We start from the raw sequence: 114,542 nt of genomic DNA, 5'->3' as shown, positions 1-114,542 counted from the left end.
CGTGACGCCGTGACTGGGCCTCGAAGCGCAGGCGGTGGGCCAGAACGATGTTCTGCAAATCGGCCAGGGCGATCTCGAAATCATCGTTAAACACCAGATAGTCGAATTCGGCGTAGTGGGACATGTCGTTGACCGCATCGCGCATGCGCCGGGCGATGACCTCGTCGGGATCCTGGCCGCGGCCGCGCAGCCGCTCTTCCAGCGCCTCACGCGAGGGGGGCAGAATGAAAATCCCCACACTACCGGGGACCTGTCGGCGCACCTGGGCCGCGCCCTGCCAGTCGATCTCCAGGATCACATCCCGCCCGGCGTCCAGCTCCTGTTCTATGCTGGCAATGGCGGTGCCGTAGTAGTTGTCGAACACCCTGGCATGCTCGAGAAAGCGGCCCGCCTCGATCATCTGCTCGAAGGTCGGCACGTCGGTAAAGTGGTAATGGATCCCGTCCTGCTCACCGGGGCGCATGGGCCGGGTGGTGTGCGAGACGGAAACATCGATATCGGGCGTGCTCTCCACCAGCGCCGCCACCAGCGAGGTCTTGCCGGCCCCGGAGGGGGCGGCGATCACATACAGGGTGCCGAGGGTGGGTGAGTTATCTGTCAGTGGCATAGGTGTTTCCCCGATGGGTTATTCAATATTCTGTACCTGCTCGCGCATCTGCTCGATCAGCACCTTGAGATCCACCGAGGCGCGGGTCATGCGTTTGTCCACCGACTTGGACCCCAGCGTGTTGGCCTCGCGGTGCAGCTCCTGCATCAGAAAATCGAGCCGCCGGCCGACGGGCTGGTCGGCATCCAGCACCTCGCGGATCTCGCCCAGATGCATGCGCAGACGATCCAGCTCTTCATCCACATCGGCCTTTTGCGCCAGCAGCACCAGTTCCTGCTCCAGCCGCTCCTCGTCCAGCTCCCGGGAGAGCGCCGCCAGGCGCGCCCGCAGTTTGTCCTGCCAGGCCTGGCGAATCGTCGGCAGCGCCTGTTCCAGCGGGGTCACGATCGCTTCGATGGCGTCACAACGTTGCAGCAACGCCTCGCGCAGCTTGTCGCCCTCGCGCCCGCGCATGGCCTGCAGATCATCCAGCGCCGCATCGAGCAGTCCGCCCAGACGCTGTTGCAACTGATCGCTGTCCACATTCTGGCTGCGGATCACCCCGGGCCAGCGCATGAGATCCAGGGCATTGACCGGAGCCGGATTATAGATGTATTTGTCGATGGCATGGCTGGTGCTGGCCAGCTTTTCCACCAGATCATAATCCACATCCAGCGTCTCGCCGGCGATCGGGGGTTCAAAGCGCAGCGTGATATCCAGCTTGCCCCGCGCCACCCGCTGCGCCACCTGCTCACGGATCAACGGTTCGAATCCGCGTAACTCGTCGGGCAGGCGCAGATTCAGATCGAGATAGCGATGGTTGACGGAACGAATTTCGAGACTGAATTCGCCGGACTCACCCGTCTGCTGCTGGCGGGTGAAGGCGGTCATACTATGGACCATGAGCGATGTCTTTACTTATGTATTTGGGTGTCGATGCCGATAAGGATAGCGTACAGCAAGCAGCCGGGGTTGACCATCCACTCCGCCGGCGAGTGTGGTAATCTTGGCAGGGCTGACAGGGGCAGATATTCAACATGGCCAGAATCACTCACGAACTTCCCAGGGGCACCCGCCTGGACGGCTATACCATCGAGCGCGTCATCGGCGGCGGCGGTTTCAGCATCGTCTACCTGGCCTCCGACGGCACCGGGCAGAAAGTGGTGATCAAGGAGTACATGCCCAGCAAGCTGGCGGTACGCAACGAGGAACTGGACGTGGTCGCCTCGCAGGAGCACTTCGTCGAGCGTCTCGCCCACGGCCGACGGCTGTTCTTTCAGGAGGCCGGCACCCTCTCCTCGATCAAACACCCCAATATCGTCAACGTCATCAACTTCTTCCGTCAGCACGGCACGGTCTACATGGTGATGGAGTTCGAGGACGGGGCGAACCTGCAGGGCTATATCCTCAAACACAAGGGCAACATGAGCGAGGCCTTTATTCTGACCGTATTCCACGGCCTGCTGGACGGCCTGCAACATATTCACAGCCGGGGCTTGCTGCACCTGGACATCAAACCGGGCAATATTCACCTGCGTCCCGGCGGCCGGCCCCTGCTGCTCGATTTCGGCGCGGTGCACGAGATGATGCACTCCCGCCAGTTTCAGCCCAACCAGGTGGTCACCCCCGGCTATTCACCCATCGAGCAGCTGGATCCCGGCGGCTACGTGGGCCCCTGGACCGACATCTACGCCATCGGCGCCACCCTGCGCACCTGCATGAGCGGCCAGCCACCGACCTCCTCCACCAAGCGCCGCGAACAGGATACCCTGCGCCCGGCAGTCTACGCCTTTAAAAAGAGTTACTCGCAGCGGCTGCTGGCCGCCGTGGACCGGGCCATGGAGGTGGATCCGATGCTGCGGCCCCAGTCGGTGGATGAGTTACAGACCCTGTTGGACAACGGCGAGGCGTCCGGCGCGACGCTGGAAAAAGGCTGATCCATGCAGGTGGAGATCGGACGCACCAGCCGCCTCGGCAACCGGGAGATCAACCAGGATCGCCTCGGCGCCTTTGTCAGTGAACAGGGCGCGCTGCTGGTCCTGGGCGACGGCCTGGGCGGCCGCCCCGGCGGCGACGTCGCCGCCCAGGCCCTGGTCGACACCATCGAAGCCGAACTGGCACTGCATCCGCTGCCGGCCGAGGATCCGCCCCGCTTTTTACGTGAATTGCTGCGCCGCGCCCACCGCGCGGTCCTGCTCAGCGGCCAGGAACAGGCGCCGCCTCTGGCGCCCGGCACCACGGCGGTGCTCAGCCTGATACAAAATGGCCAGGCCTGGTGGGCCCATGTCGGCGACAGCCGTGTCTATCTGTTTCGCGACGGCCTGCCGATCTACCGCACCCGGGATCACTCCTACGTGGAACAGCTCTACCAGGCCGGACGGATCCCCCTCTCCAAGCGTCAGGGCCACCCCATGCGCAACTTCGTCACCCAGTGCATCGGCCTCAATCCCGACGAGCCCCAGGTGACCATCAGCAACAGTATCGCCCTGCAGGAAGGCGATGTATTGCTGTTATGCTCCGACGGATTCTGGGAACCGCTGGACGACGCCCTGATCGGCTCCGGCCTGGCCTCGAGCGACCTGCGCGACAGCATCGAAAAACTGGCCGAGCGCGCCGAACGGGCCAGCTATCCCTACAGCGACAACACCAGCGTGGTGGCCGCGCGCATCCTCTCCCTGCAGCAACCGCAACCCAGGCCCCGCCAGACCAGCCAGCGCCAAAGCAACGTGAACACCCTGGATGGCGCCATCGAAGAGATCGAACGCGCCATCAAGACCTACGAAGACGAAATGAAATAAGGTTCGGAAAAGATCTTAACGCAGAGGCGCAGAGACGCAGAGAACGCAAAGAAAAATTTGTCTTTCCTGGAAATTTTGATATTTCAGCGTTTCAATTTTTACCCGTTTCTCGACACATAATGATAAGTCCTCTGCGCCCTTTGCGCCTCCGCGCCTCTGCGTTGGATTGTTTAAAGGGCGTTAACGGACAGAGCCGGACGCGCTATACTGCCGCCTCATTCAAGCGAAGAGATTCCAGATTATGCGACCCAGCGGCCGAGCTCCCGATCAGTTACGCGATATCAAGATTACCCGCCACTACACCAAGCATGCCGAGGGATCGGTATTGATCGAGTTTGGCGACACCAAGGTGATCTGCACCGCCAGTGTCGAGGATCGGGTGCCGGGTTTTCTGCGTGGTCAGGGCCAGGGCTGGATTACCGCCGAATACGGCATGCTGCCCCGTTCCACCGGCAGCCGCATGGGCCGCGAGGCGGCACGCGGCAAACAGGGTGGACGCACGGTCGAAATCCAGCGCTTGATCGGCCGCTCGCTGCGCGCGGCGGTGGATCTCAAGGCGCTGGGCGAGTTTTCCATCACCGTCGATTGCGACGTGATCCAGGCCGACGGCGGCACCCGCACCGCCTCGATCACCGGCGGCTATGTCGCCCTGGCGGATGCGATCAACCATATGCTGGAAACCAAAAAGATTACAAAGGATCCGCTGATCAACCATGTCGCCTCCATATCCGTTGGCGTCTACCAGGGCACGCCGGTCATGGATCTCGATTACCCCGAAGACGCCAATTGTGAAACCGACATGAACCTGGTGATGACCGACGAAGGCAAGTTCATCGAGATCCAGGGTACCGCCGAAGGCGTGCCCTTCTCACCGCAGGAATTGCAGGCCATGCTGGATCTCGGCAAACAGGCCATCGACCGGCTGATCGACAAACAGCGCGAAGCCCTGGGGGCCTGAACATGCAGCGCCTCGTGCTGGCCAGTAACAATCCGGGCAAGGTGCGCGAGATCGACCAGATGCTGGCCGGGATCGACATGCAGGTGCTGCCCCAGTCCGAGTTCAACGCCGGCGATGTGGAAGAGACCGGCCTGACCTTTGTCGAAAATGCGATCCTCAAGGCTCGTAACGCCGCGCACCATTCGGGCCTGCCGGCCATCGCCGACGACTCGGGTCTGGAGGTGGACGCCCTTGACGGCGCCCCCGGTATCTATTCGGCCCGCTACGCCGGTCCCGGCGCCAGTGACGCGCAGAATCTGCAAAAACTGCTGGCGGATTTGGCCGAGATCCCCGACGCCGAGCGCAGCGCCCGCTTCCAGTGCCTGCTGGTCTACCTGCGCCACGCCAGCGATCCCACGCCCCTGATCTGTCAGGGCACCTGGGAAGGCATGATCACTTTCGAGCCGGCCGGGGACAACGGTTTCGGTTACGACCCGGTGTTTTATCTCCCCGACCACCACTGCACCTCGGCCCAGCTGCCCGCCGAAACCAAGAACCAACTCAGCCACCGCGGCCAGGCGCTGCGCCAGCTTGTTACGGCACTATCGCGCCGTAACAGGGGCTAGTTTCTAGCGACTAGTGGCTTGTGCCCCGCAGGTCAGATTGCGTGACGCGACCTGACATTCCCTCTATCGGATGGATGTCACGCAGGCTACCGCCAGCGTGACCTACGCAACTAGTGACTGGTCACTTTAATTTGTAGGCCCGATATAGCAACGCGGTATCGGGCATCCCCGATTGCCGGACACCGCGTTGCTATGTCCGGCCTACCGACTTGTTACCGCGCTGTCGCGCGGCAACAGGGGCTAGTTTCTAGCGACTAGTGGCTAGTGCCCCGCAGGTCAGGTTTCGTGACGCGACCTGACATTCTCTCTATCGGATGGATGTCACGCAGGCTACCGCCAGCGTGACCTACGCAACTTTAATTTGTAGGCCCGATATAGCAAAGCGGTATCGGGCATCCCCGATTGCCGGACACCGCGGAATTTATGCCCGAAGGGTGCGATGTACGGCCTACCGACTGCTACTGCCCTCTGCCAACTGCCATCTGCTTACTTTCAATTTGATCCAGATCAATGTTTTACCTCTCACCTTTCATTCCGCTGCCCCAACCTGATCCAGATCAACATTCTTTTCCCTACCTCTGTCACAGTCGGTGTCAACAACAAATTTCACGACGAGACGAGGCACACCATGAAACACACGACTTTATTCTCTACTCTGGCCGCCGCCATAGCACTGGGCCTGGCCAGCCAGCCTGCCACTGCACTGGAAAAAGGCGATCTGCTGCTGCGTTTCGGCCTGGCCAACGTCAGCCCCAATGATGGCAGCAGTGGCGGCGCGGGCGACAATGACGCGGTCGGGGTTGAAGATGACACCCAGCCGTTCATTAACGTGACCTGGATGCTCAGTGACAATCTGGGGCTGGATGTACTTGGCGCTACCCCGTTCACCCACGACATCACCCTGGAGGGTTCCGGTAAAATCGCCGAGACCGAACAGTTACCACCAACCGTAGGCCTGCAATATCATTTCACTCCCCAGTCCAATGTGCGTCCCTATGTTGGTGCCGGTATCAACTACACTACTTTTTTCAACGAAAAAGCCACAGCGGTTATCGATTCTATTAGCCTGGATGACTCCTGGGGACTGGCCGCCCAGGCCGGCGTGGATGTTGATATCAACCGGGACTGGTTCTTCAACGCCGACCTGCGTTACATGCAGATCGATACCACCGCCAAAACCAACCTCGCTGAGGATATTGATGTAGATATCGACCCCTGGGTTATCAGCCTGGGCGTAGGCATGACTTTCTAATGTCTGTTTCTCTTCCTGGATTGGGAAACCGGGGGCCTTACGGCCCCCTTTTTATTACGTCCCGGTCGGGTAAGAGAAGACGACAGACTGTTACTTTCAACAAACGCCCCTAACTCTATGGGCTCGCTGATAAAATAGCCCTGCGCATAATCCACGCCAAATGTCTTCACGATATTGAATATCTCTTCTGAACAGACAAATTCCGCCACTACTCGCTTGCCAAGACTGTGCGCCACGTCCACCATCGAGCGGACCATTACCCGGTCTTCCTCACTGTTGGGCAAATTGCGAATAAACGAACCATCGATTTTCAGAATATCCACCGGGAAATTCCGTAAATAGGAAAATGAGGACAGGCCCGTTCCAAAATCATCCAGCGCAATTCGACAACCCAGTGCTTTAATGGAATCGATAAATGAACGTGCTGCGCTGATACTATGCAACGATGCTGTTTCGGTAATCTCAAACACCAGGCGTCCCGGGTCCAGTTGCTGTTCCTCAAACAGTGCTTCCAGCCACTCAAATAATTCGGGATCGCCGATATTTGTCCCGCTTAAATTGATTGAAATGGAAATATCAGAACCTGTGCCATCATGGCCCGCCAGATGTGAAATGGCCAGCTCCATAACCCGTCGATCAATTTTCTTTATCAGACCATATTTCTCTGCTACGGGGATAAATTCACCCGGCAAAACAACCTTGTCATCCGGACCTTGATATCGCATCAGGGCTTCGTAGTGCGTCACCTTCCCGGACTGTATTTCAAGAATCGGTTGAAACAGCAAGAAAAACCGATCTTCTCTTATACCGGTAATAATTCTGTCGACCCAGACTTCCCTGTTCCGCTCTCCTTCATCATCCTCTTTCGCATAAAAATGAATAGTCTGCCGACCACTGACTTTGGCACTTCGCAAGGCCGCCTCCGAGCGCGCCAGTAATTCGGCTGGTGTAGCACCATGATCAGGGTATGTTGCCACGCCGACCTTGCATGTGATATTGACTTTATCCTGATCAACATCGAAAGGTTCTTCCTCAATGGCGGAAATAATTCTTTTCGCGGCGCCATGCGCCCCCGTCTGATCGGTTTCCGGTAATATAATTACAAACCGGTTCCCCCCTGCCCTGACAAGCATGTTGTTATCATAGGCAGCCAACAGGTCACTGGTACGTATTGTTTCTTCCAGGCGCATCGAAAACTGGACAAGCACCTCATCACCACCCGAATGCCCATAGGCATTATTAATGGCGTGCATTCGATCAATATCAATATGCAGACAGGACAAATGCCGTTTATGGCGCTTTGATTGCGACAACAGGCTTTCCATGATTACCGAAAACCCGTTCTGATTAATCAGTCCGGTCAAGGGATCATGCGTAATATAAAAGTCCGCGAGTTGCTGTGCCTCACGCAGCTGGCTGATATCCTGGACAGTACAGATAAAGTACCGAACCCCTTCAACCCGGGTCATATCCAGAGCAATCCTGACGGAACGGAGTCGGCCATCCCTGGACTTGATCCGGTACTCTCTGAATTTATCCTCAATGCTATGGCTTTTATTTGTCGGCTCTTCACTATCAAACGATTCGAGAACCTTGCTGAACTCATGCGCCTCCACTTCCGGCATCAAACTGGCAATGCCATATTCAACCAGACTGGCTTTATCTCGACCAAAAATCTCCTCCGCTGCCTTGTTGGCCGTCAGCACCATGCCATTGCGATTCAGGGTAAGAATCCCTTCCGCGGAGATATCCAGTACGCTGTTAACAAAAGCGTTGGCTGTCTCCAGCTTTTTGTTCATGCGTTGTAAAATGCTGAATCGGAAGTAGCCATAAGCCAGCCCGCCCAGGATCAACAGCGTCAGAACCAGATACGCAACCCGCCGATGGTCCCAGAACACCGGCTCCGGATACCAGTGAGAATGAATGGTTCCGTAGACTTCCGATGCCAGGACCTCCTGCAATGCCTTGTCCAGTTTTTTCGCCAGTTCCGGCTGTTGCCGGTTCACGGCGATCGCCCGGGGTATCTCGCGAATCGGCTTGCCCAGAGCCTGCAGGTGGCCTTTTAACCGCAGACTCCTGGCAAGTTGTTTTGCGATAGGTGTCGGATAAATGATCGCGTCGATCTTGTCGGTCGCCAGATCCAGCAAAGCATCCGCCAGATGCGGATATTCATGACGCCTGATTGCCGGCTCGCGATTCAAAATACTGACGCCAACATTATTCCGCACCACACCGACAATATAACGGGAACCCCGCAAGTCACTTAAGTCCTCGAACAGTCCCCTGTCCTCCAGCACCAGTAGCGAGACAGGGATCTTGTTGATCGGGCGGGTGAAGGTAACAAAGGCTTCTCTTTTCTCGGTCACTCCCAGATTCGGAATGATGTCCGCGCGGCCGCTTTTCAGCTGTGCGAAGGCCTCCTCCCAGGAGGAGACGGGAACATATTCAACCCTCACCCCCGCCCGCGAGGCCACCTCTTCCATGATTTCGATGCCAAAACCCGTTGGCAGGTTATTGACCGTGATGTTGTAGATCGGCGGGAAACGCTCGGGGAAAACGGCCACCACCGTCTCTCCGGCATCCGCGGAACCGTTCTCAGCAACTTCGTCGCTAGCCCCGGCTTGCCATGTCAAAACCAATAGCAGCCAGATAAGAAATTGGCGTGTGCATCGTCCCATACTGCTGATTTTGAAACCTTTTTTCCCTACTATAATTGACTATATCGTCAAGCCGCTGAATTACCTTAACTTTATTACCCCACATAACCGGCACCTCGACTTTCCCGACGCCGGCTGAACTGCGCCATCCTTGCTGGCCCGCTAACGCAATGAGGTCAACACAAGCACCTCTGCTGCCACTTCTGCTACTCTAGCAGCGTTGCCGGTAGCCACAAGGTTCTGATTCGCAGGTCCCCGTTTTTATGTTGCACTTCACCTCTCTGCCCCCACTCTCGCTCTACATCCACTTCCCCTGGTGTACGCGCAAATGTCCTTATTGTGATTTCAATTCTCACGCCCTGAACGACGAGCTGCCGGAGCGGGCCTATATCGACGCGCTGCTACGGGATCTGGAACAGGATCTGCCCCTGATCTGGGGTCGCAAGGTCAACACGATTTTCATGGGCGGCGGCACGCCCAGTCTGTTTTCACCCGAATCACTGGAGTATCTGTTATCCCAACTGCGCGCCCGGCTGGCCCTGGCCGCGGATATCGAAATCACCCTGGAAGCCAATCCCGACTCGTCCGAGGCGGCGAAGTTCGCCGAGTTTCGCGCCGCGGGTATCAACCGGCTCTCCATCGGCATCCAGAGCTTCGACGCGGATCAGTTGCAGAAACTGGGCCGCATTCACGATCGCCAGCAGGCCTTTGCCGCCGCCGAAGCCGCCCACGCGGCGGGGTTCGATAACTTCAACCTCGATCTGATGTTTGCCCTGCCCGACCAGACCCTCGATCAGGCCCTGGCGGATCTGCACAATGCCATTGCCCTGGAGCCAACCCATCTGTCCCATTACCAGCTCACGATCGAGCCCAACACCTGGTTCTATCACCACCCGCCCCCGTTACCGGATGACGATCTGGCCTGGGAGATGCAGTCCCGTTGCCAGGCCGTGCTGGGTGAGCACGGTTACGCCCAGTACGAAGTCTCGGCCTATGCCCGGCCCGACCGCCAGTGCCGGCATAACCGCAACTACTGGGAATTCGGCGATTACCTCGGCATTGGCGCCGGCGCCCACGACAAACTGAGCGATGCCGCCGCCGGGCGGATCGTACGCCGCAGCAAACAGCGCAATCCGCGGGATTATCTGCAGGACGGGAACTTTGTTCAGAGCGAACAGGTCCCGGATGAAACAGATGTGCTGTTCGAGTTCATGCTCAACGCCCTGCGCCTGAATGACGGTTTTGAGCTGGCCCTGTTCGAGCACCACACCGGCCTCTCCCGCGACGTGTTGCAGGCACCGTTGCAGCAGGCCGTCGCCGATGGGTTGATCGAACAGGCAGGCGACCATATAAAAAGCAGTATGCGTGGACAGCAATATCTCAACGATCTGATTGCCCGGTTTTTACCCGATGCTGGATGAAGTCAGCATCGCATGTCCCTACTGTGGCGAAGTATTCACCACGGTGGTGGACTATTCCGCCGGCGATCAGGAGTACATTGAAGACTGTTATGTCTGTTGCCGACCGATCCGCTTTAGCGTTATGGTGGATATCAACGGTGAACTGGCCGAGGTCATCACCCGACAGGACAATGAGTGACGATAACGACGACCACTACCAGGCCATCTCCTGTGCGGATTACAGCCGCTATGAAATGTGGATCCTGCACGGGCAACGGCTGCAACTCGCCTGGCGCGATGCCCGGGGCCAGGAATACATCGGTCTGCTGCAACCCCTCGATTTACAATCCCGCAGCGGGCAGGAGTTTCTGATCGCCAGACCAGTCAGCGGCGGTGACACCCTCCATATTCGCCTGGATCGGATCCTGCGCTGCAACCCGGATGAGACCTGATGCATACCCAAGATCGTGATATTGAAACCTACACCACCAAGGACGGCTCGCAAATCCGCGAACTGATGCACCCCGACGTGCACGGCAACCGCAACCAGAGCCTGGCCGAAGCCATCGTTTCGCCCGGCGAGATCACTCAACTGCATCGCCATGGCAAGAGCGAAGAGCTCTATCACATCACCCGCGGCCGTGGCTGGATGACCCTGGGTGAACAGGAGTTCGAGGTGAATGTCGGCGACACCGTCGCCATCGCGCCCGGCACCGCACATCGCATCAAAAACATCGGCGAGGATCCCCTGCACATCCTCTGCAGCTGCTCCCCGCCCTACGCCCACGACGACACCGAACTGCTGGAGTAACCATGCGCATCGGCATCGACATGGGCGGCACCAAGATCGAAGGTATCCTGCTCGACGAGCAGGGCCGTGAACAACAACGCCAGCGCATCGATACCCCGCGCAACGACTATCCCGCCACCGTGCAGGCGATCGTCGATCTCATCAAACAGCTGGAAAGCGAACTACATGAGCCGGCCACGGTAGGTATCGGTATTCCCGGCGCCATCTCGCCGGCCAGCGGCCGGGTCAAAAACGCCAACTCCACCTGGTTGATCGGCCAGCCGTTGCAGAACGATCTGCAACAGCAACTCGGCCGCGAAATCAAAATAGAAAACGACGCCAACTGTTTTGTCGTCTCCGAAGCGACCGACGGCGCGGCACAGGGCGCCGATGTCGTCTTTGGCGTGATCATCGGTACCGGGACCGGCGGCGGTATTTATGTGCGGGGCAACTCAATCGTCGGCCTCAACGCCATCGCCGGCGAATGGGGCCACAATCCCCTGCCCTGGCCCACCCCCGATGAGTATCCGGGGCGAGATTGTTACTGCGGCAAAAAAGGCTGCATCGAAACCTGGCTGTCAGGCCCCGGCTTCAGTCGCGATCACCAGCTCAGTGGCGGCGGCCATCTACCGGCGCCCGAAATCGCGCAACTGGCCGCACAGGGCAACACCCTGGCCGAAGCCTCACTGGAACGTTACGAACAACGGCTGGCCAAGAGCCTCGCCTCGGTAATCAACATCCTGGATCCCGAGATCATCGTCCTCGGCGGTGGCATGTCCAACATCCGGCGCCTGTACGACAACGTGCCCAAGCTCTGGACCACCTACGTCTTCTCCGATCGGGTCGACACCAGACTGGTGCCGCCGAAGCATGGGGATTCCAGCGGGGTGCGGGGCGCCGCCTGGCTTTGGCCCCAATGATAAAAAAGTAAGCAGTTGGCAGTCGTCAGATGGCAGCACTGCCTGACACAACCTCGACCCAGAGCAAATTCGTAGACCCGATATAGCGAAGCGGTATCGAGTCGGGCATTCATAGAACAACCGCTGCTGTTTTAATCACGAAGCCACGAAGTGAATCAATTTTTCCTTCGTGCCTTTGTGGTCAAGCTTTTATAAAACTCTGTCAACTGCCATCTGAGGACTGCCAACTTTTTCTTCGTGGTGATATTTCAATTCTTTCTACCGAAAACGCGTTGCAGGATTTCGGTGGTGCGTTTGGCCGGATCCTGGCGAATGGTGGCTTCTTCTTTGGCCAGGTAGTAGAACATCCCGTCGATCCCGTGCTGGATGACGTAGTCGTTCAGATCGAAGTTTAATTCCTGCGCGAAGGGAATGGCCCGGTAGCGGTCCATGACCCTGTCATAGGTTTGCACCACACCCACCTGCGCTAGGGTGTCGTCGATCACCGGGCGCATCATGCGTTTGAGTTCCGGTGTCATGGTCTTCTGAAAATAGCGCGTGGCCGCATCGTCCGGACCGTCGTAGATCTGTTTGACGTCCTGCCAGCTCATTTGCTGAACCGCCTCGACAAACAATGCACGGGCTTTCGGGGCCGCAACTTCGGCGGCCCGGTTCATGCCCTGTTCCAGCTCCGCCAGGTAATGACCCAGACCGACCTTGACCAGCGCGTCCTGCACCGGCTGCAGTTTGGCTGGCAGGGGAATGTGAATCGCCTGGTCCTGGTAATAACCGCCCTGTTGCCCGACCTGGTCGACTGCTCGTTCAGTTCCGACCTTCAGCGCCTCTTTCAGGCCGGCGGCGATCTCGTCTTCGGTCAACGGCCGGTTTTGATTCAGCATATCCTCGCCCTGTTTGAACAGATCGCCACTACAGGCAGTCAGCAAGCCGCTGAATAGCAATATGCTCAGTAATTTTCCCATCGCTCTCATTTTGCCTCCTGCACAAACCGAATTTTTACCACGAAGACGCGAAGTCTCGAAGTAATGAATTTATTTTTCTTCGTGTCTTCGTACCTTCGTGGTGAAGTTTTATAAAAACCCGCGCCTCACTCGTAGGCCCGATAAAGCAAGGCGATATCGGGCATTGCTCTAGTAGACGGATGTCACGCAGGCTATCGCCAGCGTGACCTACACCTTGAAACCATTTCACCACCAAGACGCCAAGACACAAAGTTTCATTGATTTGTTTTTCTTCGTGTCTTGGTGTCTTCGTGGTTAAATTTCTATAAAAATCCGCGCCTCTCTCGTAGGCCCGATAAAGTAAGGCGATATCGGGCATTTATCGAACAACCGCCACCTCTCAGTGTAGGGTGCCGGATGTCACGCAGGCTATCGCCAGCGTGACCTACGCCTTATTACCACGAAGTCTCGAAGTAATAAATTTATTTTTTCTTCGTGTCTTCGTGTCTTCGTGGTTCAGCTTTTTATCAAAATCCAGCCCTAACCTTTCTTACGATAGATCAGATCCCACACGCCGTGGCCGAGCTTCTGGCCGCGCTGTTCGAACTTGGTCTGCGGCCGGTAGTCAGGGCGGGGGCTGAACTTGCCCTCGCCGGCGGTATTGTCAAAACCCGGGAATTCACGCATCACTTCCTGCATGTGTTCGGCGTAGTCTTCCCAGTCGGTGGCCATGTGAAACACACCGCCGCTTTTCAGCCTGGCTCGCACCATCTCAACGAACGCGGACTGGACGATGCGGCGTTTGTGGTGTTTTTTCTTGTGCCAGGGATCGGGAAAGAGCAGGTAGAGCGCATCCAGGCTGTTGTCGGGGATCTGCTGCTCCAGCACCTCCACCGCGTCGTGCTGGCTGACCCGGACATTGCTCAGCTGATCCTGCTCGACATGCAGCAACAGATTGCCGACGCCGGGGCGATGGACCTCGATGCCGAAGTAATCATTCTCCGGGTGCTGTTGCGCCAGCTGCGCCAGCGCGCCGCCGTTGCCGAAACCGATCTCCAGGATGCGCGGTGCCTGGCGGCCGAACAGATCATCCAGATCCAGTAACTGCGGCGTGAAGTCGACCCCGAAGCGGGGCCACAACTCCTCCAGCGCCCGCTGCTGGCCTTTTGTCAGGCGGCCCTCGCGGCGCACGAAACTGCGGATGCGGCGGTAAAACGGTTTTTCTTCAGGCATCATTACTCACTTTGTTCGTGTGCCGAGGGACGAGGCGGTTTTGTATAGGCTGATTTAATTCACCCCTCCCTAACCTTTATGCCCTCCAGGGTGCTCCCCTAGAAGGGGAGGGAATGATCTTGCTAATAGCGAAGATCGGTTCCCCCTCCCTCAGGGAGGGGGCCAGGGGGAGGGGATAAAAGAAAACCTCGTTACTCGTCCCTCGTCCCTGCCGTTTAACTTTCGTTAAACGGCGGAAAGTTCTGCCAGCGGCCAGCGGGCGCGGCCGGTGAATTCGAGGCTTTCGTGCTGGCCGGCGGCCAGGCGCTGGCAGCCGGCGAAGGCGATCATGGCGCCGTTGTCGGTGCAGAACTCCAGGCGCGGGTAGTAGACCCGGGCGCGTTCTTTTTCGGCCAGCTGATCGAGTTTGGCGCGCAGCTGGGTGTTGGCGCTGACCCCGCCGGCGATCACCAGACGGGTGAGGCCGGTCTGCTGCAGGGCGCGGCGGCATTTGATCGCCAGGGTGTCGACTACCGCCTCCTCGAAGGCCCGGGCGATGTCGGCCCTGGCCTGCTCATCCCCCTCATTCTTTTTATAGGTGTTGAGGGTGAAGGTCTTGAGGCCGCTGAAGCTGAAATCGAGCCCGGGGCGGTCGGTCATCGGCCGCGGGAAACGGAAACGTGCCGGATCCCCCTGTTCGGCCAGTTTGGCCACCGCCGGACCGCCGGGGTAGCCGAGCCCCAGCAGCTTGGCGGTCTTGTCGAAGGCCTCGCCGGCGGCGTCGTCCAGCGACTCGCCCAGCAGCTCGTAGCGGCCGATCCCCTCGACCCGCACCAGCATGGTGTGGCCCCCGGAGACCAGTAGCGCCACGAACGGAAACTCGGGCGGATCGGGCTCCAGCATCGGCGCCAGCAGGTGGCCCTCCATGTGATGCACCCCGATGGCCGGCACGCCCCAGCCGTAGGCCAGGCTGCGGGCGATGCCCGCCCCCACCAGCAGCGCCCCGAGCAGGCCCGGCCCGGCGGTGTAGGCAATGCCGTCGATACCCCCCTCGCCCGTGTTGGAGTGAGTCATCACTTCGCGGATGAGGGGCAGGGTTTTGCGAATATGGTCCCGCGAGGCCAGCTCCGGCACCACCCCGCCGAATTCGGCGTGCAGCGCCACCTGGCTGTACAGGGCGTGGCCCAGCAGCCCGGCCTCGCTGTCGTAGATGGCGATCCCGGTTTCGTCACAGGAGGTTTCGATGCCCAGTACCCGCATATGGCCTTGTTATCCCTTGAAATTCACTGATTTGCCTTACATTTAGACTTTGCAATTGGCAGGGGCAGGTATTACACTTGCGCGCCTTAACTTTTTCAACAATTTTATCGAGGTGATGCTGAATGCCTTCTGTACGTGTGAAGGAAAACGAACCTTTTGACGTCGCACTGCGCCGTTTCAAGCGTTCCTGCGAGAAAGCCGGTGTCCTGTCCGAGGTACGCCGCCGCGAATACTACGAAAAGCCGACTGCCGTGCGTAAGCGCAAGCTGGCCGCCGCGGTCAAGCGTCACCAGAAGAAACTGTCTCGCGAACGCTCCCGCCTGAAACGCCTGTATTGATGCCTCACCTGCCGTCCGTTTCGCGGGCGGCCACTGACAAACCGGTATGAGCGACACATCTCTCAAGCAGCGCATCAACGACGACGTCAAGGCGGCGATGCGCAATAAGGACAAGGAGCGCCTCGCGACCTTGCGCCTGATCACGGCCGCCATCAAGCAAAAGGAAGTCGACGAGCGCATCGAGCTCAATGACGATCAGGTCCTTGGCGTGCTCGAGAAGATGATCAAGCAGCACAAGGACTCCATCGAGCAGTACGAAAACGCCGGTCGCAGCGAACTGGCCGACAAGGAGAAGGCCGAACTGGTCCTTATCCAGGAATACATGCCCGCCCAGTTCTCCGAGGCCGAAATTACCGCCCTCATCGATGAGGCCATCGCCGAGACCGGCGCCAGCGAAATGAAAGAGATGGGCAAGGTCATGGGCCTGCTCAAGCCCAAACTGGCCGGCCGCGCCGACATGGGCCAGGTCAGCGCGCTGATTAAAGCCAGATTAAGTAACTAGCACCTCTGTCGTCTGCCTCCAAATACGCTTTCACCACCAGGACGCCAAGACACCAGGTACTGACCCGAGGGCATCGCGTCCCTGAATAAATGGGTCGGGGTATATCCGTCGGTCACATCATTTCTTTACCTCGTCCCTCGTAACTCGTCCCTCGGTCCTGCGTCTGTGCGCTACAATGCGCAGCATGGCACTAATCCCACAATCCTTCATCGACGAGCTGATGAGTCGCATCGACATTGTCGATGTGATCGACGCGCGCGTGCCGCTGAAAAAGGCCGGCCACGAGTACAAGGCCTGCTGCCCGTTTCATAACGAGAAGACCCCCTCGTTCACCGTCAGCCAGAACAAGCAGTTCTATCACTGCTTCGGCTGCGGCGCCCACGGCACCGCCATCGGCTTTCTGATGGAATACGAGCATCTGGCCTTCCCCGAGGCAATCGAGGAGCTGGCCCGCGGCGCCGGTATGAACGTGCCCTATGAAGGGGGGCGTCCCACGCCCCAGGACCGCCAGGCCAGCCGCGAGAGCGAGGATCTCTATACCCTGATGCAGGAAGCCGACGACTACTACCGCAAACAGCTGCGCGACCACCCGCAACGCCAGGCGGCGGTGGACTACCTCAAGGGCCGGGGCCTGAGCGGGCGGATCGCCGCCGAATTCGGCATCGGCTACGCTCCGCCGGGCTGGGATAACCTGCTGAAAACGCTCGGCACCGCCGCCGAACGCCAGAAACAGCTGGTCACCACCGGGATGGTGATCGAAAAAGACGACGGCAAGCGCTACGACCGGTTTCGCCACCGGATCATGTTTCCCATCCGCGATCGGCGCGGACGCACCATCGCCTTCGGCGGCCGGGTGTTGTCCGATGATGACAATCCAAAGTACCTCAACTCCCCGGAAACCCCGCTGTTTCACAAGGGTCGCGAACTCTACGGTCTCTACGAGGCGCGCCAGGCACTGCGCGATATTCCCCGCCTGATGGTGGTGGAGGGCTATATGGACGTGGTCTCGCTCGCTCAGTTCGACATCCGCTACGCGGTGGCGACCCTGGGCACCGCCACCACCGCCGATCACCTGCAACAGCTGTTCAAGGTCACCTCCGAGGTGGTGTTCTGCTTCGACGGGGATCGCGCCGGGCGCGACGCCGCCTGGCGGGCGCTGGAGAACGCCCTGCCGGTGATGCGCGAGGGACGCCAGATCCGCTTCCTGTTCCTGCCCGACGGCGAGGATCCCGACAGCCTGGTGCGCAAGGAGAGCAAGGCCGAGTTCGAGCAGCGGGTCCGTCAGGCCACGCCGCTGTCCGATTTCCTGTTCAACTCCCTGAGTCGGCAGAACGACACCGCCTCCATCGACGGGCGGGCCAACCTGGTGGCGCAGGCGCGGCCGCTGCTGGCCAGACTGCCGCCGGGGGTCTACCGACAGATGATGATCAGCCAGCTGGCACAGCTGGCCCGAATCGAGGAGAGCCGGATCGAAACCGCCCTCAACCAGACAAAAAGTCCGGGAAACCGCGGCAGTGAGCCCGCTCCGGCCGCGCCGCCCCGCCGCGCGGCCCGCGGCGGGGCCCAGTCGCGGCAGACCTTCTCGCCGGTACGCCGCGCGCTGACCCGACTGCTGCACAATCCGGGCCTGGCTGCCGAGGCCGGGGATCCCCGGCGTTTCAGCCAGCTGGAGATGCCGGGGATCGATTTATTGATCGCCCTGCTTGAAACTTTACATCATCACCCCAATCTAACTACCAGCGCCCTGCTGGAACGCTGGCGCGATTCGGAAGACATCCGGCACCTGGAAAAGCTGGCCACCTGGCAGCCGGAAATTGACGACCCCGCGAGCCTGAAACAGGAGTTTACGGCCGCGATCGAGGCCCTGGACCGGCATCGGCTGGAATCCCGCTACGACATGCTGATGGCCAAATCCAACCACGGTAACCTCACGCCGGAGGAGAAGGTCGAAATCCGGCAGCTGTCCAGCCAGCTGTTCCACTGATGTCATTTTCAGAAAAAATTAAATAAATCGGGGGGCTGTGCCGTCATATAGGGGCACCCGCCGAATGTAAACCTGTCCCGATTACCTAGAAAATCGGGCAAATTAGTGTAAAATTGGATGGTTTTACGCCGCTATTTTGGGATCTGATTAGATGAAGCCTGCAAAAGCCGAAGCGATGGATATAACTCAACAGCAATCTCAACTCAAGTCGTTGATTGCAAAGGGTAAAGAACAGGGTTTTCTGACCTATGCCGAGGTCAATGATCACCTGCCCGACGAGATTGTCGACCCCGAGCAGATCGAAGATATCGTCGCCATGATCAACGATATGGGCATCGTCGTCTACGAGGCGGCCCCCGACGGCGACACCATTCTGGAGACCACCACCGAGGTGGACGAGGACGCCGCCGAAGAGGCCGCCGCCGCGCTGGCCTCGGTCGACAGCGAGTTCGGTCGTACCACCGACCCGGTGCGCATGTACATGCGCGAAATGGGCGCCGTGGAGCTGCTGACCCGCGCCGGCGAAATCGAGATCGCCAAGCGCATCGAAGACGGCCTCAACCAGATGCTCTCCGCGCTGACCATGTATCCCGAAACCGTCAGCCAGTTGCTGCTGCTGTGGGACCAGGTCGACGCCGGCGAAATGAAACTGACCGACCTGATTACCGACTTTATCGATCCCAATGCGCCGGATGAAATTCCGACCCATACCCCGGTCGACGCCAGCGCGGCGGCGACCGAGAGCGATGATGACGACGACGATGCCGAGGAGGTCGACACCGGCCCGGATCCGGAAGAGGCCCGCCGGCGTTTCGAAGAGATCCGCAAGATCCACAAAAAGCTGGTGACCTCCACCCGCAAATACGGCCATCGCGACAAGAAGACCGCCAAGCATCGCGACGAGCTGGTCGAACAGGTCATGCAGCTCAAGCTGACCCAGAAAGTCGTGGACAGCCTGGTCATGGCCATGCGCGAACTGATCGATCGTATTCGCAGCCATGAAAAAGTGATCATGGACATCTGCGTGGATCGCGCGCACATGCCGCGCAAGGAATTCATTACTTCGTTCCCCGAGAATGAAGCCAAACCCGAGTGGCTGGAACAGCAGATCGAGGCGGATACCAAATACTCGCCGATCCTGCTGGAACACAAGGACGATATCCTGCGTGCCCAGCAAAAGCTGGCCTCCATCGAGGAAATCTGCGGCCTGACCATTTCCGAAGTCAAGGACATCAACCGCAAGATGTCCATCGGCGAAGCCAAGGCCCGCCGCGCCAAGAAAGAGATGGTCGAGGCCAACCTGCGTCTGGTGATCTCCATTGCCAAGAAATACACCAACCGTGGTCTGCAGTTCCTGGATCTGATTCAGGAAGGCAACATCGGTCTGATGAAGGCGGTCGACAAGTTCGAATACCGTCGCGGTTACAAATTCTCGACCTACGCCACCTGGTGGATTCGCCAGGCTATCACCCGCTCCATCGCGGATCAGGCCCGCACCATCCGTATTCCGGTGCACATGATCGAAACCATCAACAAGCTCAACCGGATCTCGCGGCAGATGCTGCAGGAGATGGGCCGCGAACCCACGCCGGAAGAGCTCGCCGAACGCATGGAAATGCCCGAAGACAAGGTGCGCAAGGTCCTGAAGATCGCGAAGGAACCGATCTCCATGGAAACCCCGATCGGCGACGACGAGGATTCACACCTGGGCGACTTTATCGAGGATCTGAACGTGCTGTCGCCGATGGACCACGCCACCTCCAGTGGCCTGATGGAAACCGTGCAGGGTGTACTGGAAGGGCTGACCGCCCGCGAGGCCAAGGTCCTGCGCATGCGCTTCGGCATCGACATGAACACCGACCATACCCTGGAAGAGGTCGGCAAACAGTTCGATGTCACCCGCGAACGCATTCGCCAGATCGAAGCCAAGGCACTGCGCAAACTGCGTCATCCGACCCGCTCGGATCACCTGCGCAGCTTCCTCGACTACGAATAAACCCGGCGAAAGCTGCAATCGAAAAGGCCGCCCCGATACCCCGGGCGGCCTTTTTTCGTTATACTTCCTGACTTACGGGCCTGTAGCTCCACCACTCTCGCCCGTCCATGGGCTTCGGGGCATAAGGTCATCCCTGACCAAGCGCTGCTCACGCACATCCGTGGACAAAAGTTGGTTAGGGAGAGGTTGAGCCTCATAGCAGGTTTCGTGAGATGTTTTAAAATTTGGGCCTGTAGCTCAGTTGGTCAGAGCAGGGGACTCATAATCCCTTGGTCGTAGGTTCAAGTCCTACCGGGCCCACCAACAACTCAGGGGCTGGTTTCTAGTCGCTAGTGACTAGGCAAACAACTGGCCACTGCCTAACTTATGCATGGTACCTATGCACACACTCCGCCACCTTTTCTTGAGTATCTGGCTTTTGTTCATAGCTGCCGGTATCACCCATGCCGAGACGGGGCATAAGGTCGGGCAGACGGCGCCGGGGTTTGCCCTGAACAGCCTTGCCGGTGACAGGGTCACGCTGGATTCTCTGACACAGCAGGGTCATGTACTGCTGGTGTTCTGGGCCACCGAGTGTGTTTACTGCTATGCACACATCGAAGACTTCAATGCGTTGCACGATCAATATCACGATAAGGGTCTGACGGTGGCGGCGATCAATATTGCCGGTGAGTATGAGCAGGAAGTGCGTGAATACGTCACAGACAATGGCCTCAACTATCTGGTGCTGGCCAACCGCCTGGATAACCTGGATGTCGCCGAGGACTATCATGTCGTCGGTACGCCCACCCTGGTATTAATCAGCCCTGATAACCGGGTGCTTTTTTACGGCCATAATCTGCCAGACATCGGCAAATGGCTGAAAGAGTGATCCGAAAACTGGTATAGTATTCCTGCCAGATCCTTTTAAAGAAGTACTCTGGACGCCACATTCAACGTGGAATAGCTATCTGTCGGTCACGCCACTGGCAATGATGCTCAAATCAATATCCAAAATACCGTCGACAAATTGATCGATTCAATGGAGCCATCGCATGTCGCAATCCAAGTATGAAAAAGCCATCGAACTCTTTGACGCCGCCAACCGTGAAGATCCTAACATGGAATTCGATGGCGAAAAGGAATGGCCGAAAGAACTGCTTTACTCTTATCGCATGGGCGAAATGATCGATCGCTATGCTCCCGATGCTGACGATGCGATGAAGCTGGCCGTGCGCGCCCAGCATATCCAGCGCTGGAAATCCCCCCGCGATGCCTATCCCATGGATCGTAAAGGCTACCTCAAGTGGCGCAGCGATCTGTACAAGTTTCACGCCCAGACCGCCGGCGAGCTGCTGGCGCAGGCCGGCTACGATGAAGAGTTTATCGAACGGGTCAAAACCGCCGTTGCCAAACGTGGACTGAAAACCAATCCCGATACCCAGTTACTGGAAGATGTCACCGATCTGGTGTTTATCGAACATTACATGCTGGCCTTCGCCAACAAGCATCCCGAGTACTCCGAAGAGAAGTGGATCGACATCATCCGCAAGACCTGGAACAAGATGTCCCCCGACGCCCAGCAGTTCGCCCTGGCCGGTAATATTACCCTGCCCGAACCGCTGGTGCCGTTAATCCAGAAGGCCGTGGCCGGGGAATAACTAAATATTTACCACGAAGATATCCTGGTGCCTACGTTATAAACAGGGGCTAGATCCTAGGTGCTAGCCCCTTATATCACCCCTCCCTAACCCTCCCCTTGAAGGGGAGGGGACGATTGCTAAGAGCACAGATTGGTTCCCCCTCCCACAGGGAGGGGGTTAGGGGGAGGGGGTATTCTTTACGGCCTAGCCACTAGAGCCTAGATCCTGCGCAGGTTACGCTGCGCGTTTTTCCGCCAGATACGCTTCCAGCGCTTCCGAGCCACCGATGCGTTCGCCGTTGATGAACACCTGCGGGACGGTCGCTTCACCGGAGACGGCGCGGATGGTGCCTTCGCTGTAGTCGCGATTAAGGACCAGTTCTTCATAGTCGATCCCGGCATCACTCAGCATACCCTTGGCGCGCACGCAGTAGGGGCAGCCTTCGCGACTGAATACCGTGACGTTCAACGGCTTGTTGGCCTGCGGTGCGATGTATTCGAGCATGGTGTCGGCATCGGAGACTTCAAACGGATCACCCGGCACGTCCGGCTCGATGAACATCTTTTCGATCACACCGTCCTTGACCAGCATGGAATAACGCCAGGAGCGATCACCGAAACCCAGATCGTTCTTGGGCACCAGCATACCCATGCCGCGGGTAAAATCGCCGTTACCATCGGGCAGAAAGGTGACGTTGAACGCGTTCTGTTCCTTCTGCCACTCATTCATCACGAAGGCATCATTGACTGATACGCATACCACCTCATCGACACCGTTTTCCTTCAGTGCCGGGGTTAACTGGTTATAGCGCGGCACATGGGTGGAAGAACAGGTCGGGGTAAAGGCGCCCGGCAGTGCGAAAACCACCACGCTCTTACCCTTGAAGATCGCGTCACTGCTGACATCGACCCATTCATGATCCCGACGGGTCCGGAAAGTGACCTGCGGAATGTTCTGTCCTTCTTTGTTCTCTAACATGCTTGTTGCTCCTGTTGATAAATGAATGTCGTGATTAAAAATTTGTCGTTACCCTTGCGGCAGCGCGTGACGGGGACCGTCATGCTCTGCCTGTTTGAACCGCGCCCACACCTGTTCGTGGATATGATAGGCGACGGTGTTGATGGTCGGCTCGACCAGCGCCAGAGCCCCGCCCACCAGCACGCTGCCGGTCATGGCATAACCGACGGTGAAGGCCACCGTGAAATGCACCGCTGCGAAACTCATTGTCTTGCTCATCGCCGTGTCCTCCTTCGAACAGGGTGTTTGCGCTCTACGGGAATCATTATCGGGGCCGGACGATGATATATAAAATCGTTTGTTTATATCGCATTGATAGTCAACGCCTATCAGTGGCCTGTATTTTACCAAGTCATTGAAATATCAATATTTTCAGGCAGGGCAATTGCCAGCAGACCGTTCAATTAGAGAAAACCTGGGCTAACCCGTTCGCGCCCGTGGGGCGCTCCCACGATTTTCAGTTCCTAGTAACTAGAAACTAGCCCTTAGAAACTAACGAGTGGGAGCGGGCGACGCACAGGGAAGTGCTAACACCCAAAGCACTCGCTTTGCTCACAGGGTGGGCTCTGTCACGGAAGACAGGATGACCTGAGCAACGCGAGGAAATACTGAATGAAACCCGAAGGGGTTCTACAGTGAGCCGAGAGAGACTTCGACCGCGACAGCAACCTTATCGAGCCCAGCCCATGCCCGTAGGGCGATCTCACAGCTTTAGCACGCAGTGACACAGCACTCAGCACTCAGCTCTCTCATTCCCGGGTCACCTCGGGCAGGCCCAGCGCCCAGATTGCCGCCAGCAGGCTCAAAAAGGCCAGCAACAGGATCACCGTCTGCAGGTCGAGCACATCGGCCAGCACCCCGATCAGACCCCCGGCCAGCATGGCGATGCCGATCAGGGTGTTGCTCAGCGCCACGTAGATCGCCCGCGTGTCGGCGGTGGCCATATCCACCAGGTAGACCTTGCGCCCCAGGCGCACGCCGCCGTGGAAGACGCTGAGGGTCAAAAACAGGGCGGCATACAGCCAGGGGCTGCTGATCCAGGGTGAGCCGGCCTCAACCAGACCATAGAGCAGGATCCCTTGCGCCCCGGTAGCCAGCGCGGCGATCACCATCACCCAGCGGCTGGAGTAATCGCTCAGTCGTCCCCAGAACGGTGAGCTGAGGCTGCCGGCGATGCCGCTGGCGATAATCAGCACCCCCAGCCCGACCAACCCCTCGGCCGTATTCTGCTGCGCCAGCAGGACGTAAAACGGGGGCGCCAGTGCCACGCTCAGCAGCAGCGCCCGGCCGATGACAAAATCGCGGAACAGCGGATCGCTTTTCAGGCGCCCGAAACTCTGCAGCGCTACCGTCAGGGCATTGCCCCCGCCTTCGGTGGCGCCGGGCTGCTCGCGGATCGCGGCAAAAAACCCGATTGCGATAAACCACAGCAACGCCCCGCCCACCAGCAGCCAGGCCAGCACCGCGAGTGGCGTCCCGCCGGAGAACCACTCCACATAGATCCCGATGCCCAGCACCGCCAGGCTGGCGATCCCGGCACTCCAGCCCATCAGGGTACCGCGCCTGCCCTTGGAGACCGTCTTGCCCAGCACATCCTTGGCCGAGACCGAACAGAGCCCGCGCGCCAGCGAAAAGAGAATCAGTAATCCCAGGATGGCCCAGCCCGCCGTCGTGCCGGACAAGGTGCCCGTCACCACCGCCATCAACGCCAGAGCGATACCGGATAAGCCTGCACCCAGTAACCACACGCTCTTGCGAATCGCCATGCGCCGGATCACCGCCGCCACCACCAGTTGCGGCAGCAAGACCCCCGCCTCGCGAATCGGCACCAGAAAGCCGGTAAACGCCGCCGGCGCACCCAGGCTCGCCAGCAACCAGGGCAGTATCAGGCGAGCACTGGCAATTTCATCGGCAATCTTGCCCAGCAGATTGGCGATCAGATAGGCAAAAAAATTGCGCGGCTCATCGTGACAGGCCGATTCAGGAATATCCTTGCAGACCCGGGCATCCTCATCGCCGGTAAGCAAGTCATGCAAACTTCGACTGAGTTCTTTACGCGTTATTTCGGACATAACAAATTTTGTCGCTATTTACACTTTATGTTTTTTGCTGGCTACCAGCTTAAACACCGTTGTTTCTGTGGCGATTATCCGCTGCAAAAATCATTTCAAATACACAATATAAAGGTAACTACACCCATAGATACATATCGATAACTTTATAGAAATAAACAATCCAAGATACTCTTCCTATTCTTTTTTCACCAAGCTACTCTTTATCAATCCTGAGAATAATACTGAGGATTAACCCGGTCCAATTATTATGAATTTTTCTAAAAGCCGACTTTATCATACAGCGAGCATTATACCCGTGCAAAGCGCGCGGATATAATACAGGGCGAAATCTATGCAGCTGGAACAATATTTTGTCAGACTGACTTCCCTGGCCCTGTTTAACAAGGTGGAGAACCTCGTACAGCAAAGTCTGCGAGGAGACTGGATAGTGCGTATTCAGTATGGTGTGCCCTCCTCCGACCTCACGCTCAGCTGGCAACAATGGCAAAGCCCGTTCTTTGCTTTGCAAAATGCCAAATCACTCAACCAGGCGATCCTGGCGTGTCGGCTGCATTACCCCCTGAATCCGGTAAGATTGTATGCTGAAAAGGTTCGCCCCGAATCCCGTTTTATCTACTGGATCCATACCCCCACCCATCAGACACCCCCTCCCGCCGAGCCCCTGCCGGAACCCACCTCCACACAACCGACCCTGATCGCCAATTATCAACAGGCACAGGCCTCCTGAACTCACGGGATTCCGTTACTGATAGCGCATTGACAGTTTGATCAAAGGCAAGCGGGCTCAGGCGCTTTTTTTCTTGCCCGAAGTGTCTTTTTCGATGGTCGAGTCAGCGTCTTTGCTGCCCAGATACTGTTCCAGATCGGGCCAGATATTCCGCATGCGATCACGCATCTGTGTCTCGAGTCCCCGGGCAAAATCGACAAATGCCTTGGAGACCAGGGACAATTCCTTGGCCTTCGGATAAACCAGGTACCATTGACGCATAATTGGGAAACCTTCCACATCCAGAATCGCCACCGGCCCCTCGGTCCCTTCGAGCGTCAATGTATGTAACGACAGCACCGACAGACCCAGCCCGCCCACGATGGCATGTTTGATCGCCTCGTTACTGCCCAGTTCCATTTTGACTCTGGGCCGCATCTTGTGTTCATCGAACTTGCGCAACATGGCATCACGAATTCCCGAGCCCGGCTCACGCAGAATGAAAGGCTCCTCTGCAATCCGCTCCAGGGGAATGTTCTTTTCAGCGACCAGGGGATGGTTACGCGGTGCCATGACCACCAGTGGGTTTGGCGCGATAGGAAAAGCCACCATTTCCATCTCGTCGGAGGGGGCCTGCCCCATGATATAAAGGTCATCTTCGTTGGCCCGCATACGCTCAATGATCCGGTCCCGATTGGTCACTTTCAGGGCCACATCGATCCCGGGGTAAAGTACACTGAATTCGCCCAGCACTTCCGGGGCAAAATACTTGGCCGTGGTAATTGCCCCCAGGCGTAACCGGCCCTGTTTCATACCCTTGAGATCGGAAATCTTCATCTCCAGGTTAGCCATAATGTTGAAAATATCCCGGCAGGCCTGATAGACCTCCATCCCCGCCTCGGTAGGCTCGACGTTGCGGCCGACATGTTCAAAGAGAGAGATGCCAACCACATCGGACAGTTTCTTGATCTGCATGGAGACCGTCGGCTGGGTCAAAAACAGCTCTTCAGCCGCACGGGTAAAACTGCCCAACCGGACAATGGTTTCGAATACCTGTAGCTGCCGCAGGGTTGCGTGACGAAGCAGAAAATCCGGCATGGCCCCCGGTGGGGTGTAGGTATAATCGGAGGAATTATCCATAGTCCCGTTTTTATATTTCCCCCGCCGGCTTTTGTCTACACGTTTGGGCATTTTTTTCCTCAAAGAAGATGACTGGTGACATTGCCACCACGGTAAACAGTCCGGTCGTCTGAATCCCGGGGCTCTATGACCCTTTTTTCGAAAAGGTTTTTCAGGGTCTGCAAGGCGGTCTGCTTGTCAGCAAAAAACGCCTCTCTGCCCAGTTCATCCATCAGGCCGCTGCTTTCCATGACCTGCATAACCTGATGCTTGAGCCCGCTGAACATAAGCTGTACACCGGAATCACGTAAACGACGGGCGACCTCCCGTACTTTCTCTTCCCCGGAAGCATCGATTTCATTGATGCTGCTGCCGATCACCAGAATCACCTTGGCACGCGGAAACTCACTCAATGCTTCCAGAACTATATCCTCAAAATAAGCCACATTGATAAAGGTCAACGACCCATCGAATCGCACGGGGACATAGAGTTCACTGATGGGTTTCAGGTGATGTGCTTTGATACCTCCCAGGGAGCCATCTTCCTTGTGACTGACAATTTCCGCGCGCGGCCTCATGATCCGTATCAGATAATGCAGGACTGTCAGACTGATCCCCAGCAGGATACCGTTGGCGATGGCAGGAGCCATCAGCAAGGTGGCTAGAAACGTTACCACACCGATTCCGGCGCTGACTCTGTCCACACGCCAGGCCTGTATCAGCGGCCTGATGCGAATCAGGCTGAACACCGCCATCATCACGATAACGGCCAGGACCGCCTGTGGCAAATGATAGAGATATGTCGTGAAAAACAGCAGGACCAGCACCACCGCAACCGCGCTGATAATAGCAAACATGCCGGTTCGCGCACCGGTTCTGGCCGCGACGGCGGATCGCGAGAACGAACCACTGACCGTATAGGAACTGAAGAAGCTGCCGGCAATATTGGCCAGGCCCTGACCGACCAGTTCCTTGCTGGTATCGACCCGCTCACCGGTCGTGCTGGCAATCGCCTTCGAGATGGAGGTGGCTTCCATGAAGCCGATCAACGCCATGACCAGCGCGGCCGGCAACAGCGCAAGCATCAAATCCCACTGCAGGGTCGGCACATTGAAGTCAGGCAGGCCTTCGGGAATTGTTCCCACCACGGCGCCGCCAGACGACAGAACAATCTGACCGTCCTCGATACTGTCAAAACGCCAGCTTTTTTCGTCGCTCTCCCTGTTATCGGGTACCGCTTCTTCAGGATAGAACTGCCATTGCCCGGCCGGTGTTTGCACTCCTTGCAAGGTCATCTTGTGCAGGGCGACACGTTTCAGAGTCTGTTCTTTTTTCAGAATATTCAGCTCATGTTTACGAACCGCTGCCGTGGCGCGCAATTCGGCGGCCTGCTCAATATTCTCCAGCCCGGCCTGTTCCTCCAGTTTGCCGGCCTGTTGATTGAGCGAGGAAATTTCCTCGGTCAGTTTGTTAATGAGCTGTTTTGCCCGGGCGAAATCCGTCATTGCCGAGACAACTTTCTCGCTCTGGATCTGCGCCTGGGTGACCTGCATTTTGTTCTCGTACGACACAAGGGCACTGATCAGGGTCGTCACCGCCACTGCGATCAGAACGCCCGGCAATGAGGGCAGTTTTCTTTTCAATCCGTAAATCAGCAAAAACGCCCCGGCAGCAAACAGGACAGTTTCCAGGTGAAGATAAGGGAGCTGCTCAATGACACGCCACAAATCGGCCAGATACGATTCCGTGCGCGGGAAAGGTACGCCAATGACCTTGCTCAGTTGCGACAGACCGATGATCAACGCTGCGGCATTGGTAAAACCGACAATTACCGGACTGGAGAGCAGATTGACAATCGCCCCGAGTCGGAACAAACCCAGCGCCAGACGCAGGATTCCGACCATCAGGGCCAGCATCACCGACAGTTCGATAAATTCAGCACTGCCCGGACTGGCCAGGGGAATCAATGCCGCGGCCGACATCAAGGAGAGCATGGCGACCGGCCCGGTGTGTAACTGACTGGATGATCCCCACAGGGATGCGACAATCACAGGCACAAACGATGCATATAACCCGTAAACCACCGGCAGCCCGGCCAGCTGGGCATAGGCCATGCTCTGCGGTACCAGCACCAGGGCGACCGTGATCCCCGCGATCAGATCCGCACGGATCACCTCGCGGCTCATGGGGAACCAGCGAAGGAAGGGAAACAACGTAGTCAACCATGCCGACATAACAGGTTTTACTCCATCACTTCGGAATCATTAACAACACGCAGTAGCACCATAGTGCGCACCGGCGCATCTAAACAAACTTCATGCACGGTTAAGCTGTCGACCGGGAGGTTCGCAGGTGAGAAAATATACGCCAGGCTTGTACCAAAGACGCTTGGTCTACGGACAACTTGTCTTGTCGTGCGGACACGCCGGGAATTGAAGCCCACCACAACATGCAGCACCGAAGAAATGAGCTCCTTGCTGAGAGCCGACATCGTTTAACCCTCTTTGTTGGTCTTTCATTTCAAGTATGTGCTGCATTCAAGTTATGAGACTAATCGATATTCCCCGGCCAAATGATTGACTAATATCGATACATTAATCCGGCCAAACACGCCCTCGCCTTGACTGATAGGCATCAATATCGACGGTATTTTCCGGTTTTGCCTTTGTCTTTTTTTTCACTGCCTTGTCGGCTTTATTATCTGATGCGGCTGGCTCTGTTTTTTCCGGCTCTGTTTTTCCAGTCGACGCCTTCGCCTGTTCCTTGTCCGCAGGATCTGACTTGGTTTTGCGCATGGAGTCCACCAGCTTCTGACGTGTCTTGTCACTCTCGCTCATGAGGGTATTACCTCCCGAATCAGTTGATTGAGTTCGCTCACTGCATCGGCGCCCCGACGTCCCATGTCATACACGCTTTTGCCTTCCAGAACGCTGCTGCGATAAATGGCACGCCGACGAATCGCTGTCTCGGCTACCGGGATATCGATCTCCGCCACCGCTTCGCGAACCAGCCGTGATAACGTGGTGCGCGGTTCAAGTTGATTGATAATCAACCAGGGCGACAGTTGCGAATTCGCCTGTTTCGCCCGCTCAATGGCCTGCTCGATATGCACCGTCGCCCACAGATCGACTGGCGAGGGTTGCACCGGTATCAGAGCCACATCGCAAGCCTGCAGGGCTTCATGGGTCTGTGGTGCCTGAACCGAAGGTGGACAATCCACAACCACATGCTGATGTTGACGCGCCATTGTGGCAATTGCCTCATCCAGGGGTTCTCCGGCCACGACTACAGGCAAGTGGCTATCACCTATCACTTTCCATTGCACCGAAGAGCCTTGCGGATCGGCATCCATCAACACAGTGTCAGCCTGTTCGGCCAGTGCCACGGCCAGATTGATGGACAATGTGGTCTTGCCGGCACCGCCTTTATTTCCTACCAGAGCGATGACGGCCATCCGATTGACTCCTAGTGCGTCCCTTGCTCTGTATCAAGCAAGGCGTCGTATTCGGCAGCCAGGCGGCGTTGTTGATCGCCCAGCTCATTGCTTTCTTCATCCGCATGGATGGTCACATTGACATAGTCGCGACCAAAGCCCATATCGGGATACAAACCTTCACGCTCCGAGATATCCGCGGCGCGATCGAGAAAGTCTCGCAAACTCTGGTAATCGGCGAATTCATAACGCCGCTCCAGGCGAGCGGGTCGGATACGTTCCTGCCATTGTTGACTCATGGTTCGCCTCCGTTAAAAAGTGGCGCGCGTCTTGTTGACCCTAACGCCGGGTTGTTCCAGTTCTTTCAGCCACTTCGCCAGTTCAGCGGCATGGCCTTGCTCCTCACCGAGGAGTTCTTCAAAAAACAACCGGTTGTCATGATCCCCGCTGCGTGCACAGTGCTGTGTCGCCTCGGTATACAACCGGATCAGTTCGTTTTCGAATGCATGGTTGTGCTGTAACAGCTCCTGCAGGCTGCGGCCAAGTTTGGGCGGACGCAGTTGCGAAGCGTTGGGTGCCACGCCGAGGGCGAGCATGCGGCCGATAATCCGGTCCGCATGCGCCATTTCCTCACTGGCCTCATTGCTCAACCGTTTGGATACCTCGGTCAGCCCCCAGGTCGCGACAAGTCGTGCCTGGGTGCTGTACAGCTGGACTGCCGAGAGTTCAAGACTCAGAGCCCGGCCGAGATAACCCAATACGCGTTGATCAGCTTTGGCGTGCAGCATGACGACGGCTCAGTCAGCGTCAACCAATCATTTATCTGCGGTTTCACTGTTACCGGCATCGCCGAGCACCTGCTCGACTTCGCGATGCGGACGGGCAATGATATGAGCAGCCACCAGGCCATCGCCTACGCGCTCACACGCATCCGCGCCCGCACGCACGGCTGCATTTACCGCACCGGTCTCGCCACGCACGAGCACGGTGACATAACCGCCGCCGACAAATTCCCGCCCGAGCAGGCGAACTTCTGCCGCTTTGGTCATGGCATCTGCCGCCTCGATGGCGGGCACCAGCCCGCGCGTTTCAATCATTCCCAGTGCTATGCCGTAGTGTTCGTTGGCCATGGTGTGTTACTCCTTAGTCAGTTAAATACAACGCCTGTCTGTTAGGCTGCAGTTTTACTGCTACCACCTGTCGGCAGAACCGGCTCTACTTCACGATGCGGACGGGCAATGATGTGTGCTGCAACCAGACCGTCACCTACACGTTCACAGGCATCGGCACCAGCGCGAACTGCTGCGTTAACCGCGCCGGTTTCACCGCGAACCAGAACAGTGACGTAACCGCCACCAACGAATTCACGACCGATCATGCGTACTTCTGCCGCCTTGGTCATGGCATCTGCCGCCTCGATGGCGGGAACCAGCCCGCGTGTCTCGATCATGCCGAGTGCAATGCCGTAGTTATCGTTTGCCATCTTTCTATCTCCTACTCTATTAACATGGTTGTTGAACTGTAAAAATCGCTACAACGCCTGTTCCGTTGTCTCGCCCTTCCCGGTTGGCCGAGTCTCGTCAGCCCCCCAGAAATCGATGATGCCGCCGATGGTGAGATCCGTAAGTATCGTGAAATCACCCGTGGCATAACGTGCCGCCGAACCACTCACTGTAAACACCCAGTTGCCCTCGCGTGCGCCGACCGGGTCCACCGCCACATGACGCTGTCCCTTCTTGTCGCGCAACACCCGCAAACTGCTCTGCCTGAGCCCATCAATCCGACGGGTGCAGACCAGCGGTGCCTCGACCTGCAAAATATCCACTACGCACTCTCTTCTTCGGGTGGCCAGTGGTCAATGATTCCGACAATCGTCAGATCACTCGGATACTCCTTGCTGCCTGCTGCTTCCCGCGCCGCGGAACTGCCGACACAGATCACCCAGTCACCGGGAATGCAACCCACGGCGTCCACGGCAACCAGCATTGAACTGCCGTCCCGCACGACCTGCATGTGCCGATGCTCCAGACCGGGGATACGATTGGTGGCAACCAACGGCCGTTCAACCTGGCAGATCTTCATCAGTGTGCCTCCTCAGTCACTTCATCCATTACCGATGTCCCAATCACCTCGATTCGGCCACCGGCATGACAATCACGTACGACCTGCAACGTGTGTAGTAGTCCGTTGCTGGCCAGATCCGCATAACGGTCGTTCAGGGCCGCATCGACGCGTTGGCAGTGTCCAACCGCTCGCTCGCGAGCCCCGGGTACCTGGCCGTGGTAGTCAAAACGCACCACAAGCGGAATCGGCAGACCATGAGAGACATTCAGCTTGCTGAATATCTTGATCCCCACATCCAGATCGGCTGCTGCCTCCTCCACGGTTTGCATATACGCAAAGTAGGTCAGGTTGCGTAACTGCACTTCCTCAAAACCGATACCGGCGCCGATAAACCGTTCCGCATGACCGATATCCCGGTAGCGGCCGTCGTAGTACTGGCGCACATATTCGATCTGCGAGAAGTTGTTGACCAGCAAATAGCCCATCAATCTCTGCATCCCGTTGCTCATCTCACCGCCGGCCTGCCGGACCTGTTCAGACACATACTCCTGTGCCTGTGCGGCTTGCATCGACAGCGTAGCGTCATACAGATCTCCCGCATCCAGATAGCGTTTGAGATCGATTTCGCCATGGCGATCCGGCATGTGGATGCGAATCGTATCGTTGTCCGTATCCAGCCCGATCAGCATCAGATCGATCGAGGCGCCGCAGCAAAAGCTGTTTTCCACGGCGGTCTGAAACGCTTTCAGCCGTTCCAGCCCGCCCTGCGCGGCGCGCCCCGCATCGGATCCGTGCGCCGCGCAACCTTCATGCTCGGGATCGCTTGAGCTGAAGTGATAGACCACGGTTTTCATATAACGCGTGGGCATATCAGCGGTAGTCGGTATCCCTTCGCGGAACCGTTGCAACTCAGTTTCGGTCCACTTTTCGATGCTGTCTTCAATATCAAACATGGCACCGGCGTAGGACTTGCGACGCACTGCTTTATGCGGCAGACGCAATACATAACTGATTACGTGTGCCAGGCGACCATCCGCACACGGTGAAATGTCCAGTGTGTGAAAGCCGCACTCGATTAAAAAAGTCTGGAATTCCGTTTCCAGACGACTTAGGAAACTGTTCGTAAAAAAGTCATCACAAAATCGTTGGTACGTCTGGAATACACACCAGGCAAACAGCCGGCGCATATCCAGTTGGGTTACCCAGGCATCGGCCAGGATAGTCGCCGGCAACGCGAACCCGAGTTGTTCCTGGGCCAGCGCCTGGGCGCGCCGTTCAAAGTCCGCTTCATGCTGCAGACCGGAAATCTGTTTCAACGTCGGCACGATCGCGTCAAAGGCCGCTTTGGTACGCTGCTCGTAATCAAACAGCCGGGTATTCTCCGTGGCATTGCTCAGCGGATGCCGCCCGGATTGCACCGAAGCGAGGTTCGCGCGCGCAGTGCCCTGCGTTGCCGGCTTGTCAGCGTCAACGCCCCGGGCGCCGGGACGCCCGACAGGTGCGGTAGGCACCCAGGCAATCGAACGGCTTTGTTTGCGACGTGAACTCATCATGCTCGCTCTCTACCGGGTGATTAACCCCGGGCACCTCCGGAATACGTAATCAGTGAACCTTTGTCTGTATTACCACTGCCCCCGGTCACCGGACTGATGGGCTCGGGAACATCCTCATTACGTTTCATCTCCGGCTTCATCTGCATGGCACCGGTCGCACGTCCGCCCTGACGGGTCGGGTTGCGTTTACTGGCCGTCATGCCTTCGGTGCCGGTCACCCGGTCACCACGATCCCAGTCGTCGCCGGTGATCTTCAGCCCCACATCAATGCCTTCGCCGCTGATTCGGGATTTGACGCGACCCTGAACCTGTTCAGCCGTTTCCGGGATCGGCGCGGTCATCGGCTCCGCGTGACCCCCTTTGCCGAAACGGGCTTCTTCAGTGCCGGTGACTTTGCCACCGGCCATCCCGAACGGGCCGGTGATCTTGCCCTGCTCATAGCGGTTGCCGGTCACATCAAAATGTTCGTCGCCCTGACTGGCATGTACCGGACTCTGCACACTGAACTGGCCCCACGGGGTCTCGCCCAGTTGCTGCGGAAAATCAGGGCTGCCCGGTTCGGCCGGCACAGAGGGACAGGCTTCGGCAAACTGGTCCGCACCCACATACGGCGTACCGCTCAGCGGTTCGCAGGCCCCCTTGTCCGCGCCGGTCAGATGGCCGTTCAGGCCCGGCTGAATGCCGGTCATGACCGAGCCGGGAGTGCTACGCTCCTGACGAAAACGGGCACTGGCCAAAGTGGTCTCTTCCGGTTTGCAGTACTGGCTGTACTGCTCCAGCCCGGCATAGGGTGTCCCGGTGACCGATTTGCAGGTCCCTGGTTCATCCCCGGTCATGCGCGAGGAACGACCGGTCATCGTGCCCGAGACCGCCCTGCCGTGGAATGTCTGGGTCATACCGACTTTTTGATCCTTCGGTTTCGGCGCCTTGCCACAAAAACCCTGGTACTGCTCCTGGCCCACATAATCGTCACCGGTAACCGACTTGCAGGTGCCCGGTTCATCGCCGGTCACCCGTTCCGAACGACCGATCTGGGTGCCGGTCAGGCTGCCGCCACGCAGGGTCTGGCTGGTACCGACTTTCATCGGTGACTTGCCGTTACCCTTTTGCATGTACTGGCTGCCGGTCAGCTCACGCGTGGCACCGGTTTCGTCGCCGGTGACGTTTGAAGATCGACCCACATTGGTACCGCTGACGTTCTGTCCCTGGCGGGTTTGCGAGCTGGTAATCTTGCTCGGCACCCCGCTGGCCGAAGTGCCGCAGAACGCTTCGGTCTGATCGGCGCCGATGTACTGCACGCCGGTCACGGACTTGCAGGTACCGGGCTCATTGCCGGTCACCTGGGAACTGCGACCGACGATCGTGCCGGTCAACGTCTGGCCGTGACCGGTCAGACTCTGGCCGACTTTCCACGGTGCATCGCTGGCCGCGCCGGTTTCACTACCGGCGGTTTTGTTCGGCCGCATGCGACCGACCGGCTCGGATTTTTTCTTGCCGGTATTGCCGTTTTTACAACGATCGGCGCGCACTTTCCTGGCCAGTTCACGACCGGTCAGTTTCGGATTGGCCGCGCGTGCGGTTTGCGCTTCGCTCATACCGTTACCATTGAGCCCGGCCTTGCCGCGCTGGGACATGGCCTGACGGCGCGCCAGCGACGCGGCACGAGCGCTGTTCATCTGGATGTTCTGTGGTCGCGTCCTTACCGTTGCCCGCATTTTTCCGGCAGGTTGTGCAGTTTGCGTATCACTGTGCGGGGTCGACTCGGCACGGGCCTCACCCCGGGACCCACAACCGCAATCACCTTTGGCTTTAACCCCGGCATCGGCCGGTTTGGCGGGCGCGGTTTGCGTCGTCGTGGCCTGGGCCGATGCGCTGCGGGTACGATCGGTATCCTGCAGTGCGGCCTTGCCCCGGGTCGACATTGCTTCACGCCGTGCTCTGGAAGCTGCGCGTGCTGTGTTGTGTTGTGCAGTCTGTGCCATCGTAAACCCCGTCACATCGATACTGGTTATTCGTGTCGGGGCGCCCGCTTTTCTTCACGGGCACCCTTTTTTACTTGCGCCGTTTAACGCCCTTCGAAGACCACGAAGGAATGACCCTGAGTCTGGGCATAGCTGTCGTACCCGAGTAACCGGATATGATGATCCGGGTAGGAACGGCGACAGGCTTCCAGCTCGTCGAGGACGCTCTGCAGATTGGTCTCACCGAAAAACGGCAGCTTCCACATCGTCCAGTAATGATCGGTAGCCCGACGGGGATCTTCATGCTCAATTGCCGGTGACCAGCCATTGGCCAGAATGTAGGCGATCTGCTCCTGAATCTCTTCAGGGGTCAGCTTGGGCAGAAAGCCAAAAGTTTCGAGGGTGTGTTGGGTCTGGTAATCACCCGCTTCATACATGCTCATAATCATTTACCTCATATTTATTCGGTAGCTGTTTGCTGCGTCGTGAACGGACAGGACTTAGCCCACGTCCAGCTTGTCCACGGTTTCGAATTCGAACTTGATCTCTTTCCAGGTTTCCAGCGCAATCGCCAGTTCCGGACTGGTTTTTGAAGCATCCGTCAGAATGTCGCGCGCTTCTTTTTCGATCTCGCGGCCCTGGTTACGCGCCTTGACACAGGCTTCCAGTGCGACACGGTTGGCCGCGGCACCGGCTGCGTTACCCCACGGATGACCCTGAGTACCACCACCGAACTGCAGGCAGGAGTCGTCGCCAAAGATGGCCACCAGCGCCGGCATGTGCCAGACGTGAATACCGCCGGAAGCGACCGCAAAGACACCGGGTATGGAGCCCCAGTCCTGGTCGAAGAAGTTCCCGCGCGAGCGATCTTCCGGTATAAAGGATTCGCGAAGCTGATCGACAAAACCCAGAGTGGAATTACGATCGCCCTCGAGCTTGCCGACCACAGTCCCGGTATGCAGCTGATCACCACCGGACAGGCGCAGACACTTGGCCAGCACGCGATAGTGAATACCGTGTTTCGGATGACGGTCGATTACCGCATGCATGGCACGATGGATGTGCAGCAGCATACCGTTCTTGCGACACCACTTGGCCAGACCGGTATTGGCGGTAAAGCCGCCGGTCAAAAAGTCGTGCATGATGATTGGGCTGCCGACTTCCTTGGCGAATTCGGCGCGCTCGTACATCTGCTCCGGATCCGGGGCGGTGACGTTCAGGTAGTGACCCTTGCGTTCGCCGGTTTCCTGCTGGGCTTTCTGGATGGCTTCACCAACGAACTCGAAGCGATCGCGCCAGCGCATGAACGGCTGGGAATTGACGTTTTCATCGTCCTTGGTCAGATCCAGGCCACCACGCAGGCATTCATAGACAGCACGACCGTAGTTCTTGGCAGACAGACCCAGCTTCGGCTTGATGGTGGCGCCCAGCAGCGGACGACCATACTTGTTCAGACGATCGCGTTCGACCTGAATACCGCCCGGGGGGCCCATGCAGGTCTTGATATAGGCGATGGGGAAGCGAATATCTTCCAGACGCAGATGCTTGAGCGCCTTGAAACCAAATACGTTCCCCACCAGCGAGGTCAGTACGTTGGTAATCGAGCCTTCTTCGAACAGATCGAGTGGATAGGCGATAAAGGCATAGAAGGATTCCGAGTCACCGGGAACGTCTTCGATCCGGTAGGCTCGGCCCTTGTAGAATTCCAGGTCGGTCAACAGTTCCGACCACACGGTACTCCAGGTCCCGGTGGATGATTCGGCGGCCACGGCAGCGGCAACCTCCTCGCGTGGCACGTCGGGCTGGCCGGTGACCTTAAAACAGGCCAACAGGTCGGTATCCAGCGGGACATAGTCCGGGGTCCAGTACTTGTCGCGGTATTCTTTTACACCCGCTTGATAGGTATTCGCTGCCATGATCTACTCCTGCTTCGGTTGCTGATGTTTCAGTTCGCTGCAAATTCTGTTTGGGTAGTTAAAGCATAGGGAGGTGGTTTGGTTGATACAAATCGATATTTTCTTCCTTATCGATAGATAATCTTCTATATCATCAACCCTACCTTTTACAGGGACAGAGCATTATCTCTCCCTGGCATTTCCCTTACACTCCCGCTATCACCCAACAGAGGCCTGTTGTATTACCTTGCCAGTTAAGGGTTCATTTCACTTTCATTGATCAAACTGTGCTGTTAAAACGCGTGGCGCAATTGCCGGGTCTTGTCCACCATCCGGTAGGTTGAACGGTTGTTGTTAAACCGCATCGCCTCATGCAAAGAGACCCAGCCAATCGCATGCGACTCATCATTACCCGGAATGGGTAATCCATCGTCGATCGCCACCAGAAAACGGATATCGATATGTTCGTGGGCCGGCGCATCCGCCGTGGCGGGCGTCCAGTGAATATCCACATCAAAAATCGCGTCGCTCAACAATTCGACCTGCGCCAAATCGATGCCGCTCTCCTCGGCCGTCTCGCGCAGGGCCACGCGCAGAATATCGGCATCGCCGTCGGCATGGCCGCCGGGCTGGAACCACTGATCCAGCTTGCGATGGTGCAGCATCAGCACATGCGAACGATCCGGGCTGACCACCCAGGCCGAGCCGGTCACATGCGTGGGCAGCAGTTCGCGCTTGAAGCAATCCGGATGTTGTTCAACGAACGCGATTGCGCGCCGCACAAAACCTGCCTCGTCCATGAAACGGGTCTTATGTTGTTCGAGCAGGCGCAGCAGTTCCTGGCGATGCATCAGCGCGCCCCCCAGGATTGCCAGGGATGCTGCACGGCGGCGATGGCCGCGGCGGCGGCCTCGTCCACGTCCGCCTCGCGCCCGGAGAGGGTCAGGCGCCCGAAGGCGCCGACCGCGCGCGCATCGATTAAGGTGATATTGGCGGCTTTCTCCGCCTGGTTGGCGGCATAGATGATGTAACCGGCCGGCTCGGCCTCGAGAATGAACATGCTCTGATCGGGCAGAATCATCGAGCCCTTGCGATCCTGGCGGTTGATCACCACGGTGTGATCGGGCGTCATGCCGCGGATGGTTTCCTGCCAGGCGATCTTGCAGGGTTCGGGATCGGTCGCGGCCGAACCCAGGTGGCTGAGTATCACCCGTCCCGATTCTTCCACATCGCTGTGATCGCGATGATGAATCACCATCGAGCCATAGGCACGCTCCACCACCTGCTGGGCCAGATGCACGCGGGTCGCCTTGAGCGCCATATCGGTAAGCCGATGCACCGCCATACCCGGCGACACCTCCACCCACAGACAGGCATTACCCGGCGAGGTGGGAAAGCCCTGCGACACAGTCGCCATGTATTCCGCCAACTGGGGCTGCAGGGAGTCAATATAGACGTAGGTTCGTAGTGTGATCATGTACCGCGCGCTCGCCACTGCCCTGCAAAGCCAGAAAGTGGAAGCAGCTTAAGAAGCGAGGTACTTCAATACAAATCGATAATATCTTCGATTCTGATAGATGATTCTCTATGCATATAATCCGCGCGATCAATCGGGACAATTGGCTGGTGCGGCTAACTATATATAAAGTATGTACCGGAGCAGGTTTTATTGCGCACGGGCAAACAGGTCGCTGCTGAAAGCAGCCGCCCACAACACCCCGAGAAACCGCCTGCCCATGGGTTCAATCGACGTAATAACGGGTATAGCTGGCCGGATCCATGTCCACCACCTCGGCGGTAATCGCAGCGACACCCAGTTCCAGTTCACGCAGCGCCCTGACCACCTCCCCGGACAACTGTTTTTTCTGTTCGCTGCTGCGCCCGGCATGGATCCGACAGCGAACACAGACAAACCCCCTGCCTTCGACACCCAGCCGGTATGCGCTAATCGGGATCGCACGGGATTTGATATTGCGTGTTTCAAACAGGCCCGATGCCTTCGCGGTATCGAAGACCGCGTCCACCATCGTTACCGCCTGTTGTTCATCAATGCAATCGACACTGTATTCAATAATCAGATGCGGCATGATCGACTCGTCTATACCCTTTATTTACCTGCCAGATTCCCGGCCCAATACAAAATATCATTAAAGGGCCTTCACCAGTAATGAAATGGCAATCCCGGCGGCAGGCACCATCCCGGTAACCCGAAGAGAACCCGGGTCCGGCCGAGGCGTTCGCGCCGTTAAATAATACCGGGATCATCGGCAATCGAGAAACGCTTGCGAAACTCGCTGGGCGACAAATGCGTGGTGCGGCGAAAGATCCGGCGCAGGCTGCTCGGATCACGATAACCCACCCGCTCGGCCACAGCTTCGAGCGGCAGGTTGGTTCGCTCAAGGAGTCGCTTGGCCTCATCGATACGCAACCGGGTCAAATACTCGGCCGGATTGTAACCGGTCGTCTGCCTGAAGCGGCGGATCAGTGTCCGCGGGCTGACCGCCAGGATTCCGGCAAGCTGTTCAAAGGTAAACGCCTCGCGCAAATGCGTTTGCATCCAGGCCTGCGCCCGGGTGACCAGCGGATCGCGCACCCGGATGCCACTTTCAAGATAGCTGTAGGGCGCCTGGGAATGGCGATTGGTATCGACCAGCAAGACCTTGGCACAGAACAGGGCCAGTTCATCGCCGGCAAAGCGGCGTATCAGATTGAGCATCACACTCATGTACGCGGTGGACGCGCCGCCGGTAACAACGCCCTGATCCTCGACCACCATGTCCTCCGCCACCAGCCGCACCCGCGGATAACGGTAGGCGAAGGCCTCCTGGATCCACCAGCTGGTCGTGGCGCGGCGACCGTCCAGCAGGCCCGCCTCGGCCAGCAACACCGTGGCCGTGCAGCTGGCCGCAAGCAGACACCCCGCGTCACGGATCGCCGTCAGCGGACGAAGAATGGGTGCCGCATCGTGCGCCGCGGCCAGCAATTGCCCGGCATCGTAAAAATGAATACTGCCGATGAGCATGGCATCCGGCCTGTCGATCTCAGCCAGGCTGGCATCCGCAGAGAGCTGAAATCCGGTGGCGGTGCTGACCGGCCCGCCGTCGGGCGTCACCAGGGACCATTCAAACAGGGGCCGGGCCGTCTTTCCCGCCTGCTGTCGCCAGACCGTGTTGGCCGCATTGAGGAGGTCAATTGCGCCGGTGACGCAGCCCCCCTCGCAACCTTCCAGGGCGAGGACCGAGATGTGATGCATTCTAAAAGTGTCAGCTGAAGCCCGATAATTGTCAATCTGGCCACTGTCGCCAGACCCGACCTCACACTAGCCTGATGACCAATCAGTAGCCCTGCCTGTGCCTGTAAACCCATCAGATAGATCAAGGAGGAAAAGCCCATGACAATGTCACAATCCAGGACAGACTTTATTTCCCACTCATCCCCCGGGGAACGCATCGCGGTCTTTATCTATAGCCTGATCGCCTACGCAATCGGCATGGCGGCCATCGCCTGGCTGGTGATCGCGCTGACGGGTTGGATTCCGCTTGGCGCACCGCCTGTCGAAGCCCGCTCCACCACGACAGCCGTCCTGATCAATCTCGGGCTGTTGCTGCTGTTCGCCCTGCAGCACAGCATCATGGCCCGGCCCGGCTTCAAGGCCTGGTGGACCCGCTGGATCGTCCCGGCAGCCGAACGCAGCACCTTCGTGCTCACCTCGGGCGTTGCCCTCGCCCTGCTGGTATGGCTGTGGCAACCCCTCGAAGGCGTTGTCTGGTCAGTCTCGCAGCCGCTGGCCAGCAGTGCGTTGTGGACCCTGTTCGTCATCGGCTGGCTGTACCTGGTGGCCGCCACCTATGTTACCAATCATTACGATCTGTTCGGACTGCGCCAGGGCTGGCTCTATCTGCGTGGCAAACCGTACACCCCGGTACCGTTTGTCCGTGCCTGGATGTATCGTTACAGTCGCCACCCGATGATGGCCGGCATTCTGATCGGTATCTGGTCGACACCGCACATGACGTTCACTCATCTGGTGCTGGCAGCAGGATTCAGCGTCTACATCGCGATCGGCATCGCACTCGAAGAGCGTGAACTGCTCGCCCGGTTCGGCGAGAAATACCTGCACTATCGCAAGGAGGTCGGCGCAGTATTACCACGAATCCGGGGAGAATAATCAAAACCGGGGACAGAAGCGGGTAATTGATCGGGATGAACGGGTTACCGGCTTCTGTCCCACAATACTTAACTGACCCGGGCAAAACAGGCGCATCACCGTCACGACGGTCATCCCGAAACGAGCATCTTGCCGAACTTTCCGGCTCTCTCGTGTACTAACCTTGAACCAATACTCCATTTATCAGGAGGTCCCCCGATGCGCGCAATAAGTCTATTTATAATGCGTGTTCCATCCTTCTGGATCGTTATGACCTTGCTTGCCGTCAGCGTCTGGCTAATCCCGGCTTCACAGGCACAGGCCGAGGAAAAGAAAGTGGTCTATCATGCCGACTTTTCCGACCCGCGTCGCTTCAGCGCCATGCTCACCAGCATCAACAATATGATCACGACTTACAAGAGCGATCTGGTGGAGTACGATATTCGCATCGTCTTCGTCGCCCACGGGATCCGTTTTGTGACCGATAATGATCTGCAAGACACGCCGTTTGAAGCCGGCGAGGCATTGCGCGAACGCCGTGCTGATCTGTCGGGCCGCCTGCAAAGTCTGGTTGACGTACACGATGTCAAGCTCGAGCTGTGTAATATCACGCGCGCCGAGATCGATCTGGACAAAGACGAACTTTATGAGGGTGTCGAGATGGTCCAGTCAGGTGTTGTGCGGATTGCCGAACTGCAAGAGGACGATTTCGCCTATCTGAAGATCGAATAAGCGCGAGCAATGGGCCAGGAACCGGGTGGCTAAAACAGGCGTTCCGAATACCAGAGTATTTTGACGTTAATCGGTATTCAAAACGTTTATTTAGTCCCTGTCACCCCAGATCGCTTCCAGGCGACTGTCGCGGCCGCAGCTGAGCCGATAGAACTTGTAACGCAGAGGCGACTTCTTGTAGTAGTCCTGGTGGTAACTCTCCTTGCCTTTGATCGGCCAGAACGTGCTGGCCTCCAGGATCGGCGTAACCACTTTTTTATCGGGGAACTGTTTGACCACTTTCTGCCGCGAGGCCTCGGCCAGACGCCGCTGTTTGTCATTGGCAACAAAAATAGCACTCAAATAAGAGTGCCCCTTGTCGCAAAACTGGCCCTGATCATCGAACGGATCGATATTCACCCAGTAATGGTCCAGCAGCTCCCGGTAACTCACGACCCCGGGATCATAGATCACCCGCACCGCTTCATAGTGGCCTTCGTGATTACCTTCGTAAGTCGGATTCGCGATCTCACCGCCGGTAAAACCCGAGATGACCTCCGAGACACCGTCGAGTTTTTCAAAATCCGCTTCCATGCACCAGAAACAGCCGCCGGCGAAGATCGCCTCCCTGGCCTGTGCCAGAGAAAACGGCATCAGCCCCAGCAACAACAACACCCATGCTTTGCGATTCATCAGGCACCTCACGTCGATTGAAGGGCTTGCCGTCAGGCCCACTTTCCTGTGACACCGGGAATGGGCCACAGTTCAGCGCGCTGACACCGGTCAGGCGGGACGACGTAACAGATCGACGCGAATCGGCATCTCAAAGTGGGCCCCGTCCTCGCCCTGGTGAGCGGCAAAGCGGGCCTTGACCTGTTGATACAGCGCCTCGTCCAGGCGATGTTCGCTATGGGTGGCGTTGATGACTTTGTTGTCAAAGTCGGCAAAGTCATCGAAGCGCATCGGGGAGTTGAAGAAGGTCTCTTCAACCAGTTCGAACAGCCCCGTCTCGACCGCCTGATGCAGGGTGTTAAAGGCCGCCTCGCGCACCTGCTGCTCATCGTGGAACAGGCGCAGGATCTCATTGAAATCGCCGGCAAAGATCGGTTCGGAGACATAGAGCTGACCACCCGGTTTCAAAACCCGGTGAATCTCGTGCATGGCCGGCTTCATCAACTCCCGCGGTACATGGTGCAAGGACTTGAACATCAGTACGACATCGACACTGGCATCGGCCAGGGGGATCGACTCGGCCCCGGCCAGATCAAAGGTCACGTTCGGCAGATCGGTGATCTGCAAATTGGCCTGGTGGGCCGCCTCATCGACTTCGAAAGCGAAGACCCGGCGCCCGCTGCCGCTGCTGGCGATATCCCGGGTAATCTCGGCACGGCCGCAACCCAGTTCCACAATATCGCTGTTATCCAGTCTCAACAGGCGCTGGTAGATTTCCGCCTCCGGACAGCTCAGTTCAATCTTTTCAGGTTTGATTTGCATTTTATGTCTATGACCTCCAAAGCCCTTCGAGTTGGGACGAGGTACAAGACACCGGCTTGATGCGGGGGAGGGGTAATACAAATTCAGCCCCGGCAAACTTGCCTCGTCCCTCGTACCTCGTACCTACCCGCAGGGCCTTCACTGCTGTTTGATAAAACTCTCCAGCTCGCGCCCGAAAGCTTCCACCTCTTTCAATAACCCGGCTTTGCCCGCGTCCACTTCCTCGCTGTTGCGCAACGCCTCGATCTCGGCGTAAAAATCCTTGAAGCTCAAAAACCCCGATTCTCCTTCGACCAGTCTGGCCCGGCAATGTTCCAGCCACTGGGCCTGCTCGTCGGGACTCAGACTTTCGGGATAATTGCGCGCCCGGTAGCGGAACAGCATCTCCGGTAAACGCTTGTCGCCAAAACTCCAGGTCTGCGCGCCCAGCTCCCCGGGCGAGGTATCATGAATGCGCTGCATCAACGTCTTGTCCTTGTCATCGAAAAACCCGCCGGCGTAGATCATCAGATCGGGATCCTCCACCGGCTCGAAGGGGCGCGGCTCGAAGATCTTGGCCAGCTTCTGCTGGATCGCCTTGCGCTGGTTAAGCAGGGCCTGTCGATGTTGCCGGCTCTTCATGAGATTGATATTGAGCCGTTTGGCCGCCTCACCGGTGAGCGTGGAGGTTGGCGCTATGACCGGACATTTGTTGATCAACAATTGCTTCAATGCCGGACGTTCCACCCCGTCGGGCAGATCCTCGTTGGCGGTATAGAGTCGTTCGACCAGGGTCTTGGCGCTGTGATCCAGAAGCAGGGACGGATCCTGGCCCAGATCGAAGACGATGATGCTGTTTTTGTTGGTCGGGTGAGCGGCGATCGGTACGACCATGCGGGTATTGCCGTGGTCGCTGCCGTACATGCCGGAGGTATGCAGGATCGGTGTCATCTCCTTGAGATCGATATATTTCAACACCTCCTGCTTGCGGCGCATCTGATAGAAAAAATCAAACAGATTCGGCTGATGCGTTTTAAGCAGCCGCGCGATCCCCAGCGTGGCATACACATCCGCCAGCGCGTCATGCGCCTGACCATGCTCGATGCCGTTGGCGACACTCAGCTCGTCGAGTTTATAGCTGGGCCGATCGGCATCTTCCCGCTGTGGCCAGTTGATCCCCTCCGGGCGCAGATCGTGACAGGCACGCACCACATCGATCAGGTCCCAGCGGGAGTTGCTGTTCTGCCATTCCCGACCGTACGGATCGTAGAGATTGCGATAGAGGGTGTTGCGCGTGACTTCATCATCAAAACGGATCGAGTTGTAGCCCACGCCGCAGGTGCCCGGTTGCGACAGTTCACTCAGAATCCGGCTGATAAACTCGGTTTCGGGCAGCCCCTGTTCCAGCGCCTGCTGCGGGGTGATGCCGGTGATCAGGGTCGACATGGGATGGGGCAGATTATCCGGCGCGGGCCGGGCCATGATATTGAGCGGCTCGCCGATGATGTTGAGATCCTCGTCGGTGCGGATGCCGGCGAACTGCACCGGTCGATCCCGGCGGGGATCCGTGCCAAAGGTTTCATAATCGTGCCAATAGAGGGTGTTTTGGGTCATGGAACTACCTTATAGATATGCTGCGCGCACCCTACCATATAGCCCCCGCCGGGACGACTCCGGGGATAAACCAGGGTCATTTCCGGACAAATAATATCCGGAGCGGCTAACCCGATTGAATCAGACCGTTCCCGCTTTTCCCGTCTCCGGCAATCAACAACCCGACTGGCAATGCCCCATGGGCCCGAATGTGATCGTACGGCCACTGAGCGGCACGTGCACCGGCATCCCGGCCGCCTTGATAAAGGTCTCGGTGCGCGTGCCGGCGATCACCTCACCCTCCTCGGTCGCCGCCTCGTTGGCATGGGAGGCGATCACGGAACGGGGTTTGACCAGATCGTTCATCACATAAGCCGCCTCGGTCGGGCCCGTGGTAAAGGTATCGCCGATATTCATGACCGCCAGCTTGGCATCATAGTGGCGGCGTACTGCCGACTCCTGATCGGCGGTAATGCCGGTATCGCCGGAGAGATAGGCCTCCATGCCATTGGAGAAGGTCAGCACATAACCGGTGGGCGGGCCGGCATAGGCCGTCAGTCCCGCAGCATCGAGCATCGCCCCCAGCTCACCGCCGATCATCGCCCCGCTGATCCCGTTGGAATGCACCGCTGGAACGGTGGTGATCGACACCCCGCCCACCTTGAGCGATCCGCCAAAGCGCACCAGTTTTGATGCAGCGGGATCCCCGCCCAGCGCCTCGAGCTTGGCGGCAAAAAATTTCGGCATCTCGCTGCCTGTAATAATGGTCGCGTTTTTGGCCAGGGCGATGTTCACGCTGTTGGTGTTGGGCAACACATTCACCGGGGTCTCGGGTTCGGCGCAGCTGCCGGCATTGCGCTGGCGGATATGCCGGTCGCCCACATGATCGCCGTGCAAATGCGAGACCAGCACTACATCGATCTTGCCCAGACGCTCGTCCTCCGGCCCCGCCACCGTGCGCCCGGCGTCATACAGGATCCGCGTGCCATCCGGGTCCTCGAAAATCAGCGCCCGGTCCCGACTGCAAAACTCACCGTCGTGACTGCCCAGCGGAGTGACCTTGACCATCTTCTCGGCGGCCAATACCGTCGGGGCAAGCACAACGCCGATCCCGCCGATGAACCAGGGTAAAAGCGGTCGAAGAAAATGGCGCATGATGACGGACTCCGGGATGGGGTGAACAGTGTTCCATTCTAACTGGAAACAACACAACATCAATCAATACCCGATCCGGGTCCACTGGCCAATGCCGGGCCCGCCTGTTATGGTTTTCAGGTCTTTTATCACAGCGGAGCCGTTCTGCCATGCACCGACTCACCCGGGCCATCCTCATCGTCACATTACCGATGCTGCTGCTCTTCACGCAAGCTGCACCGGCCGCCGAAACCCTCAATGCCGATCAGGTCAGAGCGCTGTTTAACGATAAAACTGTCGAATACCAGCATGAAAGACTGGGCTTCAAATTTGTCGTCTACCATGCTCCCGACGGCAGCCTGCGCGGCACCCGCGAGGGAGAACCCATGAGCGAGCTGCAGTGGTCGGTCAATGAGCGGGGAGAACTGTGCATCGCCTACGGCGGGAAAAAGCGCTGTCAGCCGATTATGAAGGATGACAGCGTTTACAAAAAATATGCTGTCGGCAAGGACGGGCAAAAGAAACCCGTGGTGACCTACCGGCGGTTTATCGACGGCAACCCGAATGACTTCTAGATGTGATCTCACGCGCCCGGCTAGCTGGCAATGGCGCCCTGGAAGTCAGTAACAGTTCCTGTACGTTTCTCACCGGATTCTCAGGCCTTCCCGGGGCTGACCGGTGCCTGAACCACATCAAGTACCGGGGAAACAGCCTGTACATGATTACGCCCGAGCGCCTTCGCCTCATACAGGGCCTTGTCAACCTGAGTGATCAACTCATCCAGCGTAGAACACCCGTCCCACTGGGCCACGCCCAGGCTCACTGTCACCTCGATAATCTGATCTTCATGGCTGATTTGCAGGGCTTCGAGTCCCTTGCGAATCCGCTCGGCAACCTTGACGGCTATATCCTGGGGTACATCCGGCAGCAGGATTAAAAACTCCTCCCCACCGAAGCGACCAAACATATCCAGTGGACGAATCGTCTCTTTCACGGCATCAACAATCCGGTTGAGAACCATGTCACCGACATCATGCCCAAAGCGGTCATTGACTTCTTTAAAGTGATCCACGTCAAACAAAATCAACGAGATCGCGCCACCACTTACCGTACGGCGTTTTAATTCACGTTGTGCGATGTGGTAAAAATGTCGCCGATTGGCAATCCCGGTAAGGTAATCTATCGAAGCCTGCTCCTTGAGTCGCAGGTTGGCTTCCTCAAGCTTGCGGGTACGTTCGCGGACCCGCTGTTCAAGCTGGTTACGCTGCGTCCGAATCTCTTCCAACAGAATCGCCAGACCGACAGAAACCAGCGCTACCACCGCCAGATACTCCTGCATTAACCAGACTGCCAGCTGCGGCGCGTAATCCGTGTAGGGATGACTGCCACGTACCATAAAGCCCACCGCCAGTACCGCGATGATGACGACCGTGATTGCCGCACCGCGAACGCCAAAGCGGAACGCCGCCCAGGCACTGAACGGCAACAGAACAATCGCGGTCAGATGAAATCCCGGCTCCCCGCGAGTGCCCTCGCTGAAAATCATGATCCCCAGCCCGATCAGTAACGACGAGAGTACGAGCAGCTCGCCCACCGCCGGCCAGTTGATGCGGGGCAGACCTTTCTCAAGCCAGTGCCACATCACCACGATCAGCGGCGTCAACAATAACAGCCCGAGCGCATCACCAAACCACCACACACGCCACAATGCCCAGTACCCGCTGTCGGCCCGATCCAGCAGCACATAGATCGCCGCGCCCGCCAACGCCGCCAGTGCCGACGCCAGAAACGGGCCGTACAACAGGAAATAGGCCCCAGACCTGAGACGATCGAAGTCAAACTGCTCGCCCACCGCGCGTCGAATCAGCCAGGCGGCCAGTGCCACCTCGAACAGGTTGGTCAGGCCGAACCCCAGCGCGGCCCAGAGTGGAAATGCCGGTACATCGGCCAGGCATTCAGCGAGCAGCGCCGCAACTCCCAGCCAGGGCCATTGCCGATAAGGAAATAACAAAAAGGCCGAGAGCAACACCGCGTTGGGCGGCCAGAGGATAGCAATCCCTTCCGGCGTAATCGTCTGGGTCACGCCAAGCCGGGCCCCGGCGTAGAACGCCAGACCGACCAGCAGCGCCCGGATCAACACCATGACATCAAATTTCACGGTCATTTGCCGAACACCTGAGGCAAGAGCGGTAGCAGTACAATACAAGACATATTTTATCAACTAATTAAAACCCGGAGCCGGAATGGCTTCAGGGTCTTTATCGGACAGACGCGGTATATCTTAAAAGAAACGCAAACAAATCACCACGCAGCGGGGTTATCGGACAGGCAACGTCACACAACATTAACAAACGGGAACACCACCCTCACACCAGCACGCGACGCCCGCTTCTGTAACAGAAAGGGGCGTTCACTGGCTGCTAGAAACCAGGACCTATTCCTGGCCAGAGAGAGCTATAGCAGTCTAACGTATCTTCTCCAGTACCGGTTCAGTTTCCTTCAGAACTTCATTGTTCCAGAAACGCAGCACCGTAAATCCTTTCTGCTTTAAAACCAAAGCCCGCCGCTGATCATACTCTTCCTGTTCGACATGCTGACCGCCATCGATCTCGATAATGATTTTCGGGGAATGACAGACAAAGTCGACGATATAGTGCCCGATGGGCTTCTGCCGTTTGAATTTGAGCCCCATAAACCGATGGGCACGTAAATAAAGCCAGAGTAATTCTTCCGCCGGGGTCTGGCTGGAACGCAGCTGCTTGGCCCGCTGGCGTAGCGTCGCACCCTCTCCCCCAACCCCTCTCCCGCCCGCGGGAGAGGGGAGTTTTTCATTTTTCTTTGTCATAGTCAGCCTCCTTGCTGCAACTTTTTTACGCTTTATGATCCATAGTAAAGCATAGATTCCAATCTGTTACTTCTTTCTGAACTTGATGCAGTCTCTTTTTCTTTTCTTCCCTCTCCCCCTTCAGGGGGAGAGGGTCAGGGAGAGGGGGTTTCGAAAAATGGCTACTGCTTCAGCCGATACCCGGTCCTGAACATCCACCAGACAATGCCCAGGCAGACAATCAAAAACCCCAGGATCATGCCGATACTCACCGCCACGCTGACATCGGCAATTTCGAAAAAGCTCCAGCGAAAACCGCTGATGAGATAAACCACCGGATTGAACAGTGTCACGGTCTGCCAGGCCTCGGGCAGCATGTCGATGGAATAGAAAGTGCCGCCGAGAAACACCAGCGGGGTCACCACCAGCAGCGGAATCAGTTGCAGTTTTTCAAAGTCGGTCGCCCACAGACCGATGATAAAGCCGAACAGACTGAACGAAATACAGGTCAGCACCAGAAACGTCAGCATCCAGAACGGATGCGCGATCTCGATGGGCACGAAAAAGCCGGCGGTACCGAGGATGACCAGACCGATAATCAGCGACTTGGTGGCCGCTGCGCCCACGTAACCGATCAGAATCTCCACGAACGATACCGGCGCGGAGAGCAGTTCATAGATGGCGCCGGTGAATTTGGGAAAGAAAATCCCGAACGAGGCATTGGACAGGCTCTGGGTCAGGATCGCCAGCATCATCAAACCGGGCACGATAAACGATCCGTAAGAGACACCGCCCACCGATTCGATCCGCGAGCCGATCGCCGAGCCGAACACCACGAAATACAACACCGTGGTCAATATCGGCGAGGCGAAACTCTGCGCCACGGTCTCGAACGCCCGGCGCATTTCGTGTTTGTAGATCACCCGTATGGCGTAGTAATTCATCCGTTTCTCTCACATGCCCGTCATTACAAAACAATGCTTTCTGTCTACAGATTGCTTCGTCACGTTGTTCCTCGCAATGACACCGCTGTTTACTGTCCTTGCGAGCGAAGCGAAGCAATCTTTCGATGATCGCACCTCAATCTGCGCATGGGTGCGCCCCAGGGCGCGATACAGCTCTCGACAGAACCCGGCTGTCGCGGTCGCAGCCCGCTCCCACCTCAGTATTCATTCTCTTCCCAGAGCGATGGCCTGTTAATACCGATGGTTCGGCTGCACCTGAGCCAGCCTTCCACTTATGACTGCCATCTGCCAACTGCCAACTGCCAACTGCCAACTATCTCTTCTCATCTTTACCCTTCACCAGTTTAACGAAGATCTCTTCCAGTGAGGTCTGGGTGGTCTGCACATCCTTGATCACCAGTCCGTTATCGGCGAGGGCCTGCAGCAGTTCGTGGATCCCGGTATGCGCTTTATGCGGATCATAGGTATAGGCCAGTTTATCGCCGCCTTCCGACAACTCCAGCTTCCAGGCCGCCAGTTCCCCGGGCAAGGTTGTCAACGGCGTCTCCAGTTCGATCACCAGCTGGCGCTTGCCCAGCTTGTGCATCAGCGCATCCTTGTCGTCCACCAGCAGTAATTCGCCCTGGTTGATTACCCCGACCCGGTCCGCGATCGCCTCGGCCTCTTCGATATAGTGAGTCGTGAGAATAATGGTCACCCCCGAGGCACGCAGCCGGCGCACCAGGGCCCACATCTCCTGGCGCAGCTCCACATCCACGCCGGCGGTTGGTTCGTCCAGAAACAGGACCATCGGCTCGTGGGCCAGCGCCTTGCCGATCAGCACCCGGCGTTTCATCCCGCCGGAGAGCATCATCAGCATGTTGTTGCGCTTGTCCCACAGGGTCAGGTCTTTGAGCACCTGCTCGATATACGCCGGGTTGGGCGGCTTGCCGAACAGCCCGCGGCTGAAACACAGGGTGTGCCAGACTTTCTCGAATGCCCCCAGGCTCAGCTCCTGCGGCACCAGCCCGATGCGGCTGCGGGTCTGCCGGTAATCACGCCGGATGTCATACCCGTCCACTGTCACCGAACCGCCACTGGCATTGACAATGCCGCAGATGATCGAGATCAGCGTGGTCTTGCCCGCACCGTTGGGCCCCAGCAGTGCCAGGATCTCCCCCGGCTGAATATCCAGGCTGACGTTCTTCAGCGCCCTGAAGCCGCTGCCGTAGGTCTTGGACAGATTGGTGATAGAGACGATGGGCGACATGGGATCATCCGTGCGTGTGAACTGGCTATATTAAAAGGAAAAGCCGCTTATTGCGACAGCCTTGCCAAACCGCTTACCGGCAGACTGGCTTCCTCGTCCCCTGAATACTCTGACAAAACGCAAAGCCCGATATTGCGTGATGGGTGCTGCCCGCTCAATTCACTGTTTGTCGACCTGTCCATGCTGGCTGCCCCGGGCCAGACTTGCTACGCTGCCACGGTCGCCCCCGGGTTTATCCCCTTACATTGATTATGCCAAGACCGCTTTGCCTGTTCGTGCTGTTCACCACCGGGGGACTCTGGCCCGGGCTGCTCGCCGCGCAAGAACAGAGCGAACCGAAAGCCATCCGGATCACCGCGCCCCTGATCGAAACCCGCTGGCAGGAAGCACCGAGCGGGGTCACCCTGATCGAGGCCGAGGACATCGGCGAGGGCCGTGCGCCCCTGCAACCGACCGATGCCCTGAGTCTGGCCCCGGGCGTACTGGTACAAAATCGCGACAACTTCGCACAGAACCCGCGCGTGTCGATCCGCGGTTTCGGCGCCCGCGCCCCGTTCGGGATCCGCGGCGTACGGGTGCGTCTGGACGGCATTCCCCTGACCACGGTGGACGGCCAGGCGCAGATCGACGCCATCGATCCGAGTTCCATCGAGAGCGTGGAAGTGCTGCGCGGAGCCAACGCGGTACTGCACGGTAACGGCAGCGGTGGGCTGCTCGATTACCGCAGCCGGCATCCCCGTCGCGCTGACAGGGCCCGCGCCGAGGCCCAGCTCGGCGGCTTTGGCCTGCGGCGGGCCCACGGCGCGTTCACCGGAGAGCACGAGGCACTGGCTTACCGGGTAGCGGGCACCCACTTACAACAAGCGGGCTACCGCGATCAGAGCGAAGTCGAACGACGCAATGCCGGCCTGTATCTCGATCATCAGCAGGGCAGACGCAACTGGTTTGCGATCCTCAACCATCTGTCCAACCCGCTGGCCGACGATCCCGGCGGGCTGACTTATGACGAGTGGCAAGACGATCCCGAACAGGCCGCGCCGCTGGCATCAAACATGGATGCCGGCCAGCAGGTGGATCAGAACATCGCCTCGCTGGGCATGGTGCACCGGTTCGACCAACGCGACCATCAACTGCGCCTGCAAACCTGGCTGACCGAACGCGACTTTCAACAACAACTGCCTTTTCCGGGCGACAGTCTGATTCGTTACGATCGACGCATCCTCGGCGGCACGCTGCACTACCAGCGCCCCATCGGGGAACTGACCCTGCACAGCCAGTTCAGCCTGGAAGCCCAGCGCGACGATCGTCAACGTTTTTGCCGCAATACCGATCTCGATCCCTATCTGTGCCGCAGCGGCATCAGCACCGACCTGGCACTGGATCAAATCGAGCGGGCACGCAATACCGGCCTGGGTCTGCAACTGGCCGGGCCGCTTGGCGAACGGGATCAGGGTCGCTGGATCATCGGCGCGCGCCACGATCGCCTCTCTTTGTCCATCGCCGATCAGCTGCAACCCGGCGGCATCGACAACTCCGGCGAGCGGCTGTATCGCGAAACCCACTACAGCCTGGGCTACAGTCACACGTTAAATCAGCACTGGTCCGCCTTCACCCAGTTCGCCACCAGCTTCGAGGCACCGACCTTCACCGAATTCGCCAACCCCGACGGCAGCGGCTTTCGCCCAAACCTGGAACCCCAATACAGCGAGAGTGTCGAGGTCGGCCTGCGCGCCCGGCAATACCATTACCGGCTGGAGGCCACCCTGTTCACGGTGCGGGTCGAGGATGAGATCATCGTCGATGATGATCCGGGCGCCGACCCGTCGGATGAGCGCACCTTCTACCGCAACGCCGATCGCACCCGCCGTGACGGGATTGAACTGGGTGCGCGCTGGTGGCCCGAAGCGTTGCCCCGCCTGCAACTGTCCGGTGCCTTAACCTGGATGGACGCCCGGTTCGATGACGCCAGCGACAAGACGCTGCCCGGCCTGCCCGACTGGACTCTCTTCCTGGATGCCGAGTACGACTTCAGACACGGCTGGTTCGCCGGTATCTCGACACAACATATCGGCACCCGCTACGCCGACGATGCCAACGCGGAGAGGGTCGGGTCGCAAACCGCCACCGATCTGCGCCTGGGCCGGGAACTCAATTCACTGCATCATGCGACACGACTGGTCATCGGCATCGAGAACCTGTTCGACGCCGAACACCTGGGTAACCTGCGCATCAATGCCAGCAACGACCGTTACTATGAGCCGGGCGCCGAACGTCGGTTTTACGCCGGGATCGAAATCAGCTGGCCTTGAATGAGCAACGGTTATTGAAAGGAAACCATCGACATCGTCGCCGGTCTGACTACACTGAAAGCACCACCCTCGATATCCCGCGCAGAGCCTATTTAAAGGAGCCCGGTATGTTCCGACACCTGTTTTTCGCCAGCCTGAGCCTGTTCTTGCTCGGCGCCTGCAATGCGTCCACCGATGCCAGCGAACCGCGTCCCTATCAGGTTGAGGTCCTGACCGACGGCCTCAGCCATCCCTGGTCCATGGCCTTCCTGCCCGGTGGCGAGGTGTTGATTACCGAAAAGGCCGGACGCCTGCGGATCTGGCGCGACGGCAAGCTGCTGGAGAACACCGTCAGTGGCCTGCCCGATATCCACCCCACCGGCCAGGGCGGCCTGCTGGATCTCGCCCTGCATCCGGACTTTGCCGACAACCGCTGGCTCTACTTCAGCTACGTGGCCAATCATGAAGGCGATGCCACCACCCACGTCGCGCGTGGCCGCTATCGCGACGCCAGGCTGAGCGACGTGGAAGTGCTGTTCATCGCCGAGCCGGCCGGCGATACCGGTCGCCACTTCGGTTCACGCCTGGTCTTTGATCAAGACGGTTATCTCTATCTCACTGTCGGCGATCGCGGCGAGCAGCCCCGCGCCCAGGACCTGAGCGATCACGCCGGCGGCACCCATCGTCTGCACGCCGACGGGCGCATTCCCGACGACAACCCGTTTGTCGATCGCGATGACGTTAAACCCTCGTTCTACACCTACGGCAACCGCAACGCCCAGGGCATGACCGTGCATCCCGACACCGGGGTTATCTGGCAGGTCGAACACGGCCCGCGCGGCGGCGATGAACTCAACATTATCGAAGCCGGCAACAACTACGGCTGGCCGGTGATCACCTACGGCATCAACTACAGCGGCAGCCAGATCGGCGAAGGCATCACCCATAAAGAAGGCATGGAACAACCCGTACACTACTGGGACCCCTCCATCGCCCCTTCCGGCCTGGCCGTCTACACCGGCGACGCCTTCCCCGACTGGCAGGGCAACTTCTTCGTCGGCGCCCTGGCCCACGAACATCTGGCGCGGCTGGTCCTCGAAGACAACAAGGTGGTTAAAGAGGAAAAACTGCTCGAAGAACGCGGCGAGCGTATCCGCGACGTGCGCCAGGGACCGGACGGACTGCTCTGGATCCTCACTGATGAATCCAACGGTTCGTTACTGCGCCTGAAACCGGCGACAGACTCCCGCCCCTGATAGCCGGGTACTGCGTAAAGGAGCGGTGCCGCTGCCCCGCTGCAGATAGATTTCCCCCGGCCCAAAAAGAAATGCCCCGCCTGGGGCGGGGCATTGTGCTGACACAGGGTTATCGGTAACAGCGTGATTACCGGCCCTGTGAGTCACCGAGGACCTCTTCCTGCAGCTCCGGATCCTGCTGGACAGCGGCAAAGATCTGGTTATATTCCTCAACAGAGAGACCGGCATCTTCCACCGCACCCTGCATCTCTTGCTGGGCTTGCTGCTGGATTTTCTGTGCCTTTTCGGGATCTTCCACATCCTCCAGCTTGCCCGCGAAAGATTCACGAACGCTGTTGACGTCACCAAAGGCATCCTTGAACTTGCTCAGGGACTCGTCGTCCACATCCGCGGCGGCCTGTCCCTGCTGCTGGGGAGGCTGGCCCTGTTGCGCGCCGCCCTGGGCACCGCCAGCACCACCCGGGGCACCACCGCCCTGCTGCTGTTGCTGCTGGGCACCGCCGGCCTGTGCATAGGCACTGCTCCCGGCGCCAAGCGTCAGACCCATGCCAAACAGCGCGACCAGTAATGATTTTTTATCGAACTTCATAATCCAATCTCCTTAAGCGTCAATTGATTGCTTTCACGCAGACAGGAGCAAACAGCATGCCGGGACATCACTTCCTCTGTGCCAGCCCGCCTGTGTAAAGACAAAAAATCCCTGTGTGACAATCCTTTATAGCCTGTGTAAAAGTTTTCTTTTCATCAATGACCATGACAGCGGGCCCGAAAGAGGCCGACAACGAAGAGCGCGCGGCCCGATACCCCATTTTTGTGTAGCACAGTGACACATCCCGATCCCGAACCGGATAACCACCCGCCGAACCCATCACCCGATTTGCGATTACCCATACCCGGATCATCAATACCAGCGCAAGCGATCCCCTGCACCGTACCGAATATACCGACCGGCAACCCGGCCGGATGACAAAAGACGGATCGGGATCGGTTCGATCCCGTAAAACCGACCTCAAACATGCCCAATGTAAAATTTTTCTTTACACCATCCCGCGTTCCGAATGGCACCGGGTCCGGGTTACACCCATGTCACCCCTGATTTTTTATGCTTTGCACTGTTTCACTCTGGCACATGTGTCGAGCCCGGGCGTCCCGCCTCACAGTTTTTTGGCGTAAGAACGATGATGCCCCGGCGCATGTCCCTTTTGAGGCCTTTGCTCAAAATGAACGCAAAGGCGTCGCCATGCCCGCTTTCGTTGACGGGACAAGGGTGGACAAAAAAGGCATGGAGCAAGGTCCAACCATCATCGTCTGCCTCCCGGCCACCAACTCCCCGGCCACATCCCCCAGATAAAACAGCGGCAGCGTTCACAAACTCCGCCGGCCGCTTCGGTCATCGCCGGCAAACGTGTTATAAATCAGCCTGATAATAACAATCAGAGACAATTCATCATGGGACGACTGATAACGCTCACCCTGATCCTGTTTTCAGCCAGCGTGCTCTACAGCGGGGCGCAGGCGGCGGAATACCGCGTGCTCAGCCAGGAGAACGACAAGAAGGTCGCCTACCAGGCCAACGATTTTTATTCGATTTACTATCTCTACTTCAACGTCATCCAGGCCCTGAAGGTAGAGCGGCATCTGCCTGACGAGGCCATTGCCGAGATCCTCTTCGATACCCTCGACAACCTCAAACAGCGGCGCTTCAGCCAGCTGCAGATCCGCGACGCCTACGCGGGCCCGGAACCGCTGCGCGTGACCCTGCGCACTGATGTCCTCCCCGACGACAACAGGCCGATCCTCTGGCTGATTTCCAACTACAGCCACGACGAGCAGGCCGTGGTTACCGGCGAGGCTGCCAAACATGCCTATGGCACCTACTTTTATCTGATCGACGACAAACTGGTGAAATACCAGCGAATCAAGGAACCCAAAACCACCGAACAACTGGCCGCCCTGTCGGACAATGCCCGCGCGGACTATTATTTGCTGGATAAAGACGCTGACAACGATCAGGCCGGCAAGCAGCTTCTGCTCAACGCCCTGGACAATCCCGCCAGCCGGGGTGAGGCGGTGGCCCTGAACCTCACCCTCGCCCAGTATCACCTGCTGGACGATAATCTCAAAGGCGCCAACGCCCGGCTTGATCGGGCCCGGGATAGCCTGCGCGAGATGTCACGCACCGAGCGCCGCAAACTGCGCGTGCTCTTCCATCACGCCAAACAACTGGTGGCGTTATACAGTGAATACCGGGCGAGGTAGGCCCCGATAAAGTCCGTAACCCGGCTGGAGCAAGAAATCCGGAATACAATTCAGCTATACAGAACCTTTTCCAGCCTGGCCAATGCGGCCTGATGTTTTTGCCTGGACATATTGCGAATGTTGTGCAATTTCCACTGTATCGCGGGTAATTGCTCAATTCCCGGTCGGTTCAACAACCCCCACTCGGGCTCCCCTCGCTTCAATGACAACAAAAACTGTTTATGTGTATTGGTGAGTCTTTGGTTTAATTCCGTGATTAATTGCTGGCGCGATTGGTGCAGCATGGCCACACTGACGGGCTCCCGGGTCATCCCTGCAAATTCATCGACAAAATAGCGATCAAGGTCATACTCGATGGGAGCAAGCATCTCTGCTATTGGTTTGTTACCACAGGCCAGATAAACCAGAAACACCTCCAGCAACGCGTCAGTCAGGCCTTCATTACGCAGCAGTATTGCCACATCAAACAGATCCCGCGGATGCTGACGGCTCAATGCCGCACACAGCTTCCCCGCATACAAATCGTTAAATGCCACAACCGGCACTTTTACGTAACCGAATGTCTGTCGTGTTTGTGCCGAAGTTTCCATCAAAATCGGCGGCTCCACGATACCGCGCATTACCGGTGAAACCTCAATTTTCACCTGGATCACATCCAGCTGGGCGACGATCTTGTGGTAATAACGGGTCCCTGCCAGTGCGGTACCTGTCACACGCACACCCGGTAGCAGCTTTTCGAGTTCCAACTGCAGGGCACGCAACGCTGCATCCATCTCGGGCAGAGCCGCATCACGAAGATGAACAGGAAGGTAGGTGAGGTCGATGTCGACCGACAGTCTCGGCAAATCCCGCACAAACAGGTTAATGGCTGTACCGCCCTTCAGGGCGAAGCAATCCTGCCTGGCCACCAGGGGCAGTATTCGTACCAGCAACTCAACCTGGTTAAAATAATGGCTGCCCGGTTCCATCCGGCTTTTCTCCATTGGCATATTCACGGGGCACGGTGATGTTGTACTGTTTATCCAACACTCCGCCCGGGTAAACCACGCGCTTGCCGCTCCCCAGCTCCAGGGCACTCACGTCCAGTTGTGCAAACCAGGCATGCCGATGTCGCGCCGCCAGCCACAGAAACAGGCGTTTGGTTTTGATCCGCTTGCAGGCCTGCAGCAGGCTCATCAACAGTTCGGGACGAAAGCTGGTGGCACCTTCCATGTATTTGTCCGCCATATCCAGATCCGCCCTGTCGGGCAGCTCATCCACGTACTCGAGCAGCGCCCGTTCCCGGGTCGAATAATTCAGCGGCCAGTCCCAGCCACCAAATGGCAGACTGGTATAGCCCGCCGTGGTCACATTGGCAGCGAACAATGCCCGGGAATGACGTTCAAACTCCACAGGCGTCTCGAGTTGGGCGAACCAGGCCGGCAGCTTACCCGCTGCATAAAGCTGGATCGTCTCATGCCCCCCCATGGGCAGATAATGCGCCATGCCCTGATGGTCCAGGGCCGTCCGCCCGCCTATGTGGATGGCAAAACCCAGCTCCTGTAATGAATACACCACGTGCTGCCATTTGAGCGCCGGGCCCGGCCGCCGGTATATGCCGCGGGCGACCGCTTCCAGCGCCCCGCTACGCAGATAATAGTCCACCAGGGGACGATTAAACTCTCTGGATTTCAGCCACTTGCGATCAACCAGTCGTCCCTCGGGCAACACCGCGCCTAGGGGTTTTCGCTCTAACGTCGTATACTGGTTTGGCATTTCGCGTATTTGCATAGTCATACTATGCAATAATAGCCGAATTTAAACTGCATGCAAGTTTATCAGACTTCAAATATACATAGTATGACTATGCAATTTAGCTTTTTTATAAACCGCTCGCTCAAAAACCTGCCGGCACCTGGCCAGGGCGCGAGTGATGCGGGAGCCCCCACGGGCGCGATTCTCGATACACCGGATCCGTGCCACTTGATCCTGGCCTTCTCTGCGACTGTTATCTGCCAACTGCCAACGATCTCTCCTCATGCGAATCGATCGGTCACCATGACGTCATCCAGATCAAGCTGCCCCGGTTTGGGCCAGGATTCCTTGATGCCCTTGCCGATGGCAATCATAAAGGCAATATCGTGATCGGCCGGCAGGTTGATAATTTTCCCCACGGCGTCGAAATCAAAACCGTCCATGGGACAGGTCTCATAGCCCAGCTCCTGCGCCATTAACATGATCGTCTGCCCGACCAGCCCGCAGGAACGCATGCCTTCGTCACGTTCCACCCGGGGATTGTCCCGATAATAGCCATCAATCGCCGGCACCAGCATATCCTGGACTTCCTGCGGAGCATTTTGCCAGTAACGTTGCGGCTCGTGTTCCCAGGCCTTGTTGTCAAAGCACAGCACCAGCAGCTCCGAGGCCTCGGTCACCTGCGCCTGATCCCAGGCAACGGCACGAATCGCCTGGCGCTGCTGCGGATCACGCACCCGGACAAAGCGCCAGTTTTGAATATTAAACGCGGTAGGGGAGAGTATGGCGTGCTCCATCAGTTTATTAAACGTCTCCTCCGGCATCTGATGTTCCGGGTCATACCATTTGATGGCACGTCGTGCACGGACCGCTTCGCTCACTTGCATAACACTCTCTCCAGATTAACAACTTGAAAATACTACGATATATGACTCAACAATTATTTCAACCGGGCTACTGTGTCTCGCGTGGCTTTATCCCGCCTGTTCGCCAAATGCCGCTCTGATCTTCTCCACCCGCGTGCGATTGGCGCCAAAATCCGAGCGCCCGACCCGCGATGCCGAGCGGATATGAATCACCTGTTGTTTTTTATCCAGACGAAATTCCACATCATCCACAAACCGTAGCAACGGCGTTGTATAAACGGCGTGCAGATAACCGGCTTGCTCCGCCATCACCTCACCGCCGGTTTCGGCGACCACCCGTTTGAGCCTCGCCCATGCCTCATCAGGAGTCAGGGTATAATAGCCCAGCGGTTCAATAGAAGCACCCTCCACCGGGTACTCACTACAGACACAATTGGGTGTCGCCGGACAGGGCGGTAACTGGCCATCAACCAGCCCCAGATCCGGCTGTTTACGCGAGGCAACAGACAACGCAATCAGCATCATGACAACTATGACGATTAGCGTAACGGAAGAATAGACAAGCAGCTTCATAAATTACTGAGCATTCGTAGTCAGCCCGGTCAGTGATAGAATAACGGTAAAACTATATATTATTTAGAATCCATAAGATGCTGCAGAATTGCCTGCAACTCACCTTCACTCATATCCATATGTTCGACGACACGGCCGTAAAGCATGGCAGTCGGGACATTCCGGTCACCGAGCTCGGCCTGTGCCTGATACAGACAATACAGCACGATCCGCTCCTTGCGGGTCAGCCCGTCACGCACATCGGGGAGGTTGTCGAGTTCAAATGAATTCATATGGCGTAGTATGCCTGACAGGCAAATATTTGAGATAAGAGACAGTAGACAGGATTAAAATTCAACCCCCTCTGGTCACCTGTCTTCACCCTAATATATCACTCAATCAGAAACTCGCTCTGTACAGCTTAGGTTGCAATTTAACATTCTCGTTAATATTTCCCTGCAAGGTAAATATTCTTGCATTACACCGAAAATCAAAAACTCGATATAGAGCGTATTTGTCTTCGGTTGATGCAGAAAAGGCGACTTCATTGTCACTGATCATAAACGGCTGGTATTTTCCTGAATTGGTCGTTTTGACCTCGATGAACAGCTCTTCTTCATACTGCGCGTCGAACGAACGAATATCATACCCAGCCCCATCGCCAAGCTTCTGACTCGTCCATTCAACCTCACGTGCCAAGTCCAATCGGCCTGCCTGTTCAAGTCGATATTTCTCGAATTCAAGCACGAATTCTTCACCGAGTTGACCTAATCGCCGATTTCTTTCCTCCCGCGCGGCAAAATTATAATGACCAGGGTTAAATTCTCTGGCTCCAACCACTGGTGAGTCAGGCAGCCGATCGGGTGGGGTCTCAAGAACCCTATTCCAGTCAACCTCGCCTGATTGCTCAGGAACCTGGTCGGCTAATTCAACCACCTTGGATTCGACCACGCCTGCCTGACTTTGCAGATGCATCAGGACCGTGTCTTTGAGGATTTTCTGATAGTTAAATGCCGGTTTATAGCCCTGAATATAGGGATAACCTAACTCCAGCAAGATTGCGCTGATATTCTGATGCTTATATTCAATTGAGCCGTCAGAACGCTTCACTTGTTTCGATTGCAATGCCCTGCGATGCCCTGTCTTGGAGTACGGACGAGCGGCGATCTCTTCCATCAACATCTGGAAGTAATCTCGCACAATCGCCTCGCATTCAAATTTTGACCAGGAAGACATGCTACTCCATAAGGGTCTTGCCCCTCGAATTTAAGGCATCAAAGTCCTTTAGTTGGCTGTTTCAGCGGCCAGGTCTGATTCACAAATCCGGGCCCCGATTACTATTAATACTAGCAGGGATATCCCCCGGTCGAAATCCGCCATCGTCCTTCGGGCATTTCTGAGTAGCGAGTGCCAGATGCTAAGTTCATGACGAGCATATGAGGGAGTTTGCAGCGGCGACGCCTTGTACACTTCTCCCTGTCGCGGCCTGTGAAGCCCTCCTGCACGACCCGGGGACGGGTTCTCGACCCCGACTCTGATCCCTTATACCCAATGCGTCCAGCCGTGGCTGGTCAACTATTGGTCGGTTTTATTGTTTCAATTAAAATACGGCCATGTTCCCTACCATTTTTCTCAGATTTACAGGGTTGTTCTGTCTGACGCTGGTCTTGCCGATGGTTGCGCTGGCGGCCAATGAGGAGACACACGCGCCGCTGGTGGTCTCCCAGGATCACAGCTGGCCGCCGCTGGCGTTTCGGGATCGTCACGGGGAGCCGCATGGGTTGCTGGTGGATCTGTGGCGGGCGCTGGGTGAGGAGATGGGCCGGCCAGTGCAGTTCGAGCTGGTGAACTGGCCACAGAGTATCGAGCAGGTACGTGACGGTCGGGCCGCAGTGCATGGCGGCCTGTTCCGCTCGCCCGAGCGCGCACAATTTCTGGACTTTTCTCAACCCTTGCTGCCGCTGGAGACAGTGCTGTTTGTCAGTACTGATGCGCGCGCCAGGTCGGTTCGCGATCCGGCGCTGGCACCGATCGGGGTGGTGACCGGCAGTTACGAGCGGGAGTTTTTACAGAATCGTTATCCGGACCTGCCGCTGCGCGAATACCCCAACAATGCCGATCTGGTAAGCGCGGCGGTCGCCGGTGAGGTGGCCGCCTTTGCCGCTGACTACCCGGTGGGCCGTTATCTGCTGGATGTTCATGCCAGCCCGGGCGAGTTTCATGTGCTGGAAGTACTGTACAAACAGCAGCTGGTGGCGGCAGTGCGCGCCGGCAACTCGGCAATGCTGAAAACCATTAACCGGGCTATCACCGAACTGGACTCCGAGAAGCTGGCCCGTATTACCAATCGCTGGACCCATACCGAAACCGTCGAGGTCACCCCGCGCTGGGTTGTCCCCACTCTGTTTACCATCGCGGTCCTGTTGCTGCTGTTGTTCGTCGGCCTGTATCTGCGCGCCTTGCGCCGCGAACGCAGTCTCCTGTCAACCCGGCTACAGGAGCGGACCCGGGATCTGAAAGAACAGAGCGAACAGTTCCAGGCGCTGTTTGACAACGCCGCCATGTCAGTAATGGTGCATGATCGTGACACCGGCGAGGTTATACAGGCCAACAACCGGGCGCTGAAACAATACGGTGTTGAGAGTGTATCGGCACTGCATCAGGCCACCTTTGGCGCGTCCGACTTCTGGGCTGAATCGCCCTATTCTCTCGCGGACATGCAAAACTGGTTTGCGCGGGTGCGCGAGCAGGGGCCACAACATTTTGAGTGGTTGACTTACCACAGTGGTGGCGACGCGCACTGGGATGAGGTTTTTTTACAGCCGGTACAAATCGGCGGCATACCCCGGATTATCTCTTCCACCATCGACATTACCGCGCGCAAGCGGGCCGAGGCCGAGCTGCAACGGCAGATGGAGCTCGAAGAGCTGCTGCGCCAGGTCTCCGTCATCCTGCTGGACCGCGAGCGTGACGGGGTCGCCCGGGCCATGGCGAAACTCGGCAAGTTCATGCAGGCGAGTCGCTGTTCCCTGTTCAACTATGAGAGCGAACACTGCCGCTTTGACCTGCAGCGACAATGGTGCGCGCCGGGGGTTAAACCGCGTGAGCCTGACTTCCATATCCCGGCGGCCGCGATTAGCCCTTATCTGCCCGTGCTGGTGCGTGGCGAGGCACTGACGCTTAATGTCGATCTCGAAGGTGGTGTTCTTCTGGAACAGTTCCTGTTCTCGACGGGGAGCATCGCCTCGCTGCTGGCCCTGCCGATCCTGCGCGAGGGTTGTCTGACGGGTGTTCTGAGCTTCTCCTTCGCTGAGCCGAAACAGCGCTGGTCACAGGTGGAGATCAAGCTGCTGCATGTTGCCGCGGATCTGATCGGCAATGCCCTGCTACGACAGGAACTGGAGCAGGAGCTGCAGCATCAGGCCTCCTTCGACAGTCTGACCGGTCTGTATAACCGGCGTAAATTCGAAAATCTGCTGTTACACGAATTAGAACGCGCAGACCGCTATCACCGATACGTCGCGGCGATCCTGCTGGACATCGATCACTTCAAGACAGTCAATGATCGCTTCGGCCATAACGCCGGTGATGAAGTGCTACGTCAACTGGCCGACACCCTTCAAACCCGGATGCGCGCCAGCGACGTTCCGGCCCGCTGGGGCGGCGAGGAGTTTATCGTACTGTTGCCCGAAACGGATCTCGACGGCGCCCGGCAAACCGCCGAGACCCTGCGCCAAACCATCGCCGACACCCGGTTCCCCACCGTCGGACAGGTGACCGCCAGTCTCGGAGTCAGTACCTATCAGCCCGGGGAAACCCTCGACAGTCTGATCAAGCGTGCCGATGACGCGCTGTACCAGGCCAAGAAAGCGGGGCGGAATCGGGTCAGACCGGGCCCTTCGGGCAGTGTTGAGTGCTGAGTTCTTAGTTCTTAGTTTATCGAGGACCAGTGGGAGGTACTTGACGTACAGGGAAGTACTAACACCCAAAACACTCGTATTACTCGCGGGGTGGGCTCTGTCACGAGAAACATGGATGCTGAGAGTGACGCAGCAGCGACGCCTTGCCAATTATCCTGTCGCGCTTGAACAGCCTCCTACGAGAACAGGCGCACACAAAAAACAGGGACGGCGTTCGGTTCACCCGTAATACCGTAGTGATTGCAGGGACGATAATTCTGTTCGGAGCCTTAACATTATTTCGAGCCGGTCGATAACAATGATCTGAACACACGAGACTTATCTACCCGGTCTCCCTGCCGGTGACCGGGTTTTTGTGGCCGATTGTCAGGACCACTGAACCGAGGCCATGTCTCCTATCACTTTGCTTAAATTTTCAGGTTTGCTGGCGGCGCTGACTCTGTCGGCCACGTCCCTCGTTGTTGTAGCCGAACCCGGGAGCAAGACGCCGCTGGTAATCTCGCAGGATCACGCCTGGCCGCCCCTGGCATTTCAAAATCGTGACGGCGAGCCGCAGGGACTGCTGGTCGATCTGTGGCAGGTGCTGGGCAAACAGATGGGACAACCGGTCGAGTTTCGGCTGGTGGACTGGCCGCAGACCATCGAGCAGGTGCGTAGTGGTGCGGTGCCGGTGCATGGCGGGCTGATCCCCTCGCCGGAACGTGCCCGGACGCTGGACTTCTCCCGGGAGATTCTGACGCTGGAAGCGGCCGTGTTCGTATCCACCAGGTATCGCTCCAGCGACCTGACTGATCCCGCCCTTGCCCCGCTGGGGGTCATCGCCGGCAGTTACGAACTGGAATACCTGCGCGAACACTACCCCGATCTCCCCGTTCGCGAGTATCAAAACAATACGGGGCTGGTCGCCAGCGCCACCGCCGGCACGATTTCGGCCTTTGTCGCCGACTATCCCGTGGGTCAGCATCTGCTGGCCCGGTTCTCCCGTCCGGAAAATTTCCATGTACTCGAGATCCTTTACGAGCGGCCGCTGGTTGCCGCCGTGCCAAAAGGCGAGACGGCCCTGCTCGAGCGGATCAATACCGCCATCGAAACCCTGCCGGAGGATGAACTGTCGCGGATTATTAACCGCTGGATACACACCGATACCATCGAGGTGACACCGCGCTGGCTGTTTCCGGCCCTGGTCGGGATCACGGCGCTGCTGGTCTTACTCTTCATTCTTTTGTACATGCGGGCGCTGCGCCGGCAACGGACCCGCTTGCGCCAGGAACTGGCCGAGCGCAGCGAACAGTTTCAGGTTCTGTTTGAAAATGCCGCGATCTCGATCATGGTGCATGATCGGGAGACAGCACACGTGCTGGAAGCCAACGCCCGGGCTCTGGAAAGTTACGGGGTCCCGGATGTCGAGACGCTCAACCAGGTCGCTTTCGGGAGCGCAACGATCTGGGCCGAGCCGCCCTATTCACTGGCGGATATGCACGACTGGATCACCCGGGTGCGCGAGCAGGGACCGCAGCGATTTGAATGGCTGACCTGCAGCGTCGACGGCCAACCAACCTGGGAGGATGTCTTTCTGCGACAGATGCAGGTCTGCGGCCAACAACGCATTATCTCCACCGCGATCGATATTACTTCTCGCAAAGAAGCAGAGGCCCGTCTGCAACGACAACTGGAGCTGGAAGAGGTGGTACGGAAGATCTCGGTTACGCTGTTGGTCTGTCAGTCCGATGAAGCCGATCCTCCCTGTGTCGTCTACACCCTGGGGTGTCTTGGCGAGTTCATGCAATCCCTGCGCTGCACCCTGTTCCGTTACAATGACGACACCGGGGGGCTTGATCTGGTGAGTCAATGGGCCGCGCCGGGCATTCCCCCCAAAGAAGCGGATTTTCATATCCCGGCTGTCGTATTGAATCCATACTATACGGTGTTTCTAAAGGGGGAGCCTGTTATCGTCAGCGCGAACGAAGACAATGCCCATATCCTCGAACACGCCCTGATCGCGACCGATGCTGATATCCGTGAGGTTCTGGCTCTGCCGATTTTGCGGGAAGGCGGGTTGAAAGAGGTGCTGATCCTCTCTTTTTCCGAGATGTATCGACACTGGCCGCACACCGATATCCAGCTGTTACAGGTAGCCGCGGACATGATCGGCGGGACACTGGCACGCCATAAGCTGGAACAGGAGCTGCAACGCCAGGCCAGTCACGACAGCCTGACCGGACTGTATAACCGACGCAACTTCGAAGCGCTGCTTTTACACGAGCTGGAACGCGCGACCCGTTACCGGCGACAGCTGGCACTCATCCTGCTGGATATCGATCACTTCAAAACGGTCAATGATCGTTTCGGCCACAACGCCGGCGACGAAGTGCTGCGGCAGCTGGCCGTTATCATGCGCGAACAGACGCGCGACAGTGACGTTTTGGCACGCTGGGGTGGCGAGGAGTTCATTATCCTGTTGCCCGAAACCGATCTCGACGGCGCCCTGCAGGCCGCCGGGGCCCTGCGCCAGGCCGTCGCCGACACCCGCTTTCCCACCGTCGGCCAGGTGACCGTCAGTCTCGGCGTCAGTACCTACCAGTCCGGCGACACACCCGACAGCCTGATCAAGCGTGCCGATGACGCGATGTACCAGGCCAAGACTGCGGGACGTAACCGGGTCAGACCGGGCCCTTCGGGCAGTTCTGAGTACTGAGTTCTGAGTTCTGAGTTCTGAGTACTAAGTACTTTTAACTAATAATGGCATCGGACTGTCAAGGCAGCTGGCGATGGTGCGCAGCAGTTCCTGGGCGGGGACGGTGGTGTTGTTGTCGAACAGGATACAGACGGCGCAGGCTTTGAGCAGGCGGGGTTTGGCCAGGGGTTTGAGTTGTTCGAGGGTGTCGAGCGCCTTGTTGAGCGTCTCGAGATCGAGTGCATCGCGCGGCAGCAGGGCGAGATCGCTCATACCGGCTTCGGCCGCGCCGGCATTAAAGGCCTGTTCGGCCTGTTGCGTGTCGGGGTATTCGGTATGCGCGACCAGCGAGAGGATCACCTGCAGCTGGGCTTTGACCTGTATTAACTTGCCATGTTTTGCTCTGGCGGGTTTGCGCAGGCCGAACTGTTGATCGAGTTGCCGGATCACCAGCCGCTGCAGGATCCATTCTTTCAGATCAACGCGCCTGTCTGCGGCAATCAGGGCCTGCACCACACTGCGAAAACGGCGGTACTGCGCTGGCGATAATTCTTCCAGTGCCGGCAGGGTCAGCTCGATCAACGGCAGGCGCACCGCTTCGGGCAGATCCCGACGCCGTTGCGCCAGCGCCTGGCATACCCTGAGCACTTGCGGATCGGCCTGTTGTTCCAGCAGCTGTTGTTGTTCGCGTTCGACCTCGGGGCGGGGATCGAGTAACAACACATAGATCACCGCGCGGGCACCGAAAGGTTCGGCGGCGGCCTCGCGCAGTTCAGATGGAATGCTATCGAGGATCGCCCGCGCGGCCTCGACCTGCTGTTCGTCGAAGTTGCCGACCTGATCCACCATCTTGCCGGCGCTGAGCACCCCGGCGGCGACCACCGCGCCGACAATGTCCAGTGACGGTTTGGGTGCCGCTTCAGCGGTCGGCCCGGTATCGGCGCCAGGGGATTGTTTAACCGGCGCGACGAATTCGCCGTCCCAGGCGGGATCGAGGCGCTTGATCCGATCCGGCAACGGCGGATGGGTGGAAAACAGCGACTGCATGAAGCCCTTGACCCCCTGGGCCAGGTAGGCGTGGCTGTACTCGGAGGCGGACGGAGTTTCCAGCAGCGAGCCGTGCGCGGCGCCGCCGATCTTTTTCAGCGCGCCGGCGATGCCCTGCTTGTCACGGGTAAACTGTACCGCCGAGGCGTCGGCCAGGTATTCGCGCTGACGACTGACCATCGCTTTGATCCATTGACCGAAGAAGTGGCCCACGTAGCCGATCACCAGCAGGCCGATACCCAGGCCGATGATCGCGATCATCAGCCCGCCGGATTGCCGGTTGCGGGAGAGGCGCGTGAAGTACGACGAGCGCACCAGGAAATAGCCGATCAGCGCCAGTAACAAAATGCCGTGCAGCACACCCATCAGGCGAATGTTCATACGCATGTCGCCGTTGAAGATGTGGCTGAACTCGTGGGCGATGACGCCCTGCAACTCGTCGCGGTTGAGGGTCTCCATCGCACCGCGGGTGATGCCGATCACCGCGTTATTGGGATTGGACCCGGCGGCGAAGGCATTGATGCCCGCCTCCTCCAGCAGATAGACCCGGGGCACCGGCATGCCGGCGGCGATGGCCATCTCTTCCACCACGTTCAGCAGGCGACGTTCGTCGGGATCGCGGCTGTCGGGACTGAGCGCCCGGCCGCCGAGCATCTCGGCCACCTTATGGCCACCGCCGGAGAGCGACATCGTTTTATAGGCACTGCCGAGAAACACCAGCACGATGATCACCGCGGCCACGCCGAGGAACACATCCCACTGAAACTGCTCGGCGAGCAGCGCGGGGGAGAAGGTCACCACTTCTGTCTGGTTATAGGCGAGCACACCCAGTACCAGCAGATTGGTCAGCAGGATCAGCCCCGCCACCGCCAGCATAAACAGCAACACCAGCCAGCCGGTTTTGCGTCGAGCCCGATCCTGTGCTTCAAAAAAGTCCATGGCCTAGCGTAACAGCTTTATCAAAACGAGACGCTGGGCGCGGCCTGGATCTCGGCGCTGTCTTCGAACTCCAGCAGATGGGCATCCTGGCCGTGGCCGAACAGGCCGGCGAACACAGTCTGCGGGAAGGACTGCTTGTAGGTGTTGTAGGCCATCACGGCATCGTTAAACGCCTGACGGGCGAAGGCGACCTTGTTTTCGGTGCTGGTCAGCTCCTCATTAAGCTGCATCATGTTCTGGTTGGCCTTGAGATCGGGATAGGCCTCGACCACCAGGTTAAAGCGCCCCAGCGCGCCGGCCAGATTGCCTTCAGCCTGGCTGAGGTTATCGATTGCCTGCGGGTTGCCGGGATCGTCATGCGCCTGATCCAGCCCCTGCTGCGCCGCGTTGCGCGCCTGCACGACGGCATCGAGGGTTTCACGTTCGTGCTTGAGATAGCCCTTGGCGGTTTCCACCAGATTGGGAATCAGATCATAACGGCGCTTGAGCTGTACCTCGATCTGGGCAAAGGCGTTCTTGAAACGATTCTGCAGCGCCACCAGGCGGTTGTAAACCGCGATGATGTACACCACGATGATGACCAGTACCACCAGGGTCACGATTGTCGAAATATCCATTTTGCGTCTCCAACGTGGTTATTTAATATATCATAGCCGGATATAAAACCCGGTGCCAGTTCCAGGTGTTCGATACTGCTCATGGGTCCGGCCACTCGCCTGTGAGCTTTCCTTCCACCTCGCAACAATGGCTGCTCTTCGGGCAGACATCGGGTGAGTATGCGCTCAGACATCGGAATGATCGCCATAACCAACAAAATCGATCAGCTTGTCAATAGACATCGGGCGAGCGAAGTGAAAGCCCTGTAGAAGATGACAGCCAAGCTCGCGTAACAAGATTGCCTGGGAGGAAGTTTCTACCCCCTCGGCGACCAGCCTGACCTCATGGCCTTTACCCAGCGCAATAATCGAGGCAATGAGTTTGCGGTTATACTTGTTCTGATCGATATCGCGCACGAAGCTGCGATCGATCTTCAGTTCCGAGATCGGTAACCGGTTAAGATAAGAGAGCGAGGAATAGCCGGTGCCGAAGTCGTCGATAGCAATATCGATTCCCATGTCACGCAGGGTACGCAGTTCACTGGCAATGCGATCGAATTCCTGAATCAGCACGGTTTCGGTCAACTCCAGGGTGAGTGCCTCGGGAGAAAAGTTCGCGGCATCCAGTGCCTCGCGTATTTTGCTCACAATTTTCGAATCCAGCATTTGCTGCGCCGAGATATTGACCGACAGCCTGATATCAGTCTCGCAACGTCGATTGAGTTCCTGCACATCCGCCAGGGCCTGATTGAGAACGAACTCACCCAGTTCGTTGATCAGCCCTGATTCCTCGGCCAGTGGAATGAACTCCTCGGGAGAAACGGCGCCGAACTTGTCACTCTCCCAGCGTACCAGCGCTTCGACACATTCGACTTCACTGGCTTTGGCAGAGAGTTGCGGCTGATAATGTACATACAGAGCTCGCTCGCTGAGCGCCCGTTCCAGGGCTTCACGCAACGCGGAACGGCGCTGCGCACGTTCGTTGAGTTGCGAGTCGTAATAGGCATGGCAGTCACGTCCCCGGTCCTTGGCCTCGAACAGAGCAATGTCACCATAACGCAACAGTTCATCGGCATTCTCTGCATCGTCCGGGTAAATAGCCACGCCAATACTGGCCGATATCCGATGCTCGATCTGGTTGAGCGTAATCGGTTGAACAAGCTGCTCACGTATTCGCATCAGAAGCTTTTCCAGCGAACTTCCGTTATGTATGTCGGGCAAAATAATCAGAAACTCGTCGCCACCGAGGCGTGCCACGGTATCGCTGGGGCGCACTGCCTGCTGCAGGCGCGGGGCAATCACCTGGAGTAATGCATCGCCATGGGCGTGACCATGCTGGTCGTTAATCTCCTTGAAACGGTCAAGGTCGATGAACAACAGGGCCACATGTTCATGTTCGCGGTGAGCAATTTTCAACGCCTGCTCGAGACGATCACGCATCAATGTACGGTTGGGCAGGTCGGTCAACGAATCATGATGTGCCAGATACGCCAGCTGATTCTCGTTTTTACGTTGCGTGGTCAGTGCCGAACGATAACCGATAAAACCCAGAGCCAGATAAATGCTCATCAGTGCGATCCAGGGAGCAAGCTTATGTAAAAACTCTTTAACAATACGGGCCTGCGGCAGGGCGGTTATCGCGTACAGGTTGTAATCCGGCAGATATTCATACGCAAGCAAGAGATCATCGGCGCTGAATCCCTTCTCCAGCGCGATGAACCCCTCCTGTGCTTTGTTCTTCTCAAGGGCCTCGATGATATAACTAACACTTGGCGAAGAGTAAATCTCATCCAGATGTTGGCGCGAGATAGCCTCGTTCTGGATGAAATGCGCGTACTGCAGGTACCCATCGGACCGGATCATGCCAACGCCGACCTCTTCAGGCAGTTCCAACCCGCCCCAGGCGGTAGTGCCTCCGGTAATCTGATAACCGGCGGTCATCACCGCCACTGGCTCGCTGTTGGCATCTTTGATTGTGGTTCGTATCGGGATCACCCAGTCATCGAGCAGGGGCATGAAATAGGGCCGCCCCGCCACCAGCCCGTCACTGTTCAGTGCCTGGTGGAAACTGTCGACAGATACCTCCTGTTCCATCAGGTTGGGCAGGGATTTGCCCTCAGGCACACCGCTGACGATCAACAGCTGGCCATTGGGCGCGGCGAGGCCAAAGCCCACCATGCCCGGATCAGTACGTTGCATATCCTCGATAATGTCACGTCCCTGTTCCGGGTTCTCCAGCGCGCCGGAACGCACCAGCTCTTCGCCCACGATACGCAGAACGGTCTCGTGCTTGATAAACGTCGCGCGGGTTCCCTGCACGAGCTGCCGGTTAACGTAACCCAGTTTGTCGCGCGCATCGCGTTTGGCATCCACCCACAGCTGCCAGGCCGAGATGGAAAAACCGATTAACGCCATCACCGTCAGCAGAATAAACAGCCACAGAATAGGCCGCCTGGAATTATCGGACTCAGCCGGGTTGTCGGTTTCTTGATAAGGACTCACGATAAACGGCTCTTCCGGTAACGTATTAACCTGCTGCCTGTCGGCACCGGTCATGCGCGGTGATAAGAAGTATCAACGTCTTTCTGGCTCTGGTTGCGGAGCTAATTGAGTATCAGTGATACAACATTTTCTCTGTCACTTTATGTTGACACTGTGTATTTGGCAACGATACCTCGTATATAATGTAGTAGACCCGTCATTCTTATCAATAAGTTTTATAAGCTCACCCGGTTCTTGTTCGACAACACTCGCAACGGGAAAGGTAGTGTCGCCCCTGAATACCCCTATTAAACTCACGCTGTGCAATGTGTGTCGTTACTTAAGAGCTGCGCCATTTGAACAAAACTACCGCGATCACAGCCCCTCCTTTTTAAAGCCTTCGTACAGGGACAAGGTGGTTCACTGTCGACGCCCGCTATCACAGACTTATGAGGATAACGGGGTGACCGTGTTGGGCAACTGCTGGAGAATGACCTTGGCCAGGGTATGCAGGGCTTCCATACGCGGGTAGCTGGCGCGGTAGACCAGTGACACGCGGCGGTAGGCGTCGGGCAGATCGAGCTGGCGGGTGACGATGCCGCTGCCGGTGATCCAGCTGCCGCGCATGGCCAGCGCCGGCACCAGGGTGGAACCAAAACCGGCACCAACCAGTTGCAGCAGGGTTTCCAGGCTGGCGGCACGCAGATCGGCCATCTCGCCGCGTTCACTGCGCTCCTTTAACCGGCACACCTCCATCGCCTGTTTGGCCAGGCAGTGGCCTTCGGCTAGCAACAGCAGCTCCGTGTTTTCCAGATCCTCGCGGGTGATGGTCTCCTTATTATAAAAAGCGTGATCGCGCGGATGGGCCAGCCAGAACGGCTCGTCATATAACGGCATCTGCGCCAGCTCGGGTTCGTCCACCGGGGTGGCCAGCAGGGCGGCGTCGATCTCATGGTATTGCAGGCGCCGGATCAGGGTGTCGGTCATCTCCTCGGAGAGAACCAGCTTGAGCTGCGGATACTGCTGCTTGAGGGGCATCAGGATCAGCGGCATCAGATAGGGACTGATGGTGGGAATGGCACCCAGGCGCAGGGGGCCGGCCAGCGGATCCTGGTGAGCCTGCGCCAGCTGCTCGATGGCGTTCATCTGCTCCATCATCAGCCGGGCATGACGCAGAATTTCCTCGCCGATGGGGGTCACCTCCACCGAGCGGTTGGTGCGCTCGAAGATCGCCACCCCCAGCGACTCCTCGAGCTTTTTGATCTGCCCGCTCAGGGTCGGCTGGCTGACGAAGCAGCGCCCGGCCGCCTTGCCGAAGTGGCGGGTTTCGGCCACGGCAATGATGTACTGCAGGTCTCTGAGATTCACGGTTTTTCGGGGCGCCCCTGTAATAGGTAATACCGATGATTACAGTATAAACAAACGATTTTGAAAATAAAGCAGAGGAGCCTATGTTGCAGCTATGAACACGAATACCAACCAAACCACCCATCAGAGGACCGGCCGCGTGCCGGTGGTGCTGATTCGCCACGCCCAGAGCCAGTGGAACCGGGAGAACCGCTTCACCGGCTGGGCCGATCCCCCACTGACCGACGCCGGGATTGCCAAGGCCCATGCCGCCGGCCACCGCCTGCACGAGCAGGGATACGTCTTCGATGCCGCATACAGCTCTCGCCTGCGGCGGGCGGTGACCACGCTGGATAGCCTGCTCGAAGAGCTGGGTCAGAATGAGATTCCGCGCGAACAGGCCTGGCAGCTGAACGAGCGCCATTACGGTACCCTGACCGGACTGGACAAGGGTGAGGCGATCAAACACCACGGCGAAGCACAGGTCTGGCGCTGGCGCCGGGGTTATCACGATCGCGCCGGGGCATTAACGCGAGACGATCCCCGTCACAGCTGCCACGATCCCCTGTGCCACGATATCGACCCGCCCGCTCTGCCGGATGTGGAGAACCTGGCCGAGACCCGCGCACGGGTGATGCGCTACTGGCAATCGGAGATCGAACCACGCATTCGCCGTGGTGAACGGCTGCTGATCAGCGCCCACGGCAATACCCTGCGTGCGCTGATCATGGCACTGGCGAACATGAGCGAGGAATAGGTCGAACGCTTTGAGATACCGACCGCCATGCCGATCGTCTATTACTTCAAGCGTGATGGTTCGCCGCTGGATTGGCATTACCTTGACGGGCAGAAACACCGGGTGGCTTAAGAATAGTTCTGAGTGCTGAGTAGGTAGGCCGGACATAGCACCTTCGGGCACAAACTCCGCGGTGTCCGGCAACCCGGGGAAATGCCCGATACCGCTTTGCTATATCGGGCCTACCGATCTGAGTTCTGAGTTCTAAGTTCTAAGTTCTGAGATCCGACTACTTTGTATTACCACGAAGACACGAAGAAAAATATTAATACACTTCGAGACTTCGTGTCTTCGTGGTAAAAATCAGCGGTGGTTGTGCAGGTTCTGCTGGCGAGAGGACGTCAGGTAGCGCTCTCGCGCAACCTGACCTACGACACCAAGTACCAAGAACTCAGGACTCAGGACTCAGCACTCAGAACTTTTCACCCAAGCCTTGCATTGCTCGGCCAGCTCATCCGGTGGCAGGGGTTTGCTGTAGAAATAACCCTGGGCGATGTCGCAGCCTTCGCGCTGCAGGAAATCGGCGTGGTGCTGTTCCTCGACCCCTTCGGCGACGGTCTCCAGACCCAGACTACGAGCCAGGTTGATGATAGTGCGACAGATCGCCTCGTTACCGCTATGCGCGCCGATATCCATCACGAATGAGCGATCAATCTTGAGCCGATCCAGCGGCAGCCGTTTTAAATAGGCCAGGCTGGAATAGCCGGTGCCAAAGTCATCGATAGTGAGCTTGATACCCAGGTTGCGAAATGCCTTCATCGCTTCGGTGGCTTTGTCCGGTTCCCGCATGATGGTCGACTCGGTTACCTCCAGTTCCAGTCTTTCACCCTGTATTCCGGCTTGCTGCATGGCGGCTTTAACCTGACGGACCAGCAGCCCACTTTCGATCTGTTGTACGGCGAGATTGACCCCTACCCGCGGGATATAACAATCCTCGCGATCCCATTGTATTATCTGCCGACAGGCTTCTTGCAGTACCCAGGAGCCGACTTCACCAATAATACCGGTCTGCTCGGCCAGCGGGATGAACCGATCCGGTGACAAAATGCCCAGCTGGTGATGCTCCCAGCGTAGCAACGCCTCAACACCGACGAGTCTGCCGCTGTGCAGATCGATCTGTGGTTGGTAATGGAGGACCAGCTGATTCCGTTCGACCGCGTGGCGCAGGTCATTTTCCAGTAACAGACGTTCCCGAATACCTTCCGAAAGGGAAGAAGAGAAGAAATAAAGACTGTTGCGCCCCTCGTTTTTGGCCGCGTTGAGCGCAATTTCGGCATGGCGCAACAGGGTTTCGTGATCCCCGCCGTCATCGGGGTACAGACTGATACCAATACTCAGGGTCACTACCAGCTCGTCGTCATCCACTACCAGCGGGACAGAGAAGCGTTGTAATAAATGATGCGCGGTTTCTGCTGCCAGTTCGGCACTGGCATTTTCGACCACCATAATGAATTCATCGCTGCCGGTTCGTGCCAGTGTATCGCCGGGGCGCAACATATTTTTCATCCGCTCGCTGGCCAGGATCAACAGTTCATCACCAAAAGAAAAACCCATCGTTTCATTAATATTTTTGAAACTGTCCAGATCAATATACAGCACCGCAGCATGGTGTTTGGGTTCATAAGACCGCTGAAGAGTCTCGCTTAACCGCTCATACAGCAATGTGCGATTGGGTAGCCCGGTAAGTGAGTCGTAATTGGCCAGGTAGCGCAGGCTGGCGGCCTGCTCGTGTGACTCGGTCAAATCACTCCAGGAACCAACAATTTCACCCTGTTGCCGGTTCTTGTCTGGCAGATATTGCATTTCATCGCGGATATACCGTAATTGCCCACCGGCGTCGAAAATGCGGTATTCATGCACCATATGGCCATTATATTGTACCTGGATCAGCCCGTTACGCGCCGCATCAAGATCGTCCGGGTGTATGGTTTGTTGCCACCAGTTGGGTTGAAAAACATCCAGCGGTTTATAACCAAACAGGCGCGGCAGATTTTCGCTGATCCACAGTGGCTTGACGATGCCGGCCTCACTGACCTGGAGCTGGTAGAGCACGACCGGACTGGTGCGTAGCAGGTGATCGAATCGACGATTCGTCATATCCAGCTCAGTCGTACGCCGACGTACCTCGCGACGCATCAATGTGCTCATAATCAACAACAACAGGACAAGGGTAATAACAAGCCCCAGTATCCAACGCACTGATTCGGGCATCAGGGTTTCATGTGAGCGCACCATCGCGTTTTTGAGCGCGGTAAAATAGAGGGACTCCTTGTCCTGGCGCCAGCGTTCCAGATAAAAATCGATTTGCTCAAGCAATGCACTGTTTTTCCCCTCGGGCGTGGCATAGTACAAACTTGCGGGATCAAAAACGATCGGCGTTTCCTGCAACTTGTAACGGGGACCGTTGATGCCGGCAAAATAACTGTTACTGACCACGACATCCGCCCGACCCTCGGCCACTGCTTCAAAACCCTCGGCCAGACTGTCGACCAGCACCGGGGTATACTCCAGGTCATAGCCGGCCATCATCTTTTTTAACGCCCGCTGCTGCACTGCCCCGCGCAGTACCGCGATACGTCGTCCATCGAGGTGCGGCAGCGCCAGCAGTCTGAGACCAGACTGGCTCCATATCTCCGACCAGCTATGTGTAACCGGAATGCGGTGAAAGTCGAAACGCAGATCGCGAGCTTCGTTCAGCGCCACATCCGGCATCAGATCGATATCCCCGCTCTCCAGTCGCTTCAGACAATCGTGCCATTTACAGTCGACAAAGTGTAACTGCCAGCCTTCCCGCCTGGCTATGCCCTGCAACAACTCAACAAACAAGCCGGCGGGCTGACCCTGCGTATCACGATAGACTTTGGGCCGGTTGTCATACAGGCCGACCCGAATCTCCTGGCTGCGCGTGAAGCCGGTTTCATTAAGCCACCACCCGCCTGTCAGCAACAACACAAGCACGACAACCAGTACCAGGATCAGGCTAAGATAACGCTTCATCCTGATGCCACCCGGTTACGTCCGGCATTTTTGGCCCGGTAGAGCTGTTTATCGGCAAGACTGAAGGCCTCGCTGATCCCGCTCCCTTGCTGTAATGGAAACTCCACAACACCTGCACTCAAGGTAAGAGGTATGGCTTTGTTATCGATCTCCATTGGTTTCCCGGCCATCGACTGCTGCAGCCGTTCTGCCACCTGGCTTGCCTCTTCAATGCCGGTTTCGGGAAGCAATATGGCAAACTCTTCACCGCCCAGCCGGCCCAGCAGATCACTGGGGCGCAACATGGACTGTACCTTCGCCACGAATGCCTTGAGTACACTGTCCCCGGTTGGATGGCCGTAGCGATCATTGATTTCCTTGAAGTGATCCAGATCCAGCAGGATTAACGACAAGGGAAGTTTATACCGTTCGGCCCGGGCAATTTCCTGTTCCGCCCGAGCCATCAATGCCCGACGATTGGCCGCCCCGGTCAGGGAATCGGTTGACGCCAGACGCTCCAGATCCTGGTTTGCATGCTGCAGTTCGACCAGCGCCTGCTCGGCGCGCTGTTTCTCCTGCCGCAACCGTGCCATCAGTTCGCTCTGGCTGTAGACCCGGGCAAAGGAGTACGTGGACAAATAGGCCTGCACAACACCAAAACTCAGCAGCAGAAAACCGCCGGCAAAAATCAGATGTGCCAGCCACCATTGATGGTTCCAGGGTGAGCCGATAGTAAAAGCAAAGGAAGACTGCCCAAACCATGCCAGCGACAGGGCATAAATAATCATCAACGGGTTCATGGCGCGACGCAAAAACATCCAGCCCAGGGTGATCCCTAACAACAAAATCGAGGCCGACTCCATGCCGACACGCAGCACAAAACTCGAGTTCCAGGGGGAATAGGCCCAGACCGCGACCAATGCATCGATCAATACAAAGATTCCCAACGCCAGAAGCCAACCACCAATGCCTAAACGGTGCCCCGGCGTATCGGCCGGCGCCTGATACTGCAGCACGGCCAGCAAAAAGCAGACCGCCATCACCAGCCGGGAGGCCGGGCCATACAGCAGAAACAACCATGGATTGTGGGGCGCCAGAGGTGTCAATAATCCATGTGGCGCGTAAACCACACTAAAACCGACAAACCCCAGTGCCAGCCACAGCAGGAAACGTTCACCCGATTCAAGGTAGCAACGCCAGGTTACATAACCGATAAACAGACCAAGCAGGATTGCCAGGGTAATCGCGGTAAAATGAAAAGTATGGTGCTCGAAAACCCGGGCGGGGTCCTGATTGAAATGTAGATAGAAAATGGCCAGTAACGGCGTAACGGCCAGAAGCCCCAGCAGCGTACCTCGATAGCCAAGGATAAAAGGAAGAAGAACGCTGCCGCGTGCACGATTCATAGAAAATCAGTATAGAACTGAATTTCCGATCCCACCAGCAGTCTCTCATCCGGCGAAGGTCACCCGGGCTCCGCCCAGCACAATTTACCAGCCGAAAATCACCCCTTCGAGCAGAGTGTTATAACCTTCGAATTCGTCATTATTTGTAGCGATGAAGCCTTTGGCTTTTTTGGCAAAGCGATTCAATGCCGGCCTCAGCGCCTCGGTACCGGCCTCGCTCAGCAATGCGTCGCGCAGTTTGGCCCGTTCTTCCGGGGTCAGCCGATCACTGGCAGAAATCGACTGGTTGGGCATGGCATCCGAGGTGTAAACGATTTTCAGTTCCTGTCGATCTTCTTCGTTCATGACATTCTGGTAGAACGAAGTACGTACCACAAAGGCGTCACACTCCCTCTTTTTGAACGCTTTGTAAACAGCCCCCATTCCACCCTTGACACCATGCACGACCGGCTGACGCACGGGATTACGGAAACGGGCCAGAACACTCAGGGTGGAGAGATTGGGCGGGGAGATCCCGCAGGAGGTTTTACCAATCATATCTTCGGGTGAGTCGATCGCCTGGTTATCCGCCGCAGTGAGCAGATGAAACTGCAGGTTACCGGGCAGTCTGACCAGCATCTCGTGGCCGACGTGCGCCACTCGCCATGAGGCAAAGTGCGGACCATCGAAGACGATATCGTAGGTCCCGTTACGGATATGACGCTGGTAATGCAACCAGTCCCTGGAATACTCGTATTCAACCGGTCGGTCGAGTACCTCGCTGATATACTCGGCTGTTACGGCATACTGTTCCTCTCCCGCAGCCTGGGATTCTCGTGGCGGTGCGGTCATGATCAATGTCTCGGCAGCGAACAACGGCTGCAACCAGGCAATCCCCAATGTTAAAAGAAGAATACGTGCTTTCATTCTGCCTCCCCTTATTTATCCTGTTATGCAAACCCCTCTCTCGACAGCACTGGCAAACCATGGCTGGCGGCGTGACAACCTGTTGTGATTATTTGCCGGCGGTTTTTGTCATTGTCTGCCCGGCCAGTCACAGAAGTAATACCTGTGATGCAAATTCCAGGCCTGACGAAGCAAATGGAAGGCCCCCCATAACACCCGGATTTTCCTCCTGAAAAACGCAACCTGGATTACAAACATCGCCACCAGCGCCGATTGATGCGACATTGACTGCGAAATGCAAAACGGAGCTCTGCGGTTTGCACCATACAACCGTCTTGACCGGGTTACACACTTTCTCCGAATCCACTGGTGGCTGCCCTGTGCCCGGTTGCGCCAGCGGCTGGTAACTGGAGTGGCTTCTAAAGTAGACGAAGATTCCGCCGGGGTGCAAAACAGGCCTGGGAGGGTACAAAATCATCGTTATTGAAGTGTCACGAGTTGAGCCTTGTTATCTGACACCCGGTCAGACCGATGACATTTACTTTTTGGCGGGACGATCCGGCGGCTGCCCGAGACGGGCTGGAGCGTATCGAATTCCATCATGAGCTCGAACAACAGCTGTAACCATGGTTGCAGTCACATCTCAAGCGCGCCGGAACCTGAACGAGCAAAGCACTCTATTCATACTGCGTTATCTGCGGGCGAGATGACCGGCCGGTTGATTGCCAAACGGAGTTCGACAAGTCAGCGTTGCGGTCTGCCCGTATCCCGCGCGGTCCTTGACAGCAATCCGGGACTTTCGAACAGCGGCCCCGCGTCTTTGCTATATCCAGTCAAGCGCTTTGCACTGCCCGACCCACTCGTTTCACCAAATAGCGATCCGCTTAACGTGACAACATGTTATGGCTGGCATACCAGAACGGCGATTCCAGCATGGGCGCCTCGCGCAATCCCAGTGCCAATTGCAGCGACTTTTCCAGTGCCGGATCGGGACGCTGCTCCAGCAGTGCGCGGGTGGCCTGTATCAATACCGCGGAAGGCGATGGCATGGGACCATCGGCCAGGACCGGCTGGCGCGCGCCATATTTGAGCAGGGGCCGGCGTTGCAACAACCAGCCTTCAGGGCTGAAAAACTCCTCCCAGGCCTGGTGGATGATGTCGTTGGCGACATTCAATGTCGCCTCATCGTTACGATAACGCGCATAATCCAGCAAGCCCCGCGCCACATAGGCGTAATCCTCGAGTCCGACATGTCCCAGTTGTTGCTGCGCGCCGTGAGCCCGCTTGAGCTGCGAACCGTCCCACAGCTCATCGAGAATAAAGCCCTGTAACGCCACCGTGGCCTGTTTCAATCCGGCGTCCTCGCGCGCGCCGGCGACCAAGGCAGAGAGCGCCAGGCCGTTCCAGGCGGCAATCTGCTTGGTATCGGCCGGCAGGGTGCGTTGGCGACGTTGCTGCAGCAGTTTGGCACGGCTGCGTGCCAGGATCTGTTCGACCTGTTCATTCGGTTTTTCCAGTGTCTCGGCCGCCTCCTCCACACTGGTGACGATACGCAGATGATGGCCATGCTCCAGTTCCGGCGGGCCGTCCAGATCCCAGACACGACGCGCTACCTCGAACTCCGTCTCGCTCAGGACTGCTTTCACTTCAGCTTCCCGCCACAGGTAATAGCCACCCTCGATATCTTTGTCGTCGATGGCGGAGAAACTCGACAGCAAGCCGCCGTTCTCGCGCTGGAAGTCGCGGCGCATAAACTCCAGCGTCTCCAGGGCAGTCCGGCGGTATACCGGCTCATCCAGCACCCTGGCCGCACGCAAATAGAGGGAAGCCAGCAGGGCATTGTCGTACAGCATCTTTTCAAAATGCGGCTCCTGCCAGCCCGGATCGACGGTATAGCGGAAAAAACCGCCCGCCAGGTGATCATACAATCCCTGGCTCGCCATGCCCTGCAGGGTCAGATTCAGAAAATCCCCCAGCCTCTCCTGCTTCTCCTGCTGATAGATTGTCAGCAAGGCATTCAGCTGCGGTACCGAGGGAAACTTGTTCTCGGCGCCAAAGCCGCCTTCCAGTTCGTCGGCCCGGCCGAGGCTGGCTTCGAGGAACTTCTCGCGTAATTCACCCGCTTCGACATCCTGTGTGACGGGTGAGCGCTCGTTAAGTTGCGCCGTCGTACCCCGGGCCAGCCCCCTGAGTTCGGCCGGGTCCGACTGCCACTGTTCCCGAAGCCGCGCCAGAATCTGCTGAAACTCTTCCGGCGGCTGATACACCATTCCCACCAGCGGATAGCCTTCCGGCGTAATGAAGACATTCAGTGGCCAGCCGCTGTAACCCTGGGTGCGTTCGACAAAATCGAGCAGGCGATTATCCAGTGCCGGATTCAGTTCACGGTCCACTTTAACCGGAATAAAGTGACGGTTAAGAACCCCGGCGATTTGTGCGTTTTGATAGCTTTCCCGTTGCATGACATGGCACCAGTGGCAGGCGAAATAGCCACTGGAGACATACAACAGCTTGTTCTGCTTTCTGGCTCGCTCAACGGTCTCGGCATTCCACTGCTGCCAGTGCACCGGATCCTCGCCGTGCATGGCCAGATAGGCCGAGCCGTGATCCGCCAACTGGTTGCGCAACTCGTCACCGACGACGCTTGCCGGCAGTAACAGCAAACCGAAGCAACATAACCATTTGGAAAGAAATGACATAACCGATAATATTGATCAAAGCTTGTTAATAAGACAGTGGCAGCTTGAAAAAATTCATAGGATCGGCTCGCGGGATACACCCTGCCCTCTTATCCAATGCCCTGGAAAAAACGCGGAGGTCGCGGAGACGCAGAGGACGTAAGGCAACTTTTAATGTTGAATTTTGAGTTAAATGCAGACGCTGCAATTCAAAATTTAAAATTCAACATTAAAAATTACATCTTTGCGCCTCCGCGACCTCCGCGTTAATTTCCAGAGTACCCAAAAATTGATTCGAACTACTCGCTCCCCTCTTCCTGCTTGTAGCTTTGCAGTTTTCGCCACAGGGTGGATTTGTTGATGCCGAGGATTTCGGCGGTTTTTTCGCGACTGCCGCTGAAGCGGTCCAGGATCTTGTAGATGTAACGCTGCTCCAGTTCGGCCAGACTGGGCAGATCACTGTCGATCCCCCCGCCACTGCGGATAGTGTCGATATCATCCAGATGCAAAACCGGACTATCGGCCAGCGCGATGGTGCGTTCGATCAGATTCTGCAGTTCGCGGACGTTGCCGGGCCAATCATGTTCCATCAGCTTGTGCATCGACTCCTGATCGAACTCCCTGACCTCGCGGCCATACTGACTGGCGTAATGATCGATAAAGTAGCGTACCAGAATCGGAATATCATCCCGCCGCTCACGTAACGGCGGCATGCGGAATTTAACCACATTCAGGCGATGATAGAGATCGTGGCGGAACTGGCCCTCACTGACCAGTTGGTCAATATCCTGATTGGTTGCCACGATAAAGCGCACATCGATAGGCGTGGGTTGCAGGCCGCCTACCCGGGTAATCTGCTGCTCCTGAATCGCGCGCATCAGCTTGATTTGCATGGCATCGGAAATGTTGCCGATCTCATCCAGAAATACCGTCCCCCCCGAGGCCATCTCCAGCAAACCGCGTTTGCTCTGGTGCGCGCCGGTAAAGGCGCCCTTTTCGTGGCCAAACAACTCGGTTTCCAGCAGGGTGTCGGTCAACGCGCCGCAGTCGATGACCACAAACGGCTGATCGGCGTATTCGCTCTGGTAGTGAATGGCCCGCGCCGCCAGCTCCTTGCCGGTCCCCGACTCGCCCTCGATAATCACGTTGCAGCGGATGTCGGCGATTTTGCTGATGATTTTATAGATTTCCATGATCGGCCCGGCGTGTCCCACCATGCCGAAACGGTTACGTTCGTCGCTGAGCTGACGCTTGAGCAGCCGGTTTTCCTGGCGCAGGGCGTCGAGCTTGAGATTGCGCTCGATCAGCAGCTGCAACTCATCCATGTCATAGGGTTTTTTGATAAAGTCGGTGGCGCCGTGACGCATGGCCTCGATGGCATTATCCACGTTGGCGTATCCGGTGATAATAATAAAAGGAATACGGCTGTCCTGCTCGCGGACCGCCTGCAACAGTTCGGTGCCGCTCATATCGGGCATGCGCAGGTCGCTGACAATCAGCTGCACCGGATGCTGTTTGAAATACTCCAGCGCGGCGAGCGGTTCCTGGTAGACGCGGCATTCAAAATCCGCCTCCTCGGTAAAGCGGGCCATCAGCTCACCGGCTTTGGGATCATCGTCGACAAACAGTATGACGGGCGGGTTAGTCATTGGCGACTCGTTCCTGGTTCGCGCTGTCGGCCTGTAACGGTAGTACAACTGTGGCGGTAACACCACCGTCGGGGTTGTTTTCGATCGTCAGCGCACCATTATGGAATTCGATAATCCCCAGGCTGATCGACAACCCCAGTCCGCTGCCCTCGCCTTCAGCCTTGGTGCTGAAGAAGGGATCAAAAATATTGTCCAGTTTCTCCGGCGCGATACCCTCGCCCTCATCGCGAATGGTCAGTATCAACCGCGTCGCCTGACGCTGACACCGAATCAGGACCCGGCCATCCGGGGGACTGGCCTGAATCGCATTCAACAGCAGATTGATTAGCGCCTGCTGTAGCTGACTGCGGTCGCCCTCCAGCTCGCCCGCAAAATCACACTGCAGATCCAGCTGTACATGCCGTCCCCTGGCGGCCTGTCTGACCAGGGCCAGCGTATTTTCCAGCCAGGGCTGAACATCGAAATGACTGTATTGCGGCGGTACCTGGCGGGCGAAATTGAGAATCCCGCGCACGATGTCCGATGCTCTCAAGGCCTCGTCGCGCAGGGCGTCCAGATCCGTCTGTACACGTTGACGGGTTTGAGGCTCATCGTATTCCACTTTTTGCAGCGTACGCTGCAATAATTTGGTATAGGAGAGCACATTGTTGAGTGGGTTATTGATCTCATGACCGATGCCCGCCGCCATCTGGCCGATACTGGCCAGCTTGTTACTCTGCAACATCATGTGTTCGGCGCGATCACGCTGCTCGCGCGCGGTATCCAGGGTGTCGGCCAGATAATTGAAAGCCTGGGCCAGCGCCCCGATTTCATCGATCGCCTGCTTCTCCTCGGCGCGCTGGGTATGATCGCCATTGGCATAGGCCTTGATTCGGCCAGCCAGTCGACAGACCGGTTGCGCCACCTTGCGCACGCCGATGTCGCTCAACAACAGCGTGATAATCAGGGCAGCAATACCGAACAACCCGATGCCGATCAGAATGACGGAATAGGGGGAAAAAATGACACTGGAGTCGATATGCGAGGTCAATACCCAGCTGATCAGCCGATCCGGATAGGGGGTCAGCTCGACATAATAGTTGTGGAATCGTTCGTCCTCACTGCGATATAAGCCGCGGGTACTGTCCACCACTTCGGTCAACATCTGATCATCGTATTTGTCGCCGGCAAACACTGTCTCGGCCCGGATCTGGGCAAAACGGATGTCGCTGCTCTTGTCATACAAAATCCGGCCGTGGCGCCGCGGCTTGTCGGGATTGTTTTCCACCACGAACAATTCGCCCTGATACAGGCGCGAGGCGTTATCCAGAATCCTGTCCAGATGCCGGCCACCCAGTGTGACGGCCAGCGCCCCCACCCATTGATCGTCCTGATAGAGCGGGACCACATAATCGAGCAAGGTGAAGTTAAATTCCAGCATCTCATTGAGCCGGTTGTGCGGCAGATCCAGCGCATGGGCCTGATCCGGTGCCAGTTCGCGCAATCGCGTGACAAACTTTTCCGAAGCGATCTCCTGCTCGACATAATCGAGCCCCGAGAGGCTTTCGTACGTCGGATCGCTGCGGTTATTGTGACTGACCTTGACCAGCGAGTTGCCTTTGACGTCCAGCAGACGCAGGTAAAAGGTCCCCGGCAAGATAGTCTGAAAGCCTTCAAAATAGCGATTGACCTGCGCACGTAAACGGGCACTGTGCTCCGGCAAGCGGCCGGAGGCCTGCCCCGCCAGTACCGGAACAAACCCCTGCACTGCCGGCGCCCGCGCCATCCCCTGTACCAGCTCCTGGTTATCCCGCAGATGGCGCTCCAGCTCGCGCGAAATACTCTCCAGGCTCGACAACACATCATGGGAAACCGCCTGTTGATAGGCGTTCTGGCTGTAATAGGTCGCGCCCAGCATCAGACCGGTCAGCGGTACCACCGTGGCGAAAAATACCCAGATGAAGATGTTGGTTCGTATACGCAAGGTTTCACTTCCTGTCCGTCAGGCGGCTCGACGAAAATCTCACCACCAAGACGCCAAGACACAAAGAGTTCTTTGTTTCGATTTTGGGAAATTGCGATTCACCACATTATTTCCCTTGGTGGCTTGGTGTCTTGGTGGTGATGTTTTTACGTTAACGCACCTGTTCAGCGCCAGCGGCGCAGCGCCTGTTCGGCGACGGCGTTGTCGGGCCGGGCGATCAGGCCGCTGGCGGTCAGGCTGACCCGGTATTCGGCGCGATCCGCCATCGGCATGTAGGTGGCACTGCCATAGATTGCATCGACCCACGGCAACCAGCCGCGGTACTCGCGCGCCACTTGCCAGATATCCATGCCGCGCGGCTGGTACAGACTATAGACGGTATGCGGCAACTCCCGGGCCTGTTGCAGATTCCGGAAACGGCCGGTCAGGCGATCCAGCTGATAGGCGGTATCCAGACCCAGCACCGTCGCCAGCCCGCTCCACTTCAAAACCCGCGCCTCGATCTGCCATTCGTCACCGCGCAACTCGAAACTCTGCGACATCTGATCGGGGTAAATCACATAGACCCGAAAAGCCTGTGGCCCGCGCGCCTCGAAACGCAGTGTGGCAATCGGCTGCTCCTGGGTGAGACGCTGATAACCATACAGATTCAGCGCCACCGACCAGCTCAGGATGGCGGCAAAGATCAACACCAGTCCGGTAAGCCCCTCCAGGGCACCGCGCAACACCTTGCGCCGAAACAGCCGGGCGACGCCGGCCAGCAGCAGCACCAGCCCCAGCAGAGAGATTCCCAGAATAATGATCTTGGTCAGCATATGCGTTACCGGCTGTCGATGGGGCCACGACCTCTGACATCGGCCCGGCCATCGGCGTATAATGCCACAAACCTTCTATGAATGAGTCCGCCCATGCGCTTCTGCTGGCCACAAACCCTGTTTATCCTTCTGGTTATTGTCCTGGGCGTCAGCAGCATGCTCTCCGGCTGCGGCAAGAAAGGGCCCCTCTACCTGCCCGACGAACAACAACAAACCCGACAGGATTCCTGAGCGAGCATGGATCATTTCAATTATCAAAACGGCGAGCTGTACGCCGAACAGGTGCCGGTGGCCACGATTGCCGGGCAACACGGCACACCCTGTTATATCTATTCGCGCGCCACGCTGGAGCGCCACTGGCAGGCCTTCGATCAGGCGCTGGGCGATCATCCGCACCTGATCTGTTACGCGGTCAAGGCCAATGCCAATCTGGCGGTGCTCAACCTGTTTGCACGCCTGGGCTCCGGTTTTGACATCGTCTCCCAGGGCGAGCTGGAACGGGTGCTGGCTGCCGGCGGCGATCCCGCCAAAGTGGTCTTCTCGGGTGTCGGCAAACGGGCCGACGAGATGCGCCGCGCCCTGGAAGTGGGCATTCACTGTTTTAACGTGGAGTCCGAATCCGAGCTGCGGCGGCTCAATCAGATCGCCGCCGAACTGAACCTCAGCGCACCGGTGTCGTTGCGGGTCAACCCGGATGTGGACGCCCGGACCCATCCCTATATTTCGACCGGCCTCAAAGAGAACAAGTTCGGTATCGGCATCGATGAGGCGCAGGACGTCTATACCCGGGCCGCCGATCTGGCGCACATCACCATCGTCGGCATCGATTGTCATATCGGTTCGCAACTGACCGAGACCGAACCGTTTCTGGATGCGCTGCGTCGCGTGCTGTTGCTGGTGGATCAGCTGGAGCAGGACGGTATTCCGATCGAACACCTGGATCTGGGCGGCGGCCTGGGGATCCGTTATCACGAGGAGACGCCGCCGGAGCCGGGCGATTATGCCGCGGCCCTGCGCGAGCTGCTGGCCGACCGGCCGCAAACCATCCTGCTGGAACCGGGTCGGGCCATTGCCGGCAATGCCGGTATCCTGGTCACGCAGATCGAATACCTCAAGCCGACCCCGGACAAAAACTTCGCCATTGTCGACGCGGCCATGAACGATCTGATGCGCCCGGCCCTGTACAACGCCTGGCAGGAGATCATCCCGGTCAACACCGAACCTCACGGCGATCCCCGTTACTATGACGTGGTCGGACCGGTTTGCGAGACCGGTGACTTTCTCGGCAAGGATCGCGCCCTGTCGGTCGCCGAAGGTGATTTGCTGGCGGTGCGCTCCTCTGGCGCCTACGGTTTTTCCATGAGTTCCAATTACAACACCCGGCCGCGCGCCGCCGAGATCATGGTCGACGGCGATCAGATCCATGTAGTACGCGAACGTGAGTCGCTGGCCGGGCTGTATGCCGGCGAAGCCACTCTGCCCTGAGCCGCCTCACCCATGGAGCGCATCCCCGAACCGGAACTGATGAACGAGGCGGAGCAGGCCCGCGCCTATGCCTGGGCCGACTTCGACGCGCCGCACCAGTTCTTCATCGACTGTTTCAGGCAGCGTTTTACCAACCCGACCCTGCATGGCAATGTCCTGGATCTGGGTTGCGGGCCGGCCGATATCAGCGTGCGCTTTGCGCGGGCCTACCCGCACTGCCATATTGACGGTGTCGACGGCGCCGAAGCGATGTTGCGGGAGGGCCACCAGCGCCTGAAGCAGGAGCAGCTCACCGAACGCATCCACCTGTATCAGGCCAGACTGCCACGGGACACCATTCCCCAGCCCGCCTACGATGTCATTATCAGTAACAGTCTGCTGCATCACCTGCACGAACCGCAGGTGCTCTGGCAGGCCGTCAAACAGCACGGCCGCCCCGGCACCCCGGTATTTGTGATGGACCTGCAACGTCCCGCCAGCGCCCGGGAGGCCCGGGAACTGATGGAACACTACGCCGCCGGCGAGCCGCCCATCCTGCAACACGATTTTTATCAATCGTTGTGCGCCGCCTTTACGCCGGAAGAGGTACGCCAGCAATTACACCAGGCCGGACTCGATTATCTCGAAGTAAACAGCGTCAGCGACCGGCATCTGGTGGTACAGGGCCACCTGGGCGAGTAGACTTATTATTATGGCTTTCACCAACCCCAGCCCTGAGGAAATCCGTGCCCTGCTCGGTGCGATCCGGCACGTTGCGGTGGTCGGTCTTTCACCCAAACCCAACCGCCCCAGCCACCAGGTGGCCAGCGCCCTGCAGCAGTTTGGTTACCACATTATCCCGGTGCGTCCGGCGGTGGACGAAATTCTCGGCGAGCCGGCCTACGCGAAGCTCGCCGACGTTCCCGGCCCCATCGATCTGGTGGACGTGTTCCGCGCCCCGGATCAGATCGCGCCCATCATCGATGCCTGCATCGAACGCAAACTGCCGGCCATCTGGCTGCAGGACGGCGTGATCAACGAAGCCGAGGCGCAACGCGCCCGCGACGCCGGCCTCACCGTGATCATGGACCGCTGCATCTACCGCGACTATATGCAGCTGATGCGCTAAACCCCGGCCTAACTCTGTCATTTTAGTTACAATAACGATAAGTCTGGATAGACATTATAAAGCTGCAAGGCAAAAGACACGGTTCACACCAAAGGGCTACATTAATATTACTTTGCGTCCTCTGCGTCTTTGCACCCAAACAGCGGGCATAAACGCCTCTGCGTTGATATCTTTTTAACCCTGATGGAAGACTGATGTCACTTCGCTTCACCAAGATGCACGGCCTGGGCAATGACTTCGTGGTCATTGACGCCATTAACCAGAAGATTGACCTGGCTCGCGAGCAGATCCGCCAGCTGGCCGATCGCCGTTTTGGTATCGGCTGCGATCAGCTGTTGCTGGTGGAACCGCCGCGCGAGGCGGGCGTCGATTTTACCTACCGGATCTTCAACGCCGACGGCGGCGAGGTGGCGCAGTGCGGCAACGGCGCGCGCTGCTTTGCCCGCTTTGTGCGCGACAAGGGCCTGATCGATCGCGATACCATTGCGGTGGCCACCGCCGCCGGACGCATGACCCTGCGGATCGAGCCCGACGGGCAGGTCACCGTGAATATGGGGGTACCGCACTTTGCCCCGGCGGATGTGCCCTTTGAAGCAGACGCCCCCGCCGAGCGCTACGCTCTGCAGGTGGGGGATGAAACCCTCGGCATGGGCGCCGTTTCGCTGGGCAACCCACACGCGGTGCTGGAAGTGGACAATATCGATACCGCCCCGGTGGAACGGCTCGGACCCCTGATCGAAGCCCATCCCCGCTTTCCCCGGCGGGTGAATGCCGGGTTTATGCAGATCCTGGATGCCGGTCATATCCGCCTGCGGGTCTACGAGCGCGGCGCCGGCGAGACCCTGGCCTGCGGCAGCGGCGCCTGTGCGGCGGTGGTTGTGGGTCGCCAACAGGGCCGACTTGGTGATAAGGTTGAGGTCACCCTGCCCGGCGGGACGCTGCAAATCCAGTGGCAGGGAGGGGATTCACCCGTACTGATGACCGGCCCGGCAACGACAGTGTTTGAAGGCAACATCCAGGTTCAGGGGTAAGAGCACGTTATGAGTAACCGCCAGCAAAATCCGCTCGCTGTGGACAAGGCATTCGAGCGCGAGGTAGTGCGCTACCTGCGTGACAATCCCGACTTTTTCGAACGCCATCTGGATCTGCTGGCCGACATGGTACTGCCGCATCAGCCACAGGGTGCCGTCTCCCTGATCGAGCGTCAGGTCTCGGTGCTGCGCGATCACAAGCAGGCACTCAAGCAGCGTCTTCAGGAACTGACCGATTACGCCCGGCAAAACGAGGATCTCAGTAGCCGGCTGAACAAGCTGATTCTGGATCTGCTGGATGCCGATGACTTTGACAGCCTGCTGGGACTGATCCAGGAGCGCCTCAAGTCCGATTTCGAGGCCGATGCGGTCGTGATTCGGCTGTTCAATTCCGGGGCACCGATCCTCAAGGCCCATCCCGATATCATGGATTGGAGCGAACCGGCACTCGGCGCCTTCGAAAAAGTGATCGACGGCCGCAAACCAGTCTGCGGTCCGCTCAAACCGGGCCAGCTCGACGCCCTGTTTAACGATTATGCCGAGGTGGTACGCTCCGCCGCCCTGATTCCGCTGGTGGAAAGCGAATCCAGCAAGCAATGCATCGGCCTGCTCGCCATCGGCAGCCAGGATCCGCAACGTTTTCGCACCAACATGGGAACCCTGTTCCTCTCCCATCTGAGCCACGTGCTCACCCGGATTCTGAAGCTCCATCTGGGCTCATGATCGCCGGCGCACAGCAGGCCGTGCAGGATTATCTGGCCAAGCTGCAAAACGAACGCCAGGTTTCTCCCCACACTCTCAGTAACTACCGGCGCGATCTGCAACAGCTCACCGGGTTTTGCGACGCGCACGATCTGACCGACTGGTCGCAGCTGGACAGCCAGCATGTTCGCCAGTATGTGGCACAACGCCATCGCAACGGCCTGGGTGCCCGCAGCCTGCAGCGGGCCCTGTCGTCCATGCGCGGGTTTTTCGATTTTCTGATCCGCGCAGGCCGACTCAACCATAACCCGGCCCGCGACGTTCAGGCGCCGAAGGTCAAACGCAACCTGCCGCACACCCTGGACGTGGACAAGACCGCCGCGCTGCTGGATCTGCAGGGCAAGGATCCCCTGGTCATCCGCGATCGCGCCATTCTGGAACTGTTTTACTCATCCGGACTGCGCCTGGCCGAACTGGTGCAACTGGATCGATCCCAGCTGGATCTGGCCGAGGCGCAGGTCAGTCTGCACGGCAAGGGTAACAAAAGCCGCATTGTCCCCGTTGGCCGCCAGGCGCTGGCGGCATTGCAGGCCTGGCTCGTCGTTCGCGAGGCAATCCCCTTACAGGATGAACCGGCTTTGTTTGTCAGTCGCCAGGGGCGGCGAATCTCCGGACGCAATATTCAAAAACGGCTACGCGAATGGGCACAACGCCAGGGAATTGATGTCCCGGTTCATCCCCACATGCTGCGTCACTCTTTTGCCAGCCATCTGCTCGAATCGAGCGGCGATCTGCGCGCGGTGCAGGAACTGCTCGGCCACGCGGACATCAGCACCACCCAGATCTATACCCATCTCGATTTCCAGCATCTTGCCAGAGTCTATGACCAGGCCCATCCCCGGGCACGTAAGAAGCGGCGTGATTAAATTCACATCTCACGCTTAACGGCTGTCTATCTCTCCCTGTCTGAACTAAGCTTGTTCATGAGTTAATCGGACAACAAGGAGTCGTCCCATGTATATGTTACGCAAATTTCGTAAGGTCTTTAGTCTGATCATTCTTACCACCATGATGTCACTGGGGATCACGGCTCCCGGTTACGCAGCCATGCTCGGTACCGATGATATCCTTGCGGGTGATAACCTTCAGCAACAACGGGATTACGTCAAGGAACTGCTGAATCGCGACGAAGTCCAGAATCAACTGGCCGATATGGGCGTGGATCCGCTTGAAGCCGAACAGCGGGTTGACGCAATGACCGAACAGGAAATTCAGACCCTGTCCAGTCAGCTTGAAGAACTGCCTGCCGGTGCCAGCGCGCTGGGACTGCTCGCCTTTGTGCTGGTCGTTCTGCTGATTACCGATCTGCTTAATCTGACCAACGTCTACAATATCTGAGATCCGTTTTAATGACTGTCTGTTACACCGGCCCCCGCCTTGCGGGGGTTTTTCTTTTAACCCTGACGGGTTTACTGCTTGGCGGTTGCGCCGGCACGCCGCAAAGCGATCGCCTGCTCGATGCGCCGCCGGCGGATATCAGTCCGGCGGTAGAGTTGAACGAAGTCCCGTTTCACCCCCAGGAAGCTTATCAATGTGGTCCCGCCTCACTGGCGATGCTCGCCAACTGGCAGGCCGTCAATATCACCCCGCAGGCACTGACCCCGAAACTTTATATTCCCGGTAAAAAAGGCAGCTTGCAGATTGAGCTGCTCAGCAACACCCGCCGGCTGGGGCTTATTCCTTATCTCCTGAAACCCGAACTGGACGATCTGCTGCGCGAGGTCGAGGCGGGCAATCCGGTACTGGTATTCCAGAATCTGGCGCTGGACTGGTATCCCCGCTGGCATTATGCGGTGCTGATCGGTTATGACCTGAATGCCGATGAGGTTATCTTGCGTTCAGGTGTTAACCGACGACGCATTAATACCCTGGCCCAGTTCGAACGTACCTGGCAGCGGGCCGATCGCTGGGCCATGCTGGCGCTCAAGCCCGGACAACTGCCGACCACGGTGGAATACTGGCGTTATCTACGCGCCCTGTCCGCCATGGAACAGGTTAACCGACACGCCGAAGCGGCAGCGGGATACCGCGCCGGCCTGCAACAGTGGCCGGACGATGCCCGTCTGTTGATGGGGCTGGGAAACAGTCAGTATGCACAGGGCAATACCTCGGCGGCGATGGCCACCTGGCAACAATTGCTCGATGCCCAACCCGATTATGCCCCGGCGCACAACAATCTGGCGCACCTCTATTTAGAGGCAGGCAATATCCCCCGAGCCGAACATCATGCCCGGCGCGCCATTGCCCTGGGCGATGAACACCTTGAAGCTTACCGGCAAACCCTTGAGGAAGTTCATCAGCGTCAACAAATGGAGTAAACTAGACAGCTGCTTCATGCAAGGGAGCCATCCCATGACCCGCACACTTAATCTGGTTCTTACTGTGTTGTTATTATCGGGTCTCACCAGCTGTGCCACCTGGGACCCGGATGGCGAAGCCAGCCTGCAACAGGAGGCCGCGGAGACCGTCAAGGTATTTCGCGCCCGGGATCCGGGGATGCAGCGTTTCTTTGATAACGCGTATGCCTATGCGGTATTTCCGACCGTGGGAAAAGGCGGCATGGGGATCGGTGGCGCCTATGGTGAGGGACTGGTCTATCAAAACGGCAAGCCGGTCGCCCGGACCTCTCTGACCCAGCTCACCCTCGGGCTGCAACTGGGTGGCCAGGCCTATCACGAGATCATCTTCTTCGCTGACAGGGCGGCTTTCGAACGATTCAAAACCGGCCGGCTGGAATTATCGGCCCAGCTGTCGGCTGTTGCCGCCACACAGGGGGCCTCCGCCGACGCCGGTTATGAACAGGGCGTGGCCGTCTTTACCCTGGCCAAAGGCGGACTGATGTACGAGGCCTCGGTGGGCGGGCAAAACTTCAGCTACGAGCCCTTGAAATAAACCCCGCTTGCCTGTCGTGGCAAACCGTGTTCTATTGACTGCAATACCCGTCGGATAACTCCCCTGTCCCGCTCGACGCCCGTGACTGACTTATTCCTGTGGCCCCTTCACTCAACCTGGCGATGCATCCCCTTTGCGCGGCTTATCCAGGCGACCCCGCCTGCAACAACAGCCAGGCACCAGGTGATCATCGCCCCGGAAGGGAAATCAAACAAGGCGGAAAACAGCAACCCGAAAAAATAACCCGCCAGACCGATGCTGTAAGCGGTAATTAACGGCCTGGTCGAATGCAGACTTGCCAGTGCCGGGATAATCAGACTGGCGAAAACCAGATAAATTCCCACCAGCTGCGTGGACAGGGTGATGGTAACGGCAAACAACGGATAGAACGCATAACCGCCGATCTTCTTTCGCATTCCAAACCACAACGCCAATACCACAAGATAGATGAGCACCGTGACAATCAGGTCGGTATATTCCACCCAGAGAATTTGCCCGACGAGCATCTCCCGTAATCGTTCGCCACCATGGGGATCCTTGGACAAAAGCAGGATGCTCCCGGTCGCCGCCAGCATGAACAGAACCCCGATCAGCGCCTCCTGGATGCGCGTCGGGGCATGGCGTACGCGATACAGCAGGCTTGCACCGACAACCGCGGCAGCCATCGCCACCAGCTGGTCAAGTATAGCGCCGTGGGCCTGCAATCCGAGATAACTCGACAGAATCAGCCCCAGCGCCGCCATTTGCGCAATAGCAAGATCCAGGAAGATGATACCGCGCTGCAGCACCTCCCTGCCCAGCGGTACATGAGTACTCAGGATCAACACGCCTGCCAGCAAGGCCGGTAATATGATCCCGGCCTGTAATGTCAGTGATTCAATCATCTTCAATCTCCGCCAGCAGCAGCTCGAGGGTATTGTTATACAGGCTGAACAGATCCTGTGCCCGTTCATTACCGCCGACGGTATATGGCAGGCTTACCAACGGCGCCTCACTGCGCCGGGCGAGCCATTGCGCGCCCCGATCGTTTTGATATGACGCGATCAGGATAAAATCCGGCGGGGTCTTTTCCGTCGTTTCCAGCAATTTTGCCAGATGTCCACTGGTTGGCGGCAGGCCCGGCCTGGGCTCGAGATCGGCCAGCACGTCGATGCCCAGCCAGGTGAGCAGATAACTCCAGCTACGGTGTTGCACGATCGCTTTTTTACCCCGCAGTTCTTCCGCTTTGCGCTCCCACTCCTTGATTGCCGCTTGCCACTGGTCAGCGAAGCGATCGAAGTTATCCTGATAATATTGCCTGTTCGATTCATCGATCGTCTTCAGTCGCTGCGTTAACGCCTCGGCAATGTCCAGCAACCGGTAGGGATCCAGATGAACATGCGGATTCCCCGCCGCATGGATATCGCCCATGCTGCGATCAACCTTCTCCAGGGTCTCCAGCAGCGGTACCTGCTCGCTTGCCAGGAAATAACCGGGCTTACCCTGCTGGATACGGGTATTGCCGGACTGGCGCAACAGCAACGGTAACCAGCCGACTTCCAGTTCCGCCCCGGTACAGGTCACCAGATCCGCGTTTCTAGCCCGGGCGATCAGTGAAGGCCGGGCCTCGATATGATGCGGATCCTGATACGCCGTGGTCGCCGAGACGACGCTGACGCGATCCCGGCCAAGTTCCTCTGCCAGCGCCGCCCATTCCGGCTCGCAGGCCAGGATATCAACCTTAGCCACGCCCTGGCCGGCCATGACAGACAGCAGGGCGAACAACGGGACAGACAACAACCTGTTGCGTTTGTTCATCATGCTCTCCTTTCAGTACCTGTGAGCACCGTGAGCCCCCAGGCTCATGATGTATTGCAGCATCAGCATGTCATTTTTTTCACGTCCGTTGTCCAGTTCACTGTACTGCAGCCGCAAAAGACTAAAATGACTGGGGGAATAATCAACCATCACACTGTAGCGCTCGGGATCCTTTGCCTCGCTTCCCAGCCCGGACTCCTCCAGATACTCCTCCTGATCGATGTTCGTTCCGGAAAAGTTGGTAATCGTGTTGTCGGCCTCGAGCCGATCGTAACGCAGCCCCACGCGCCAGGCGGGCATAAACTGATAAACCCCCTGCATGTAGAAGCCGGTCTGCTCACCCGTATAATCAGCTGTCGCGGAATCACTTCCCTCGGTAAATTCCGAATGGCCGTCTTCATCGCGGACGAAATACTCGGCCTGGAACTTGAAATTGGTCTGCCGTGAGTTGCCGTTGGGTGCCCATTTGTAGACAAAATCGATCCCGGCCATATCCACCTCGCCATCCAGCAACTCGTTGTCTGCCTCCGCGGTTTCACCGCCGTGAGCGTGCCCGCCCGCCTCGCGGCTGGCGAATTCGGTGCTGTAGTAACTGACACCCAGTTGCCAGCTGGCACTGACGCTGATATCGCCGCCGGTTTTGGCAAACAGGGCCATGCCGTTGTTATTATCCTCATTCTCGCCACCGGGAAACTCGCTGCCGGTTGTCACTTCGGCACCCAGGTTCAGGTACCACGCAGTCGGCGCGACCCAGCGCAGCTGTACGCCGGTATCGTTGAGGTGCCCGCCCACCAGCGCGTCGTAGACCAGGGGGCGATCCGCAAAGTCATGGGCATGATCGTGGACGGCATTGAGATAGCCGATACCGGAATAAAACTTGCCGCCCCGGACCGTCGCGCCATGCCCCAGCCCCAGGGTTTCCATGAAAGCCTCTTCCAGTTCGATCGTTGTTTCATTGTTTTCGTAAAGTATCGGTGCCGTCAGCTGGCCATAGAACTTGTCATCCACGTTGGCGGATATAACCAGCTCATTGTGGCCCATCGAGAAACCTTTTTCCGGCAACCCGGCCTCGCCACCGGGTTGAAAACCGGGCAACTCGAGCTCGCTGTTATCCAGATCGGTATAGCGCCCCTCCAGGATCAGACTGACCGCGGGATTGAACTCATTGCCGGCTATTTTCCCCATGCCCTGTGCATATAAAAACCCCGGCATCGCACTCAGCCCTGCCAGACTCAATAACAGTACTGTTGTTCTGAACATTTTTATCTCCTGACTCATTCCCGTCAGATCACGCATGGGTGATCGCATGGCTCACGATTTTCGGCCACCGGCCGGCATACCAACACGGGATAATCAAAGCATTGCCATTCCCGTTCAGGAATCGCGTTTAATAAGGATAGAGTGAGTTCAGGCGCGCGGCGGGCCGCGGGAAGAATTGGCGTAGATTGGGGAGAAATAAACCGGTTGCTCAACCTGCAGATCAACCACGCTGATCCGGGCAAGGTAAGCCGTCGGAGCCAGCGGTAACTCATCGGGAGAGAGGTTCGGCTGAGCATGCAGGCATAACTGACACTCGGTATCGGCAACGGCATTCGTGTGGCCGATTTCATGCAACAGCAGGGCGGATTGACCCAGCAATACCAGCAGCAGAACAACGCTTGCCGGTTTATGCCAGTTATAGTGTCGCCAGATGTGCATGATGGTCGATTGCAGTCCGCTCAGGGGCAGGTCAACTGCAGTTTATACCCCGAAAACTTGCGCAGGTTCAAGACGCCGCTGCTCAGAATCAGATACTGCCCCTTGATCCCCTGCAGTGTCCCTTCAACAAACGGGGTCTTGTCGAAATTCAGGGAAGTGACCTTCTGCGGGTAAGCGAGCACCGGATAGTGAATATCCACCACGGCCTCATCGGTCAACAGATTCAGACTGCCCTCTTCCTGCTGTTGAGCCAGCTGCGCCAGCTCCTGATCACACTGTTCGAACAGTTCATCCCGTCGCGCCGCCAGATCGACCGCTTCGGGTTCACCCTTGAGCATCCGTTGCCAGGCTGTCTTGTCCGCCACATGCTGTTTGAGGATCACTTCCACCAGACCGGCGAGCAGGCGATTTTTGACCCGCATGATCGGCAACGCCTGACTGGCGCCCTGATCCATCCAGCGCGTCGGGATCTGGCTGCCCCGGGTGATGCCGACCTTGATCCCCGACGAATTGGCCAGGTAGACATAATGGTCCTGCAGGCAATGCTGCTCGCCCCACTGCGGCTCGCGGCAGGTCCCTTCGAAATAATGGCATTGCTCGGGTTTGACAATACAACTGTCACACTGGGCCAGGGAACGGAAGCAGGGATAACAATATCCCTGGTTGAAGCTTTTGCTGGTCTTGCGGCCACATTCGATGCAATGAATCTCGCCGAGAAATTCCAGCGACAGATTCTCTCCGATCAGGGGATTGAGCGGGATCGTCTGTTCACCGATGGGCAGATGATAGTCGACCGAGTCATCGAGTCGGGTGACCAGTTTGCGAGTGTTGCCGGAGATTTGCATACACAGATTGTCGCACAGTTTATACCCGGCGCCCATCGCCGCAAATGAGCGTACTTTGAGGCTGGCTCTGTTACCCGGCGCCCGTGGGCCGGTATCAAAACAGGGGCTTTTTTCAACGTCGCGGCGCTGTTGTGCACTGCACGACTTTATGCGGACTTTAGTGTCGCCGCCTCGATCGGTCTGCTTTAGTTGAGCTAACGCAGTTTTTGTATTTACCCGACACCACACCGCCCGGTGAGACAACGGATTCAGGTCCGATGATAGGGAACACTCAGCTCATGGACGGCATCGATGAATGCTTTGGCGTGATCGGGATCCACATGCTGATGGATGCCGTGACCCAGGTTAAAGATATGACCGGCTCCTGCGCCGTAGCTTTCCAGGATGGTCGCCACCTCGGTCTGGATCCGCTCCGGGGAGGCATACAGCACACAGGGATCCATGTTGCCCTGCAGGGCGACCCGCTCACCGACCCGCTGGCGGGCCAGACCGATATCGATGGTCCAGTCCAGTCCCAGCGCATCGGCGCCAATGTCGGCCTGATCCTCCAGCCACTGGCAGCCCCCCTTGCTGAAGATGGTTACCGGCACCTTGCGACCCTCGTGCTCGCGGGTCAGCCCGGCGATGATCCGGCGCATATAGTCGAGAGAGAATTCACTGTAATCCCGGGTGGTCAGCACCCCGCCCCAGGTATCGAAAATCATTACCGCCTGGGCGCCGGCGGCGATCTGGGCGTTGAGGTAGTCGATCACGGTAACCGCCAGTTTCTCCAGCAACTGGTGCATCGCACGGGGATTTTCGTAAAGCAGACCTTTGACCCGGGCGAATTCCTTGGTGGTGCCGCCCTCCACCATATAGGTGGCCAGGGTCCAGGGACTGCCGGAGAAGCCGATCAGCGGCACCCGCCCGTCCAGTTCCCGCCGGATGCTACTCACCGCGTCCATCACATAACCCAGGCTGTCCGCGACATCGGGAACCGGGAGTTGTTCGATCGCCGCGGCCGTGCGCAGCGGCCGCTCGAAACAGGGGCCTTCGCCCTCGGCAAAATAGAGACCCAGATCCATGGCATCGGGAATGGTCAGGATATCGGAAAACAGAATCGCCGCGTCCAGATCAAAACGGTCCAGCGGCTGCATCGTAACTTCGGTAGCCAGCTCCGGATTCTTGCACAGATCCAGAAAGCTACCCGCCTTCTCGCGCGTGGCACGATACTCGGGCAGATACCGCCCGGCCTGACGCATCATCCACACCGGCGTCACATCCACCGACTCCCGCGCCAGGGCTTTCAACAAACGATCATTTTTCAATTCAGTCATGTTTTTATCTTTTTTACCGCAGAGACGTTTATGCCCGTTGTTTGGGTGCAGAGGACGTAAGGCAATTTTGAGTTTTTAATGTTGAATTTTGAATTAAATACAGACGCCACAATTCAAAATTTAACATTCAACATTAAAAATTATATCTTCGCGCCTCTGCGTTGAATGTTTTATACCTCGAGATAGTCGAGGATGCCTTCGGCGGCTTCGCGGCCTTCGTAGACGGCGGTGACCACCAGGTCGGAGCCGCGCACCATGTCGCCGCCGGCGAAGATCTTCGGATTGCCCGTCTGGTGTTTGTATTCCTGTTTTTGCGGTGCCTTGACCCGGCCCCGTTCGTCAGTGGCGATCCGGTACTCCTCGAACCACTCCCCGGGGCTCGGCTGGAAGCCGAAGGCGATGATCACCGCGTCGGCCATGATGATCTCTTCGGAACCGGGGACCGGTTCGGGGCGGCGACGACCGCGCTCATCGGGCTCGCCCAGTTGCGTGGTCACCACCTTGACGCCTTCCACCTGGCCGTTGCCGACGATCTCCACCGGCTGACGGTTCCACATGAACTGCACACCCTCTTCCTTGGCATTGCCCACTTCCCGTTTGGAGCCGGGCATGTTGGCCTCGTCACGCCGATAGGCACAGGTCACCGAGGCGGCACCCTGGCGAATCGAGGTCCGGTTGCAGTCCATGGCGGTATCACCCCCACCCAGCACCACCACGTGGCGGCCCTGCATGTTGATGTAATCTTTGGGATCCTTTTCGTAGCCGTAGCAGTGGTTGACATTGGCGACCAGGAAATCCAGCGCGGCATACACGCCGGGCAGATCCTCGCCGGGGATACCGGCGGTCATGTACTTGTAGGTCCCCATGCCCAGGAACACCGCGTCATATTGATCCGCGATCGCCTTGAAGGTGATGTCCTTGCCCACTTCCACACCGAGTTTGAACTCGATCCCCATGCCTTCGAAGATCTCGCGGCGCTTGTGGATGACCTCTTTTTCCAGCTTGAATTCGGGAATCCCGAAAGTCAGCAGGCCGCCGATCTCCGGATAACGATCATAGACGGTAACGGCGACGCCGTTACGCGCCAGCACATCGGCACACCCCAGACCGGCCGGACCGGCGCCGATCACCGCGACCTTTTTGCCGGTCGCCTCGACCCCGCTCATGTCCGGGCGCCAGCCCTGCTCAAACGCAGTATCGCTGATGTACTTCTCGATGGAACCGATCGTGACCGCCCCGAAACCGTCGTTCAGGGTACAGGCTCCTTCGCAGAGACGATCCTGCGGACAAACCCGGCCACAGACTTCGGGCAGCGAGTTGGTTCGATGGGAGAGTTCCGCCGCCTCAATAATATTGCCTTCGGCAATCAGCTTGAGCCAGTTGGGAATATAATTATGGACCGGGCATTTCCATTCGCAATAGGGATTGCCACACTCCAGACAACGGTCTGCCTGCTGTGCCGCCGACTCGGCATCGTACTGACCATAGATCTCGCGATATTCCCTGACCCGGATATCGACCCGTTTTTTCTCCGGATCGATGCGCTTGACCTGTAAAAACTGAAACGTGTTACCCATGATTTGCTCTAACTGCCCATTGAGGCAGCCGGACAATCCCGGCTGCGGATTTATGCTATCAAGTAAAAAAGTTACGCAGCGCGGCGCTGCAGATCGTCCATCAGGGACTCCAGTGAAGCCGCTTTCGGTTTGACCAGCCAGAAGTGACCCACCTCATCGGCAAAATTGTCCAGTAACATCTGGCCACGCTGACTGCCGGTCTCGCGCACAAACTCCTCGATCACTTCACGCAGATGATTGCGGTTGGCTTCCATGTGTTCGGGTACGATGCGATGAATGTCGACATCATGGCTGACACAATCGACAAAGCTGTTGTCCACGTCATAGACATAGGCAAAGCCGCCGGTCATGGCCGCGCCGAAGTTGAGTCCGGCCTGACCCAGTACGGTGACATGGCCGCCGGTCATGTATTCACAACCGTGATCGCCCACGCCCTCGACCACCGCGTGACAGCCGGAGTTGCGCACGCCGAAGCGTTCGCCGGCCGTGCCGGCCGCGTAGAGCTTGCCGCCGGTCGCGCCGTACAGGCAGGTGTTGCCGATGATCGTGGTCTCGTGGCTGGCAAAGCTGCTGCCCTTCGGCGGATAGAGGACCAGTTTACCGCCGGCCATGCCCTTGCCGACATAGTCGTTGGCATCACCTTCCAGGTACATATGCAGGCCGCCGGCGTTCCAGACGCCGAAGCTCTGCCCGGCCGTGCCGTTCAGACGCAGCACGATGGGTTTGGCTTCCATACCCAGATCGCCGTGGCGCACGGCGATCTCGCCGGACAGGCGCGCGCCGATGGAGCGGTGGGTATTGCGAACTTTGTAATTGAACTCGCCGCCGCTCTTGTTTTCAATCGCCGGCAGACAGTCTTTCACCATCTGTTCGGCCAGTTCGGCCTTGTCGAACGGCTCGTTACTCGGTTTCACGCAACATTGCGGCTTGTCTTTGGCCACACCCGCATCACTGAGCAGGGCGGAGAGATCCAGACCGCGCTGCTTGCTGGTTTCCCCTTCCAGCGCCTCGAGCAGATCGGTCCGCCCGATGGCGTCGGTCAGCTTGCGCAGCCCCAGCCCGGCCAGCAGCTCGCGCACCTCCTCGGCAATAAAGCGGAAGTAGTTCATCACCCACTCCACTTCGCCGCGATAGTGATCCATGCGCAGCACCTTGTCCTGGGTGGCGACGCCGGTCGCGCAGTTGTTCAGATGACAGATACGCAGGTACTTGCAACCCATGGCGACCATCGGCCCGGTACCGAAACCGAAGCTTTCCGCACCGAGGATCGCCGCCTTGATCACATCCAGACCGGTCTTGAGCCCGCCGTCGGTCTGCAGGCGCACCTTGTCGCGCAGATCGTTGGCGCGCAGAAGCTGGTGGGTTTCACTCAAGCCCAGCTCCCACGGACTGCCGGCATACTTGACCGAGGTCAGCGGCGAGGCACCGGTACCGCCGTCATAACCGGAGATGGTGATCAGATCGGCATAGGCCTTGGCCACGCCGGCAGCCACGGTACCGACACCGGCCTCGGAGACCAGTTTGACCGAGACCAGCCCGCCGGGATTGACCTGCTTGAGATCGAAAATCAGCTGGGCCAGATCCTCGATGGAATAGATATCATGATGCGGCGGCGGCGAGATCAGCGACACACCCGGCTTGCAATAACGCAACCTGGCAATCAGCTCGTTGACCTTGTGACCGGGCAGCTGCCCGCCTTCGCCGGGCTTGGCGCCCTGGGCCACCTTGATCTGCATGACTTCCGCCGAACGCAGATAGGCCGGCGTCACCCCGAAGCGTCCGGAGGCGACCTGCTTGATCTTGGAACGCTTGTTGGTGCCGTAACGTTTGGGATCCTCGCCTCCCTCGCCCGAGTTGGAGCGGGCACCGAGGCGGTTCATCGCCTCGGCCAGGGTTTCGTGTGCCTCGGGCGACAACGCGCCCAGGGACATGGCGGCCGAATCGAAGCGGGTGGCGATCTCTTCCATCGGTTCCACTTCATCCAGCGGCACGCGCTGCTCGCTTTCGCGCAGCCGCAGCAGATCGCGCAGGGTCAGCGTCTGGCGTTGATTGACCAGCGTGGTGTATTCCTTCCATTTATCGAAGTCGCCGCTTTTGACCGCTTCCTGCAGTGTGCCGATCACATCCGGATTATAGGCGTGATCCTCGCCGCCGTGGATAAATTTGAGCAGGCCACCCTGCTGGATCGGCTTGCGTTTGTTCCAGGCCAGTTTGCACAGCAGGCGCTGGTCTTCCTGCAGATCACTGAAACCGATGCCCTGAATTCGATTGGTCGTGCCGTTGAAGCAGAGATCCACCACGTCCTGATGCAGGCCCACCGACTCGAACAACTGGGCGCCGCGATAACTGGCGATGGTGGAGATCCCCATCTTGGAGGTGATCTTGTACAGCCCCTTGTTAATGCCCTTGCGGTAATTGGCATCCAGCGTCGCGGCACTGGACTCGGTGATCTCGCCGCTGCGCTGCATGTCGCGCAGCGCGGCATAGGCCAGATAGGGATAGACCGCGGTGGCGCCATAACCGATCAGCACCGCAAAATGATGGGGATCCCGGGCGGTGCCGGTTTCGACCACGATATTGGCATCACAGCGCAGGCCTTCGCGCACCAGACGATGATGGACCGCGCCGGTGGCGAGCAGCGCATGGACCGGCCGGGTCTCGCGACTGATCTCGCGATCGCTCAGGACCAGCACCACCTTGCCGTTTTTGACCGCCTTGACGGCCTGTTCACAGATATCGCGGATCGCCGCTTCGAGATCCACGTCCTCGGGATAATTCAGCGAGATGCTCTGATTGGCGTAATTCTTGTCGCTCTGCCCCATCTCCAGCAACTGGGTGAACTTGCTGTGCGAGAGCACCGGTGAGTCGACCAGCAGCCGTTCGGCATGCTGCGGGGTCTCCTCGAACATGTTGCGTTCGGGGCCGAAGCAGGTCTCCAGCGACATGACGATCTGTTCACGAATGGGATCGATCGCCGGGTTGGTGACCTGGGCAAACTGCTGACGGAAGTTGTCATAGGGCGAACGCACCATGCGCGACAGAACCGGGAAGGGCGTATCGTCGCCCATGGAGCCGACCGCTTCCTGGCCGTCCTCGCCCAGCACGCGAATGATCTGATCCCGTTCCTCGAAGGTAATCTGGAACATCTTCTGATAGACATCCACCAGGGATTCGTCCACAGGTGAGGCGTTGTTCTCTTCCTGCAGCAGGGACTTGAGCCGCCGTGCATTTTCACGCAGCCACTGCTTGTAGGGATGGCGGCTCTTGAGTCGCTGATCGATATCCTCGGGCAGCAGCAGTTCACCGCTGTCGGTATCCACCGCCAGCATCTGGCCCGGCTTGAGCCGGCCCTTGCTCACCACATCTTCCGGGGCATAGTCGTAAACGCCGATTTCCGAAGCCAGGGTGATATGCCGGTCCCGGGTGATCACCCAGCGCGCCGGGCGCAGGCCGTTGCGATCCATGCTGCAGGCGGCGTGGCGCCCGTCGGTCAGCACGATGCCGGCCGGACCGTCCCACGGCTCCATGTGCATGGAGTTGTATTCATAAAAGGCGCGCAGATCCGCGTCCATGGTCTCGACGTTCTGCCAGGCCGGCGGAATCAGCACCCGCATGGCGCGAAAGATGTCCATGCCACCGGCCAGCAATGCCTCGAGCATGTTGTCCAGGCTGTTGGAGTCGGATCCCGACGGGGAGACCAGCGGACGGACATCTTCCATGGGAATGTGCGGACTGTCGAACTTGTGGCCGCGCGCCACCGACCAGTTACGGTTACCCTCCAGGGTATTGATCTCGCCGTTATGGGCCAGATAACGGAACGGCTGGGCCAGGCGCCATTCGGGCCAGGTGTTGGTGGAAAAGCGCTGATGGAACACGGCCAGGGCAGAAGCCATGCGCGAGTCATTCAGATCTTCGTAGAAGACCGGCAGGTATTCGGGCATGACCAGTCCCTTGTAGGAGATCACCCGCGAGGAGAGACTGGGAATATAAAAGGTATTGTCCTGCGGATCGATCGCCTTTTCGGTACGCCGCCGGGCTATATATAAGTGTCGCTCGAAATCGATCTCTTCCATCGCCGCCGGGGCATTGATAAAGATCTGCTCAATGGTGGGCAGGGTGCGCAACGCCTCCTCGCCACAGGCATCGGGATTGACCGGTACCGCCCGCCAGCCGAGGACTTCGAGCCCTTCCTGTTCCAGTTCGCGCACCAGCTGGTTGCGCGCCGCCCCGGCCAGCTGATCGTCGGTGTTAAGAAACACCATGCCCACGGCAAAGCGATCATTGAGTGCATAGCCCTGCTCTTTGGCGATTGCCTGGAAAAAACTTTTCGGCTGCTTCAACAACAGTCCACAGCCGTCGCCGGACTTGCCGTCGGCCGCGATCGCGCCACGATGGGTCAGCCGCTCCAGGGCGCCGATGGCGGTCTCCAGGATCCAGTGGCTGGCTTCGCCATCCATATGGGCGATCAGCCCGAAGCCGCAATTGTCCCGTTCAAAGTTCGGTTGGTAGAGCCCGCCGGGGAGTTGAGTCTGTTTGCTTTGTGTCACTGGAACCGCCACTAAATTCTTACCGTGATTCGACTTTTTACCCGCAGATCGCGGGCAAAATGGCCCAGAAGTATACAGCCAGGCTACAGCCCCCTGCAATGCTCCGTAAGGGACTGTTTTACTTGACGTTTCGAGGGAATAATGACAGGAGAGTCGACAGGGTTATCCCGATCCCCGGCTGATTCAGGGGGCGGCAAGTTCGCTATGAATATCGCCGAAGGCGCGCGGCCACGGCGATTGCTCGCGCAGGGCCTTTGGCAAGCCCTGGCGTGCCGCCAGCGCCGCATCACGATCGGCATGCCGGCCCAGTACCACAACAAACCAGGGCTCGCCCTCACGTTGGGTCTGATAAAACACGGCTTCACCGCGCAGATCATGCTGCTCGATAAAGTGCTGGATCGCCTGTTCATTGCCGCCGGCGATCAGCTGCAGGGTGTAGGCGTCCGGATCCTGATCCCACAACCAGGCCGTATGCTCGCGCAGGGTGGTCGAATTCGGTACCGATCTGTCGGTGATCGCCGGGTCAGCTACAGGCTCGTCGGCCGGCGACGTGTCACGGCTTTGAACCGCCTCGAAACGCCGGATCCACGGCGCCTCAATCTCATCGGGCAGATTCCCGGCCGCCTCCCGGGCCGCTTCGCGATCGGCATAACTGCCGAAGAGTGCGGTGAACCACGGCTCCCCGTCCTTGCGACTTTCGACAATCACGCTTTGCCCGTCCAGTTCATGGCGCTTTAAAAAGGCCTGCAGGTTGTCACGTTGTTGCGCCGCCAGCAGTTGCAGGGTGTAGTGATCGGCGGGCTGACGTTGCAGCCAGGCCATGTCGACAGGCTCCGCCACCGGGGCATTGTCTTTCTCTGCCTCTGCCTCAGTCTCTGCCTCGGCTTCTGCCGCCTCGACCGTGAAACGGGCCCGGGCCCGGGCACCGCTTTGCGGGTTCCGCGCAAGCAGCTCCCAGGTTTGCGGCCGCGTGCCCACACTGAGATGCAAATCGAGTTGTTTGTCGCTGATCAGCGAGACCCGGGACGGATCCAGTGTCTTGCGCTGATTTCCCCATTCGAGGGTAATCCGGGTGGATTCATCAAAGCCTTCACCGTGCAGGCTTAACGTCTGTCGCTGGTCTCCGGCCGGCACCGGATCGGGCTCGATCGCCTCGATCACCAGGGCGGGGGGCGACGCCACGGGCTCCTCCACCGGCTCGACGGGCGGCTCAAACTCATCGGCAGTGACATTCTGTTCACTGTCTGGCGTCCCGGCCGGCCTGCCGCTCAGCCCGCCGACCCCCAGTTCCACCACCTTCTGCGGTGGCATCGCGGTGGATTCTTCCCGGGCGGTGACCGCTGGCGTCTCCGCCGTGGGGTCGGTTTGCCGCGTCGGCCAGCCGAACACGATCGCGATGAGGAGCACCATCCCCACGGCGGCGGCAACATAGCGACGGTTCCATGCCGGCTTACGGCTTCCCGGCGGCCCCTCGGGTGCCGGATCGACCGCCCCGTCGGGCTCCTCCCCGGCAAGCAGCTGGTGGGCGGCATCGTTGATCCGGGCCGGCAGTCCCCCGGAGCTCTGGTGAATCCGGCGAATCGCCTGCGGTGTAAACGGGCTGGTGCCATCCAGCCCGGCAACGGCCAGGTGGTGGCGAATGTACTCGGCGGTCTGCGCCTCATCGAGAGGCGCCAGGTGCACGCGCCGGGTCACCTGATCCCTGAACGGCTGGAAGGCAGTCGATTCGAGCATCACCTCAATCGCCGGTTCGCAGAACAGGACCGAACGCAACAGTTGCCCCTCTCCGCCCTCGGCATCAGCAAGGTAAAACAGCGCTTCCAACGCTTCCCGGGGCAGTTCGTGGGCGTCGTCCACCAGCAACACCGGTACCCGATCCCCCTGCATCCCCGCCAGATAACGATAGAGCATATCCTGCAATTCCGACGGGCTGGCGGGCAGGTCATTCAGACCGAAACCCCGGGCAATATCCGAGAGCAGCTCGTCGGCATCCATCATCGGATGCGCCGCCACATCACTGATCAGGTAAGCCTCATCCGCCTGATGAATAAAGTGCTGTTTGAGGGAGCTCTTGCCGCTGCCGCGTTCACCGATGACGAGCAACATCAGGCGGCTGTAACGGGTCAGCTGCTGCAAGTCGTCGAGCAATTGCCGACGTGCCTCATCCAGATAGACAAAACGATCATCGTACTCGACGGGAAAAGGGGCTCTCTGCAGACCGTAGTCCGCCAGATACTCGGGCTCGTGGCCCAATGTCGGGATATCATCGTCGTTACTCATGCGGCAGTTCCTGTCCCTGCATGAACATTACCTTGTAGCCACGCTCAAGCTGCATGTCCCGTACCCTGAGCAGGGCTGTTTGGGCCTGTTCCAGATCACTGTAATGATCCTGCTTGACCCGCCCGCGGCTGCCGGTCTCGCCCCAGTTGCGAATCAGATTCCAGCCGTCGACCAGATCCTTTTGCAGCATGAGCTGATAGAAGCGCGGCGGCTTGTCTTCCATGGCCGGTATTTGCATATAGATGCGCATGAACAGGCAAGCTCACAATTATACGGTTCAGGTTAGTTCAGCCGGATCGAAAATACGCCCGTATTCGGCAATCGCATAACGATCCGTCATGCCGGCAATGTAATCGGCAACGGCGCGGGCGCGGCCATTGGCACCCTCTTTTTCTTCCATCATATAGACCTGCTGCTGATGTTTGGGTTGCAACAGTTTGGGATCCTGAAAAAACGCACTGAACAGCGACTCGATAATCCGTTGCGCTTTCGAGGTCATGCGATGCACCCGGTAATGGGAGTAGAGCCGGCTGCGTAAAAACTGTTTTAACGCCAGATTGGCGGCACGCATCTCATCGCTGAAACCGATCAGACTCTGAGTATGGCGGCGGACATCATCGATCTTCTCTGGCGACAGCGCTTCGATCGCCGCCTGGCTTGTCTCTACCAGATCGATGATCTGGCGGTTGATCATGCGCCGAATAATCTCGTGAATCAGCCGCCGATCGGTCAGCGCCCGATAGCGCGCTTTGACCTCCCTGTATTGATCATTGAACAGCTCGATCTCTTCCAGTTCCGCCAGGGTAATCAGCCCCGAGCGCAGGCCGTCGTCCACATCATGGTTATTATAGGCAATCTCGTCGGCCAGGTTCACTGCCTGGGCCTCCAGCGAGGGCTGGGTCTTGTCGAGAAAGCGCCGCCCCACCTCACCCAGTTCCCGGGCATGCCCGAGCGAGCAATGTTTGAGAATCCCCTCGCGCGCCTCGAACGTCAGATTCAATCCCTCAAAGTCCGCGTAACGTTGCTCCAGTTTGTCCACCGTCCGCAATGACTGCAGATTATGTTCGAACCCGCCATATTCTTTCATGCAACCGTTCAGGGCATCCTGACCGGCATGGCCGAACGGGGTATGTCCCAGATCGTGCGCCAGGGCAATGGTCTCGCTCAGGTCTTCATTGATATTGAGAATCCGGGCGATGGAACGGCTGATCTGCGCCACTTCGATGGAGTGAGTCAGGCGGGTACGGAACATGTCCCCTTCGTGATTGACGAACACCTGGGTCTTGTATTCCAGACGGCGAAACGCGGCGGAGTGAACAATGCGATCCCGATCCCGCTGAAACTCACTGCGATAACTGGGCACTTCTTCGGGGATACGTCGCCCCAGACTGTTCTTTTCGTTCGCGGCATAGGGCGCAAGACTTAACATAGGATTTACCGTCTGTTCATTCGGTGGCGCGATGGGCCTCGACGGTCTCGCGCAGCAGGGCGGGTTCGAAATCGGCGGTCACCACCGCCTCGCCCAGTGATTTTAACAGCACCAGATTGACCTGACCGGCGCGGACTTTTTTGTCCACCGCCATCAGCTCCATGAAGCGCTCATAAGACATATTATGCGGCGCACGCGTGGGCAGCTCGGCCTTGTCGAGCAGGTTTTCCACCCGCAGCACATCCTGCTCCGATAACCAGCCCTGGCGCATGGAGAGATCCGCCGCCATCAGCATCCCGGTACCCACCGCCTCGCCATGCAGCCAGTGACCGTAACCGGCCCCGGTTTCAATGGCATGGCCGAAGGTGTGACCGAGATTGAGCAGGGCCCGCACGCCGCTCTCTTTTTCATCGGCGGCCACGATGGCGGCCTTGCTCCGGCAGGAGGTCTCGATGGCATACGCGGTGGCCTCGGGATCACGCGCCAGCAGCCTGTCCATGTTCTGCTCCAGCCACGCGATAAAATCATGGTCCCGAATCAGCCCGTACTTGATGATCTCCGCCAGGCCGGCGCTGAGCTGACGATCATCCAGTGTTTTCAGGGTATCGGTATCGACGATTACACAGCGCGGCTGATGAAAGGCCCCGATCATGTTCTTGCCCTGGGGATGATTGACGCCGGTCTTGCCGCCGACCGAGGAATCGACCTGGGCCAGCAGGGTGGTGGGGATCTGGATAAAATCGACGCCGCGCTGATAGCAGGCGGCGGCGAAGCCGGTCATATCGCCGATGACCCCGCCGCCCAGGGCCACCAGGGTACTGTGGCGATCAAAATGCTGCACCAGCAGTTCATCAAAGATGCGGTTGAGAATCTCCAGAGTCTTGTATTGCTCGCCGTCAGGCAGGATAACGTGGGCGGGGTCGTAGTCCGTAAACGCCTGCAGGGTCCTGTCGAGATACAACGGCGCAATGGTTTCATTGGTGACAATCATCACCTGGGTGCCGGCAATACAGGGGCTGACCCGTTCGGCATCGCCCAGCAACTGCTGGCCGATGAATATCGGATAACTGCGTTCGCCCAGATCGACGTTGAGAGTAATCATCTTGCCTTCATTGCGCCGGTAACTGTCGGATTATACAGGATAGTCGGCACCGTGCGCGATAAGCAACGGTTCAGGCAAGTTTTTCCAGAATTGTATCGACCACGCCGCGGATATTGCCCTGACCGGTATTGACCACCAGATCCGCCAGTTCGAGATAGAGCGGTTCCCGTTCCTGCAGCAGCCGGGTCAATCGGGCTTGTGGATCATCGGTCTGCAGCAACGGCCGGTTCTTGTCTTTACGGGTCCGCTCCAGCAACTGCGTGACGTCAGTCTGCAGATAGACCACGGTGCCGCGCTGTTTCAGGTGGCGGCGGTTTTCCTCGCGCAGTACCGCGCCGCCGCCAGTGGCCAGCACCACATTCTCCCGACCGGTCAGCTCATCGAGCATCGCCGCTTCACGCTCCCGAAATCCCGCTTCTCCTTCAAGTTCGAAGATCAACGGAATATTCACCCCGGTGCGGGCCTCGATTTCATGATCGCTGTCGATGAATTCCTTGTCCAGAACCTGGGCAAGCTGGCGGCCAATGGTGGTTTTACCCGCCCCCATCAATCCGACGAGAAAAATATTATTGACTGAAGACATGAGATGGCAGAAAAGACAATCCGACCGGTGATGCCTGGCGGCACCACCGGCCGGGCCGACTAGATTCGCATGTCATCCTTGACGATCTTCGGTGTCACAAAGATCAACAGTTCGTTCTTTTCGTCCAGCTGGGACTTGCTCCTGAACAGGGCGCCGACGACCGGCAGATCGCCAAAGAAGGGCACGCGATTAATGGTGTTACTCTTGGTCTGCTCGTAGACACCGCCCAGTACCACCGTCTCGCCGTTGTTAATCAACACCTGCGTCTGTACGTTCTGGGTTGTAATGGGCGGCACACCCAGCACCAGGTTCCCGAAGTCAGGATTATCGCTCGTGACCGCCAGATCCATGATAACCCGATCATCCGGGGTGATCTGCGGCGTAACGGTCAGACTCAGTACCGCCTTCTTGAAAGAGACACTGGTGGCACCGCTGGAACTGGCCTCCTGATAGGGAATCTCCTGCCCGGATTCGATCACCGCCTCCTGCTGATTGGCGGTGATAACCCGTGGGCTGGAGACGATCTCGGTTTCACCTTCGGCCTGGGCGGCGGACAACTCCAGCTCCACCAGGGTGCCGAACGGCAACCTGGCCAATGCCATACCGATGGTGCCGGCGGAACCGCTCGCGGCGGGCAAATTGACGTTCCAGCGACCCGGTGCCTCGAGGGTCTCATTGTTGATCAGATTCTCGGTCGCACTAAGGTTCCCTGATACCGCCCGCTCACGCCCGTCCGATCCCACATAGTTACGCGAGACACCAAAGCGTACCCCAACCTCTTTGCTGAAGTTGGTGCTGGCCAGCACAATGCGCGACTCAATCAGCACCTGGCGCACGGGCACATCCAGCTCATCCACCAGCGAGATAATCTCATCAATACGTTCCGCCGTCTCCTGCACCAACAATTTGTTAGTCCGTTCATCGACGCTCACGTTACCCCGTTCGGAGAGAAGCTCACTCCCTTTTTGTTTGAGCAGGGACGCCACTTCCGAGGCTTTCGCATAATTGACCTGAATGGTTTCGCTAATCAGCGGTGCCAGTGCTTCGACCTGCTTGTTGGCTTCCATTTCCATTTTTTCACGGGCCGCGATCTCCTCGGCAGGGGCAATCAGCATGACATTACCCGACTCCCGTTTGGCGAGCCCCTTGGTCTTGAGAATAATATCCAGCGCCTGGTCCCAGGGCACGTTTTTCAACCGCAGGGTGACTTCCCCCGAGACAGTATCACTGGTCACCATGTTAATGCCGGTAAAGTCCGCGATCAGCTGCAGAACCGCCCGTACCTCGATATTCTGGAAGTTCAACGACAGCTTCTCGCCGGTGTATTCCTTGCGCCGACGCGAACGGTCCTCTTCTTCCTCGACAACCGGCTTGATATCAATTGTCAGTTTCTGATCGGCCTGATAGGCGATATGTTCGAAATCATCCCTGGTATTAATAACGACCCGGACATCATCACCCTGATTAAAGGCATCCACGGTACTGACCGGGGTGGCGAAGTCCAGCACATCGACGCGCCGCTCCAGATCTTCATCCAGCAGGCTGTTTTTCAATGTCACTACCACCTCACTGCCGCGCCGTTTCATATCCACGGCGGTATTCGGATCAGCCAGTGTCATTTCCACCCGGCCTTCGCCCTGTTCACCGCGACGAAAATCAAGATCCAGCACATTGACGGAGCCAGTCTGGCCCATTGTTTTTCCCCCGGCCGATCTACCGGCCTGGGAAAAACTGGTTTTCCCGCTTTCATTCAGGGTAATGATGACATCATTGCCTTCCAACACCGTGTTGTAACCCACCAGATTGGAAAGGTTCAGGACGACGCGTGTACGGTTACCGGCCTCCGCTACGTTAACACTGCGAGCTACCCCAATACCGATATCCTTGCTGCGCTCATCCAGATTCAGTCTGGTATCGGGCAGATCAAAAGCAATTCGAGCGGGGTTATCGATAGTAAAACTTGCCGGCTCAGCTTCCAGAGGACTATCCAGTGTCAGCTTGATTTGCACCTTGTCGCCGGGCAGGGTCGAGTAGCCTATGTCGTTCAGGCTGTTTTGCGCCTGTGCCGGCATCGAGGTAAGAAACATTAACAGCATCACCGACAGAATGCCGGTAGCGTTCATGATTCTGCTTGCATAACCACTCTGGTTTATCATGGTTCTACTCCAAAAAATTATACGGAGCGCCACTTATTCGCTTTCCAGCGTCAGGGCCGCCTCTCTTTCTATCCATCCACCACTTCCATCAGACACAATCTCTGTGAGCAGTATTTCTGTCTCGGAAATCTCTTCTATTTCACCGTAATTCTGCCCGATATAATTGCCTTCCCTGACTCTGTAGACAGTCGAATCGGGGGCAACAATCAAGCCCCACAATATGCCATCCTTCTCCAGATGACCGACAAACGCCAATGAATCGAGTGAGAACTGTTCCAGTGCTTCCCGTTTACGATCCTTGTCCGGGCGAAGTCCACTGTCGACAGGACCCTCCTCTCTCACTGTTTCCTGTGCGAACGGCGTGAAAGGATCCCGTCGATCAGCCGGTTTATAGATAAAAGTTTCGTAAGGTTTAATCTCGGGTAGCGGCTCGATACCACCCCGATCCTTTGCCTTGACCCGTTGCACATACTCCTGCAGATCGGTATGTTCCGGCCCCCCGCACGAGACGCCCAGCAGCATTGCTGCCGCTACCAGGCCAAGTTTTGTCAATTTATTATTCAGCATAGCTCGCTCTCAGGAATTGAACCCTCTCGTCTCCTCGACTCATTTCTTTTTGGCGGACGCCAGTTCATCCTCATCCAGATAGCGATAGGTCTTGGCCGTAACATCCATCTTCAGCCTGCCATCCCTGCTATTCGAAAGTTTAATATCATGCAGGGTAACAATCCGCGGCAGTGCGGCAACCCCGCTGACGAACCTGCCGAATTGATGATAGGTTCCCAGCATACTTATCTGAATCGGTAATTCGGCATAAAACTCGATCTGCCTTTCTGACTGGGGTTTGAACAACTCAAATTCGATACCACTGCTCAGTCCGGTTTGTGATACATCAACGAGCAGATCATCCACCTCGGTTTTACTGGGTAATTGCCGCAACATTGTGCCGAAAGACTCTTCCATATCCTGCATTTGTTCTTTATAGGCATCCAGATTCGCCGCCTTGGCCTGTTTTTTCTCAAACTGACGTTTCAGAGTCGGCTCTTTGCCCCTGACCTGTTCCAGCTGTT

The 114,542-nt window shown here is 57.9% G+C and carries 106 protein-coding genes and 1 tRNA gene (2 of these 107 cut by a window edge); 37 read left to right on the top strand and 70 right to left on the bottom strand.

Going from position 1 to position 114,542, the window contains the following annotated elements:
- Together gmk and EDC23_RS02125 are read right to left on the bottom strand one after the other, a co-directional pair.
- A protein-coding gene (gene gmk / locus EDC23_RS02130) for a guanylate kinase (RefSeq protein WP_134080647.1) crosses the window boundary here: on the bottom strand, positions 1-607 show its 5' portion. The gene continues 35 nt to the left of window position 1, outside the view; only the first 607 of its 642 coding nucleotides appear in the window; the start codon lies at positions 605-607; the stop codon falls past the left edge of the window.
- Positions 608-625: 18 nt separating this feature from the next.
- Positions 626-1,489: a YicC/YloC family endoribonuclease gene (locus EDC23_RS02125; protein ID WP_134080645.1), complete on the bottom strand. Its 864-nt coding sequence runs from the start codon at positions 1,487-1,489 to the stop codon at positions 626-628.
- 134 nt (positions 1,490-1,623) lie between these two features.
- On the opposite strand from EDC23_RS02125, the gene EDC23_RS02120 reads away from it, so the two are divergent.
- From EDC23_RS02120 to EDC23_RS02100, 5 genes are all read left to right on the top strand, one after another.
- Positions 1,624-2,523 carry a serine/threonine protein kinase gene (locus tag EDC23_RS02120; protein WP_134080643.1) on the top strand — a complete coding sequence of 300 codons (900 nt, stop codon included), beginning with the start codon at positions 1,624-1,626 and terminating at the stop codon, positions 2,521-2,523.
- Positions 2,524-2,526: 3 nt separating this feature from the next.
- Positions 2,527-3,384 carry a PP2C family protein-serine/threonine phosphatase gene (locus EDC23_RS02115; RefSeq protein ID WP_134080641.1) on the top strand — a complete coding sequence of 286 codons (858 nt, stop codon included), beginning with the start codon at positions 2,527-2,529 and terminating at the stop codon, positions 3,382-3,384.
- Positions 3,385-3,625: 241 nt separating this feature from the next.
- Positions 3,626-4,342: a ribonuclease PH gene (rph, locus tag EDC23_RS02110; protein WP_134080639.1), complete on the top strand. Its 717-nt coding sequence runs from the start codon at positions 3,626-3,628 to the stop codon at positions 4,340-4,342.
- Positions 4,343-4,344: 2 nt separating this feature from the next.
- The gene (locus tag EDC23_RS02105; protein WP_134080638.1) at positions 4,345-4,947 is read left to right on the top strand and encodes an XTP/dITP diphosphatase; all 603 of its coding nucleotides are present in this window, start codon (positions 4,345-4,347) and stop codon (positions 4,945-4,947) included.
- 628 nt (positions 4,948-5,575) lie between these two features.
- Positions 5,576-6,199 carry an OmpW/AlkL family protein gene (locus tag EDC23_RS02100; protein ID WP_134080636.1) on the top strand — a complete coding sequence of 208 codons (624 nt, stop codon included), beginning with the start codon at positions 5,576-5,578 and terminating at the stop codon, positions 6,197-6,199.
- On the opposite strand, the gene EDC23_RS02095 is transcribed toward EDC23_RS02100, so the two are convergent.
- Positions 6,196-8,832 carry an EAL domain-containing protein gene (locus EDC23_RS02095; protein ID WP_166668748.1) on the bottom strand — a complete coding sequence of 879 codons (2,637 nt, stop codon included), beginning with the start codon at positions 8,830-8,832 and terminating at the stop codon, positions 6,196-6,198. The two genes, EDC23_RS02100 and EDC23_RS02095, sit on opposite strands and share 4 nt — an antisense overlap.
- A gap of 287 nt (positions 8,833-9,119) precedes the next feature.
- Here EDC23_RS02095 and hemW point away from each other — a divergent pair, with 287 nt between their 5' ends.
- From hemW to EDC23_RS02070, 5 genes are read left to right on the top strand one after another with little or no spacing between them, the layout of a single operon-like run.
- Positions 9,120-10,277 carry a radical SAM family heme chaperone HemW gene (gene hemW, locus EDC23_RS02090; RefSeq protein ID WP_134080633.1) on the top strand — a complete coding sequence of 386 codons (1,158 nt, stop codon included), beginning with the start codon at positions 9,120-9,122 and terminating at the stop codon, positions 10,275-10,277.
- Positions 10,267-10,455, top strand: coding sequence for a CPXCG motif-containing cysteine-rich protein (locus EDC23_RS02085; protein WP_134080631.1), 189 nt, complete (start codon positions 10,267-10,269; stop codon positions 10,453-10,455). The genes hemW and EDC23_RS02085 overlap by 11 nt, the downstream gene beginning before the upstream one ends.
- Positions 10,448-10,708: a transcriptional antiterminator, Rof gene (locus EDC23_RS02080; RefSeq protein WP_134080629.1), complete on the top strand. Its 261-nt coding sequence runs from the start codon at positions 10,448-10,450 to the stop codon at positions 10,706-10,708. Before EDC23_RS02085 ends, EDC23_RS02080 begins: the two co-directional genes overlap by 8 nt.
- Complete coding sequence (locus EDC23_RS02075) at positions 10,708-11,067, top strand: cupin domain-containing protein (protein WP_134080627.1); 360 nt, start codon at positions 10,708-10,710, stop codon at positions 11,065-11,067. The genes EDC23_RS02080 and EDC23_RS02075 overlap by 1 nt, the downstream gene beginning before the upstream one ends.
- A gap of 2 nt (positions 11,068-11,069) precedes the next feature.
- A complete protein-coding gene (locus EDC23_RS02070; RefSeq protein WP_134080625.1) occupies positions 11,070-11,966 on the top strand; it encodes an ROK family protein in 897 nt (298 codons plus the stop codon).
- Positions 11,967-12,214: 248 nt separating this feature from the next.
- On the opposite strand, the gene EDC23_RS02065 is transcribed toward EDC23_RS02070, so the two are convergent.
- The 3 genes from EDC23_RS02065 to tsaD form a co-directional block, all read right to left on the bottom strand.
- Positions 12,215-12,934: a DUF4197 domain-containing protein gene (locus tag EDC23_RS02065; protein WP_134080623.1), complete on the bottom strand. Its 720-nt coding sequence runs from the start codon at positions 12,932-12,934 to the stop codon at positions 12,215-12,217.
- A gap of 510 nt (positions 12,935-13,444) precedes the next feature.
- The gene (gene trmB, locus EDC23_RS02060) at positions 13,445-14,140 is read right to left on the bottom strand and encodes a tRNA (guanosine(46)-N7)-methyltransferase TrmB (protein WP_134080621.1); all 696 of its coding nucleotides are present in this window, start codon (positions 14,138-14,140) and stop codon (positions 13,445-13,447) included.
- A gap of 222 nt (positions 14,141-14,362) precedes the next feature.
- Positions 14,363-15,376: a tRNA (adenosine(37)-N6)-threonylcarbamoyltransferase complex transferase subunit TsaD gene (gene tsaD / locus EDC23_RS02055; RefSeq protein WP_134080619.1), complete on the bottom strand. Its 1,014-nt coding sequence runs from the start codon at positions 15,374-15,376 to the stop codon at positions 14,363-14,365.
- Positions 15,377-15,498: 122 nt separating this feature from the next.
- Between tsaD and rpsU the strand changes: the two genes are divergently transcribed.
- The 7 genes from rpsU to EDC23_RS02020 all read left to right on the top strand — a co-directional run bounded on the left by rpsU (position 15,499) and on the right by EDC23_RS02020 (position 21,836).
- Entirely contained in the window at positions 15,499-15,714 is a 216-nt protein-coding gene (rpsU, locus tag EDC23_RS02050) for a 30S ribosomal protein S21 (RefSeq protein ID WP_134080617.1), read from the top strand.
- 46 nt (positions 15,715-15,760) lie between these two features.
- Positions 15,761-16,216, top strand: coding sequence for a GatB/YqeY domain-containing protein (locus EDC23_RS02045; RefSeq protein ID WP_134080615.1), 456 nt, complete (start codon positions 15,761-15,763; stop codon positions 16,214-16,216).
- Between the two features lie 184 nt (positions 16,217-16,400).
- Positions 16,401-18,200 (top strand): DNA primase, encoded by a 1,800-nt coding sequence (gene dnaG / locus EDC23_RS02040; RefSeq protein ID WP_134080613.1) that lies wholly within the window; start codon positions 16,401-16,403, stop codon positions 18,198-18,200.
- Positions 18,201-18,375: 175 nt separating this feature from the next.
- On the top strand, positions 18,376-20,196 hold the full coding sequence (gene rpoD / locus EDC23_RS02035) for an RNA polymerase sigma factor RpoD (RefSeq protein ID WP_134081277.1): 1,821 nt from the start codon (positions 18,376-18,378) through the stop codon (positions 20,194-20,196).
- Positions 20,197-20,422: 226 nt separating this feature from the next.
- Positions 20,423-20,499, top strand: a tRNA-Ile gene (locus EDC23_RS02030).
- A gap of 115 nt (positions 20,500-20,614) precedes the next feature.
- Complete coding sequence (locus EDC23_RS02025; protein WP_166668747.1) at positions 20,615-21,067, top strand: peroxiredoxin family protein; 453 nt, start codon at positions 20,615-20,617, stop codon at positions 21,065-21,067.
- Positions 21,068-21,230: 163 nt separating this feature from the next.
- Complete coding sequence (locus tag EDC23_RS02020; protein WP_134080609.1) at positions 21,231-21,836, top strand: DUF4202 domain-containing protein; 606 nt, start codon at positions 21,231-21,233, stop codon at positions 21,834-21,836.
- A 216-nt stretch (positions 21,837-22,052) separates the two neighbouring features.
- On the opposite strand, the gene EDC23_RS02015 is transcribed toward EDC23_RS02020, so the two are convergent.
- From EDC23_RS02015 to EDC23_RS02005, 3 genes are all read right to left on the bottom strand, one after another.
- Entirely contained in the window at positions 22,053-22,796 is a 744-nt protein-coding gene (locus tag EDC23_RS02015) for a glutathione peroxidase (RefSeq protein WP_134080607.1), read from the bottom strand.
- Between the two features lie 48 nt (positions 22,797-22,844).
- Positions 22,845-23,054 (bottom strand): DUF2061 domain-containing protein, encoded by a 210-nt coding sequence (locus EDC23_RS02010; protein ID WP_134080606.1) that lies wholly within the window; start codon positions 23,052-23,054, stop codon positions 22,845-22,847.
- A gap of 530 nt (positions 23,055-23,584) precedes the next feature.
- The gene (locus EDC23_RS02005) at positions 23,585-24,907 is read right to left on the bottom strand and encodes an MFS transporter (RefSeq protein WP_134080604.1); all 1,323 of its coding nucleotides are present in this window, start codon (positions 24,905-24,907) and stop codon (positions 23,585-23,587) included.
- Positions 24,908-25,241: 334 nt separating this feature from the next.
- Between EDC23_RS02005 and EDC23_RS02000 the strand changes: the two genes are divergently transcribed.
- Positions 25,242-25,637 carry a ribulose bisphosphate carboxylase small subunit gene (locus EDC23_RS02000; RefSeq protein WP_134080602.1) on the top strand — a complete coding sequence of 132 codons (396 nt, stop codon included), beginning with the start codon at positions 25,242-25,244 and terminating at the stop codon, positions 25,635-25,637.
- A gap of 57 nt (positions 25,638-25,694) precedes the next feature.
- Here the strand turns inward: EDC23_RS02000 and EDC23_RS01995 are convergent, their stop codons facing one another.
- From EDC23_RS01995 to EDC23_RS01905, 19 genes are all read right to left on the bottom strand, one after another.
- Entirely contained in the window at positions 25,695-26,756 is a 1,062-nt protein-coding gene (locus tag EDC23_RS01995) for a LysR family transcriptional regulator (protein ID WP_134081275.1), read from the bottom strand.
- 59 nt (positions 26,757-26,815) lie between these two features.
- Positions 26,816-28,969 (bottom strand): SulP family inorganic anion transporter, encoded by a 2,154-nt coding sequence (locus tag EDC23_RS01990; protein ID WP_134080600.1) that lies wholly within the window; start codon positions 28,967-28,969, stop codon positions 26,816-26,818.
- A gap of 8 nt (positions 28,970-28,977) precedes the next feature.
- Complete coding sequence (locus EDC23_RS01985; protein ID WP_134080598.1) at positions 28,978-29,226, bottom strand: hypothetical protein; 249 nt, start codon at positions 29,224-29,226, stop codon at positions 28,978-28,980.
- Between the two features lie 103 nt (positions 29,227-29,329).
- Positions 29,330-29,572 carry a hypothetical protein gene (locus tag EDC23_RS01980; protein ID WP_134080596.1) on the bottom strand — a complete coding sequence of 81 codons (243 nt, stop codon included), beginning with the start codon at positions 29,570-29,572 and terminating at the stop codon, positions 29,330-29,332.
- A complete protein-coding gene (parA, locus tag EDC23_RS01975; RefSeq protein WP_134080594.1) occupies positions 29,569-30,189 on the bottom strand; it encodes a ParA family partition ATPase in 621 nt (206 codons plus the stop codon). Before parA ends, EDC23_RS01980 begins: the two co-directional genes overlap by 4 nt.
- An 11-nt stretch (positions 30,190-30,200) precedes the next feature.
- Entirely contained in the window at positions 30,201-30,467 is a 267-nt protein-coding gene (locus tag EDC23_RS01970; protein ID WP_134080592.1) for a 4a-hydroxytetrahydrobiopterin dehydratase, read from the bottom strand.
- Between the two features lie 12 nt (positions 30,468-30,479).
- Entirely contained in the window at positions 30,480-30,956 is a 477-nt protein-coding gene (locus EDC23_RS01965; protein WP_134080590.1) for a ferritin-like domain-containing protein, read from the bottom strand.
- Between the two features lie 27 nt (positions 30,957-30,983).
- Positions 30,984-31,298: a BMC domain-containing protein gene (locus tag EDC23_RS01960; RefSeq protein ID WP_134080585.1), complete on the bottom strand. Its 315-nt coding sequence runs from the start codon at positions 31,296-31,298 to the stop codon at positions 30,984-30,986.
- Positions 31,299-31,339: 41 nt separating this feature from the next.
- Positions 31,340-31,651, bottom strand: a complete 312-nt coding sequence (locus EDC23_RS01955; protein ID WP_134080584.1) for a BMC domain-containing protein — start codon at positions 31,649-31,651, stop codon at positions 31,340-31,342.
- A gap of 48 nt (positions 31,652-31,699) precedes the next feature.
- Positions 31,700-31,993 (bottom strand): carboxysome peptide B, encoded by a 294-nt coding sequence (locus EDC23_RS01950; protein WP_134080583.1) that lies wholly within the window; start codon positions 31,991-31,993, stop codon positions 31,700-31,702.
- Positions 31,993-32,250 carry a carboxysome peptide A gene (locus tag EDC23_RS01945; RefSeq protein WP_134080582.1) on the bottom strand — a complete coding sequence of 86 codons (258 nt, stop codon included), beginning with the start codon at positions 32,248-32,250 and terminating at the stop codon, positions 31,993-31,995. Before EDC23_RS01945 ends, EDC23_RS01950 begins: the two co-directional genes overlap by 1 nt.
- Positions 32,250-33,782, bottom strand: a complete 1,533-nt coding sequence (locus EDC23_RS01940; RefSeq protein ID WP_134081273.1) for a carboxysome shell carbonic anhydrase — start codon at positions 33,780-33,782, stop codon at positions 32,250-32,252. The genes EDC23_RS01945 and EDC23_RS01940 overlap by 1 nt, the downstream gene beginning before the upstream one ends.
- 23 nt (positions 33,783-33,805) lie before the next feature.
- Positions 33,806-35,767, bottom strand: coding sequence for a CsoS2 family carboxysome shell protein (locus EDC23_RS01935; protein ID WP_243830684.1), 1,962 nt, complete (start codon positions 35,765-35,767; stop codon positions 33,806-33,808).
- An 83-nt stretch (positions 35,768-35,850) separates the two neighbouring features.
- Positions 35,851-36,183 (bottom strand): ribulose bisphosphate carboxylase small subunit, encoded by a 333-nt coding sequence (locus tag EDC23_RS01930; protein ID WP_134081269.1) that lies wholly within the window; start codon positions 36,181-36,183, stop codon positions 35,851-35,853.
- A gap of 63 nt (positions 36,184-36,246) precedes the next feature.
- Positions 36,247-37,662 carry a form I ribulose bisphosphate carboxylase large subunit gene (locus tag EDC23_RS01925; protein WP_134080581.1) on the bottom strand — a complete coding sequence of 472 codons (1,416 nt, stop codon included), beginning with the start codon at positions 37,660-37,662 and terminating at the stop codon, positions 36,247-36,249.
- 272 nt (positions 37,663-37,934) lie between these two features.
- A complete protein-coding gene (locus EDC23_RS01920; RefSeq protein WP_134080580.1) occupies positions 37,935-38,492 on the bottom strand; it encodes an NUDIX hydrolase in 558 nt (185 codons plus the stop codon).
- Positions 38,492-39,118, bottom strand: a complete 627-nt coding sequence (locus tag EDC23_RS01915; RefSeq protein ID WP_134080579.1) for a BMC domain-containing protein — start codon at positions 39,116-39,118, stop codon at positions 38,492-38,494. Before EDC23_RS01915 ends, EDC23_RS01920 begins: the two co-directional genes overlap by 1 nt.
- Positions 39,119-39,383: 265 nt before the next feature.
- Positions 39,384-39,728 carry a 5-carboxymethyl-2-hydroxymuconate Delta-isomerase gene (locus tag EDC23_RS01910; protein WP_134080578.1) on the bottom strand — a complete coding sequence of 115 codons (345 nt, stop codon included), beginning with the start codon at positions 39,726-39,728 and terminating at the stop codon, positions 39,384-39,386.
- A gap of 158 nt (positions 39,729-39,886) precedes the next feature.
- Positions 39,887-40,894 carry a GlxA family transcriptional regulator gene (locus EDC23_RS01905; RefSeq protein ID WP_134080577.1) on the bottom strand — a complete coding sequence of 336 codons (1,008 nt, stop codon included), beginning with the start codon at positions 40,892-40,894 and terminating at the stop codon, positions 39,887-39,889.
- Positions 40,895-41,032: 138 nt separating this feature from the next.
- Here EDC23_RS01905 and EDC23_RS01900 point away from each other — a divergent pair, with 138 nt between their 5' ends.
- Both EDC23_RS01900 and EDC23_RS01895 read left to right on the top strand, forming a co-directional pair.
- Positions 41,033-41,809 carry a methyltransferase family protein gene (locus EDC23_RS01900; RefSeq protein WP_134080576.1) on the top strand — a complete coding sequence of 259 codons (777 nt, stop codon included), beginning with the start codon at positions 41,033-41,035 and terminating at the stop codon, positions 41,807-41,809.
- Positions 41,810-42,031: 222 nt separating this feature from the next.
- Positions 42,032-42,520: a DsrE family protein gene (locus EDC23_RS01895; protein ID WP_134080575.1), complete on the top strand. Its 489-nt coding sequence runs from the start codon at positions 42,032-42,034 to the stop codon at positions 42,518-42,520.
- Positions 42,521-42,610: 90 nt separating this feature from the next.
- Here the strand turns inward: EDC23_RS01895 and msrA are convergent, their stop codons facing one another.
- From msrA to EDC23_RS01875, 4 genes are all read right to left on the bottom strand, one after another.
- The gene (gene msrA, locus EDC23_RS01890) at positions 42,611-43,192 is read right to left on the bottom strand and encodes a peptide-methionine (S)-S-oxide reductase MsrA (RefSeq protein WP_134080574.1); all 582 of its coding nucleotides are present in this window, start codon (positions 43,190-43,192) and stop codon (positions 42,611-42,613) included.
- 90 nt (positions 43,193-43,282) lie between these two features.
- Positions 43,283-43,993: a class I SAM-dependent methyltransferase gene (locus EDC23_RS01885; protein WP_134080573.1), complete on the bottom strand. Its 711-nt coding sequence runs from the start codon at positions 43,991-43,993 to the stop codon at positions 43,283-43,285.
- A 138-nt stretch (positions 43,994-44,131) separates the two neighbouring features.
- A complete protein-coding gene (gene sbcB / locus EDC23_RS01880) occupies positions 44,132-45,586 on the bottom strand; it encodes an exodeoxyribonuclease I (protein ID WP_134080572.1) in 1,455 nt (484 codons plus the stop codon).
- A gap of 153 nt (positions 45,587-45,739) precedes the next feature.
- A complete protein-coding gene (locus EDC23_RS01875; protein WP_134080571.1) occupies positions 45,740-46,720 on the bottom strand; it encodes an MBL fold metallo-hydrolase in 981 nt (326 codons plus the stop codon).
- 149 nt (positions 46,721-46,869) lie between these two features.
- On the opposite strand from EDC23_RS01875, the gene EDC23_RS01870 reads away from it, so the two are divergent.
- Positions 46,870-47,274, top strand: a complete 405-nt coding sequence (locus EDC23_RS01870) for a hypothetical protein (RefSeq protein ID WP_134080570.1) — start codon at positions 46,870-46,872, stop codon at positions 47,272-47,274.
- An 80-nt stretch (positions 47,275-47,354) separates the two neighbouring features.
- Here the strand turns inward: EDC23_RS01870 and EDC23_RS01865 are convergent, their stop codons facing one another.
- From EDC23_RS01865 to EDC23_RS01850, 4 genes are all read right to left on the bottom strand, one after another.
- The gene (locus EDC23_RS01865) at positions 47,355-48,863 is read right to left on the bottom strand and encodes a sensor domain-containing diguanylate cyclase (protein WP_243830683.1); all 1,509 of its coding nucleotides are present in this window, start codon (positions 48,861-48,863) and stop codon (positions 47,355-47,357) included.
- Positions 48,864-49,163: 300 nt separating this feature from the next.
- Positions 49,164-49,544, bottom strand: a complete 381-nt coding sequence (locus EDC23_RS01860; protein WP_134080569.1) for an endonuclease domain-containing protein — start codon at positions 49,542-49,544, stop codon at positions 49,164-49,166.
- Positions 49,545-49,705: 161 nt separating this feature from the next.
- Entirely contained in the window at positions 49,706-50,467 is a 762-nt protein-coding gene (locus EDC23_RS01855; protein ID WP_134080568.1) for an ABC transporter permease, read from the bottom strand.
- A 334-nt stretch (positions 50,468-50,801) separates the two neighbouring features.
- On the bottom strand, positions 50,802-51,737 hold the full coding sequence (locus EDC23_RS01850) for an ABC transporter ATP-binding protein (RefSeq protein ID WP_134080567.1): 936 nt from the start codon (positions 51,735-51,737) through the stop codon (positions 50,802-50,804).
- Positions 51,738-51,988: 251 nt separating this feature from the next.
- Here EDC23_RS01850 and EDC23_RS01845 point away from each other — a divergent pair, with 251 nt between their 5' ends.
- The gene (locus tag EDC23_RS01845) at positions 51,989-54,046 is read left to right on the top strand and encodes a TonB-dependent receptor family protein (protein WP_134080566.1); all 2,058 of its coding nucleotides are present in this window, start codon (positions 51,989-51,991) and stop codon (positions 54,044-54,046) included.
- A gap of 107 nt (positions 54,047-54,153) precedes the next feature.
- Complete coding sequence (locus tag EDC23_RS01840) at positions 54,154-55,281, top strand: PQQ-dependent sugar dehydrogenase (protein ID WP_134080565.1); 1,128 nt, start codon at positions 54,154-54,156, stop codon at positions 55,279-55,281.
- 127 nt (positions 55,282-55,408) lie between these two features.
- Here the strand turns inward: EDC23_RS01840 and EDC23_RS01835 are convergent, their stop codons facing one another.
- A complete protein-coding gene (locus EDC23_RS01835) occupies positions 55,409-55,870 on the bottom strand; it encodes a DUF4168 domain-containing protein (protein WP_134080564.1) in 462 nt (153 codons plus the stop codon).
- 860 nt (positions 55,871-56,730) lie between these two features.
- On the opposite strand from EDC23_RS01835, the gene EDC23_RS01830 reads away from it, so the two are divergent.
- Positions 56,731-57,540, top strand: coding sequence for a hypothetical protein (locus EDC23_RS01830; protein ID WP_134080563.1), 810 nt, complete (start codon positions 56,731-56,733; stop codon positions 57,538-57,540).
- 50 nt (positions 57,541-57,590) lie between these two features.
- Here EDC23_RS01830 and EDC23_RS01825 read toward each other — a convergent pair whose 3' ends face one another.
- From EDC23_RS01825 to EDC23_RS01800, 6 genes are all read right to left on the bottom strand, one after another.
- Positions 57,591-58,529 (bottom strand): nucleotidyl transferase AbiEii/AbiGii toxin family protein, encoded by a 939-nt coding sequence (locus EDC23_RS01825; protein ID WP_208321245.1) that lies wholly within the window; start codon positions 58,527-58,529, stop codon positions 57,591-57,593.
- Positions 58,483-59,310, bottom strand: a complete 828-nt coding sequence (locus tag EDC23_RS01820; RefSeq protein WP_208321244.1) for a type IV toxin-antitoxin system AbiEi family antitoxin domain-containing protein — start codon at positions 59,308-59,310, stop codon at positions 58,483-58,485. Before EDC23_RS01820 ends, EDC23_RS01825 begins: the two co-directional genes overlap by 47 nt.
- A gap of 245 nt (positions 59,311-59,555) precedes the next feature.
- Positions 59,556-60,161 (bottom strand): nitroreductase family protein, encoded by a 606-nt coding sequence (locus EDC23_RS01815; RefSeq protein WP_134080562.1) that lies wholly within the window; start codon positions 60,159-60,161, stop codon positions 59,556-59,558.
- An 87-nt stretch (positions 60,162-60,248) separates the two neighbouring features.
- Complete coding sequence (locus tag EDC23_RS01810; protein WP_208321243.1) at positions 60,249-60,713, bottom strand: DUF1499 domain-containing protein; 465 nt, start codon at positions 60,711-60,713, stop codon at positions 60,249-60,251.
- 59 nt (positions 60,714-60,772) lie between these two features.
- Complete coding sequence (locus tag EDC23_RS01805) at positions 60,773-60,985, bottom strand: hypothetical protein (RefSeq protein ID WP_134080561.1); 213 nt, start codon at positions 60,983-60,985, stop codon at positions 60,773-60,775.
- 106 nt (positions 60,986-61,091) lie between these two features.
- A complete protein-coding gene (locus EDC23_RS01800) occupies positions 61,092-61,928 on the bottom strand; it encodes a DUF3883 domain-containing protein (protein ID WP_134080560.1) in 837 nt (278 codons plus the stop codon).
- A 410-nt stretch (positions 61,929-62,338) separates the two neighbouring features.
- On the opposite strand from EDC23_RS01800, the gene EDC23_RS01795 reads away from it, so the two are divergent.
- Together EDC23_RS01795 and EDC23_RS01790 are read left to right on the top strand one after the other, a co-directional pair.
- Entirely contained in the window at positions 62,339-64,612 is a 2,274-nt protein-coding gene (locus tag EDC23_RS01795; RefSeq protein ID WP_166668745.1) for a diguanylate cyclase, read from the top strand.
- 388 nt (positions 64,613-65,000) lie between these two features.
- Positions 65,001-67,307, top strand: coding sequence for a diguanylate cyclase (locus tag EDC23_RS01790; protein WP_134080558.1), 2,307 nt, complete (start codon positions 65,001-65,003; stop codon positions 67,305-67,307).
- A gap of 24 nt (positions 67,308-67,331) precedes the next feature.
- On the opposite strand, the gene EDC23_RS01785 is transcribed toward EDC23_RS01790, so the two are convergent.
- From EDC23_RS01785 to EDC23_RS01770, 4 genes are all read right to left on the bottom strand, one after another.
- Positions 67,332-69,272: a M48 family metallopeptidase gene (locus EDC23_RS01785; protein WP_134080557.1), complete on the bottom strand. Its 1,941-nt coding sequence runs from the start codon at positions 69,270-69,272 to the stop codon at positions 67,332-67,334.
- Between the two features lie 20 nt (positions 69,273-69,292).
- Entirely contained in the window at positions 69,293-69,889 is a 597-nt protein-coding gene (locus EDC23_RS01780) for a LemA family protein (protein ID WP_134080556.1), read from the bottom strand.
- 165 nt (positions 69,890-70,054) lie between these two features.
- On the bottom strand, positions 70,055-72,370 hold the full coding sequence (locus EDC23_RS01775) for a bifunctional diguanylate cyclase/phosphodiesterase (protein WP_166668744.1): 2,316 nt from the start codon (positions 72,368-72,370) through the stop codon (positions 70,055-70,057).
- 426 nt (positions 72,371-72,796) lie between these two features.
- The gene (locus tag EDC23_RS01770; protein WP_134080554.1) at positions 72,797-73,717 is read right to left on the bottom strand and encodes a hydrogen peroxide-inducible genes activator; all 921 of its coding nucleotides are present in this window, start codon (positions 73,715-73,717) and stop codon (positions 72,797-72,799) included.
- A gap of 94 nt (positions 73,718-73,811) precedes the next feature.
- Between EDC23_RS01770 and EDC23_RS01765 the strand changes: the two genes are divergently transcribed.
- Positions 73,812-74,453: a 2,3-bisphosphoglycerate-dependent phosphoglycerate mutase gene (locus EDC23_RS01765; protein WP_134080553.1), complete on the top strand. Its 642-nt coding sequence runs from the start codon at positions 73,812-73,814 to the stop codon at positions 74,451-74,453.
- 444 nt (positions 74,454-74,897) lie between these two features.
- On the opposite strand, the gene EDC23_RS01760 is transcribed toward EDC23_RS01765, so the two are convergent.
- The 7 genes from EDC23_RS01760 to EDC23_RS01730 all read right to left on the bottom strand — a co-directional run bounded on the left by EDC23_RS01760 (position 74,898) and on the right by EDC23_RS01730 (position 86,864).
- On the bottom strand, positions 74,898-77,489 hold the full coding sequence (locus tag EDC23_RS01760) for an EAL domain-containing protein (protein ID WP_134080552.1): 2,592 nt from the start codon (positions 77,487-77,489) through the stop codon (positions 74,898-74,900).
- A complete protein-coding gene (locus EDC23_RS01755) occupies positions 77,486-78,874 on the bottom strand; it encodes a sensor domain-containing diguanylate cyclase (protein ID WP_134080551.1) in 1,389 nt (462 codons plus the stop codon). Before EDC23_RS01755 ends, EDC23_RS01760 begins: the two co-directional genes overlap by 4 nt.
- Positions 78,875-78,958: 84 nt before the next feature.
- Positions 78,959-79,780 carry a phosphate/phosphite/phosphonate ABC transporter substrate-binding protein gene (locus tag EDC23_RS01750; protein WP_134080550.1) on the bottom strand — a complete coding sequence of 274 codons (822 nt, stop codon included), beginning with the start codon at positions 79,778-79,780 and terminating at the stop codon, positions 78,959-78,961.
- Between the two features lie 863 nt (positions 79,781-80,643).
- Entirely contained in the window at positions 80,644-82,458 is a 1,815-nt protein-coding gene (locus EDC23_RS01745; RefSeq protein WP_134080549.1) for a thioredoxin domain-containing protein, read from the bottom strand.
- 278 nt (positions 82,459-82,736) lie between these two features.
- Positions 82,737-84,086, bottom strand: coding sequence for a sigma-54-dependent transcriptional regulator (locus tag EDC23_RS01740; protein WP_134080548.1), 1,350 nt, complete (start codon positions 84,084-84,086; stop codon positions 82,737-82,739).
- Positions 84,079-86,049, bottom strand: coding sequence for a sensor histidine kinase (locus EDC23_RS01735; RefSeq protein ID WP_134080547.1), 1,971 nt, complete (start codon positions 86,047-86,049; stop codon positions 84,079-84,081). Before EDC23_RS01735 ends, EDC23_RS01740 begins: the two co-directional genes overlap by 8 nt.
- A gap of 164 nt (positions 86,050-86,213) precedes the next feature.
- Positions 86,214-86,864, bottom strand: coding sequence for a hypothetical protein (locus tag EDC23_RS01730; protein WP_134080546.1), 651 nt, complete (start codon positions 86,862-86,864; stop codon positions 86,214-86,216).
- A gap of 93 nt (positions 86,865-86,957) precedes the next feature.
- On the opposite strand from EDC23_RS01730, the gene lptM reads away from it, so the two are divergent.
- The 10 genes from lptM to EDC23_RS01680 all read left to right on the top strand — a co-directional run bounded on the left by lptM (position 86,958) and on the right by EDC23_RS01680 (position 94,142).
- The gene (gene lptM / locus EDC23_RS01725; RefSeq protein WP_134080545.1) at positions 86,958-87,095 is read left to right on the top strand and encodes an LPS translocon maturation chaperone LptM; all 138 of its coding nucleotides are present in this window, start codon (positions 86,958-86,960) and stop codon (positions 87,093-87,095) included.
- A gap of 6 nt (positions 87,096-87,101) precedes the next feature.
- Positions 87,102-88,349 carry a diaminopimelate decarboxylase gene (lysA, locus tag EDC23_RS01720; protein ID WP_134080544.1) on the top strand — a complete coding sequence of 416 codons (1,248 nt, stop codon included), beginning with the start codon at positions 87,102-87,104 and terminating at the stop codon, positions 88,347-88,349.
- Positions 88,350-88,361: 12 nt separating this feature from the next.
- Positions 88,362-89,030 (top strand): class I SAM-dependent methyltransferase, encoded by a 669-nt coding sequence (locus EDC23_RS01715; protein WP_134080543.1) that lies wholly within the window; start codon positions 88,362-88,364, stop codon positions 89,028-89,030.
- Between the two features lie 10 nt (positions 89,031-89,040).
- Positions 89,041-89,457, top strand: a complete 417-nt coding sequence (locus tag EDC23_RS01710) for a CoA-binding protein (protein WP_134080542.1) — start codon at positions 89,041-89,043, stop codon at positions 89,455-89,457.
- A gap of 194 nt (positions 89,458-89,651) precedes the next feature.
- Positions 89,652-90,488: a diaminopimelate epimerase gene (gene dapF, locus EDC23_RS01705; protein WP_134080541.1), complete on the top strand. Its 837-nt coding sequence runs from the start codon at positions 89,652-89,654 to the stop codon at positions 90,486-90,488.
- A 9-nt stretch (positions 90,489-90,497) separates the two neighbouring features.
- Entirely contained in the window at positions 90,498-91,211 is a 714-nt protein-coding gene (locus EDC23_RS01700) for a DUF484 family protein (RefSeq protein ID WP_134080540.1), read from the top strand.
- A complete protein-coding gene (gene xerC, locus EDC23_RS01695; RefSeq protein ID WP_134080539.1) occupies positions 91,208-92,116 on the top strand; it encodes a tyrosine recombinase XerC in 909 nt (302 codons plus the stop codon). Before EDC23_RS01700 ends, xerC begins: the two co-directional genes overlap by 4 nt.
- Positions 92,117-92,204: 88 nt before the next feature.
- Positions 92,205-92,588, top strand: a complete 384-nt coding sequence (locus EDC23_RS01690; RefSeq protein WP_134080538.1) for a PA2779 family protein — start codon at positions 92,205-92,207, stop codon at positions 92,586-92,588.
- Positions 92,589-92,599: 11 nt separating this feature from the next.
- Positions 92,600-93,568: a PA2778 family cysteine peptidase gene (locus EDC23_RS01685; protein ID WP_134080537.1), complete on the top strand. Its 969-nt coding sequence runs from the start codon at positions 92,600-92,602 to the stop codon at positions 93,566-93,568.
- A gap of 34 nt (positions 93,569-93,602) precedes the next feature.
- Positions 93,603-94,142 (top strand): YSC84-related protein, encoded by a 540-nt coding sequence (locus EDC23_RS01680; protein WP_134080536.1) that lies wholly within the window; start codon positions 93,603-93,605, stop codon positions 94,140-94,142.
- Between the two features lie 107 nt (positions 94,143-94,249).
- On the opposite strand, the gene EDC23_RS01675 is transcribed toward EDC23_RS01680, so the two are convergent.
- The 16 genes from EDC23_RS01675 to pilO form a co-directional block, all read right to left on the bottom strand.
- Entirely contained in the window at positions 94,250-95,026 is a 777-nt protein-coding gene (locus EDC23_RS01675) for a metal ABC transporter permease (protein WP_134080535.1), read from the bottom strand.
- Complete coding sequence (locus tag EDC23_RS01670) at positions 95,019-95,939, bottom strand: metal ABC transporter substrate-binding protein (protein ID WP_166668743.1); 921 nt, start codon at positions 95,937-95,939, stop codon at positions 95,019-95,021. The genes EDC23_RS01675 and EDC23_RS01670 overlap by 8 nt, the downstream gene beginning before the upstream one ends.
- Positions 95,940-95,951: 12 nt before the next feature.
- Positions 95,952-97,199: a porin family protein gene (locus tag EDC23_RS01665; protein ID WP_134080534.1), complete on the bottom strand. Its 1,248-nt coding sequence runs from the start codon at positions 97,197-97,199 to the stop codon at positions 95,952-95,954.
- Positions 97,200-97,346: 147 nt separating this feature from the next.
- Positions 97,347-97,637 (bottom strand): hypothetical protein, encoded by a 291-nt coding sequence (locus EDC23_RS01660; protein WP_134080533.1) that lies wholly within the window; start codon positions 97,635-97,637, stop codon positions 97,347-97,349.
- Positions 97,638-97,657: 20 nt separating this feature from the next.
- On the bottom strand, positions 97,658-98,482 hold the full coding sequence (locus EDC23_RS01655; protein WP_134080532.1) for a DUF2797 domain-containing protein: 825 nt from the start codon (positions 98,480-98,482) through the stop codon (positions 97,658-97,660).
- A 248-nt stretch (positions 98,483-98,730) separates the two neighbouring features.
- Positions 98,731-99,798, bottom strand: a complete 1,068-nt coding sequence (gene hemE, locus EDC23_RS01650; RefSeq protein WP_134080531.1) for a uroporphyrinogen decarboxylase — start codon at positions 99,796-99,798, stop codon at positions 98,731-98,733.
- A gap of 170 nt (positions 99,799-99,968) precedes the next feature.
- Positions 99,969-101,375 (bottom strand): FAD-dependent oxidoreductase, encoded by a 1,407-nt coding sequence (locus tag EDC23_RS01645; protein ID WP_134080530.1) that lies wholly within the window; start codon positions 101,373-101,375, stop codon positions 99,969-99,971.
- 71 nt (positions 101,376-101,446) lie between these two features.
- A complete protein-coding gene (gene gltB / locus EDC23_RS01640; RefSeq protein WP_134080529.1) occupies positions 101,447-105,922 on the bottom strand; it encodes a glutamate synthase large subunit in 4,476 nt (1,491 codons plus the stop codon).
- Positions 105,923-106,105: 183 nt separating this feature from the next.
- Positions 106,106-108,202, bottom strand: coding sequence for an SPOR domain-containing protein (locus tag EDC23_RS01635; RefSeq protein WP_134080528.1), 2,097 nt, complete (start codon positions 108,200-108,202; stop codon positions 106,106-106,108).
- Entirely contained in the window at positions 108,195-108,452 is a 258-nt protein-coding gene (locus EDC23_RS01630; RefSeq protein ID WP_134080527.1) for a WGR domain-containing protein, read from the bottom strand. Before EDC23_RS01630 ends, EDC23_RS01635 begins: the two co-directional genes overlap by 8 nt.
- Before the next feature lie 27 nt (positions 108,453-108,479).
- Positions 108,480-109,631: a deoxyguanosinetriphosphate triphosphohydrolase gene (locus EDC23_RS01625; protein ID WP_134080526.1), complete on the bottom strand. Its 1,152-nt coding sequence runs from the start codon at positions 109,629-109,631 to the stop codon at positions 108,480-108,482.
- Positions 109,632-109,647: 16 nt separating this feature from the next.
- Positions 109,648-110,733 (bottom strand): 3-dehydroquinate synthase, encoded by a 1,086-nt coding sequence (gene aroB, locus EDC23_RS01620; protein ID WP_134080525.1) that lies wholly within the window; start codon positions 110,731-110,733, stop codon positions 109,648-109,650.
- 70 nt (positions 110,734-110,803) lie between these two features.
- Positions 110,804-111,316 (bottom strand): shikimate kinase AroK, encoded by a 513-nt coding sequence (gene aroK, locus EDC23_RS01615; RefSeq protein ID WP_134080524.1) that lies wholly within the window; start codon positions 111,314-111,316, stop codon positions 110,804-110,806.
- A 59-nt stretch (positions 111,317-111,375) separates the two neighbouring features.
- A complete protein-coding gene (gene pilQ / locus EDC23_RS01610; protein ID WP_208321242.1) occupies positions 111,376-113,472 on the bottom strand; it encodes a type IV pilus secretin PilQ in 2,097 nt (698 codons plus the stop codon).
- 33 nt (positions 113,473-113,505) lie between these two features.
- Entirely contained in the window at positions 113,506-114,039 is a 534-nt protein-coding gene (locus EDC23_RS01605; RefSeq protein WP_243830682.1) for a pilus assembly protein PilP, read from the bottom strand.
- Between the two features lie 39 nt (positions 114,040-114,078).
- Positions 114,079-114,542: the 3' portion of a type IV pilus inner membrane component PilO gene (gene pilO / locus EDC23_RS01600; RefSeq protein ID WP_134080523.1), read on the bottom strand. Its footprint extends 139 nt past the window's final position; only the last 464 of its 603 coding nucleotides appear in the window; its start codon lies off the right edge, out of view; its stop codon occupies positions 114,079-114,081.

Origin of the sequence: Thiohalophilus thiocyanatoxydans (assembly GCF_004366735.1) — a bacterium.
In the GTDB taxonomy this organism is placed as follows: Bacteria; Pseudomonadota; Gammaproteobacteria; order UBA6429; family Thiohalophilaceae; genus Thiohalophilus; species Thiohalophilus thiocyanatoxydans.
Note: the sequence above shows the minus strand (reverse complement) of the source record. Positions and strands in the feature narration are given on the sequence as shown.

What these genes read in the sequence shown, in the direction of transcription:
- dnaG (WP_134080613.1), top strand. Translation starts at nt 16,401, where the DNA reads ATGGCACTAATCCCACAATCCTTCATCGACGAGCTGATGAGTCGCATC.
- EDC23_RS01605 (WP_243830682.1), bottom strand. Translation starts at nt 114,039, where the DNA reads ATGCTGAATAATAAATTGACAAAACTTGGCCTGGTAGCGGCAGCAATG.
- EDC23_RS01820 (WP_208321244.1), bottom strand. Translation starts at nt 59,310, where the DNA reads ATGCAAATACGCGAAATGCCAAACCAGTATACGACGTTAGAGCGAAAA.
- EDC23_RS01895 (WP_134080575.1), top strand. Translation starts at nt 42,032, where the DNA reads ATGCGTGTTCCATCCTTCTGGATCGTTATGACCTTGCTTGCCGTCAGC.
- EDC23_RS01805 (WP_134080561.1), bottom strand. Translation starts at nt 60,985, where the DNA reads ATGAATTCATTTGAACTCGACAACCTCCCCGATGTGCGTGACGGGCTG.
- EDC23_RS01825 (WP_208321245.1), bottom strand. Translation starts at nt 58,529, where the DNA reads ATGCCAATGGAGAAAAGCCGGATGGAACCGGGCAGCCATTATTTTAAC.
- EDC23_RS02070 (WP_134080625.1), top strand. Translation starts at nt 11,070, where the DNA reads ATGCGCATCGGCATCGACATGGGCGGCACCAAGATCGAAGGTATCCTG.
- trmB (WP_134080621.1), bottom strand. Translation starts at nt 14,140, where the DNA reads ATGATGCCTGAAGAAAAACCGTTTTACCGCCGCATCCGCAGTTTCGTG.
- rph (WP_134080639.1), top strand. Translation starts at nt 3,626, where the DNA reads ATGCGACCCAGCGGCCGAGCTCCCGATCAGTTACGCGATATCAAGATT.
- EDC23_RS01885 (WP_134080573.1), bottom strand. Translation starts at nt 43,993, where the DNA reads ATGCAAATCAAACCTGAAAAGATTGAACTGAGCTGTCCGGAGGCGGAA.
- EDC23_RS01915 (WP_134080579.1), bottom strand. Translation starts at nt 39,118, where the DNA reads ATGATCACACTACGAACCTACGTCTATATTGACTCCCTGCAGCCCCAG.
- EDC23_RS02075 (WP_134080627.1), top strand. Translation starts at nt 10,708, where the DNA reads ATGCATACCCAAGATCGTGATATTGAAACCTACACCACCAAGGACGGC.
- EDC23_RS01870 (WP_134080570.1), top strand. Translation starts at nt 46,870, where the DNA reads ATGCACCGACTCACCCGGGCCATCCTCATCGTCACATTACCGATGCTG.
- sbcB (WP_134080572.1), bottom strand. Translation starts at nt 45,586, where the DNA reads ATGACCCAAAACACCCTCTATTGGCACGATTATGAAACCTTTGGCACG.
- EDC23_RS01945 (WP_134080582.1), bottom strand. Translation starts at nt 32,250, where the DNA reads ATGAAGATCTGCCAGGTTGAACGGCCGTTGGTTGCCACCAATCGTATC.
- rpsU (WP_134080617.1), top strand. Translation starts at nt 15,499, where the DNA reads ATGCCTTCTGTACGTGTGAAGGAAAACGAACCTTTTGACGTCGCACTG.
- EDC23_RS01780 (WP_134080556.1), bottom strand. Translation starts at nt 69,889, where the DNA reads ATGGATATTTCGACAATCGTGACCCTGGTGGTACTGGTCATCATCGTG.
- parA (WP_134080594.1), bottom strand. Translation starts at nt 30,189, where the DNA reads ATGGCCGTCATCGCTCTGGTAGGAAATAAAGGCGGTGCCGGCAAGACC.
- EDC23_RS01925 (WP_134080581.1), bottom strand. Translation starts at nt 37,662, where the DNA reads ATGGCAGCGAATACCTATCAAGCGGGTGTAAAAGAATACCGCGACAAG.
- EDC23_RS01985 (WP_134080598.1), bottom strand. Translation starts at nt 29,226, where the DNA reads ATGTCGGCTCTCAGCAAGGAGCTCATTTCTTCGGTGCTGCATGTTGTG.
- EDC23_RS02085 (WP_134080631.1), top strand. Translation starts at nt 10,267, where the DNA reads ATGCTGGATGAAGTCAGCATCGCATGTCCCTACTGTGGCGAAGTATTC.
- EDC23_RS01750 (WP_134080550.1), bottom strand. Translation starts at nt 79,780, where the DNA reads ATGAAAGCACGTATTCTTCTTTTAACATTGGGGATTGCCTGGTTGCAG.
- EDC23_RS01840 (WP_134080565.1), top strand. Translation starts at nt 54,154, where the DNA reads ATGTTCCGACACCTGTTTTTCGCCAGCCTGAGCCTGTTCTTGCTCGGC.
- EDC23_RS02115 (WP_134080641.1), top strand. Translation starts at nt 2,527, where the DNA reads ATGCAGGTGGAGATCGGACGCACCAGCCGCCTCGGCAACCGGGAGATC.
- EDC23_RS01745 (WP_134080549.1), bottom strand. Translation starts at nt 82,458, where the DNA reads ATGTCATTTCTTTCCAAATGGTTATGTTGCTTCGGTTTGCTGTTACTG.
- EDC23_RS01635 (WP_134080528.1), bottom strand. Translation starts at nt 108,202, where the DNA reads ATGAGTAACGACGATGATATCCCGACATTGGGCCACGAGCCCGAGTAT.
- pilQ (WP_208321242.1), bottom strand. Translation starts at nt 113,472, where the DNA reads ATGATAAACCAGAGTGGTTATGCAAGCAGAATCATGAACGCTACCGGC.
- aroB (WP_134080525.1), bottom strand. Translation starts at nt 110,733, where the DNA reads ATGATTACTCTCAACGTCGATCTGGGCGAACGCAGTTATCCGATATTC.
- EDC23_RS01935 (WP_243830684.1), bottom strand. Translation starts at nt 35,767, where the DNA reads ATGGCACAGACTGCACAACACAACACAGCACGCGCAGCTTCCAGAGCA.
- EDC23_RS02005 (WP_134080604.1), bottom strand. Translation starts at nt 24,907, where the DNA reads ATGTCCGAAATAACGCGTAAAGAACTCAGTCGAAGTTTGCATGACTTG.
- EDC23_RS01685 (WP_134080537.1), top strand. Translation starts at nt 92,600, where the DNA reads ATGACTGTCTGTTACACCGGCCCCCGCCTTGCGGGGGTTTTTCTTTTA.
- EDC23_RS01970 (WP_134080592.1), bottom strand. Translation starts at nt 30,467, where the DNA reads ATGAGTCAACAATGGCAGGAACGTATCCGACCCGCTCGCCTGGAGCGG.
- EDC23_RS01785 (WP_134080557.1), bottom strand. Translation starts at nt 69,272, where the DNA reads ATGGACTTTTTTGAAGCACAGGATCGGGCTCGACGCAAAACCGGCTGG.
- EDC23_RS02000 (WP_134080602.1), top strand. Translation starts at nt 25,242, where the DNA reads ATGCAGCTGGAACAATATTTTGTCAGACTGACTTCCCTGGCCCTGTTT.
- EDC23_RS01800 (WP_134080560.1), bottom strand. Translation starts at nt 61,928, where the DNA reads ATGTCTTCCTGGTCAAAATTTGAATGCGAGGCGATTGTGCGAGATTAC.
- EDC23_RS01645 (WP_134080530.1), bottom strand. Translation starts at nt 101,375, where the DNA reads ATGGGTAACACGTTTCAGTTTTTACAGGTCAAGCGCATCGATCCGGAG.
- EDC23_RS01940 (WP_134081273.1), bottom strand. Translation starts at nt 33,782, where the DNA reads ATGAGTTCACGTCGCAAACAAAGCCGTTCGATTGCCTGGGTGCCTACC.
- EDC23_RS01700 (WP_134080540.1), top strand. Translation starts at nt 90,498, where the DNA reads ATGAGTAACCGCCAGCAAAATCCGCTCGCTGTGGACAAGGCATTCGAG.
- EDC23_RS01830 (WP_134080563.1), top strand. Translation starts at nt 56,731, where the DNA reads ATGGGACGACTGATAACGCTCACCCTGATCCTGTTTTCAGCCAGCGTG.
- EDC23_RS01955 (WP_134080584.1), bottom strand. Translation starts at nt 31,651, where the DNA reads ATGGCAAACGATAACTACGGCATTGCACTCGGCATGATCGAGACACGC.
- EDC23_RS01930 (WP_134081269.1), bottom strand. Translation starts at nt 36,183, where the DNA reads ATGTATGAAGCGGGTGATTACCAGACCCAACACACCCTCGAAACTTTT.
- EDC23_RS01875 (WP_134080571.1), bottom strand. Translation starts at nt 46,720, where the DNA reads ATGCGCCATTTTCTTCGACCGCTTTTACCCTGGTTCATCGGCGGGATC.
- EDC23_RS01865 (WP_243830683.1), bottom strand. Translation starts at nt 48,863, where the DNA reads ATGACCGTGAAATTTGATGTCATGGTGTTGATCCGGGCGCTGCTGGTC.
- hemW (WP_134080633.1), top strand. Translation starts at nt 9,120, where the DNA reads ATGTTGCACTTCACCTCTCTGCCCCCACTCTCGCTCTACATCCACTTC.
- lptM (WP_134080545.1), top strand. Translation starts at nt 86,958, where the DNA reads ATGCGCTTCTGCTGGCCACAAACCCTGTTTATCCTTCTGGTTATTGTC.
- EDC23_RS02105 (WP_134080638.1), top strand. Translation starts at nt 4,345, where the DNA reads ATGCAGCGCCTCGTGCTGGCCAGTAACAATCCGGGCAAGGTGCGCGAG.
- EDC23_RS02100 (WP_134080636.1), top strand. Translation starts at nt 5,576, where the DNA reads ATGAAACACACGACTTTATTCTCTACTCTGGCCGCCGCCATAGCACTG.
- EDC23_RS01835 (WP_134080564.1), bottom strand. Translation starts at nt 55,870, where the DNA reads ATGAAGTTCGATAAAAAATCATTACTGGTCGCGCTGTTTGGCATGGGT.
- EDC23_RS01665 (WP_134080534.1), bottom strand. Translation starts at nt 97,199, where the DNA reads ATGTTCAGAACAACAGTACTGTTATTGAGTCTGGCAGGGCTGAGTGCG.
- EDC23_RS01755 (WP_134080551.1), bottom strand. Translation starts at nt 78,874, where the DNA reads ATGAATCGTGCACGCGGCAGCGTTCTTCTTCCTTTTATCCTTGGCTAT.
- EDC23_RS01690 (WP_134080538.1), top strand. Translation starts at nt 92,205, where the DNA reads ATGTATATGTTACGCAAATTTCGTAAGGTCTTTAGTCTGATCATTCTT.
- EDC23_RS01990 (WP_134080600.1), bottom strand. Translation starts at nt 28,969, where the DNA reads ATGTCGGCATGGTTGACTACGTTGTTTCCCTTCCTTCGCTGGTTCCCC.
- EDC23_RS01920 (WP_134080580.1), bottom strand. Translation starts at nt 38,492, where the DNA reads ATGCATCGCCAGGAACTGCTGCGCCTGCTCGAACAACATAAGACCCGT.
- aroK (WP_134080524.1), bottom strand. Translation starts at nt 111,316, where the DNA reads ATGTCTTCAGTCAATAATATTTTTCTCGTCGGATTGATGGGGGCGGGT.
- EDC23_RS01980 (WP_134080596.1), bottom strand. Translation starts at nt 29,572, where the DNA reads ATGAGCGAGAGTGACAAGACACGTCAGAAGCTGGTGGACTCCATGCGC.
- EDC23_RS02120 (WP_134080643.1), top strand. Translation starts at nt 1,624, where the DNA reads ATGGCCAGAATCACTCACGAACTTCCCAGGGGCACCCGCCTGGACGGC.
- EDC23_RS01715 (WP_134080543.1), top strand. Translation starts at nt 88,362, where the DNA reads ATGGAGCGCATCCCCGAACCGGAACTGATGAACGAGGCGGAGCAGGCC.
- EDC23_RS01660 (WP_134080533.1), bottom strand. Translation starts at nt 97,637, where the DNA reads ATGCACATCTGGCGACACTATAACTGGCATAAACCGGCAAGCGTTGTT.
- EDC23_RS01765 (WP_134080553.1), top strand. Translation starts at nt 73,812, where the DNA reads ATGAACACGAATACCAACCAAACCACCCATCAGAGGACCGGCCGCGTG.
- EDC23_RS01710 (WP_134080542.1), top strand. Translation starts at nt 89,041, where the DNA reads ATGGCTTTCACCAACCCCAGCCCTGAGGAAATCCGTGCCCTGCTCGGT.
- EDC23_RS01850 (WP_134080567.1), bottom strand. Translation starts at nt 51,737, where the DNA reads ATGTCGCCCATCGTCTCTATCACCAATCTGTCCAAGACCTACGGCAGC.
- EDC23_RS01900 (WP_134080576.1), top strand. Translation starts at nt 41,033, where the DNA reads ATGACAATGTCACAATCCAGGACAGACTTTATTTCCCACTCATCCCCC.
- EDC23_RS02045 (WP_134080615.1), top strand. Translation starts at nt 15,761, where the DNA reads ATGAGCGACACATCTCTCAAGCAGCGCATCAACGACGACGTCAAGGCG.
- EDC23_RS01730 (WP_134080546.1), bottom strand. Translation starts at nt 86,864, where the DNA reads ATGCTGACCAAGATCATTATTCTGGGAATCTCTCTGCTGGGGCTGGTG.
- EDC23_RS02010 (WP_134080606.1), bottom strand. Translation starts at nt 23,054, where the DNA reads ATGAGCAAGACAATGAGTTTCGCAGCGGTGCATTTCACGGTGGCCTTC.
- EDC23_RS02125 (WP_134080645.1), bottom strand. Translation starts at nt 1,489, where the DNA reads ATGGTCCATAGTATGACCGCCTTCACCCGCCAGCAGCAGACGGGTGAG.
- rpoD (WP_134081277.1), top strand. Translation starts at nt 18,376, where the DNA reads ATGGATATAACTCAACAGCAATCTCAACTCAAGTCGTTGATTGCAAAG.
- EDC23_RS02020 (WP_134080609.1), top strand. Translation starts at nt 21,231, where the DNA reads ATGTCGCAATCCAAGTATGAAAAAGCCATCGAACTCTTTGACGCCGCC.
- EDC23_RS01655 (WP_134080532.1), bottom strand. Translation starts at nt 98,482, where the DNA reads ATGCAAATCTCCGGCAACACTCGCAAACTGGTCACCCGACTCGATGAC.
- EDC23_RS01810 (WP_208321243.1), bottom strand. Translation starts at nt 60,713, where the DNA reads ATGAAGCTGCTTGTCTATTCTTCCGTTACGCTAATCGTCATAGTTGTC.
- EDC23_RS01855 (WP_134080568.1), bottom strand. Translation starts at nt 50,467, where the DNA reads ATGAATTACTACGCCATACGGGTGATCTACAAACACGAAATGCGCCGG.
- msrA (WP_134080574.1), bottom strand. Translation starts at nt 43,192, where the DNA reads ATGAATCGCAAAGCATGGGTGTTGTTGTTGCTGGGGCTGATGCCGTTT.
- EDC23_RS01860 (WP_134080569.1), bottom strand. Translation starts at nt 49,544, where the DNA reads ATGACAAAGAAAAATGAAAAACTCCCCTCTCCCGCGGGCGGGAGAGGG.
- EDC23_RS02015 (WP_134080607.1), bottom strand. Translation starts at nt 22,796, where the DNA reads ATGTTAGAGAACAAAGAAGGACAGAACATTCCGCAGGTCACTTTCCGG.
- EDC23_RS02080 (WP_134080629.1), top strand. Translation starts at nt 10,448, where the DNA reads ATGAGTGACGATAACGACGACCACTACCAGGCCATCTCCTGTGCGGAT.
- tsaD (WP_134080619.1), bottom strand. Translation starts at nt 15,376, where the DNA reads ATGCGGGTACTGGGCATCGAAACCTCCTGTGACGAAACCGGGATCGCC.
- EDC23_RS01790 (WP_134080558.1), top strand. Translation starts at nt 65,001, where the DNA reads ATGTCTCCTATCACTTTGCTTAAATTTTCAGGTTTGCTGGCGGCGCTG.
- EDC23_RS01965 (WP_134080590.1), bottom strand. Translation starts at nt 30,956, where the DNA reads ATGCTGCACGCCAAAGCTGATCAACGCGTATTGGGTTATCTCGGCCGG.
- lysA (WP_134080544.1), top strand. Translation starts at nt 87,102, where the DNA reads ATGGATCATTTCAATTATCAAAACGGCGAGCTGTACGCCGAACAGGTG.
- EDC23_RS01910 (WP_134080578.1), bottom strand. Translation starts at nt 39,728, where the DNA reads ATGCCGCATCTGATTATTGAATACAGTGTCGATTGCATTGATGAACAA.
- EDC23_RS01905 (WP_134080577.1), bottom strand. Translation starts at nt 40,894, where the DNA reads ATGCATCACATCTCGGTCCTCGCCCTGGAAGGTTGCGAGGGGGGCTGC.
- EDC23_RS01960 (WP_134080585.1), bottom strand. Translation starts at nt 31,298, where the DNA reads ATGGCCAACGAACACTACGGCATAGCACTGGGAATGATTGAAACGCGC.
- EDC23_RS01670 (WP_166668743.1), bottom strand. Translation starts at nt 95,939, where the DNA reads ATGAACAAACGCAACAGGTTGTTGTCTGTCCCGTTGTTCGCCCTGCTG.
- EDC23_RS01815 (WP_134080562.1), bottom strand. Translation starts at nt 60,161, where the DNA reads ATGCAAGTGAGCGAAGCGGTCCGTGCACGACGTGCCATCAAATGGTAT.
- EDC23_RS01760 (WP_134080552.1), bottom strand. Translation starts at nt 77,489, where the DNA reads ATGAAGCGTTATCTTAGCCTGATCCTGGTACTGGTTGTCGTGCTTGTG.
- dapF (WP_134080541.1), top strand. Translation starts at nt 89,652, where the DNA reads ATGTCACTTCGCTTCACCAAGATGCACGGCCTGGGCAATGACTTCGTG.
- EDC23_RS01740 (WP_134080548.1), bottom strand. Translation starts at nt 84,086, where the DNA reads ATGACTAACCCGCCCGTCATACTGTTTGTCGACGATGATCCCAAAGCC.
- EDC23_RS01995 (WP_134081275.1), bottom strand. Translation starts at nt 26,756, where the DNA reads ATGGATAATTCCTCCGATTATACCTACACCCCACCGGGGGCCATGCCG.
- EDC23_RS01625 (WP_134080526.1), bottom strand. Translation starts at nt 109,631, where the DNA reads ATGTTAAGTCTTGCGCCCTATGCCGCGAACGAAAAGAACAGTCTGGGG.
- EDC23_RS01630 (WP_134080527.1), bottom strand. Translation starts at nt 108,452, where the DNA reads ATGCGCATCTATATGCAAATACCGGCCATGGAAGACAAGCCGCCGCGC.
- xerC (WP_134080539.1), top strand. Translation starts at nt 91,208, where the DNA reads ATGATCGCCGGCGCACAGCAGGCCGTGCAGGATTATCTGGCCAAGCTG.
- EDC23_RS01675 (WP_134080535.1), bottom strand. Translation starts at nt 95,026, where the DNA reads ATGATTGAATCACTGACATTACAGGCCGGGATCATATTACCGGCCTTG.
- EDC23_RS02065 (WP_134080623.1), bottom strand. Translation starts at nt 12,934, where the DNA reads ATGAGAGCGATGGGAAAATTACTGAGCATATTGCTATTCAGCGGCTTG.
- EDC23_RS01680 (WP_134080536.1), top strand. Translation starts at nt 93,603, where the DNA reads ATGACCCGCACACTTAATCTGGTTCTTACTGTGTTGTTATTATCGGGT.
- EDC23_RS01845 (WP_134080566.1), top strand. Translation starts at nt 51,989, where the DNA reads ATGCCAAGACCGCTTTGCCTGTTCGTGCTGTTCACCACCGGGGGACTC.
- hemE (WP_134080531.1), bottom strand. Translation starts at nt 99,798, where the DNA reads ATGACTGAATTGAAAAATGATCGTTTGTTGAAAGCCCTGGCGCGGGAG.